Origin of the sequence: Achromobacter sp. (assembly GCF_050285565.1) — a bacterium.
Classification (GTDB): domain Bacteria; phylum Pseudomonadota; class Gammaproteobacteria; order Burkholderiales; family Burkholderiaceae_B; genus Achromobacter.
Map to the genome: position 1 here is coordinate 112,756 of NZ_JBLZXG010000010.1, position 112,067 is coordinate 224,822.

Below are 112,067 nucleotides of genomic sequence, written 5' to 3' on the forward strand. Positions count from 1 at the left end.
TCCAACTGCGAGGCGCGCAGGAAGTGGTCGGGCGCGTAAAAGCCGTCGCGCTCCTTGAGCAGCACCAGCATCGGCATGTCGGTGTAGCGCCGCACGTAGTCGCGGAAGTAGGCCGAGGCGCCCGCCAGGTGGAATTCCTTGAGGATGACGTGGCCCATGGCCATCGCCAGCGCGGCGTCGGTGCCCTGCTTGGGCGCCAGCCAGATATCGCCGAACTTGACCATTTCGCCGAAGTCGCTGGACACGGCCACCGTCTTGGTGCCCTTGTAGCGCACTTCGGTGTAGAAGTGGGCGTCGGGGGTACGGGTCTGCGGCACGTTCGAGCCCCACACCATCAGGTAGGTCGAGTTGTACCAGTCGGCCGATTCCGGCACGTCGGTCTGCTCGCCCCAGATCTGCGGGCTGGCCGGCGGCAGATCGCAGTACCAGTCATAGAAGCTCAGGCAGGCGCCGCCCAAGAGGCTCAGGTAGCGGGCGCCGGCGGCGTAGCTGACCATCGACATGGCGGGAATCGGCGAAAAGCCGATCAGGCGGTCGGGGCCGAACTTCTTGATGGTGTAGGCGTTGGCGGCGGCGATCATCTCGGTGGCCGTGTCCCAGTCCGTGCGCACGAAGCCGCCCAGGCCGCGCACCGACTTGTAGCGCTTGGCGCGCGCCGGGTCCTGGCTGATCCATTCCCAGGCCGCGATCGGGTCCATGGTCTTGCGCGCCTCGCGCCACATTTGCATCAGGCGGCCGCGCATCATCGGGTACTTCACGCGCTGCGCCGAATAGACATACCAGCTGTAGGACGCGCCCCGCGGACAGCCGCGCGGCTCGTGGTTGGGCAGGTCCGGACGGGTGCGCGGGTAGTCGGTCTGCTGGGTTTCCCAGGTGATCAGGCCGTTCTTGACGTACACCTTCCACGAGCACGAGCCGGTGCAGTTGACCCCATGGGTCGAGCGCACCACCTTGTCGTGCTGCCAGCGGGCGCGATAGGCGTTTTCCCACTTGCGGTCTTCATTGACCACTTCGCCGTGACCGTCCGCGTAGGTGGATTTCACCCGCGACATGAACTTCAACCGGTCAAGAAAATGACTCATTGCGTTTCTCCAAGAGCGCCGGCCCGGCCGGCGCGTACTGCAATCTGTGCTGTCAAAATCACTTTAGTGTTCGCCCGCCCGGCCGACCATTCGCCGGTGGCACAGGGCGGGCGCGGCAGAGTGACTAGTCACCCCGGCGGACCCGGCCTCAGCAGGGCACCGGCGCGTTGCGGCGCGCGTAGTACCACCAGGTGATCACCACGCAGGTGGCGTAGAAGCCGATGAAGCAATACAGGGCCGCCTGGGCGCTGCCGGTCAGTTCCAGCGAGGTGCCGAAACTGCGCGGGATGAAAAAGCCGCCATAGGCGCCGATGGCGCCGGAAAAGCCCAGCACCGCGGCCGATTCGCGCGCCGCGTCGGTCAGCGCCTGCTTCTGGGCGGCCTCGCCCTTGCCTTGCGCGGCCTGGGTGCGTTCGCGCAGGAAGATCACCGGGATCATGCGGAAGGTCGAGCCGTTGCCGACCCCGGTCAGCGCGAACAGCACGATGAACATGGCCAGAAAGCCATTGAAATCGCCGCCCTGCCCGTTCAGCGGCAGGAACAGCACCACGCCCAGCACCGCGGCGATCATGCCCAGGAAGGTGAACAGCGTGACGCGGGCGCCGCCCAGCTTGTCCGAGACCCAGCCACCCACCGGCCGGGTCAGCGATCCGACCAGCGGGCCCAGGAAGGCGTAGGTGGTGGGATCGACCTGCGGAAACAGCGTCTTGGTCAGCATGGCGAAGCCGGCCGAGAAACCGATGAAGGAACCGAACGTACCAACGTACAGCCAGCACATCAGCCAGTTGTGCTTGCGCTTGAAGATCACCGCCTGGTCGGCGAACGAGGCGCGCGCGTCGGCGATGTCGTTCATGCCGAACCACGCCGCCAGCGAGGCCAGCGCGATGGGAATGACCCAGATGAAGCCGGCGTTCTGCAGCCACAGGCTGCGCTGCGCGCCGCCGGCCGTGATGGTCTGCGGCTCGCCGCCCAGGGCGCCGAACACGCCCATCGAGATCACCACCGGCACCACGAACTGCACCAGCGACACGCCCAGGTTGCCGATGCCGGCGTTCAGGCCGGTGGCCAGGCCCTTCTTTTCCTTGGGAAAGAAGAAGCTGATGTTGGCCATGCTGGAACTGAAGTTGCCGCCCCCCAGGCCGCACAGCAGCGCCAGCACCAGCAGCGTCGGGAACGAGGTGCCCGGGTCGCGCAGCGCGAAGCCCATGCCCAGCGCCGGGATCAGCAGCGAGGCGGTCGAGATCGCGGTCCATTTGCGGCCGCCGAACACCGGCACCAGGAACGAATAGAAAATGCGCAACGTGGCGCCGGACAGCGCCGGCAGCGCCGTCAGCCAGAACATCTGGTTCTTGGACAGCATGAAGCCGGCGCGGTCGAGGTTGACCACCACCACGCTCCACAGCATCCAGATGCTGAACGCCAGCATCAGCGCGGGAATGGAAATCCACAGGTTGCGGTTGGCGATGCGGGCGCCGGTCTGTTGCCAGAAGCCGGGATTCTCCGGCTCCCAGCGCGCCAGGACATGGGAAGACATAGGATTCTCCGGTTGGGTCGGGGGTCAGGCGGCTTGGCGCCGCGCGGTGGCGGCGCTTTCGGGCCGGAAACTGAAGTGCATGAAGATGAGCGAAACGCAGACCGTGCCGTACAGCAGCATGAAGGCGCTGGAACGCACGCCGGTCAGGTCCAGCAGCACACCGAACAGGATCGGCAGGACAAAGCCGCCCAGCCCGCCGGCCAGGCCGACGATGCCGGAGACGGCGCCGATGTTCTCGCCGAACTCATCCGAGATGAACTTGAAGACCGAGGCCTTGCCGATCGCCATGGCGATGCCGACGATGAACAGCAGGATCGTGAAGCTGGTGGGGCCCAGGGCGATGTCGAACTGACGCGGGCCGCCGGTGGTCATGACGGTGAAGTGGGTCTGCGGATAGCTCAGGATGAAGAACGCCACCCAGCACACCCACATCACCCACCAGGTGGTCTTGTAGGCGCCGTAGCGGTCGGAAATCCAGCCGCCCATGGCGCGCAGCACGCCGCCCGGCAGCGAGAAGCACGCGGCCAGCAGCGCCGCCAGCTTCATGTCGAAGCCGTATTCGCCGATGTAGTACTTGGTCATCCAGAGCGCCAGCGCCACGTAGCCGCCGAACACCACCGAGTAATACTGGCAGTAACGCCACACGCGCGGATCCTTGAGCATCGCGAACTGGGCGCGCAGCGACGCGCCGCCGGCCACCCGGTGCGACGGGTCGGAGGCCGAGAACAGCCAGAACAGAATCGCCGTCACCAGCAAGGCCACCGCGTACACCTGCGGCACGATCACCCAGGCGCCGCCGGCGGCGGCGATCAGCGCCGGCGCCACGAACTTGGTGATGGCCGAGCCCGAATTGCCGGCGCCGAACACGCCCATGGCCAGGCCCTGCTTGTTGCGCGGGAACCAGCGCGCCACGTAGGGCGTGCCGACCGAGAACGAGCCGCCGGTCAGGCCCACGAACAGCGCCAGCACCAGGAACTGCCAGTACTCGGTGGCGTACGACAGCAGCCAGATCGGCACCACCGCCAGCAGCATCAGCACGAAGAACACCGGGCGGCCGCCGTAGCGGTCGGTCCAGATGCCCAGCGGCACCCGCACCAGGGAGCCGGTCAGCACCGGCATGGCGGCCAGCAGGCCGAATTCGGTCTCGGACAGGCCGAGCTGCGTCTTGATGGGAATGCCCAGCACCGCGAAGATCATCCATACCGCGAAGCAGATGGTGAAGGCGAAGGTGCTGGATACCAGGACCCGCATGGGCGCGCTGGCCGAGGGGGAGGTTGATGCCATGGTGGTTCTCGCTTGTTGCACACGGAATACGACAGCCCCAAGCCTAGGCACCCAGACCCGCCGCCACCATTCGCCGGCTGACCATATCGACGCCGCCGATGTGACTAGTCACCCCGGAAAAGCCGCTGCGTTTGCGCGCGATCAAGTCCGCGCGATGGGCCACCGCCGTGCGGCGGCGTTAATATGTATTTCAAATACACATTCAAGGCCGCTCCCCCGGCCACTCGCGCAAAGGTCATCATGTCCACCCTGCTCACCCTGGAAGAACCCAGCGCCGGCGATACCGCGCGGCCGGATTGGCGCGCCTTCACCGAAATGGGCTTTCGCCCGCTGTATCTGGCCGGCTGCTTCTGGGCGCTGGTGTCCGTGCTGTTGTGGGTGTTCGCGCCGGCCCGCCTGACGGGCGTGCTGAGCGCCATGCCCTGGCATGCGCACGAAATGCTGTGGGGGTTCGTCGCCACCATCGCGGTCGGCTTCCTGCTGACCGCGGGCGCCAACTGGACCGGCCGCAATCCGCTGCGCGGCGGGCCGCTGGCGGCGCTGTGCGCGGTCTGGCTGGTGGCGCGCGGCGCCTATCTGCTGCCGGGCATGACGGCCTTGGCCTTGGCCGCGGCCGCCGACCTGCTGTTCTTCCTGTGGGCCGCCGCCGCGCTGGCGCGCGCCGTCTGGCTCACCCGCAACCGCCGCAACTACGGCGTGCCGCTGCTGCTGCTGGCGCTGGCCGTGGCCCATGCGCTGTACCTGCGCGCCGCCCTGGCCGGCGACTACCTGGCGCTGATGCGCTACTTCAACACCGGCCTGCTCGTCATGGCGGTGCTGACGCTGCTGATCGCGCGCCGGGTGCTGCCGTTCTTCGCCAAGCGCGCCGTCGCCGGCCTGGAGATCCCGCCGCACACCCGCAGCGGCCATTGGCAACTGGCCGCCGGGGTGCTGGCCATCGCGTGCCTCCTGGCCGGCGCGCCGCGCGCCGCCGCGCTGCTGCTGGCCGTCACCGGCGTCCTGGCGCTGGCGCAATGGCTGGCCTGGAAGCCGTGGGCCGCGCGCCGCGTGCCGCTGCTGTGGATCCTGTATGGGGGTTACCTGGGCCTGGGACTCGGCCTGCTGGCGGGCGCGGCGCAACTGGCCGGCTACGTGGCGCGGCCGGCCTGGCCCGCGCACGTCATCGGCGTGGCCGGTTTTTCCGTGCTGATCATCGGCATGGCCACCCGCACCGCCATGGGCCACCTGGGCCGGCCGCTGCGCGCCGACCGCAGCATGGTGCTGAGCTACGCGCTGGTGATCCTGGCCGCGCTGCTGCGCCTGGCCGCCCTGCTGCCAACCAGCGCCACACTGGGCCTGCTGCACGCCTCGGCCGGCGCCTGGGCGCTGGGGTTCGGACTGTACCTGTGGCGCTTCTTCCCGTGGATGATCCGGCCGCGCGCGGACGCGGCGGCCAAGCCGGCCGCGCCGATGATGAAGCTGGTGCCGGCCGCGCCGCGCCGCGCGCCTTGAAGCGGCGCCGCCGCGAGCCCGCGCCGCGCCCCGGTCATGGCGTCAGCCCTTCGCGCCGCGCCGGCGGTCGGCGTCCAACTGCTTTTTCATGGCCTTCAGCCAGGCTTTGACCTGCTGCATGTCGACGAATTGGGACAGCTCGAACTCCAGCTCGCCGATGTATTCCTTCACGTCGGCGATTTCCGCTTCGAGGTCGGCCATGAGCTCGGCCGGATCGACCGTCTGGGCGGGATCGAACCCATAGCGGGCCACGAAGGCGCGCTCGGTGGCGGCCAGCGCCTGATCCAGCGCCTCGCGGTAGGCCGCCAGGGCATCGACATGCGGCGCCCCGTCGCCGCCGCCCTCGCGCCCCAGCGCCTCGATCGCCGCCCATGCCGGCGGCGGCGCCGGATCGGCCGGCGCCTCGGCCGGCCGCGCCTCGGCCGGCCGCGCCTGAGCCGGCCGCGCCAATTCGGCGGCGACCTCGGCGTCGAAGTCGCCGCCGCCATGCTTGCGATAGATAGCCTTGACGCGCTCCAGGTCGAATTCGCCGGGCGTGCCGTCCAGCACCGCCGCATACAAGGTTTCCTGGGCCAGTTCGACCCCGATCTCGGCGGCCAACTGGCGTTCGGCCTTGGTCAGTTCCTTTTGCTTGCAGGCGTGGTCGAAGCAGAACACCAGCCGGGCCTTGAGCTCGAGCGCTTCTGTTTCGAGCGGCGCCAGCGCCTGGGCATGCCTGGCCTCGTACGTCGCCCAGGTATCGCGCCACAAGCGCAGGCGCGCGCGGCGGTCATGCGCCTGTTGCAGGAGATCGTCGAAAACGGCGCGGGAAGAATCGGTCATGAGGACAAGCCAGGCAAAGGCGCGGCGGCATCGCGTTGCGCGCCGCGCGGGGAATCGGGGCGCCATTTTATCGCCCCGGCCACGCGCGGGCGCGGCAGTCCCCAGCGGCCGCGCGCGCCGGGCGTCCCGCCGCGCGCCATCATCCCGCCGCGCGCTCGCTGTCCGGCGCGCGCGGCGCCACGCTCAGGCGTTCGGCCAGCAGCGTCAGGAAATCACGCGCCAGCGGCGGCAAGGTGCATCCCCGCAAGGTCACCACCTGAATGCTGCGCTGGCGCATCTCCGGGTTGCTGAACGGCACTGCCACCAGCCGCGCGCCGCCGGGCTGTCCCATCAACGTCAGGTAGCCCGTCAAGGCCACGATCTGGCTGCCCGGCAGCATCGGCAGAAAGGCGGCCGAATGGTTCGAGACGTAGGCCGGTTCGATATGCACGCCGGCGTTGGCGCAGGCCGCGTCGAACAGGTCGCGCACGGTGGTGCCCGGATCGCCCAGCGACAACGGCACCTGCGCCAGGTCGCGCACCCCGATGCTGCGGCGGCCGGCCAGGGGATGGTGGCGGCACATGATGGCGTAGATTGGCGCGCGGCATTGCAGTTCGGTGCGCAGGCGTTCGTCCGGCGCCACCGTATAGCGCAGCGCCAATTGCGACAAACCCTCCAGCACCAGGCGGTTGACCTCGTCGGGCCGCTCCACCAGCAGGTGGAAACGGGCCTCGGGATGGCCCTGCTTGAAGTCGGCCATGCATTGCGGCAGGAAACGATGGGCGAACCCCTCGGTGCAGGCCAGCCGGATGGTGACGTCGCCCAGGGCGCTGCGCTGGCGGATGGCGGTGGCCACCCGTTCGGCTTCCAGCGCCGCGGCGTTGGCATAGGCGGCCAGTTGCCGCCCGGCCTCGCTCAGCGCCATGCCGCGCGCCTGGCGCTCGAACAGCGCAATGCCCAGTTCGTCTTCCAGCTTGGCGATCTGGCGGCTGACGGCCGAGGCCGCCACGTGTTGCGCCGCCGCCGCGCCGGCGACCGACCCGCAGCGCGCCACTTCCAGGAAATACCGCAGACCCAGCGAAATCATGGCCCTCTCCCACCATTGCCTTAATGGCAACGATCAAATGCGAATTATCTAATTGTGGCATGCCGATAAGCGTAATAACTTTGTGCCTTTGCCGCTTCCCCGAGACCGCCTTGACCCGCGAACACGCCCTTGCCCTGGCCACCGCCGCCTACGACGATGGCACCTTGCAGGCCGACCTGGCCCGCCGCGTCGCCTACCAGACCGAAAGCGAAGAGCCCGGCCAGGCCGCCAGCCAGCACGCCTACCTGGCCGAGGCGCTGATTCCCCAACTCGAATCGCTGGGCTTTGTCTGTCGCGTCCATCCCAACCCGGCGGGGGTCGACCTGCCGATTCTGGTGGCGCGCCGCATCGAATCGGCGGCACTGCCGACCGTGCTGCTGTACGGCCACGCCGACGTGGTGCGCGGCAACGCCGCCAAGTGGGACGAGGGCCGCGATCCCTGGCGCCTGCGGGTCGAAGGCGACCGCTGGTACGGCCGCGGCACCGCCGACAACAAGGGCCAGCACACCATCAACCTGACGGCACTGCGGCAGGTCCTGCAAGCGCGCGCGGGCAAACTGGGATTCAACGCCACCTGGCTGATCGAGACCGGCGAAGAGGCCGGCTCGCCGGGCCTGGCGCAATTCTGCCAAGCCCAGCGCGCGGCGCTGGCGGCCGATGTCTTCATCGCCAGCGACGGACCGCGCCTGAGCGCCGCCCGCCCCACCCTGTTCATGGGCTCGCGCGGCGCGGTCAACTTCGAGCTGTCGCTGCGCGCCCGCGAACGCGGCTACCATTCCGGCAATTGGGGCGGGCTGCTGGCCAACCCCGCCATCATCCTGTCGCACGCCATCGCCACCCTGGTGGACGCGCGCGGCCGCATCCTGGTGCCGGGCCTGCGTCCGCCGCCCATCCCCGCCGCCGTGGCCGCGGCGCTGGCCGACCTGGAGGTCGGCGGCGGCCCCGATGACCCGGCGATCGACACCGACTGGGGCGAGCCGGGCCTGTCGCCCTCGGAACAGGTGTTCGGCTGGAACAGCCTGGACGTGCTGACCTTCGGCGCCGGCGATCCGGCCAAGCCGGTCAACGCCATTCCGCCCGCCGCGGCGGTGTGGTGCCAGTTGCGCTTCGTGGTCGGCACCGACTGGCGCGCGCTGGCGCAGCACGTGCGCGCGCACCTGGACCGGGCCGGCTTTGCCGCCGTGCAGGTGCGCGTGGGCATGCAGGCCGGCGCCACCCGGCTGTCGCCCGACAACGCCTGGGCGCGCTGGGCCGCCGCCTCGATCGAACGCAGCACCGGCCAGCGCCCCGCCTTGCTGCCCAACCTGGGCGGCTCGCTGCCCAATGACATCTTCGCCGATCTGCTCGGCCTGCCCACGCTCTGGGTACCGCATTCGTACCCCGCCTGCGCCCAGCATGCCCCCAACGAACACTTGCTGGGCAGCGTCGCGCGCGAGGGCCTGGCCATCATGGCCGGCCTGTTCTGGGACCTGGGCGACCAGGGCGCCGCGCTGTGCCAGGCCGACCGCGACACCGTTTCCCTCACTCACCCCTGACCGGATTCCACCATGACCGCCCGATTCCGCGCCGCCGCGCTGGCCTGCTTCTCTGCCCTCGTCCTGCAAGCCACCCTGGGCGCCGCCGCGCAGGCCGCCTATCCCGAACAGGCCATCAAGCTGGTGGTGCCCTTCACGCCGGGCGGCGGCACCGACGCCATCGCCCGCCTGCTGGCCAACCGGCTGTCGGGCAAGCTGGGCCAGGCCGTGATCGTCGAGAACCGGCCCGGCGCCTCGACCGTGATCGGCGCCGAAGCGGTGGCGCGCGCCCAACCGGATGGCTACACACTGCTGCTGTCGGGCAGCACCACCTACACCGTGCTGCCGGCGCTCAAGCCGAGCCTGTCCTACGATCCGCGCCGCGGCTTCGCGCCGATTGCCATCGTGGCGCTGGCGCCGGTGGTGCTGCTGGCGCAGAACAGCCTGCCAGCCACGACCGCGCAACAGGCCGCGGAACTGGCGCGGCGCCAGAGCGCCAGCGGCGGCCTGATGTACGGCACCTTCGGCCCGGGCTCGGCGCCGCACCTGGTGGGCGAGATGTTCGCCGAGGCCGCCGGCGCCAGGATGACGCCGGTGCCGTACAAGGGCAGCGCGCAGTTCATCACCGCGCTGATCGGCGGCGAGATCGCGCTGGGCGTGGATACGGTGTCCTCGGCCGCGCCCCAGGTCAAGGCCGGCAAGGTGCGCGCGCTGGCCGTCACCGGCGAGCACCGCGTGCCGCAACTGCCGGACGTCCCGACCTTCGCCGAAAGCGGCCTGCCGGGGGTATCGATGGTCGGCTGGTACGGCCTGGTGGCGCCGGCCCGCACGCCGCAGCCGGTGCTGGATACGCTGAACCGCGCGGTGGCCGACATCATGGCCGATCCGCAGGTTCGGCGGGCCGTCACCGATCTGGCGCTGGAACCGGTCTACCTGCCCGGCGCGGCGTTCACCACGCGCATGGAACAGGAAATCAGGACCTTCGGCGACGTGGGACGCCGCGCCGACATCAAGTTGGACTGAAGCGCGCCCCGGACCGGCCACGGCCCCCTGTTTACCGGGGCCGGATTGCGCCCGCGGGGGGGCGGCCGGCGCCGTTTGACCGGCGTCAAGCCGAGCCGACAAACACCCGGCGGGCGGCCATTTGAACACCATAGGTGGTGATAGAGTTTTCCCACTCCACAACATATGGTGTCAGCGATGCAACTCCAACACATCCTCAAGCGCGACGGCCGGGTCGTCGCATTCGATCGCGCCAAGATCGCCGCGGCCATCGCCGCCGCCGGCCGCGGCACCGGAGAGCTGGACGCCGACGTGGCCCAGGCCCTGACCGCCGCGGTGATCGAGGCGCTGGCCGCCGACGGCAACGTCTGCCCCGGGGTGGAGACCATCCAGAACCAGGTCGAGGAAACGCTGGTCAAGGCCGGCTACTGGCGCACCGCCCGCGCCTATATCGTCTACCGCGAACAGCACGCCCGCCTGCGCGCGCTGCGCCACACCCTGGTGGATGTGGAAAGCGCCATGGAGGAATACCTGGAACAGCGCGACTGGCGCGTCAACGCCAACGCCAACCAGGGCTACAGCCTGGGCGGGCTGATCCTGAACGTGGCCGGCAAGGTCACCGCCAACTACTGGCTGTCCAACGTCTTCACGCCCGAGGCCGGCCAGGCCCACCGCGACGGCGACATCCACATCCACGACCTGGACATGCTCAGCGGCTATTGCGCCGGCTGGTCGCTGCGCCAACTGCTGACCGAAGGCTTCAACGGCATCCCCGGCAAGATCGAGGCCACGCCGCCGCGCCACATGTCGGCGGCCATCGGCCAGATCGTCAACTTTCTGGGCACGCTGCAAAATGAATGGGCCGGCGCCCAGGCCTTCAGCTCGTTCGACACCTACATGGCGCCCTTCATCCGCCGCGACGCGATGACCTACGCCGAGGTCAAGCAGAGCATGCAGGAACTGATCTACAACCTCAACGTGCCCAGCCGCTGGGGCACGCAGACGCCGTTCACCAACCTGACCTTCGACTGGACCTGCCCGGCCGACCTGCGCGAGCAGATCCCCTACCTCGGCGGCGAGGAAATGCCGTTCGCCTATGGCCACCTGCAAGCCGAGATGGACATGATCAACCGCGCCTACATCGAGGTGATGATGGCCGGCGACGCCAAGGGGCGCGTGTTCACCTTTCCGATCCCGACCTACAACATCACGCCCGATTTCGATTGGGATCACCCCAACACCGAGCGCCTGTTCGAGATGACCGCGCGCTACGGCCTGCCGTACTTCCAGAACTTCCTCAATTCCGACCTGGAGCCGCACATGGTGCGCTCCATGTGCTGCCGCCTGCAACTGGATCTGCGCGAACTGCTCAAGCGCGGCAACGGCCTGTTCGGCTCGGCCGAGCAGACCGGCTCGGTGGGCGTGGTGACGGTCAACTGCGCCCGCCTGGGCCATACCTGCCGGGGCGACGAGGCCGCGCTGATGGCGCGCCTGGACTATTTGCTGGGGCTGGGCCGCGACGTGCTGGAAACCAAGCGCAAGGTGGTGCAGCGCTACATCGACCAGGGCCTGTACCCGTACACCCGGCGCTACCTGGGCACGCTGCGCAACCACTTCAGCACGCTCGGCGTGAACGGCATCAACGAGATGATCCGCAACTTCACTGAGGACACCGAGGACGTCACCACGCCGGCCGGCCACGCGCTGGCGGTGCGCCTGCTGGACCGGGTGCGGGCGCGCATGACCGAGTTCCAGGAAGAGACCGGCCACCTCTACAACCTGGAGGCCACGCCCGCCGAAGGCACCACCTACCGCTTCGCCCGCGAGGATCGCAAGCGCTACCCCGGCATCCTGCAGGCCGGCACCGAGGCCCAGCCCTACTACACCAACTCCAGCCAGTTGCCGGTGGGCCACACCGACGATCCGTTCGAGGCGCTGGCGCTGCAGGAAGCGCTGCAAGGCAAGTACACCGGCGGCACCGTGCTGCACCTGTACATGAACGAAGCCGTGTCGTCGGCCAGCGCCTGCAAGGAACTGGTGCGGCGCGCGCTGTCGAATTTCCGGCTGCCATACATCACCGTCACGCCGACGTTCTCGATCTGCCCGAACCACGGCTATCTGGCCGGGCATCACGAGTTCTGCCCGAAGTGCGACGCCGAATTGCTGGCCAAACAGGCGTCGTGCTGCGCGCCGGCCTGACCATCGACGTTGACCGCTTTTTCCCCGGGCGATCCGCGCCCGGCCTTTCCCCCAGGAGCCATTATGCAAACCTTGATCACCCCCGCAGCCGCCGCCCCGCAGGCGCTGCGCCTGGACGACAGCCAACGCGTGCGCTGCGAAGTCTGGACCCGCGTCATGGGCTACCACCGCCCCGTGTCTTCCTTCAACACCGGCAAACAAGGCGAGTTCAATGAACGCCGCTTCTTCGTCGAACAACGTGCCTGAAGCGGCCGGCGGCCGCAAGGCCGCCGCCGCCCGGCATGCGCCGCGGCTGGCCCACGCCGCGCCGCCGCGGCCGGTGGCCCAGCCGCTACCCCGCCACGCGCCGGCCGTGGGCGGCCTGACGCCCTTCTCCACCGTCGACTGGCCGGGCACGCTGGCCGCCGTCATCTTCATCGCCGGCTGTCCGTGGCGCTGCCACTACTGCCACAACCCCGAACTGCAGACGCGCAACGCGCGCTACGACTGGCGCGACGTGCGCGCCTTCCTGGAAAACCGCCAGGGCCTGCTCGACGCGGTGGTGTTCTCGGGCGGCGAACCGCTGAGCGAACCGCGCCTGCCGTCGATGATCCGCGAGGCGCGGCGCCTGGGATACCGCATCGGCCTGCACACCGCCGGCATCTATCCGCTGCGCCTGGCCGACGTGCTGCGCCACCTGGACTGGGTCGGCCTGGACATCAAGGCCGACGCGCAGGGCTATGACGACATCACCGGCCGGCGCGATTCGCACCGGCCGGCGCAGGCCTGCCTGACGCAACTGCTGACGGCGGGCCTGGATTTCGAATGCCGCATCACCTGGCATCCCGACTGGCTCGACGAGACCCGGCTGCTGGGCCTGGCGCGCGAACTGGCGCGGCGCGGCGTCAAGCGCTTCGCGGTGCAGGGCGCGCGCAGTTGCCCCAGCTCGCCGCCGGCGCGGCTGCTGAGCAAGCAGGCGCAGGCAATGCTGCGCGGCTGGTTCGAGGAATTCGCCTACCGCTGAGCGCTGGCGCGGCCCAGGCGCGCCGCCAGCGCGGCGTGAAAGCGCGGCGAGGCCACCGCGCCCACGTTACAGCGCGACCACGGCGACACGGCGGTCGGGTCGACGCTGAACACGCGGCCCGGCGCCATGATGACCTTCTCCGCCATCAGGTCCTCGGCCAGCGCCAGCGAATTGTCGATGCCGGGAAACGCCGCCCAGAGATACAGCGAACTGGTGGGCCGCGTGTAGACCGCGGCGCCCAGCGAATCCAGCACCCGCAACGCGTCGCCGGTGGCCGCCTCCAGCCGCTGGCGCAGGCGCACCAGGTGGCGCTCGTAGTGGCCGTCGCGCAGCATCACATCGACCATGCGCTCGCAATACTCCGAACTGCTGACGTGCACCAGCGCCTTCAGATCCGCCAGGTCGCTGGCCAGGCCCGCGCCGCAGGCGACGAAGCCGACCCGCAGCGCCGCCGAGAACGACTTGGAGAAACTGCCGATATAGAGCGTGCGTTCCAACTGGTCCAGCGCCGACAGCCGCACGGCCGAGGTCGGCTTGAAGTCGGCCAGCGGGTCGTTCTCCACCACGATCAGGTTGTGGCGCTCGGACAGTTGCAGCAGCTTGTAGGCCTTGGCCGGCGAAATGTCCGAACCGGTGGGATTGTGGGCCAGCGACTGGGTGAAAAAGAGGCGCGGCTTCTCGCGCTGCAACAAGGCCTCCAGCGCCGCCAGGTCGGGGCCGTCCGCCAGGCGCGGCACGCCCAGCATGCGCACCCCGGCCAGCTTGAGCTTGCCGAACAGCGGGTAATAGCCGGGATCGTCCACCAGCGCCGCCGCGCCCGGCGGCAGGAAGTAGCGGATCACCAGGTCCATGGCCTCGTTGGCGCCATGCGTCAGCACCAATTGCGACGGCGCCGCGCTGATGCCGACGTCGCCCAGCTTGCGCACCAGGCTCTCGCGCAGCGGCGCGTAGCCGAAGCGGCTGCCGTAGCGGAACAGCGTGCCCAGGCCGGTGCGCACCACCTTCTGGTGATAGCGGTCCATGCGCATGTCGGCCAGCCATTCCACCGGCGGGAAACCGTCGCCGGCGGCGATGGCGTCCGGCTGCGTCTTGAGTTGCTCGCGCATCAGCCAGACGATGTCCATGGCGCGGCTCAACTGGCCCGGCTCTTCATCGGCGGCGCGCTGCGCCGGGCCGGTATCGAGCACGTAGAAGCCCGAGCCGCGGCGCGGCTCCACCAGGCCGCGCGCCACCAGCATTTCGAACGCCACCACCACGGTGTTCTTGGCATAGCGGTGCAATTGCGCCAGTTCGCGCAGCGACGGCAATTTATCGCCCGGGCGGTAGACGCCCTCGGCGATCTGGCGGCCGATCAGGCGCGCCAGGCTTTCGGCGATGGGCGCGGCGCGCGGAGCGCGGGCCTGCGAAGTGTCGGCGTCCACGGAATGGTTTTCAGCAGGGGAAAAGTCAAAAATTGGTGCAGTGCGATGGTACTGTTCGTCCAAACTGTACCTCTGAATGCCGGTACAGTTTACCTAGAATCTGGCCACCCAATTCCTAGATTTCCAGATGGAGACACATGTCATGGTGGCCGATTCACGCCTGCCCAATTTCCGCGCCCTCACCCCGGCCCAACGCCTGGCCGCCATCGCCGACGCCGCCGGCCTGACGCCCGAGGAACGCCAGCAACTGGCAGAACCCGGCGCGCTCGGCCTGGAGCGCGCCGACGGCATGATCGAGAACGTCATCGGCGCCTTCGAACTGCCGCTGGGCGTGGCCGGCAACTTCCAGGTCAATGGCCGCGACGTGCTGGTGCCGATGGCGGTGGAAGAACCGTCGGTGGTGGCCGCGGCCTCGTTCATGGCCAAGCTGGCGCGCGAGAACGGCGGCTTCGAGACCTCCAGCACCCGGCCGCTGATGCGCGCCCAGGTGCAGGTGCTGGGTCTGACCGATCCGCACGGCGCGCGCGTGGCCCTGCTGCGCGAGCGCGAGCGCATCGTCAAGCTGGCCAACAGCCGCGACCAGGTGCTGATCGGCCTGGGCGGCGGCTGCCAGGACATCGAAGCGCATGTGTTCGCCGACACGCCGCGCGGCCCGATGCTGGTGCTGCACCTGATCGTCGACGTGCGCGACGCCATGGGCGCCAACACCGTCAACACCATGGCCGAGGCCGTGGCGCCGCTGGTCGAGGAAATCACCGGCGGCACGGTGCGGCTGCGCATCCTGTCTAACCTGGCCGACCTGCGCCTGTCGCGGGCCCGCGTGCGTCTGACGCCGCAGACGCTGGCCACCCGGGATCGCAGCGGCGCCGAGATCATCGAGGGCGTGCTGGACGCCTACGTGTTCGCCGCCACCGACCCGTACCGCGCCGCCACCCACAACAAGGGCATCATGAACGGCATCGACCCGGTCATCGTCGCCACCGGCAACGACTGGCGCGCGGTCGAGGCCGGCGCCCACGCCTACGCCTGCCGCGACGGCCGCTACACCTCGCTGACGCATTGGGAAAAGGACGCCAGCGGCGCCCTGGTCGGCACGCTGGAAATGCCGATGCCGGTGGGCCTGGTGGGCGGCGCCACCAAGACCCATCCGCTGGCGCGGCTGGCGCTCAAGATCCTGGGCGTGCGCTCGGCCCAGGAGCTGGGCGAGATCGCCGTGGCCGTGGGCCTGGCGCAGAACCTGGGCGCGCTGCGGGCGCTGGCCACCGAGGGCATCCAGCGCGGCCACATGGCGCTGCACGCGCGCAACATCGCGCTGACGGTGGGCGCGGTGGGCGCCGAGATCGACCAATTGGCCAAACGCATGGCCGAGGAAAAGGACGTGCGCGCCGACCGCGCGCTGGCGCTGCTGGACGAACTGCGGAAACCGGCCTGAGGGCGCGGCACGGCCGGCGCGCGCACGCCGGCCGCACAAGAACAGAGGCGGCGGCGGGAATCGCCCGCGCCGCCCGTCCATCAAGGAGACAGACATGGAAAGAGACAGCAAGGCGTCCGCCGGACGCCTGGCCGAAGTGTGGAACGACACGGTCGACCTGCGCCACCTGGCGTGGGCCATCGCCATCGGCATACTCATCAGCGTGGCCGGTTTCTACGCCGCCAGCGGCTGGCTGCGCGACAGGGTCGCCGCGCCCGAACTGGCGCATGCCTACGCCATGCTAGCCGGGCTGGCCGGCTGCGTGTTGGCGGGCGTGATCTGCGCCCGCCTGTTCCCGCCCAAGCGCGAAGTGGTCGAGCACAGCGCCTCGCACGATCCGGCCTGGCGCGCCGAGGTGCTGGCCGAACTGGCCGCGCAGCCGGGCGGCCTGGGCACGCTGGCGGACCTGCCGCCCGCGGTGGTCAAGGAATTGAAGGAACTGGACCTGTACGAACTGTTCGCCGCGCCCGCTGCCGCACCGGCGCCGCGGGGCCGTCCGCAAACCGTGCGTGAAGAGGTGCCGGCATGAGCGATCCCGTATTGCTGGAACAAATCATGGTGGCGGCCGGCATGGGCCTGTTGGGCGCGGTGGTGTTCGCCGCCATCGGCCTGGTGTCCGGCACTGACGAGACCACCACGCTGGCGCCGCTGACGCTGCTGGTGGTACTGCTGGGCGTGCCGCCGGCCGGCGTCTTCACCTTCTTCCTGGCCGGCGCGGTGGCCAAGCACATGACCCACGCGGTGCCGACGGCGCTGCTGGGCATCCCCGGCGACACGCTGGCCACGCCGCTGCTGCAGGACGCCAACATGCTGCGCAAGCTGGGCGTGCCGCACATCGCGCTGCGCAAGATGGTGTCGGGCGCCATCGTCGCCGCCTTCGTGGCGGTGCCGCTGGCGGTGCTGTTCGCCGTGCTGCTGGCGCCGTTCGGCGGCGCCATCACCAAGTCGGCGCCGTGGATCTTCCTGGCCGCGGCGGTGCTGATCGCCTACTTCTCGGCCGGCCGCTGGGCCGCGGTGGCGCTGCTGGTGCCGTTCGTGGTGGTGATCGTGGCGCTGCAGAGCCTGACCGCCAAGTATGGCGTCAAGCTCAGCATCAGCTACTTCCTGGGCATCGCCATCGGCCCGCTGATCGCCGACCTGTTCACCGTGATCGCGCCGCAGGGCCGCGCGCAGATGATGCGCGACAAGGTGCGCACGTTCTCGCTGGCGCCGGACGTCAAGGGCTGGTCGGGCTATTTCCCCAATCCGCTCAAGGTGATGGACCGCATCCAGACCCGCTGGACGCTGGCCACCGCCACCATCTCCAGCGCCACCTTCGTGTTCAGCCCGGTGGCGATGACGGTGGTGCTGGGCGAACTGGTGGGCTCGCGCGTCAAGCATGCGTATCACCGCCTGACCACGGTGCTGAGCGCGCGCAACGGCGTCACCGAGGCCACCTACATCGCCGAGGCCCTGATCCCGCTGATCGCCTTCGGCCTGCCGCTCAGCCCGGTGGCCGCCGGCCCGGCCGCGCCGCTGTTCAACGCGCCGCCGCGCTTCACGGTGGATGCCACCAGCGGCCAGACCCACAACCTGCACAACCTGCTGAATCACTGGGAATTCCTGGGCTACGGCATGCTGGCGGTGCTGCTGGCGGCCATCGTGTCGTACCCGTTCGCCATGAACTTCGCGCGCCGCGCCGCGCTGTTCGTGTCGCGCAAAGTCAGCCACGAGGCCATCATCGCCACCTTCGTCGGCCTGATCATCGTGATCAGCGTGTGGGAAGGCCAGTTTCTGGGCCTGCTGGTGATCCTGACCATGGGCCTGTTCGGCGGCCTGCTGTCGCGCCTGTTCGGCTTCAATACCGGCGTGCAGTTCATGGGCTACTACACCGCCGTGCTGACCGTGCCGGCGCTGGTCAAGCTGGTGGCGTAAGGCGCCAGCGAAAAGGCGCGGAGCCGGTGGGCTCCGCCCCTTTTTTGTCTGCCTGGCGGGCCCGCGCGCCCTGCCCGCTTCATTCCCCCCGCTTTCCCCGGCCCGCTTGATCCCGCGCAAGGCGCCGCGCCATGCCTTGCTCTAGCCTCGGAGCCACTGTTCCCAATAAAGGCTCTCATTTCATGACGTGGTTCAAATCCCTCACGCTCGCCGGACGCGAATTGCTGCCCATCGTCCAGGGCGGCATGGGCGTCGGCGTATCCGCCCATCGCCTGGCCGGCGCGGTCGCCAGCCAGAACGCCGTGGGCACCATCGCCAGTGTGGACTTGCGCCATCACCATCCCGACCTGATCGAGCAGACCGAAGACTGCCGTGACCGCGAACAGATCGACAACGCCAACCGCGTGGCGCTCGACCGCGAAGTGCGCGCCGCGCTCGACACCGCGCAGGGCCGCGGCGTGGTCGCGGTCAACGTCATGAAGGCGGTGCGCGACCATCCCGCCCTGGTGCGCCAGGCCTGCGAAAGCGGCGCCCAGGCCATCGTCATGGGCGCCGGCCTGCCGCTGGACCTGCCCGACATGACCGCCGACTATCCCAAGGTGGCGCTGGTGCCGATCCTGTCGGAAGCGCGCGGCGTGGCCGCGGTGCTGAAAAAGTGGATGAAAAAGGGCCGTATGGCCGACGCCGTGGTCATCGAACACCCCGGCTACGCCGGCGGCCACCTGGGCGCCGCGCGCCTGGACGACATCCACGACGAACGCTTCGACTTCAAGCGCGTGCTGGCCGAATGCCGCCAGTTGTTCCAGGATCTGCAACTGGGCCGCGACGCCCCGCGCCTGATCGTGGCCGGCGGCGTCGGCAGCCATGAACAGGTGCGCCACTGGCTCGGCCACGGCGCCGACGGCGTGCAGGTGGGCACGGCCTTCGCCGTGACCCACGAAGGCGACGCGCACGAGAACTTCAAGCGCGTGCTGATGGAGGCCGACCCCGACAAGCTGGCCGAATTCACCAGCGTGGCCGGCCTGCCGGCCCGCGCCGTGCCGACGCCGTGGCTGACGCGCTACCTGCGCCAGGAAAAGACCTTGCAGGACAGCACCCGCTGCGACGCGCGCCGTTGCAGCCAGCGCATGGACTGCCTGACGCAATGCGGCCTGCGCGACGGCATCGCGCGCTTCGGCCAGTTCTGCATCGACCTGAAGCTGGCTGCCGCCATGCGCGGCGAAGTCAGCCGCGGCCTGTTCTTCCGCGGCGCCTCCAAGCTGCCGTTCGGCGACGCCATGCGCAGCGTGCGCGAGCTGATGGACTACCTGCTCAACGGCAGGATGCCCGCCGCGGCCTGATGCCAGCCTAGCCGGGCATCGACGACGCGCCGGCGGCTGCCGCCGGGCGCGCCGCCGGCAGTTCGAATTCGAACACCGCGCCCGGCTCGGGCCGCGCCACCAGCCGGATATCGCTGTGGTGCAGTTTCAGAATGCGGTGCACGATCACCAGCCCCAGCCCGCCGCCGTCACGGGGGCCGTCGGCCAGCACCGAGGCGCGGGTGAACAGATCCGCGCGCAAGGCCTGCGGAATACCGCCGCCGTTGTCGCTGACGCGTACCTGCACGCCGTCGCGCGCCTGTCGCAGGCGCAACTCGATGCGCCCCCCCGGCGCCGTGTGGCGGATGGCATTGTCCAGCAGGTTGGTCAGCACCCGCTCGATCATGCCCAGGTCGGCGCGCACCGGCGGCAGTTCCTGGTCGATGGCGGTGGTCAAGCGTTGCTGCCGCGCCTCGGCGGCCAGCTCGAACTTCTGGATCACGTCCTGCGCCAGCTCGGGCAGCGAGAAGGTCTCGGGTTCCAGCCGCACCAGCCCGGACTCCAGCCGCGCCAGCTCGAACAGTTCCTGCGCCAGCCGGCCAACCTTGCGGCTCTGGGCCAGCGCGATGTCCAGGTAGCGGCGGCGCTCGGCGGCGTCCAGACTCTCGTCCTTCAACCGCAGCGTCTCCAGGTAGCCATGCAGCGAGGTCAGCGGCGTGCGCAGGTCGTGCGAGATGTTCGCCACCAGGTCGCGCCGCTGCTGGTCCTGGCGCGTCAGTTCGCGCCATTGTTCGGAGATGCGGCGGCCCATCTGCACGAAGCTGCGACGCAGCAGCGCGATCTCGTCGCCGTTGGCGCGGGCGTCGGCCGGCTGTTCCAGCGCCGCCAGCGCGCGGCCGTCGTCGTCGCCGAAGGCGCGCACCGCGCGCGTCAGGCCGCGTAGCGGCCGCGTGATCAAGCCGAACGCCGCCAGGCCCGCCACCAGACCCAGCAAGGCCACCAGCGCGATCGACCACAAGGTGGTGCGCAGCACCGCGCTGCGCGAAGCCGCCATGGCCAGCGCGTCGTGCGCCTGGCCTTGCAGCACCACGTAGACGTAGCCCTGGTCGCGGCCCGCCACCCGCACCGGCGCGGCCGAGAACACCTTGGCGGTATCCAGGTGGCGCGGATCGTCGCCCTCGATCGGCAGCGCCGCGCCCGCCAGGAAGCGGCGCACCGGGGCCAGGTCGACGCGCTCGCGCTTGATCTGCCCCGGCGGCGCGGCGTCGCCGACAATGCGGCCGTCGTTGTCCAGCAGGTAGACCTCGACCGCCGGATTCACCATCATCAGCATCGAGAACAGCGCGCGCACCGCGTCCGGCTTCCAGCCGTTGGCGTCCATCAGCTCGTTGGTGCCGGCGATGTGCTGCGCCAGGCCGCTGGACAGGCGCTGCACCACCTCCTGCTCGTAGCGCAGGTTGGCCGAGATCTGCAACCACGCCGACGCGCCGCAGCACGCCAGCAGCAACAGGGCGAACACGGCCGACAGGCGCTGGGTCAGGCTCAGACGTCTCATGAGGCGGACTCCCCCGGCGCGCCGGGCGCGGCCGCGAACTTGTAGCCGCGGCCCCAGACCGTCAGGATGCGCTGCGGATTGGACGGATCGGCCTCGATCTTGGTGCGCAGCCGGTTGATGTGGGTGTTGACGGTGTGCTCGTAGCCTTCGTGCTGATAGCCCCACACCTGATTCAGCAGATCGAGCCGCGAAAACACCTTGTCGGGATGGCGCGCGAAGAAATGCAGCAGGTCGAACTCGCGCGGCGTCAGGTCCAGCCGGCGGTCGTCGACCGCGGCGGTGCGGGCGATCGGGTCGATGGCCACGCCGTGCTGGCGCAGGCTGCCGGCATCGATGCGGGCGTTGCGCTCCAGCGCCTCGGTGCGGCGCAGCAGCGCGCGCACCCGCGCCACCAATTCCAGCATCGAGAACGGCTTGGCCAGGTAGTCGTCGGCGCCCAGCTCCAGGCCGAGGATGCGGTGCACCTCGCTGGAACGGGCGCTGGTGATGATGATGGGGGTGTAACGCGTCATGGCGCGGGCGCGCTTGCAGATTTCCAGGCCGTCGATGCCGGGCAGCATCAGATCCAGCACCAGGGCGTCCCAGCCGCCCTCTTCCAGCCGACGCATGCCCTCGTTGCCGTCGGCCGCGTGCTCGACCGCGTAACCCTCGTCACGCAGGTGCAGGCGCAGCAATTCGGCGATGTGGGCGTCGTCTTCGACGATCAGGACGCGGCGGGGCGTATCCATGGGGCTCGATCCGGGGGTAGAGGAAGACCAGGGTGGAACGGCCGCGAGCGGCCGACCCACGCCGGGCGCGCGCGATCCGCCCCCGGCAGCGCTATTGTCGCCAATCCATGGCCGGCCAGTTATCACATTTATTTTAAGTTTGCGTGAGGACTTCGATATCGGCCCCGGGGAAGAATGGCGCCAACGACAACGACCGCCTCCCCGAGGAGCCCCGCCATGATGGCCACGCCCGCCACCCCAGACGCCCCCGCCGCCCCGGCGCCCGACACCCGCGGCCCGGTGCACCCCGGCTGGCTGCGCATCGTGCACTGGCTGAACGCGCTGGCCGTGGTCATTATGGTGACCAGCGGCTGGCGCGTCTACAACGCCGCGCCGTTCTTCGACTTTACTTTTCCCAACGGGATCACCCTGGGCGGCTGGCTGGGCGGCGCGCTGCAATGGCATTTTGCAGCCATGTGGCTGCTGCTGGCCAACGGCCTGCTCTACCTGGGCCTGAACCTGACCACCGGCCGCCTGTGGCGCAAGTTCTTCCCGGTCGGCCCGCGCGGCGTCGCCCGCGACCTGGCCGCGGCCCTGCGCGGCAAGCTGTCACACGCCGACCCGCGCCACTACAACCAGGTGCAGCGGCTGGCCTACCTGTTCGTCATCGCCGACCTCACGGTGTTGGTGCTGTCGGGCCTGGTGCTGTGGAAATCGGTGCAGTTCGACACGCTGCGCGTATTGCTGGGCGGCTATGAATTCGCGCGCCGCATCCATTTCTTCGCCATGGCATTGCTGGTGGCGTTCGTGGCGGTTCACCTGGTCATGGTGGCGCTGGTGCCGCGCAGCCTGATCGCCATGATCCGCGGCAAATAAGGAGCCTGACGTGAGCGCAAAACGACGCCTGTCGCTGCTGGGCCTGGATGGCCCGGCCATCCTGAAGGAAGCCGTGAAGATCCTGGACAAGCGGGTCGAGGCGCCCTCGCGCCGGGCCTTCCTGCGCCGCAGCCTGACGCTGGGCGGCCTGGCGATGCTGTCTGGCTGCACGCTGTCCGACGACGAAAACGTCGAAAAGGCGTTGACCGCCGTGTCGCGCTTGAACGACCGCTTGCAGGGCTGGATCTTCGACCCCAACAAGCTGGCGCCGACCTATCCGGAATCCATGATCACCCGCCCGTTTCCCTTCAATGCCTACTACGGCATCGATGAGGTGCGGCAGGTCGAGGAAGAGAGCTTCCGGCTGGAAGTCACCGGCCTGGTGGCCGACAAGCGCCGCTGGCGGCTGGACGAGCTGCGCGCCATGGCGCAGATCGACCAGGTCACGCGCCACATCTGCGTCGAGGGCTGGAGCGCCATCGGCAAATGGGGCGGCGTGCCGTTCTCGGCCTTCCTGAAGCGCGTGGGCGCCGACCTGACCGCGAAATACGTGGGCTTCAAGTGCGCCGACGACTACTACACCAGCATCGACATGCCCACCGCGTTGCATCCGCAGACGATCCTGGCGCTGACCTACGACGGCAGGACCCTGCCGCCGGAGTATGGCTTCCCGATGAAGCTGCGGATGCCCACCAAGCTTGGCTACAAGAACCCCAAGCACATCCAGGCGATTTTCGTCACCAACACCTACCCGGGCGGTTACTGGGAGGACCAGGGCTACAACTGGTTCGGCGGCAGCTAGGTGTTTTTGCTTTTCACCACGACCCACCAGAGGAACGCATCATGAAGACACTCACCACTGCGGCTTTTTCCCTGTGCCTGGCCTTTGGCGCGGCCGCCGCGCACGCGGCCGACAACATGTCCAAGGACAGCATGGCCAAGGACGGCATGGCCAAGAGCGGCATGTCGAAAGATGGCATGGCCAAGGAAGGCATGGCGAAAGACGGCATGGCCAAGGATGGCATGTCGAAGAACGCCATGTCCAAGGACGGCATGTCGCACGACGGCATGAAGAAGGATGGGATGGCCAAGGACGGCATGTCCAAGGGCGGCTCCATGAGCAAGGACAGCATGGGCAAGGACAGCATGGGCAAGTAGGCCCCCGCGCCCGCCGTTGCGCTGGCGCCGCCGCGGGGCGCGCCGCGCGCGGCCTCTTCAACCAGGAGCTTTCGATGAGACTGACACGCAGGCATTTTCTCGGCGCGGGCGGCGCCTTCGCGGCCGCCGCCGGCCTGGCGCCGTTGCTGGGCGGACGCGCCGCGCGCGCCGCGCAGCAACGCGCCTATCCCTATACCCTGACCGACGCCGAATGGCGCGCCAGGCTGACCCGGGCGCAATACGAGGTGCTGCGCCGCGAAGGCACCGAACGGCCCTACAGCAGCCCGCTCAACGACGAGCACCGCGCCGGCACCTTCGCCTGCGCCGGCTGCGCCCAGAAGCTGTTTTCGTCGGCCACCAAGTTCGACAGCGGCACCGGCTGGCCAAGCTTCTGGCAGCCGCTGGAACACGCCGTCGACACGCTCGAAGACCGCAGCTTCGGCATGACCCGCACCGCCGTCAACTGCGGCAACTGCGGCGGCCACCTGGGCCACGTCTTCGATGACGGCCCGCGCCCGACCGGACTGCGTTACTGCATGAACGGCGTGGCCCTGAGCTTCACCCCGCGGGCCTGATCCGGCCCGCGTCTTTTTTCCGAGGATTCCGCACCATGTTTTTGCCCTTCCTTTCCCGCGCCCGCCATGCCGCGCTGGCCGCCGCCGGCGCCCTGCTGGCCCTTGGCACGGCCAGCGCCGCCGAGACCGCTTTCCTCATTCCGCCGCCCGCGCTCGATGCGCCGGCCGGCGCGGCCCAGGACAAGGCCGTCATCGCCGGCGGCTGCTTCTGGGGCGTGCAGGCGGTGTTCCAGCACGTCAAGGGCGTCACCTCGGCGGTCTCGGGCTACAGCGGCGGCCAGGCGTCCGCCGCCGATTACGACACCGTCAGCGGTGGACGCAGCGGCCACGCCGAGTCGGTCGAGATCACCTACGACCCGAAGCAGATCAGCTACGGCCAGTTGCTGCAGATCTACTTCTCGGTGGCGCACGATCCCACTCAGCTCAACCGCCAGGGCCCGGACAGCGGCACCCAGTACCGCTCCGCCGTGTTTCCCGCCAACGATGACCAGCGCAAGGTGGCCGAGGCCTACATCGCCCAGCTGAACAAATCCGGCGTCTACCCCAAGGCGCTGGCGACCACGGTGGAGCCGCTCAAGGGGTTCTACCCCGCCGAGGGCTATCACCAGGACTACCTGGTGCGGCATCCGTACAGCCTGTACATCATGGTGAACGACGTGCCCAAGGTGGAGAACCTGGCCAAGACCTTCCCGGCCCTGTATCGGGACAAGCCGGTGCTGGTCAATCCGTAGCCGCACGGCGGGCCGCTCGGGCGGCGGCCCGGCCAGCCGGGGCCGTATTCGCCTCAACCGGCGCCGCCGCGCCCGCCCTGGCCGGTTTTACCCGATTGCCGCGCGGCGATTCCCAAGCCCCCGGAATAATAAAAACCCGGCCGATTCCAAAATCCGGCAGCCGCATTTTTCGTGCCCGAAAAAATAATATCGGATGTATCAATTCCCACCATTTTGATAATCCGGCCGGTATCCAAATCCTCAATGAAATCAATGTGGTTGGTATCCACGGCCACGGAAAGCCGCGATTTGGATGGTATCTTTCCGGTGATTTTTTTATTTGCAAAAAAACGGGTATAAATTGCGTCCTTTTTCCACCGGCCCCTCCCTTTCATACAAAGTATTTCAACGAACGGCGTCGCTGTCCGCGCCCTTCGCGCCGTATGAAATCCGGATGACGGGCCGCGACAAAAAGGACCCCAGTCTTGATATATCGCACCCACAAGTGGCTGACGGCCACGGTCGCACTGAGTACCTCCTGCTGCGGCGCCGCCATGGCCGCCGACCTGACCGTCGGCGCCGGCAATACGCAGGTGATCGACGGCTCGGTTGCCTTTCCCGGCGGCGTTGACATCAACGGCGGCACGCTGGTGGTGGGCGGCAACGGCGGCGGCGCCAGCGTCACCCTCGGCGGCAACGTCACCGCGGCCGCGAACGGCACCGTCTCGGGCTTCGGCAGCATCGATGGCAATCTCGACGTGACGGGCGCGCGCGTCGCCCCCGGCTATCCCGTCGGCACGCCGACCGGCGTATCCAACGGCAATCTCGTGGTCAAGGGCGACCTGTCCATGAACAACGCCGTGTACGACTTCGAGACCGGCTACGCGGGCCTGCCGATCACGCAACCCGGCACCGGCGACAACCTCACCGTGGCCGGCAACGTCGCCCTGAACAACACGACGCTGAACGTGTCGGTCAACACCCTGGGCGTCAACGCCGGCTACTACCGCATCCTGTCGTACGGCGGCACACTGAGCGGCAACGGCCTGACGCTGGGCACGGTCAGCGGCGACTCGGTGCCCGCGGCCACGATCCAGTCGCTGACCGGCGACAAACAGATCAACCTGATCCTGGGCCCGGCCACCACCAACCTGTGGAACGGCAACGGCGCGGCGTCGGCGACGCGCGCCGGCGGCGGTGACGGCACCTGGAGCGCCGCCAGCGGCAACTGGAACAGCCCCGGCAACGCCAGCGGCGCCCTGCCCGATGGCGGCTATGCCATTTTCACGGGCGCGGCCGGCACCGTCACGGTCGATGGCGGCGCCGGTCCGGTGCGGGTCTCGGGCATCCAGTTCGCCACCGACCGCTACACCCTGCAAGGCGCGCCCATCACACTGGTGAGCAGCGGCGGCAACCCGCCGGCCCTGGTGGTCGGTGACGGCACTTACGCCTCGGGCCAGTTCGTCGACACCATCCACAACCCCTTGCAAGGCACCCAGGGCTTCGTCAAGACCGGCCCCGGCTCGTTGATCCTGACCGCCGACAGTAGCGGCCTGAGCGGCCCCATCCTGATCGCCGACGGCGCCCTGGAGATCGACGGCAAGTTGAACGGCCCCCTGGACATCGGCCGCGAAGTCGTGCTGGCGGGCGTGGGCCAGGTCGGCACCACCACCCTCTACCCCACCGCCGTCATCTCGCCGGGCAACGACAGCTCGCCCATCGGCACGCTGACGGTCAACGGCAACCTCACCTTCGGCGCCGACACGGTCTATCGCGTGCACGCCGATCCGGCCAGCAACGCCAGCGACCGCATCCACGTCACCGGCATCGCCACCCTGGACGGCACCGTGGCGCACGTGGGACCGGCCGGCAACTATGCGCCGCGCACCACCTACAACATCCTGACAGCCGACGGCGGCATCCAGGGCCGCTTCGCCGGCGCCTCCAGCGCCTATGCCTTCCTCACGCCCACGCTCAGCTACGACGCCAACAACGCCTTCATGACCCTGACTCGCAACGACGTGCCGATCGGCAGCATCGGCAATGGCGGCAATGCAAGCAGCGTGGGCAATGCGCTGGATCAGCAAGACCCGCCCGCCAGCGGCAGCGGCTCATCGGTGATCGGCAGCGGCAGCGGTTCGGCCCGCGACAGCGGCGCCCGCCAGGTGACCACCGCGGTGCTCGCCATGACGCCCGACCAGGCCCGCTCGGCCCTGAAGTTGCTGGCCGGCGAAGCCCACGCCAGCACCGCCACGGTATTGCAGGGCCAGGCCGACACCGTGCGCGCGCTGCCGCTGGAACACCTGCGCGGCAACCTCGATGCGCCCCTGCGCGCCGGCCAACCCACGGCCCAGTTGGGCGCGCCCGCCGCCGACGCCCTGCCGCAAAGCGGCGCCGCGCCGGTCTGGGCGCAGGTGTTCGGCAACTGGAGCACGTTCGACGGCGACGGCAACGCCTCCGGCATCAAGCAATCGGCCGGCGGCCTGTTCGTCGGCGGCGACGGCGCGGTCGGCGGCGGCTGGCGCCTGGGCGGCGCGCTCGGCTACAGCGGCAGTCACAACACCATCGCCGATGCCGCGTCGCGCAGCGATGTCGACAGCTATACCGCGACCCTGTTCGGCGGCCGCAACATCGCGGCCGGTCCCGGCCATGTGCGCGTCATGGCCGGCGCCGCTTACACCTGGCACAACATCGAGACCCGCCGCGATGTCGCCGCCGGCAGCCTGAACCAGCAGCTCAAGTCGTCCTATCACGCCGCGTCGACGCAAGTGTTCTCCGAACTCGGCTACCACCTGCCGCTGAGCGATGCCTACGCCATCGAACCGTTTGCCGGCGTGGCCTGGAACCAACTGCGCACGCGCGGCTTCGAGGAATCGGGCGGCAGCGCGGCCCTGCGCGGCAAGGGCCGCACCGACGACGTCACCAGCACCACGCTGGGACTGCGCGGTTCGTGGCAATTCGACTCCCACGGCGCGCCGGGCCGCCTGACCGCCTCGCTCGGCTGGCGCCACGCCATGGGCGATGTCAAGCCCAGCCAGGAACTGGCCTTCGACGGCGGCAGCACGTTCTCGGTGCGGGGCGTGCCGATTGCGCGGAACGCCGCCGTGGCCGGGCTGGGCGCCGAGATGACGATCACGCGCAACACCACCGTGGGCGTGGCCTACGACGCCCAGTTCGGCGGCGGCAACCGCCAGCAATCGGGTCAGCTCAAGCTGGCCGTGCGCTTCTAGGGTTGCGCAGCAGGGCCGCGGGCGCCCATGCGGTGCGCGCGGCTCCCCTTCGGCGGCGGGCGCCGGCAAGCCTGACACGCATTGCGCTACAGTGCGGGAAGCTGGTGGCAACCGCCGCCATCGAGGCCCGCGGCGCACGCCGCCGCGGGCGAACGCATCCAGGAAAAGCACCGCAGTGAATGACACCCACACGCCGGACCCCGACATCACCGGACACCGCAAGGAACAGGCCGCCACGCTCTGGCGTGACGACGGCTGGACCGCCCGTATCATCAAGAACGAAGACGACGACGGCTGGGCCGTCGAAATGACGCTGGACGGACAGTCCGAGCCGGCCCTGGTGGGCCCGTGGACCATGGGCCGTGACAAGAAGAACCCCAAGCCGCTGGACGGGCCCGCCTTCTCCACGCTGGTCAAGACCGCCAACGAAGTCCTGCGTCGCCACGAACAGCAATTACACGCGACGCTGCACAAGAGCGTGAAGATCGACGGCGCCGGCGGCCGCCTGACCGTCAAGCTGGATATCGTGCCCGACGACGACGAGCCTTATGCCGTGCTGAGCGCCTACGATGAAGCGGGCGAACCGCTGGCCCGCATCCACGTGGCGCCGACCTACAAGCTGAACGTGCAACGCGCCCAGGAATGGGCCAGCGGCGGGTTCGGACGCGACGGCTGAGGCCGCGCCCGCTCGCGGCGCATGACGCCACCCGGGCGCCGTGACAGGCCCCGGGAGCCGCGCCCACGCCGCTCAATGACCGGTGCTGTCGCCTTGCCGGCTGGCTTCGAACAGAAACCAGGTGCGCCGCTCGGTCTCGTCGATCCAGTTCTCGATGAGGCTGGAGCTGGCGATGTCGCGGTGCTCGTCGGTGACGTTGTGGGCCTCGCGCAGCGTCGCCGCCAGGGTCTTGTTGTCTTCGCGCAGCTCGGCCAGCATATCCAGCGGCTGCACGTAGTCGGCGTCGTTGTCGCTGATGCGCTGGGTGCGCGAGATATGGCCGATGGAGCGCAGCGTGGTGCCGCCGATCTTGCGGATGCGCTCGGCGATGGGGTCGGTCATGGCGAACAACTGGTCGCCCTGCTCGTCCAGCAACAGGTGGTAGTCGCGAAAGTGCGGCCCGCTGACATGCCAATGGAAATTCTTGGTCTTCAGGTACAGCGCGAACACGTCGGCCAGCACCTGGTTCAACACCGCCGCGATATCGCGGGTGGCGGCGGCGGCCAGATCGGTGGGGGTCGCCAACGGGCGCTTGCGCAGCGTCTTTGCCGCCTTGGTGGTCTTCGCATTCAGTTTCTTGGCCATGAATCGCAGCTCCTGGAAATGATTCGGAAAACACGCGCGCGGCGCGATCGGTCGTGCCGCGAGCTCCCAGGGTAATTCCGTCTCCACGCTTTGCCAATGGGCGCGTGCGGCTGGCGCCAGGCTGAACGCCGCCGTCACCCCGGCGCCACGGCGGCACTAGTGCGGCCGTATCCCGAAGACCCCTTCCTGCCCGGAGAACAGCGCCACGCAAGCCTGGATGCGATCGGCGATGGAGCCTTGCGGCAGCGGCGCGGCCAGGCCCAGCGCCATCTGCCGCAGCGGCTCGGCGATGGTCATGGCCAGCAGCAGGCCCGCCGTCTGACGCGGTTGCTTGATGTCAATCAAACCGCGCGCGGCCAGTCTCTCGAACCACGCGGCCAGCATCGCGGTGCCGCGCTCGATGCCGTTTTCCTGGTAGACCGCCAGCAGCGCCGTGCGCGCCGGGAAGTCGGCGGTCAACAACCGGAACATGCCGACGGCGTCGGCCGACAGGGCGCGGTCGGCGATCGCCTGCAACACCCGCGCCAGGGCCGGCAGCACCTCGGCGGCGCTGCCGACCTCCTGCGCCATCACCGGTTCGAAGCTATCGGTCCAGCCGCGCACCACCTGCGCCACCAGGTCTTCGCGGTTGGCGGCGAATCGGTAGACGGTTTTCTTGGCCATGCCGGCGCGCCGGGCCACCGCCTCCAGCGTGGCGGCGGCGTAACCCTCGTTCAACAGCAGCCAGGTGGCGGCCTCCAGGATCGCGGCGCGCAATTCGGCGTCAGGCCGGGCGGGACGGCCGCGTGGACGCGGCGGGGGGGACGATGCCATGGTCGGGCAATGCTCCTGTGGTTGAGGTGCGATCTTACACGCAGCACTTATTTTGGAAACGAATAACGTTTCTTTATTGTAGAATCCGCTCGTCCCCCCTTTTCCGGAGCCCACGCCTTGACTTCCCCTCATCCCGATGCGGCGCACATCGCCGCCGACATGGACAGCCTGCTCGACCCCGCGCCGCTGCCGCTGGAAACCGGCATCACCCGGCTGCCCGGCGGCGGCCTGCTGGTGGCCGCGCGCACCGACCTGCACGGCTGCAAGGGCCGCATGGTCGATTGGTGGTTCAAGTTCTTCCAGACCACCCAGCACATCCGCTGGTGGCACCCGCACGACCATGTCGAGCATCGCGGCTGGGACGGCGCCTGGCGCCGCGGCGAAAGCTATATCGGCGCGTCGATCCACGCGGTGGAATCGCTGGCCGACCTGCCGCCGGTGGCCGCGAAGCTGAAATTCCACGCCCCGGACGAAGCCTTCGACGCCGCCCGCCTGCGCGCGGCGCAGGGCAGCCAGGACGTGTCCGCCGCGGTCTACGCCCGCATCGGCTTTGGCGACCGCATCCGGCTCGATGCCGATGGCGACCCGCTGGACGGCCAGATGATCCACCTGGCGCGCGACACGCCGTTCGGCTGCGTGCTGCGCAGCCGCTTTTACCTGGGCCTGTCGAGCGCGCAACCGCAACAGGACGTCCCCGACGTGTTGGGACTGAACTTGCTGCGCCACTGCTATACCGAGTTCACCTACCTGTCGCGCTTCCTGCCGTCGATCTACTACGGCGAACACGCCAACGGCGAAGCCGCGCCCCTGCCCTGGTGACAGCCGCCGCGCCCGGCGCCGGCGCGGCGCGATCCGGGGCAAGGTGTATGCTACGGCGCTTTCCCACCGCCACCGTCCCGTTAGATCGCTATGCGCGGCAACCCCGACGCCCGGCAAGGCGCCATCGCCCTGCATGGGTTCTACTTCCTGTACTACGGCTTGCAGGGCGTCAGCATTCCCTTTCTGCCCCTGTGGTTCGCGAGCCGCGGCCTCGATCCGGCGCTGATCGGCCTGATCGTGGCGACCTCGTTCCTGCCCAAGATCCTGTCCACGCCGGTGGTGGCGCACGTGGCCGACCAGCGCGGCGGCGCGCACGGCCTGATCTTCGCCGCGCTGGCGGCCTCGCTGCTGCTGTTGCTGTGCTACCCCTTCAGCCAGGCGCCAGTCTGGCTGTTCGGCATTGCGCTGCTGTTGAACGCGGTGTTCCCGGCGGTGCTGCCGCTGCTCGATCGCATGGCGATCGCCAGCGGGCGCGGCCAGGGTCACTCGTACACCCTCATCCGCGCCTGCGGCTCGCTCGGCTTCGCGCTGGTGACCGTGGCCGGCGGCTACCTGATCAAGACCTTCGACAGCGACTGGGTACTGTGGCTGTCGATGCTGCTGATCGTGGCCTGCCTGGCCTGCGTGCGCCTGCTGCCGCAGGCCGCCCGTCCCGCCCCCGGCGAAGCGCCCGCCGCGCGCGCGCGGCTGCCGATGCGCGAAATCCTGCGCGACCGGCCGTTGCTGCTGTGCATCGGCGCGGCCTCGCTGGTGCAGGCCAGCAACGGCTTTCTGTATTCGTATTCCACGCTCTACTGGAGCGATCGCGGTCTGTCCCCGGCCCTGATCTCGATGCTGTGGGCGGTGGGCGTGGCCAGCGAAGTGCTGTTCTTCTTCCTGGCGCCCAAGGTGCTGGCGCGGGTCGGCGCCCAATGGCTGATCCTGATCTCGGCCGTCATGACGGCATTGCGCTGGACCGGCCTGGCGGCCACCACTGACCCGGCCTGGATCGCCGCGCTGCAACTGCTGCAATGCTTCACGCTGGCGGGCAACAACGCCGCCATCATGTGGTACATCGCGCGGCGCGTGCCGGCGGCCTGCAAGACCTCGGCCATCGCGCTGTATGCGCTGCTGTCAGGCGGCGTGTTCATGTTCGGCAGCATCCAGCTCGGCGGCGCCCTGTATCGCAGCCATGCGCCGGGCGGCTTCCTGGCGATGGCGTTGTGCGCGGCCTGCGCCATGCCGCTGGTGCTGGCCGCCGAAAAGCGCGCGCGGTCGGCCTGAGGCCAGCCGCCGCGCCAGGCCGGCGACTGGTCGCGTCGCGGTCAACGGGCCCGCGATCCCGTCAGCAGCAGCCGATGCGCTTCTTGCCGCCGTAGCGGGCGTCCTGGCGCTCGCGGAAGAACGCCTCGTAGCTCATCGGCTCCTGGTCGGGATGGGTGCGCCGCATGTGCTCGACGTAGGTCTCGTAGTCGGGCACGCCGACCATCAACCGCAGCGTCTGGCCGAGGTAGCGGCCGGCGGCGCCGGCCGCCGAGGTCATGTTGGAAAACAGCATGGCGGCGCCTCCTGGCCTCAGTCCGCGCCGGCGGCCGCGGCCGGCAGGGTTTCGTACGGCGTTTCACGCGCGGTCGGCTGGTTCTGGGCGCGGGCGCGCTGCACCGAACGGATACCGAACAGCACCGTGCTGATCACCACGAACATGAAGATCATGCACAGCCCGGCGTTGATGTAGTCGTTCATCACCACCCGCGACATTTCCGCCAGCGACTTGGCCGGGGCCAGCACCTTGCCTTCGGCGATGGCGGCGTTGTACTTGGCCGCGTGCGCCAGGAAGCTGACCTTGGGATCGGCATGGAACACCTTCTGCCAGCCGGCGGTCAGGGTGCACGCCAGCAGCCACAGCGTCGGCAGCACGGTGACCCAGGCGTAGCGGTCGCGCTTCATCTTGAACAGCACCACGGTGCCCAGCGTCAGCGCGATCGCGGCCAGCATCTGGTTGGCGATGCCGAACAGCGGCCACAGCGTGTTGATGCCGCCCAGCGGATCGACCACGCCCTGGTAGAGGAAGTAACCCCAGGCCGCCACGCACAGACCGGTGGCGATCAGGTTGGCGGGCAGCGACTCGGTGCGCTTGAGCGACGGGGCGAAGGTGCCCAGCAGGTCCTGCAGCATGAAGCGGCCGGCGCGGGTGCCGGCGTCCACGGCCGTCAGGATGAACAGCGCTTCGAACAGGATGGCGAAGTGGTACCAGAACGCCATCATGCTGGGGCCGCCGATGGCCTGGTGCAGGATGTGCGCCATGCCCACGGCCAGCGTCGGCGCGCCGCCGGCGCGCGAAATGATGGTGCTTTCGCCGACGTCCTTGGCGGTCTGCACCAGGTCGGCCGGGGTAATCACGAAGCCCCAGCTCGACACCACCTGGGCCACCTGGTCGGGCGTGGTGCCGATGACCGCCGCCGGGCTGTTCATGGCGTAATAGATGCCCGGCTCGATCACGCAAGCGGCCACCAGCGCCATGATGGCGACAAACGACTCCATCAGCATGCCGCCGTAACCGATGTAGCGGGCCTGGGTTTCGTTCTCGATCAACTTGGGCGTGGTGCCCGACGAGATCAGGGCGTGGAAGCCCGACACCGCGCCGCAGGCGATGGTGATGAACAGGAACGGGAACAGGTTGCCCGACCACACCGGGCCGGAGCCGTCCACGAACTGCGTCAGCGCCGGCATTTTCAGCTCGGGCGCGACCACCACGATGCCGATGGCCAGGCCGACGATGGTGCCGATCTTCAGGAAGGTCGACAGGTAGTCGCGCGGCGCCAGCAGCAGCCACACCGGCAGCACCGAAGCGATGAAGCCGTAGACAATCAGGATCCAGGTCAGGCCCTTGCCGTCGAAGTCGAACATCGGGCCGATCACCGGATGCGCGGCCACGTCCTGGCCGAAGGTGATGGCGGCCATCAGGCCGACGAAGCCGATGATGGACACTTCGCCGATCTTGCCCGGACGGATGTAGCGCAGGTACACGCCCATGAAGAGCGCGATGGGAATGGTGGCGGCCACCGTGAAGGTACCCCACGGCGAGTGCGTCAGGGCCTTGACCACGATCAGCGCCAGCACCGCCAGGATGATGACCATGATCATGAAGGCGCCGAACAGCGCGATCACGCCCGGGATCTTGCCCAGCTCGGACTTGACCAGGTCGCCCAGCGAACGGCCGTCGCGGCGCGTCGAGATGAACAGGATGGTGAAGTCCTGCACGGCGCCGGCGAACACCACGCCGGCCAGGATCCACAGCATGCCGGGCAGGTAGCCCATCTGCGCGGCCAGCACGGGGCCGACCAGCGGGCCGGCGCCGGCGATGGCGGCGAAATGGTGGCCGAACAGCACGTGCTTGTTGGTCGGCACGTAATCCAGGCCGTCGTTGTACTTCCAGGCCGGCGTCATGCGCGTCGGATCGAGGCGGAAGACCTTGTTGGCGATGAAGCGGCTGTAATACCGGTATGCGATCAAGTACACGCAGACGGCGGCGATCACCACCCATAGCGCGTTGATGGTCTCCCCTCTGGCCAGCGCCACGGTGCCAAGCGCGAACGCGCCCAGGACCGCAACCGCCAGCCAGACCAGGTGCTGACCCAGTCCCTTACTGCTGGTTTGCATAAGTGCTCCTCTAGCCTCCCGCCATGCTTTTGGCGTGAAACGCTTTTTTCGTCCCGCGGGTAGGCAGACTCATTGTTGTAGGGTGGCGGACGCAGGCGTCCGCACGGCGTCCGGTCGACGCGGGCGTTAGTATTTCGGTTTGCCCGCGACGCAACAAGCGCGGAACTACGCAAGTCACCTACGTGGTACTACGGAATGCGCCGCAGCATATTCGCCGCCGGGATCGTAAAATCGAGCGCGCGCCCGCTTGCACCGCGCGGGCCGTTCTTTCTTGATGCACCGCAACACGCGCGCCCCGCGCTGATACAAATCCCCTCATGAAGCTGCGCCTCAAAATCCTCCTGCTGGCCGCCGTCCCCCTGCTGGTGGCGCTGGCGGCGATTGCCGTGGCGGTGTATGTGCAGGGCCTGCAACTGGCCCAGCGCGAAAAAGAGGTGGTGGAAGGCGCCTGGCTCGGCAGCAAGGAAAGCGAGCTGCGCCATTACGTCAGCCTGGCCTACAGCGCCATCGCCCCGCTGCAGGACGCCAGCGACGGCGACGCCGCGCGCGAACGCGCGCTGGCGCTGCTGGCGCAGATGGAATTCGGCCACGACGGCTACTTCTTCGTCTACGACCTGCACGGCAAGAACCTGATGCACCCGCGCCAGCCCGAACTGGTCGGGCGGGATCTCTGGAACCTGCGCGACACCCGCGGCCAGCCGGTGATCCAGAACCTGCTGACCGCCGCGCGCCGCGGCGGCAGCCAGGGCCAGGCGGTGCACTACCTGTGGGAAAAGCCCTCCACCCACCAGACGGTGGAAAAGCTCGGCTATGTGGTGGTGCTGGAACGCTGGGGCTGGATGCTGGGCACCGGCATCTACCTGGACGACGTCGAACAGGCCCTGGCGCACATCGACGCCGCCGCCCAGGCCAACATCCGCAAGATGTTCGCCTGGGTCGCCGGCATCGCCGCGGTCTCGATCCTGGGCGTGGCGGCCTGCGGCCTGGCGCTCAACATCAGCGACCACCGCCAGTCCGACGCCAAGCTGCGGCTGATGGCACAGCAACTGGTGCGCTCGCAGGAAGACGAACGCGCGCGCCTGTCGCGCGAACTGCATGACGGCATCAGCCAGGTGCTGGTGTCGAGCAAGCTGGCGCTGGAGGCCGCGCGCGACCGCCTGCGCCAGGCCCTGGGCGCCGAGCCGCGCGCGCTGGCGCACATCGACACGCCGCTGGGCGGCGCGCTCGACCGCCTCAATACCGCCGTGGGCGAGGTGCGCCGCATCTCGCACAACCTGCGCCCCACCCTGCTGGACGACCTGGGCCTGGCGGCCGCGCTGGAACACCTGGGCCGCGAATTCGCCGGCGCCAGCCAGCACGGCGCCGCGCCGCTGGCCGTGCGCCTGTCGACCCAGGGGCGGCCGGTGAAGCTGCCCGAGGCCTACGCCACCGCCCTGTTCCGCGTCACCCAGGAAGCCCTGACCAACGTGGTGCGCCACGCCGGCGCCCGCCACGCCGACCTGACGCTGGCCTACGGCGAACGCGACCTGCGCCTGACCATCCACGACGACGGCCGCGGCTTCGACTATGCCGCGGTGCAGCAGGACCCGCGCCGCGGCATCGGCCTGCGCAACATGCGCGAACGCATGACGGCGCTGTCCGGCAGCCTCAGTTTCCACACCTCCGACCAGGGCACCACCCTGCAGGCCTGGCTGCCCTTGCCGCCGCCCCCCTCCTCCGACGCTTCCCGCCCCGCATGACCGACCCTGGCTCCCCCATCCGATTGCTGCTGATTGACGACCACCCGCTGGTGCGCGATGGCCTGCGCCTGCGCCTGGAGACCGTGCCCCACCTGCAGGTGGTGGGCGAGGCCGGCAACGCCGCCGCCGCCCTGGCCTTCCTGCAGGCCTGCGTGGCCGAGGACCCGCGGGGCGGCTCCCTGCCGCAGTTGGTGCTGATGGACTTGAACATGCCGGGCGTGGGCGGCCTGGAGCTGACCGCGCAGTTGCACGAGCGCTATCCGCAGATCGCCGTGCTGGTGCTGTCGATGCACGACAACCCGGAATACATGCTGCAGGCGGTGCGCGCCGGCGCCCGCGGCTACCTGCTCAAGGACGAGCCGGCCCAGGAGATCCTGGCCGCCATCGACACCGTCATGACCGGCCGCAACTACTTCAGCGCCGCCGTGTCGCTGCGCCTGTCGCAGGCCAGCGCCCCGGCCACCCTGCTGACGCAGCGCGAGCGCGACGTGCTGCGCCACATCGCCAGCGGCCACGCCAACAAGCAGATCGCCCAGGCGCTGGGCCTGTCGGTGCGCACCGTCGAAACCCACCGGCTCAACATCAAGCGCAAGCTGGGTATCGACGGCCAGGCCGAGCTAATCAAGTACGCGGTCGAAAACCGGGGGGTATAACCCTTGCGTGCGTCGGGTTTCCCGACTGCGGAACGGGCCCGCGCTGGGGTAGACTTGCGTGTTCATCGCCGTTGCCGGCGCGCAGCCCCAGGAGTTCCCATGTCATTGGAAAATCACTACACCGCCATTCTCGAAGCCCTGGGTGAAGACCCGTCCCGCGAAGGCCTGGTAGACACGCCGGCGCGCGCGGCCAAGGCCATGCGCCACCTGTGCCGCGGCTACCACCAGAACCTGGAAGAAATCGTCAACGGCGCGCTGTTCACGTCGAGCACCCGCGAGATCGTGCTGGTCAAGAACATCGAGCTCTATTCGCTCTGTGAGCACCACATGCTGCCCTTCATCGGCAAGGCGCATGTGGCTTACCTGCCCAACGGCAAAGTGCTGGGCCTGTCCAAGGTGGCCCGCATCGTCGAGATGTACGCCCGCCGCCTGCAGATCCAGGAAAACCTCAGCCGCCAGGTGGCCGAGGCGGTGCAATCGGTCACCGGCGCGGCCGGCGTGGCCGTGGTGATCGAGGCCCAGCACATGTGCATGATGATGCGCGGGGTCGAAAAGCAGAATTCGTCCATGGTCACCTCGGTGATGCTGGGCGAATTCCACGAAAATCCCTCGACCCGCGCCGAGTTCCTCAGCCTGATCCGCTGAAACGCGTGCGCCCATCGCGCGAAACGGCCGGCCCCCGATGGGGCCGGTTTTTTTTCGCCCGCGCCCTGCGCCAAAAGGCGCGGGGCGCGGAGCTTGGCTCCTACCGAATACGGCATCTGGCCCTAGCGCCGCGGCCCGATCCGGGCAAACTGGCACCACAGGCCGCACCGGCACAAGCCGGTCGCGTCGGGGCGCGGCCCATTCTCTACGGGAGATCACCATGAACGCGTTGTACCGCCTCATCCGCCGCGCCGTCCTGGCCGGCCTGGCCGCCGCCCTGCTGGCCGCCCCCGCGTATGCCCAGACCCGGCTGACCGTCGGCTACCAGCTCATCGTCGGCCCCTTCCTCACCGCCATCGCCGACGGCAGCTTCGACGCCGCCCTGAAAGACGCCGGCTACCAGGTCGACTGGCGCCAGTTCACCTCCGGCGGCGACATTTCCACCGCCCTGGCCTCGGGCAACGTGCCGGTCGGCGTGCTCGGCTCCACCGGCATCACCTCGGCCGCCACCCGCGGCGTCGACCTGGAACTGTTCTGGATCCTGGACAACATCGGCAAGTCCGAAGCGCTGGTGGCGCGCAACGGCTCGGGCATCAACGGCACCGCCGACCTGAAAGGCAAGCGCGTGGCCACGCCGTTCGTGTCGACCTCGCACTTTCACCTGCTGGTGGGGCTGGAACAGGTCTGGCAGATCAATCCGCGCGAGGTGCGCATCCTGAACATGCAGCCGCCGCAGATCGTGGCCGCCTGGCAGCGCGGCGACATCGACGCCGCCTACGTCTGGCCGCCCGCGCTGACCGAGATCGAGAAGAGCGGCAAGGTCATCGCCGATTCGCAAGCCGTCGGCCGCGCCAGCGTGCCGACCTTCGATGGCCTGGTGGTGGACCGCGCCTGGGCCGCCAAAAACCCCAAGTTCATGGCCGCCTTCACCGCCGTGCTGGCCAAGTCATACGCCGCCTATCGCGCCGACCCAGCCGCCTGGAGCGCCGATTCGGCCCAGGTAAAGCGTATCGTCAAGCTGATCGGCGGCAAGCCGGACGACGTCGCCACCGCGCTCAAGCTGCTGACCTTCCCGACCGCCCAGGAACAGGCCTCGCCCGAATGGCTGGGCGGCGGCAAGGACTCGGGCGCGGCGCGCGCGTTCGCCGCCAGCGCAAAATTCCTGAAGAACCAGAAGCAGATCGACAAGGCGCTGGACGACTACAGCGCCCACGTCACCGACCAGTACGCCAAAGCGGCCGCCAGATAGCCGCGGCAATGCCCCGGGCGCGCCGCAAGCCGCGCCTGGCCCCGGCGCCCGCCCGGCCGCGGGCGCCGCACCATGCAAGGGGACCTCGCATGACCTCACCCGCCACGCCCGCCGCGCAGGCCCTGCGCGCGGACCACGTCAGCGTCACCTACCCCGGCCTGCACGACAGTGGGCCGGTGATCGCATTGCAGGACGTCAACCTGACCATCGCGCCCGGCGAATTCGTCGTCGCGCTGGGCGCCTCGGGCTGCGGCAAGACCACGCTGCTGAGCCTGCTGGCCGGCTTCCTGTCGCCCACCGAGGGCGAGATCACGCTGGGCGGACGGCCCATCACCGGCCCCGGCGCCGACCGCGGCGTGGTGTTCCAGAAGCACGCGCTGCTGCCCTGGCTGAACGTGCTGGAGAACACCGAGTTCGGCCTCAAGCTGCAAGGCGTGGACAAGGAAACGCGCCGCGCCCGCGCCCGCCGCAACCTGGAGCTGGTGGGCCTGAAGGACTTCCACCGCCACATGATCTACCAGTTGTCCGGCGGCATGCAGCAGCGCGTGGGCATCGCCCGCGCCCTGACCTGCGATCCGGCCATGCTGCTGATGGACGAGCCGATGGCGGCGCTCGATGCGCTCACGCGCGAGACCATCCAGGAGCTGCTGCTGGATATCTGGCGCCAGACCGGCAAGATGTTCTTCTTCATCACCCATAGCGTGGAAGAGGCGCTGTTCCTGGGCTCGCGGCTGATCGTCATGTCGCCGCGGCCCGGACGCATCACCCACACCTTCCAGCCGGACTTCAACCGGCGCTACCTGGAGACGCGCGATGGCCGCGGCATCAAATCAAGTCCCGACTTCATCGCCATGCGCGAACAAGTCCTCGGCATCATCTACGGCGACGAACTCGCCGCCTCCGGCGCGCAGGCCGTCCATGCCTAGCGGCCTGGGCGGCCGCCGGCCCGCCTTGCCCGGCAAGGTGTACGGCGCGCCGGGCGCCGGCTACAGCGGCCACATCAGCCTGCTGACCAGCATCGCGCTGCTGGCGCTGTGGTTCCTGGCCACCAACGCCGGCTGGGTCAAGCCGCTGTTCCTGCCGTCGCCGCAGGCGGTGTACGGCAAGTTCGTGGCCGCCATGACCGACGGCGTGGCCAACTCGACCCTGGCCGAGCACGCCCTGGCCAGCCTGACGCGGGTGTTCTCGGCCTTCTTGCTGGCCTGCGCCAGCGCCATCCCGGTCGGTATCCTGATGGGCGTGAACCGCTACGCCCGCGGCATCTTCGACCCGCCGATCGAGTTCTACCGCCCGCTGCCGCCGCTGGCCTACCTGCCGCTCATCATCATCTGGTTCGGCATCGGCGAGTTTCCCAAGATCCTGCTGATCTACCTGGCCATCTTCGCGCCCATGGCGATCGCGGCGCGCGCCGGCGTGCGCTCGGTGTCGATCGAGCAGATCCACGCCGCCTACGCCATGGGCGGCACGCGCCTGCAGATCGTCTGGCACGTGATCCTGAAGGCCGCCATGCCGGAAATCTTCACCGGCATGCGCATCGGCATCGGCGTGGGCTGGACCACGCTGGTGGCCGCCGAAATGGTGGCGGCCGACCGCGGCCTGGGCTTCATGGTGCTGAACGCGGCGCAGTTCCTGGCCAGCGACACGGTGATCATGGGCATCATCGTGATCGGCGTGTTCGCCTTCGCCTTCGATCTGCTGGTGCGCTACCTGGAGAAATTCGCGATTCCGTGGAAGGGGCGGATCTAGAACGCCCGCCGTTCCATTTTCGGGCCGATGCGTCCGCGCCATGCGCCTCGGCAGGGCAATCCCGCATTCCTTTTCTGCGCCCGGCTCCTCTATCCTGGGATCGCGTCCCCGGTGCCGGCCGCTCCAGCGCGCCGGCCTGGCCGGGACGCGCCGCCACGACAAGGAGCCGCCATGTCCAGCCAGGCCTCGATGCTCAAGCCTGTGTTGTGGGAACGCCTGTTCGAACGGGAAAGCGCCCCCAATCTCAGCCTGCAGGGCCGCGTGCGGCAGATGCTGGTGTCGGCGATCCTCAGTGGCCACCTGCCGCCGGGCGCGCCGGTGCCGTCCAGCCGCTCCCTGGCCGACCAGTTGCGCATCGCCCGCAACACCGTGGTGTTCGCCTACCAGCAGTTGGTCAGCGAAGGCTACCTGGAATCGCGCGAGCGCAGCGGCCATTTCGTCCACGACGGCGTGCTGGAAGGCCGCGCCGCGCCACCGGCCGCCGAAGCGGACGCCGCGCCGTCCGTCGACCACGTACGCTGGGACGAGCGGTTGCGCTTTCGCCCCAGCCGCCAGCGCAACATCGTCAAGCCGCGCGACTGGCAGAAGCAGCCCTATCCCTTCGTCTACGGCCAGTTCGACCAGGACCTGTTCCCCACCGCCGACTGGCGCGAATGCTGCATCAAGGCCCTGTCAGTGCTGGACATCCGCAGTTGGGCGCCCGACCTCATCACGCATGACGATCCCGCGCTGATCGAGCAGATCCGCACGCAGGTGCTGCCGCGCCGCGGCGTGTGGGCCGATGCCGAGGAAATCGTCATCACCGTCGGCGCGCAGCACGCGCTCTACCTGCTGGCCGACCTGCTGGTCAACGAGGACACCGTGGTCGGCATGGAAGACCCCGGCTACCCCGACGCGCGCAACATCTTCGCCAGCCATACCCGCCACCTGCTGCCGCTGCCGGTGGACGACCAGGGCCTGCGCACCGGCACCCACCTGCTGGGCTGCGACTACCTCTTCGTCACGCCGGGCCACCAATGCCCCACCACCGTGACCCTGTCGGCGGCGCGGCGCGAGGAACTGCTGACGCTGGCGCGCCAGGCCGACAGCCTGATCATCGAAGACGACTTCGAAAGCGAAAGCCGCTGGGGCGACGGCGCCATCCCGGCGCTCAAGAGCCTGGACCGCGACGGCCGCGTGATCTACGTCGGCAGCCTGGCCAAATCCTTCGCGCCCGGCCTGCGCATCGGCTACATCGTGGCGCCGCGCGAACTCACCACCGAACTGCGGGCGCTGCGCCGCCTGATGCTGCGTCACCCGTCTGCCTACATCCAGCGCGCGTTTTCGCTGTTCATCTCGCTGGGCCACCACCATTCGCTGCTGCGGCGCCAGTCGCAGGCCTATCAGAAGCGCGGCGCCGAACTGGCGGACGCGCTGGCGCGCTGGCTGCCCGGCTTCACCGCCGTGCCCATCACCGGCTCGTCCTCGTGCTGGCTCAAGGGGCCCGAGTGGCTGGACGCCACGGAACTGGCACAGGCCGCGCAGGCCGAAGGCGTGGTGGTGGAACCGGGCCAGGTGTTCTTCATGGACGCCGCCGGCGCGCCGCGCAACTTCCTGCGGGTCGGCTTCACCTCGATCCGCGCCGAACAGATCGGCCCGGGCATCGAGAAACTGGCGCAGGTGGTGCGCCGCTTCCGCCTGCGGGCGGCCGCCTAGGCCGCGCGAGCCTTGCCCGCCACGCCGCCAGGCTGGCGCCGCTGACGGCAGACCGACCCTTGCGGCCCCGCAGCGGCGCGATGCCGCCGATGGCGAGCAGCACGCCGCGCTGAAGCCGTCTGATTTATCGGCCGTTGCGGCGCCAGACCCGCCAAACTCAAGTCCAATCCCATCCCATCGAGGATGACGGAAGGATCCCGCCCAGGACGTCTTTCCGCCGTCGCTTGCCGCCCCCCGCTCGCCCGACCCGGCGACGCGGCGCGGCGAACACCGTCCCCTCCGTGTGAAACGACGTCGAACACCCACGACGGCGGCCCCTCCTTGCCCCTGGGTGCATGTCCCCCCCACCATGAACAAGATCTACTCGCTCAAGTACAACCATCAAAACCAGCTGGTCGCGGTATCCGAGGTATGCGGCGCGCGCAAGCGGGGCTCGACCACCGGCACGACCCGACGCGCGCGCGGCAAACGCCCGCTCGGCACACTCGTGACCGCCTTGCCGCTGCTGGCCGCGACCCTGTTTGCCGGCACGGCCGGCGCCAGCTACGTCAGCATCGACATTCCCTACCAGACCTACCGCGATTTCGGCGAGAACAAGGGCGTCTTCCAGCCCGGCGCCCTGGGCGTGCCCATCTACGACAAGTCCGGCCAACTGCGCGGCCGCTTGAGCGACACCATTCCGTTCATCGATTTTTCCAGCGTCAGCGACGACCGGGCGATTGAAACCCTGATCGCGCCCCAGTATGCCGTTGGCGTGGCGCACAACGTCTACCACGACGAAACCCGCTTTGGCGGCACGGTCTACTCTCAGATCAGGCGGGACCTGCATCCGAATTATCATACGGTGCACGATTACACCCAGGAATGGGATTTTGATATCACCCGCACAAGCAAACTGGTGACCGATGTGGCGCCGATCGCCCGATCCGTGGTGGCGCGAGCGGCGGTCTCGGCGCTTGACGGAAGCGACAAGGATCGCTGGACAGAGGCAGAGCGTCAGCAATTTCCATTGTTCTACCGCGTCGGCATGGGTATTCAGTTCGTCGGCCCTCATCCAGACGAGGGCATCAACATGGCGGATGTCGATCCCAACCCCGTCAACCTGCCCCTCAAGGACGGCGAGCATTACCTCGGTTATGCGTATAGATGGGCGACCGGCGGCATTGTGACGCCCACATGGTCGAATGAGACCTTTGTCATCGCCCAGGGCGATAAAGGCCTGCTGCCTTCATTCACCGAACAAGGTGACAGCGGTTCCCCCCTGTTTGCCTGGGACGCCCGTAAAAAACAATGGGTGATCGCCGGCACGGCGGCGGATCTTGCCATGTCCGAGCAGGGTAGCTACGTCTACTGGTCGCATCTGCCGGATGACTTCATCGCTGGAATTCTGAATAAAGATAACGACCCGGACGTCATCCACACCGCCGGCGACGGGGCTTTGGCCTGGACATTCGACAGCGCGCAGGGCACGGGCACGCTCAAGCAGACGACCGGCACCCCTTACACCATGCACGGCTACAAAAAGTCGGCCACTTTTGCGCTCAGCAACAGCGCGCTCGACTTCCCCGGCCTGGATGCGGGCAAAAACCTCGCCTTTCGCACCGCGGACGGCACCGGCACCGGCCACATCCGGCTGCAAGACGCCGTCAATCAGGGCGCGGGCGCGCTGACTTTCCATAACGACTACATCGTTTCCCCCGACACCAACCAGACCTGGATGGGCGGCGGCATTGACGTCGAGCAAGACGTCAACGTGCAGTGGAACGTCAATGGCGTAGCCGGCGACAACCTGCACAAGATCGGCGCCGGCACCCTGACCATCGGGGGCTCGGGCATCAACCCCGGCGGCCTGCGCGTGGGCGACGGCAAGGTGATCCTCTCCCAGCAGCCGGATGCCGACGGCCGCGTCCAGGCATTCGATGCCATCACCCTTTCCAGCGGCCGCGCCGAAGTCGTGCTGGGCGACGCCAGGCAGGTCGATCCCGACCGCATCCAGTGGGGCGTGCGCGGCGGCGTGCTGGACATCAACGGCAACGACATCACGTTCAATCAGCTCGCCGACAACGCCCGGGACCATGGCGCCACGATCGCCAACCGCGCCACGCAAAAGGCCAGCGTGACGCTCAACCTGAGCCCGGTCAGCCCCGCGGCCGTCACGGACTACATCATCATGCCGTCGCGCGCGGGGGCCGGATTGCGGGGCGACCTGTACAGGCGCGGCCTCAGCTATTTTGTCTTGAAGCAGAACAGCTTCGCCACGGTTCCCTCCTTCGCTTCCCAAGCCAGCGACGATTACTGGGAATACGCTGGACAACAGTTGCAACCCGCGTTGGAGATGGCGAATGCGCGCAAGCGGGAGTACTTTCCCACCCGCACGGCATTCATTTTCGCGGGAAGCCTGAAAGACAATCTCGACGTCGACATCGTCAACCAAGCGAACACGGTGTTCATCGCCGACGGCGACATTGCCATTGGCGACAACGCCGTCAGCGCGCGCCAGGGCGAAGTGGTTTTCCAGGGGCATCCCGTCATCCATGCCGTCAATACCCCGGATATCGCGCAGATGCTGCGGAATCTCGGCGATGACTCGGTCCTGACCCAATCCGTATCGTTCGACCAGCCGGATTGGGAAACGCGCCATTTCGCCCTCGGCAAACTGGCGCTGACGGACACCACGTTCCGCCTGGCGCGCAATGCCGCCCTGCAGGGCGACATCGACGCGCGCCGCGCGCGGGTCATCCTGGGCAGCCCGTTGCTGTATATCGACAGGAACGACGGCGGCCCATTGGCGCAGGAACCGGAACGGGGCAGTTCCATCGCCGCCACGGACGCCGACCAAAGCCGCTACCAGGGAAAGATCACGCTGAAGGAAAACTCGACGCTGGAAATCCGCGAGAAATTCGCCGGCGCCATCGACGCCAGCGACAGCGCCGTCACCGTGGTTTCCGACCAGGCGGCACTGACGGATCACAGCCGGTTCGCTGGCGCTTCATTGACCCTGGACCACGGCGCCCATCTCAAGGCCAGCGGCGGCTGGTATGGCGATGGCGCCGTCACGGTGGCGGACGACGCCACCCTGACATTAGCCGGCGCGCCCGCGGGCCCGGCCCACTATTTCACCCAGTCCATCACCTTGGCGGGCGACAATGCGAGCCTGCACCTGGCGCCGGGCAGCCATTCGTTCGGCGACCTCTCCAGCCTGGCCGTCAGCCGCGTCACGCTCGGCGCGCCGGCGGCAACCGACGCGCCGGAAACCGAGTACGCCGGAACCGTGGACGCGGCGCGGGCCAGCATGCAGGTGCACGATCATGCCCGCTGGATCATCACGGGAGATTCCACGCTGCGCCAACTCCAGGCAAACCATGCTCAGTTGGGCTTCGGCGACAACAGCCGGACACGACAAGCGTTCATGACGCGGGCGCTTGCGTCGTCAGCCACCTCCCTGGCCATGGATCCCGCGCCAGCCGCGGCAATCCGGCCCGCCTACCACCTGACGGCCGATACCCTTGCCGCCTCGGACAGCACCTTTGTGTTCCGGGTCGACCCCTACAGCGGCGATCATGACCGCTTGACCGTCAACGCCGGGCTGAGCGGCAATGGCAACCGGTTGCGGATCACGCAGCTCGGTGACGGCCCCGCCACCGGCGCCGCGCAGGCCAGGGAGGATCTGCTGCTCAGCGCCCCCGCCACCACGCCGGCGGACCTGTTCGCGCTGGAGCAGGCTTACGCAACGGGCGACGGCCCCGGCGCCTCCCAGGGCGCCGGCGCATGGCTTGGCGGCCTCGCGGTCAGCCAGCAGGCGGATCAGCGGCAATGGTGGGCCATCAGCATGCGCGACGATGCCCCCTGGCAGTTGACGCAGGATCGCCAGTTCGACGCCTTGCAATTGCCGGCGGGCGGCCGCGTGCAATTGTCCCAGCCCCAGGCGGACTGGGCGCCGCACGCCCTGCAAACCGACACCCTGATCGCCAGCGGCGTGCATTTCGCCTTGACCGCGCGGCCGCAAACGGGCGAAAGCGACAGCATCCGCATTGCCACCCTGGCACAGGGTGGCGGCAACAGCCTGGATCTCACGCTCCTGGCACAGGAGCCGGTGCCGGACAATGCCAGCGGCGCGTTGCTGTTGGCGGCCGCGCCTGCGGCAACGGCGGACGGCTATTTCGAGCTCGGCCCGGTCACGCAAGGGCTCACGGTGTACGTGCCCAACCTCGAGATCGTCAACACCGACACGCAGAAAAAATGGCAACTGGCGTACAGGAAGGTGGGCGACGGCGCCATCCCGCCCGCCACCACGCCGCCGTCCGCCGAGACTGGGGAAGCCGACCAACCTGCCCCGCCCGCCAGCAACGGCGCGGCCGGCACGCCGGACACCGGCACCGCCCCTGCTCCGGAGAACCCGCCCCTGCCGCCCGCCGACACCGGCGCGGCCGGCACAGCGGACACCGGCACCGCCCCTGTTCCGGAGAACCCGCCCCTGCCGCCCGCCGACACCGGCACGGCCGGCACAGCGGACACCGGCACCGCCCCTGTTCCGGAGAACCCGCCCCTGCCGCCCGCCGACACCGGCACGGCCGGCACAGCGGACACCGGCACCGCCCCTGCTCCGGTGGACCCGCCCCTGCCGCCCGCCGGCATCGGCACGCCCGGCGCCGGCAGCAGCCAGCCCGCCACGGGCGGCCCTTCGCTGTTCACGCCATTCTCCTTGAAGCTATCCGAACTGGACGCCTTGCAGTCGCGCGGCGAAATCGCCAACCACCTGGCTCAGGCCGGCATCGCGGCGGACGCTGGCACCATCAGGCAAATCGCCGAGTTGCGCCAGCAGATCATCCGCACGGGCGCGCTGGCCAGCCTGCCGCGCGTCTCCTTCGTGCTCGAAACCAACCAGCTCGACAAGCGCCTGGGCGACGTGCGCCAGCTCAATGAAGACGCCGGACTCTGGCTCAAGACCAGCCACGGGCGGGCCGACTACCAGCAGATGCGCCTGAAGCACACGACGCTGCAATTCGGCGTCGACCGCAAGCAGGGCAGGCAGCTGTACGGCATCATGGGCAGCTACACACAGGGTTCCGGCCAGGGCGAAGGGCCGTTGTCGGAGCGGCACACCACGGGCGGTATCGGCCTCTACTACGCCCTGATCCACGAGGACGGCCCGTTCGTCGACGTCATCGCCAAGTACCTGAAAACCAACCAGACTTACCAACTGCCGAGCCCCCTGAACCTGGCCGCGCAGGGCGCGCGGTCGACCTCCCTGCTGGCCAGCGTGCAGGCGGGATGGCGGCAAAACCTGTTCGACGGCGGCGCCTTCATCGAGCCATCGGTCGAAGTCGTCACGGGCACCACCAGCGGCTATACCCTGCACGGCGACAAGGGCGGTGTCGATGTCCGCGTCAATGCCAGCCGGCCGGTCTATGCCAAGATCGGCGCCGCCGTCGGCCTGAACCTGCAGTCCGATGAACAGCATGCGCTGGCCCTTTCAGCCGGCTTGTTCCGGCTGCAGAATCTGCGGCGCGGCGGCAGCATCGATATCGTGAACAACAGCAGTCCGGACGACGTGCTGCGCAACCCGATGGCGGACGACAGCCGCTATCTGATCAACCTGTCGCTCAACGCCAGGCTGTCCGCCAACTGGCGCATCTACAGCCAGGTCGAAAGCAGTTTCGCCGGCAAGCTCAAGCATGACTACAACGGCCAGATCGGGGTGCGCTACCAGTTCTGAGCGCAGCCGACCGCGCCCGCGTCCTCGGCGCCGATGACGCGGGCGCGTTGCGCGACGAGGCCACGCCATCGCCGCTAGAGCATTTCGTCGCGCAGGTAATACCAGCGGTACAGCAGCGCCTGCCCCAGCCGGCGCAACGGTGCGAACAGGTGGCCCGGCAACGGCGAGTCGTAGATCGGCAGATCCCACGCCAGGCCGTCCTGGCCCATCATGCGCTGGGCCAGGCGGCGGCCCGCATGGGCCGAAAACGCCACGCCGTTGCCGCCGTAGCCGAAGGCGTAGTACACCTGCCGCGCCGGGTCCGGCTGGCTGACGCGCGGCATCATGTCGTGGCTGACATCGACCCAGCCCCACCAGGAATAGTCCACCTCGATGCCGCGCAAGGCCGGAAACTTGCGCGCCAGGCCTTCGCGCAGCAGCGCCAGGTGGCGCGGCTGCTGGGCGTCGGCACCGCGCAGCGCGCTACGGCTGCCGATCTGCATGCGGCCGTCCGGCAACAGGCGGTAGTAGAAGCGCAGCGTGCGGGTGTCGGTGATGAACACCGTGCTCTTGAGGCCGGCGCGGGCGCGTTCGTCCGGCGTCAGCACCCGGGTCACCATGGAGTTGGACAGGATCGGCATGATGCGGTTGTCGAGCAGGCGGTTCACGCCCTGCGCCGTGTAGCCGCCGGTGGCGAACGCCACCCGTTTGGCGCGCACGGTGCCGCCGGGCGTGCGCAACCGATAGCCGCCGCCCTCCTCGCTCCAGCCCAGCACCGGGCTGCCCGGATGGATGCGCGCGCCCAGCGCGCGCGCCTGGCGCATATAGCCGTACGCCAGTTTCAGTGGATGCACGCCGATACCGTCCGGCTCGTGCAGCGCGCCCATCGCCTCGTGGTCGTCGACATAGCGCTCGCGCAGCTCGTCCCGGGTCAGCATGCGCGTGTCGTAACCAAACTGCTCGCGCATCACCCGCGCCTCGTTGCGCAGGAAGGCCATCTTCTTCTCGCGGTGCGCGGTGTACAGATGACCGCCGGGCTGCGCGTCGCAGTCGATGCCCGCCACCAGGCTCTTCCAGTAATCGAAACCCTCGTGGATCTCGGCATCCAGGCGGCGCGCGGTCTCCAGCCCCCAGCGCGCGATCCATTGCGAGCGGTACAGCCGGCCCGACGCGTTCTGGCCCTGGCCGCCGTTGCGGCTGGTGCAGCCCCACACGGCGCGGTTGGCTTCCAGCACCACCGCCCGCACGCCATAGTCGCGCGCCAGCGCCAGCGCCGCCGACAGGCCGGTGAAGCCGGAGCCGACGATGACCACGTCGGCCTCGATATCGCCTTGGATCGGCCCGTCGTCGGCCGGCGGCGCGCCGGCCGTGTCGACCCAGTAGGTCGGCGCATACTCCTGCCCGCGCCCCGGCAGCGACACCAGCGGATCGTAGCGCGGGTCATAGGCGCTGGCGGCCGGACTCGCCGCCGCGGCCGGCCTGCCGGCGGCGTCGAGGGCGGCATCGGCGGAATTCGACGGATCGGAAGACATAGCGGCATCCATGGGGCGATATCCGGTGATGGCGGCGGCTCAGGCCCGGGCCGGCAGCGCCGGACGTTGCTTGCGGAAGGCGTTCTTGACGCGAATCTTGCCGTCCTGGAAGGTGAATACATCGACCATGTCGGCCTCGATGCGCGAGCCATCCGCCGCCGTGCCGGTGAAGGTGCATTCGGACACGCCGCGCTCGCCCGCCACCCAATGGCGGCCGTTGTGCCACTGCGCATCGGGAAAGTTCTTCCAGGCCGCCTCGAAGGCCGCGCGCACCGCCTTGCGGCCGCTGTGCCGGGCGCCCCAGCGTTCGGGCCCGCCCACCGTTTCGAAGACGCAGTCCTCGCTCATGAAGGACATCAGGGCATCGATATCGTGGCGATTCCACGCGGCCGCGAATTCGGCCAGCAGATCCACGGTGACGGTCTTGTGCATTGCCTACCCTCCTCGATCGCCGGGCGCGGCACGCGCCCAGCCAGTGGGGCCAAGGTACGCGCGGGCTCAGGCAGGGTCTAGAACCAGACGCGGCAAATCGCTTGCACCAGACCGTCAATGGCCAGCCGCCAGCGCCCGCGCGTACAACGCCGCCACCGCGCAACTGTCCACGCGCGCCTGCACCGCGTCCGAACGGCTGGTCAGCAGCACCGGTACCCGCGTGCCCAACACCAGCCCGGCGGTGGCGGCGCCGGCCAGCCAGGTCAGCTCCTTGTAGAGCATGTTGCCGGCCTCGATGTCCGGCACCAGCAGGATGTCGGCGTCGCCCGCCACCGGCGAGACGATGCCCTTCTGCTCGGCCGCCTGGCGCGAGATGGCGTTGTCGAACGCCAAGGGGCCGTCGATCAGGCCGCCGCGGATCTGCTGGCGGTCGGCCATCTTCGACAGCGCCGCCGCGTCCAGCGTGGCCGGCATCGCCGGATTGACCGATTCGGTGGCGCACAGCACCGCCACCTTGGGCCGCGCCACGCCCAGCGCGCGCGCCAGGTCGATGGCGTTCTGCGCGATGTCGGCCTTCTCCTGCAGGGTCGGGGCGATGTTGACGGCGGCATCGGTCAGGAGGAAAAGCTTGGGATAGGCGGCCGCCGCCATCACGAAGGCGTGGCTGATGCGCCGGCCGGTGCGCAGGCCCGACTCGCGCGCCACCACCGCCGCCATGAAGTGATCGGTGTGCAGGCTGCCCTTCATCAGCATGCCGACCGCGCCGTCGCGCGCCAGGGCGGCGGCGGCGCGCGCGGCGACCGCCTCGTCGTCAGCGGTGTCGACAATTTCCATCGAGCCCGGCCGCAGGCCCAGCTCGGCCATCAAGCCCGCCAGCCGGGCCGCCGGCCCGACCAGCAGCGGCTCGATATAGCCGGCCTCGCGCGCCTGCACGGCGGCGCCCAGGCTGGAGGCGCACAGCGGATAGGCCACCGCCGTGCGCACCCGCCCGGCCGACAGCGCCGCGGCCCGCAGCGGCTCGAACAAGCGGTCGCTGGCCATGGCGTCAGCCGCGCACCGGATCGATCGGCAGCGGCACCTCGCCGGGCTGGAACGGTTGGTTGACGTAGCGCTTGTACTTGTCCAGCAGGCGCCGCGGCTGCTTGAGCGCGTCGCGGCGGAACGGGTCGCCCAGCTCCTGGCTCACCATCATCTCCAGCACCGTGGTCTTGCCCTCGGACTGCGCCTTGCAGGCCGCCTGCAACGCCGCGCCCACCTGGTCGGCATGTTCGACGCGGATGCCCTCGGCGCCCATGGCCCGCGCCAGCGCCGCGAAGTTGGGATTGAGCAGGTTGCTGCCGACGAAGCGGCGGCCGTAGAAGTCCACCTGGTTCTTCTTTTCCGCGCCCCACTGGCCGTTGTGGAACACCACCGCCGTGACCGGGATGCGCTCGCGCACGCAGGTCAGCAGTTCCTGGAAGCTCATGCACCAGGCGCCGTCGCCCACGTAAGCCACCGCCGGCCGGTCGGGCCGGCCCAGCTTGGCGCCGATCAGCGCCGGCAAGGCGTAGCCGCAATTGCCGAAGCTCATGGCCGCCAGCATCGAATCGGGCTCGTCGAAGCGCAGGTAGCTGTTGGACACCGAGCAGATGTTGCCGATGTCGGTGGACACCATCACGTGCCTGGGCATGGCGCGTTCCAGCTCGCGCAGCATGCGGCGCGGATGCATGCGGCCGCCGCCGTGCTCGATGATGTCCAAGCTCCAGTCGTCGCGTTCGTGCGACCAGCCGTCCAGTTCCTTTTCCCAGGCGCTTTTCTGCGCGGCGATCTCCTGGCCGCGCGCCGCCTTGGTGGCCGCGCAGGCCACCTGGCGATCGCGCAGTTTCGCGGTCAATGCCGCCGCCGCCGGCCGGGCGTCGCCGCAGATGCCCACCGACACCGGCCGCACCAGCCCCAGCATGCGGTGGTCGGCATCGACCTGGATGATGCGCGCGTTCTGCGGCCAGTAGTCCAGCCCGTGCTGCGGCAAGGTGCCGAACGGCCCCAGGCGGGTGCCCAGCGCCAACACCACGTCGGCCTGCGACAGCAGCTTCATGCCGGCCTTGGAACCTTGATAACCGAGCGGCCCGCACCACAGCGGATGGCTGGCCGGGAAGGCGTCGTTGTGCAGGTAGCTGGTGACCACCGGCGCGCCCAGCAGTTCGGCCAGCGCCACGCATTCGGCCTGGCCGGCCGAGAACAGCACGCCGCCGCCGGCGACGATCACCGGAAATTTCGCCTCGGCCAGCAGGCGCGCGGCCGCTTCCAGGTCTTCTTCCGAGCCGGGGCCGCGGCGGATGCGGCGCGGCTGCGGAATGGCCACGTCGATCTCGCCATAGAAATAATCGCGCGGGATGTTCAACTGCGTCGGGCCGCGCTCGGCCAGCGCATTGTCGAAGGCCTTGGCGGTGAATTCGGCCATGCGGTCGGGCCGGTTGACGTGGGCCTGGTACTTGGTGATGCGCGAGAAGATCGGCAGTTGCTCGGTTTCCTGGAAGCCGCCCAGGCCCATGCCGGCAGTGCCGGTCTCGGGCGTGATCGCCACCACCGGGCTGTGGGCCCAGTAGGCCGCGGCCACGCCGGTGACGAAGTTGGTGATGCCGGGGCCGTTCTGCGCGATGCAGACGCCGTGGCGGCCGGTGACGCGCGAATAGCCGTCGGCCATGTGGGCGGCGCCCTGCTCGTGCACCGTCGGCACGAAGCGGATGCCGGCGGCGGGGAACAGGTCCAGCGCGTCCATGAAGGCCGAGCCGACAATGCCGAAAACGTCCTTGACGCCCTGCGCCACCAGCGTCTCGACGAACGCTTCGCTGGGGGTCATGTGTTGCTTGCTGCTCATGGTCTCTCTCCTGGCGGACCGGCGCGGCTTGGATTGCATATTGGCCGGGGTGAACCGATACTGCAGCAGAAGCCCGGCGTTTCCCACCCAGCAGCGTTCCATTTTCTGCAGAATCCGCACCAACCTGGCGGCCTTTCGCCAAATCTTCAAATATTGAAAGATGAAAGACGAATCCTCCGCGGCGCTGCGCGCGCTGACCTTGCTGGAACAGGTCGCCGGTTCCGAGGCGCCCGTCTCGCTGGCGGCGCTGACCGACGCCACCGGCCTGCCCAAGCCGTCGGTGCTGCGCATCCTGTCGCGGCTGGTGGACGCCGGCATGCTGCTGCGCGAACCGGCCGGCAAGCGCTACATCACCGGCCCGCGCCTGTCGGCGCTGGCGCGCGCCACCCTGCTCAATTCGCCGCTGCGGGCCGAGCGCCACCGCATCCTGGACAGCCTGGTCGACGAAATCGGCGAAACCTGCAACTGCACCATGCTGGACGGCGACGAGGTCATCTACCTGGACCGGGTCGAGACCGCCTGGCCGCTGCGCGTCAACCTGCAGCCCGGCTCGCGCGTGCCGCTGCACTGCAGCGCCAGCGGCAAGCTGTTCCTGGCGCACATGCGGCGCGAGGCCCGCGCGCGCCTGCTGGCCGCGGCGCCGCTGCCGCGCTACACGCCCAACACGCTGTGCGACGCGGCCGCGCTGGAACGCGAGCTGCTGACGATCCGCAAGGAAGGCGCCAGCTTCGACCGCGAGGAATTCCTGCTGGGCATCGTCTGCATGGCGGTGCCGATCCTGCGCGGACGCCGCGCCATCGCCGCGGTGGCGCTGCACGCGCCGCTGGCGCGGCTGTCGATCGACGGCGCGCGCGCCTGGCTGCCGCGCATGCAGGCCGCGGCGCGGGCGCTGGCCGGCACCTACGAACCGTCGGCCTGAGGTCCGCAGGCGCCCTGGGGCCGAGGCACGCCGGCCATCGGCCCCGGCCGCAACGCCGGCCGATCCCGGTTCAGGCCTTACACTGTCGGCCGAATCCGTATTTATCGCAGTTCCTGCGAGAGCCTGACCGTGACCCAGACGCCCTTTACCACCCTGCCCCTTTTGCCCGCCCTGCTCGACAACCTGCAAAGCCTGGGGTTCGAGCACATGACGCCGATCCAGGCGCAGAGCCTGCCGCTGATCCTGGACGGCCGTGACCTGATCGCGCAGGCCAAGACCGGCAGCGGCAAGACCGCCGCCTTCGGCCTGGGCGTGCTGCACAAGCTCGATACCACGCGCCTGATGCCGCAGGCGCTGCTGCTCTGTCCGACCCGCGAACTGGCCGACCAGGTGGCGCAGGAATTGCGGCGGCTGGCGCGCCAGATCGCCAACGTCAAGATCCTGACGCTGTGCGGCGGCGCCGCGGCGCGGCCGCAGGCCGAGTCGCTGGCGCGCGGCGCCCACATCGTGGTCGGCACGCCGGGCCGCATCCAGGATCACCTGGCACGCGGCAGCCTGGACCTGTCGGGCCTGACCACGCTGGTGCTGGACGAGGCCGACCGCATGGTCGACATGGGCTTTTATGACGATATCGTGGCGATCGCCTCGCATTGCCCGACCAAGCGCCAGACCCTACTGTTCTCGGCCACCTACCCCGACAACATCCGCAAGCTGAGCGCGCGCTTTCTGCGCAACCCGGCCGAGGTCAAGGTCGAGGCCCAGCACGACGCCAGCCGCATCGAGCAGATCTTCTACGAAATCGACCCCGCCGAACGCCTGGACGCGGTGGCGAAACTGCTGGCGCATTTCCGTCCGGTCACGACGCTGGCCTTCTGCAACACCAAGATCCGCAGCCACGACCTGGTCGAACGGCTGCAGGCCGAGGGCATCAGCGCCCTGGCGCTGAACGGCGACCTGGAGCAGCGCGAGCGCGACGAGATCCTGATCCAGTTCGCCAACCAGAGCTGCGCCGTGCTGGTGGCCACCGACGTGGCCGCGCGCGGGCTGGACATCCAGAACCTGGGCGCGGTGATCAACGTCGACGTCACCAAGGACACCGAGGTGCACGTGCACCGCATCGGCCGCAGCGGCCGCGGCGAGCAGAAGGGCCTGGCGCTGAGCCTGTGCTCGCCCGACGAGATGCGCTGGGCCAACCTGATCGAACAATACCAGGGCGCGCCCCTGACCTGGGGCGACCTCAAGTCGCTGCGCCCCAAGGCCGACCGGCCGCTGCGCGCGCCGATGGTGACCCTGTGCATCCAGGGCGGCAAGAAGGACAAGCTGCGTCCCGGCGACCTGCTGGGCGCCCTGACCGGCGACGGCGGCCTGGCCTTCGAGCAGGTCGGCAAGATCAACATCACCGAGTTCAACGCCTACGTGGCGCTGGATCGCAAGATCGCCAAGCAGGCGTTCGCGCGCCTGTCCAACAGCAATATCAAGGGGCGCCGCTTCCGCATGCGCTTCCTGGAGGAACTGTAAGCCATCGTCGGCGCCCCCCCGCCAGCGCGGGGCAAAACGCTTGCTGGTCACATTCCGGATTTGTAATAATGGCCCACCTCGCGCCAGCCGGCGCGGGAGCGGGAACCCAAGGCTCGGCGTGCGCTCCAACCTGCGCATCGCATCCCCCTAACCACCCTAAGAGAAACCCACCATGATCAAGTCCGACGACACCGGCAAGCTGATCCTGCGCCTGACCCTCGGCATTCTGATTCTGCTCCATGGCTTGTTCAAGATCACCGGCGGCGGCGTCGGCGGCATCGCCGGCATGCTGTCCTCGCACGGCCTGCCCGGCTTCCTGGCCTACGGCGTCTACATCGGCGAAATCATCGCGCCGGTGCTGCTGATCATCGGCGTCTACACCCGCCTGGGCGGCCTGATCATCGCCATCAACATGGTGGTCGCGATCCTGCTGGCGCACACCGGCCAGCTCGGCAGCCTGACCAACAACGGCGGCTGGGCGCTGGAACTGCAAGGCATGTTCCTGTTCACGGCCCTGGCCATCGCCTTCATGGGCGCCGGCCGCTTCAGCCTGGCCGGCAACGGCGGCCGCTGGAACTGATCCCGGGCCGGGCGCCCGCAAGCCCTGCCCCCAGGCCGCCGCGAGGCGGCCTTTTTCATTTCACACGGACTCCAGTGCCGCATGTCGTTGGCACGCGCCTGGACTCGATACCGCAAGTTCATCAATAGGTCAGGCGCGATCCACCTATGCCGGCGCGCGCCGAAATGGAACGCGAGATAGAGGGACGCGGCGCCCGGGCGCCTTGATGGCTCTCGGCAGCGGAGCCGGCTCGCTGCGCAGCCTCTGCGCTCTTGGGGCGAAGCGGCGTTCTTCGGCAATGGCCGGGAAAGGGCGAAGCTGGCGCGGTCCCATCAAGCACCTCCCCTACGTCAACGGGTCATTGCGTCGCCGCCGCTTCTGCGGCGGCGCGTGGCTCGGACTGCGCGACCAACCCCGAGTCCGCCCCCCCCGCCCCCAGCGCCTTGTACAAGCCAATGCCTGCTTGCAACTGAGCCAGTTGGCTGAGCGTCAGCGCATCGCGCGCCTGGTTCAGGCCGCGCTGCGCCACCAGCACCGGCAGGTACGCACTCAGCCCCCGCGCATAGAGTTGGGCCGCCTGTTGCAAGGCCTGTTGGCTATCGGCAACGGCCTGCTGCAACGCGGCCTGCCGTTGACGTTCGCGGGTCCATGCCGTCAAGGCGTCTTCGACATCGCGCAGCGCCGAACGCACGTCCCGCTCGTACACGCGCCGCGCGACATCGGCGTTGGCCTGTGCTGCGGTCACGCCTGCCCGCGCGCGGCCGGCGTCATAGAGGGACTGGCTGCCCTGCAGCGCCGCCGACCATGCCAGACTGGCGCCCGAGAACAGGTCGCGGATCACGCTGGCGGTGGTGCCAAGCCCCAAGGGAATGCGGAACGTGGGCAAGCGTTCGGCCTGCGCCACGCCGATCTGCGCGGTGGCGGCGGCCAAGCGTCGTTCGTCGGCGCGCAGGTCGGGGCGTTGGCGAATCACGTCCGAAGGCACAGACAGCGGCAAATCAGCCGGCATGGCCAAAGCCGGGGCGGGGGTGGCGAGGGCGGCATGCCAATCGCCGGGAAACCCGCCGGCCAGCACGCCGATGGCATGGCTGAAACGGGCGATGTCCGCTTCCAGCAAGGGCGGTTGCGCTTGGGCCATTTCGCGCTCGGCGCGGGCCTGGGTGACGTCGGCCAGCGTGCCCAGGCCGCTGCGGCGCGCCTGTTCCGCCAAGCGCTCGGCTTGGCCCAGCGCGCGAATGTTGTCTCGCGCGATGGCCAGGCGCAGTTGCGCGGCGCGCAGCCCGGCGTAATCGGACACCAGTTCGGCCACCAGACTCACTTGCAGCGCATGATGGTTCTCGGCCAACGCCTGGATGCCGGCGTCGGCGGCCTCGACCGCGCGGCGCGTACCGCCGAACAGATCCAGCTCCCAACTGGCATCGAACCCCATATGCCAGGTCCGCGCCTGTCCGCCGGGCTGCGAGCCGAGTGCCTGGCTACTCCGCACGGCCTGGCTGGCGGCGCCGGCCGACACCGCCGGCATGGCGGCCGAAGCGATCTGCGCGCGCTCGGCGCGTGCCTGGCGCAGGCGTGCCAAGGCAATGTCCAGGTCCTGGTTGTGCGCCAGGGTCTGATCGACCAGGCGGTCGAGCAAGGGATCCTGGAAGGCGCGCCACCAGGCGCGCAAGCCATCGCGGTCGCCATCGGCCATGGCGGCGCCGGCCTCGATCCAGTGCGCGGGCACCGCCACCGCCGGCGTGCGATAGTCCGGGCCCACGGTGACGCAGCCAGTCAGGGCGGCCAGCAGCGCGGCCAGCAGTGCCCGCCAAAGGCGCGGCTGCGTGCGAGGGATGGGTGCATGCATGGCCTTGTCCTCACAGCCAGTGGTACAGCAGCGAGATCAGCCGGCCCTGGGGCGCCGGCGTGCCTGCCGAGGACGCGACCTCGATGCTGCCGGTCATGCCGGCGGCCAGCACGACGTCATGCGGGACATGCTCGAACTCGACGCGCACGGGAATGCGCTGCGCCAGCCGGATCCAACTGAAGCTGGGTTCCACGCTCGGCAGGCCCTGCGCGTCGGCCTGTTGGTTGCCGTCGGCGATGCCCCGCCCGATGCTGGCCACCCGCCCCCGCAGCACCTGATCGACTCCCATCAGGCGGATCCGGGCCGCGGAGCCGGGCTGGATGCCGCGCAGCTTGGTTTCCTCGAAGTACCCGGTGATCCAGAAGCTGTGGGCGTCGATCAGCGCGAGGTTCGGCTGGCCCGCCACGGCGTAGTCGCCCTTGTTCAAGCGCAGCCGCGTGACGTAGCCATCGGTCGGCGCGCGCAGTTCGGTACGCGTCAGATCCAGCTTGGCCCTGTCCACGGCGACCCGCGCACCGCGCAGTTCGGCCGCAGCGATGGCCACGGCCTGATTCGCCCGCTGGATGTCCTCGGCGGGCACCAGGCTTTCCATGCCCTGGCGCCGTCGCGCTTGCTCGGTCTTCTGGCGCAAGGACACCTCGGCCGCGGCCAACTGCGCCTCGGCCTGGGCCAATGCCAGCGCGAAGCTGGCATTGTCGATGCGATAGAGCACGGCGCCCCGCTTGACGTATTGATCGTCCGCGACAGAGACCTCGGCGACGGTGCCCGACACCTCGGGGGCGATGCGCACGATCTGCGCGCTGACACGGCCATCGCGGGTCCAGGGCGCGACGACGTAGGCGCGCCACAGCGCGCTGACCAGAAACCCGGCGGCAACGACCACCGCGAGGGTGAGTCCCGCCCGCAGCAGGAGCGTGGCGGGAAATGAGCGTTCAGACATAAAGCACCAACAGGGAAACAAGGCAAAGGGAAATGGCGAACTCAAACAGGCCCGGATGCCACACCCAGCGCAGCAGCCCGCTGCGCGCCAGCACGTAGCGAAGGCCCAGATAAATCGGCAAGGCCGCGCAGGCGTAGACAAAGAACGGCGGCAGGTAGATGCCGGCCAACGAGAACTCACTGAGCATGGGCATGGTCTCCGGAGCGGGACGGAACGTCGTTCGCATGGCGTTGCAGCAGCGCGGCGATGTCGATCAGCACGACCGTCACGCGGCGCACGTCATCCATCGCGGCGCGGGAACGCGCCGGCAAACGCGCCAAGGAGGCCGCCGCGCGGTGGACATGGCGTGCCGCGCGCGCGGGATCGCCGGCCCGCTGGCGCAAATAGCGCAGCGTGCGCGCCACCACGCGCGGCCACTCGGCGTCCTGGGGCGCCTGGCGCAGCCAGCGGCGCAAGCGCAGTGTTTCCCGGCCCAGATGCAGGCTGGTCAGCGCCTGGGCGATGGCGCGCTCCATCGCCTGCGGCTGCGTCCTGAGCAAGGCGCCGAGTTGCGCAATGCGGTGCTGCTGGCGCCATTGCCAGGCCTGCGCATCGGCGGCTTCGCCGCGCAAGGCGCCCAGCGCCGAGTCACGGATGCGCTGACGCAGGCGCGTGACGTCGCGCGCCGGGTTGCGCGGCAGCACGATCCTGAAGCCCAGCAGCGTGAAACATGTCGCCAGGACCCAGGCCACGGCGCCATTGAGGAACAGGGCAAAGTCGTAGCGCATGGGGTTGTCCGCGGCCGCCAGCGTCGTAAACGCCACCAGATAGGCCACACCGGCCAGCGCATGACGCGGCATGGTGGTGGCATACACACCGGGCAGCCAGAACAGGCTCAGGATCACCAGTAGCAGCGGCAGGCCCGAGACGTGCGGCAGCACGATGAAGGTGCATAGAAAAGCCATGGCCACCGCGACCACCGTGCCCTTGATGAATTCGACCGCACCCAGCGCGGGATTGGGCGCAGTGGACAGCAGCGCGCATGCCGCCGCCAACCCCGCCAGCATCATGTTGCCCTCCGTCCAGCCGGTGGCGATCCAGAAGGCGCCGCCCATCAGCACGGTCAACAGGGCGCGCGCGCCGTTCTGGAGGGCTGTCACCGTATCGCGGTGGAACGGCACGGACACGCGCGCCGGCGTCGGCCTGGGTTGGTGGAAACGCTCGATGCCTTCGATGGCTTGCAGGTAATCGTCGAGTTGCTCGATCAGACGATCGCCCGCGATCATCAGCGCGGCCTGATCGGCGGCAGCGTCCAGCGAGGTCGCGGCGAGCCTGGCCACCAGCCGGGCGCGCAGGCCGGTCAGATGCCGGATCGCATACGCCCTTGCGGCCGGGCCGGGTTCCTGCCTCAGGGCCTGTCCGACCGCGTGCCATGCCTGCTCCCAGTCCGGCCGCAACGCACGCAGCGCGGCGCCGCCGGCGCAGTTTTCACGCAGCGGCGGCGCACCGCCCGCCAGGGCGGAGAACAGCGACACCATCGTGTGCCGCACCGTGCCGGCGCGATGGGCCAGATCGGCGGACTCGGCCTTGCCCAGCGCCAGCAGATCGTCCACGCCGTATACCTCGGCGATGAGCGAGCGCCGTCCGGCATCCAGGGGCCTGGCGCCCGGTTCCGCGCTGCCTTGAATAGCCTGGTGATGCGTCGCCAACACGTCCGCCGCGGCGGCCGCGAGGCGGTCGAGCAGCGAGGCCAGGCGGCTATGCACGCTGCGGTTGCTGAACAGGGCCGAGACCAGCGCCAGGCAGACCACGCCGATCAGCACGGACGCGCCGCGCCCCATCACCTGATCGAAGGTGCGTTCCGGGTGCTGCATGGCGCCGTAGGCCGCCAGGCCCACGGTATAGCCCGCCAGCGCGGCGCCATAGGCCCGGAAATGACGCAGCAGTGTCATGCCCGCCACGCACACGCCCAGCCACGCGCCGAAACCGAGCAGGAACAGCCAGGGCATCTGCCCAAAGGCGCTCATCAGCGCGAAGGCCGCCAGCATGCCGGCCAGCGTGCCCAGCACCCGCCACACCCCCTTGCCGATCACGCCGCCCTGGACGGGGTTGATGACGAGCAGCACGCTGGAAGCCGCCGCGTAGGGCGCGTGCAGTTGCAGCAGATAGGCCGCCACCAAGGCCAGGCAGGCGGCCAGGATCGAACGCATCACATAGGTCGCGCGTGGTGTCGTCAGATCGAGGAAAGTCAGGCCACGCGCCAGCCGCCGCCGAAATCGGGAAAGGCGTGGAAAGACGCCCGAATTTGCTTCAGGCACGGTCGCCGAGTGCACGATGCAGCCCTTCTACAGTGATCAATACGCCTCACTGTAGGCAGGCCCAATCATTCCGAAAAGTGAATTTATTGCACTCAGATGATTGCGTCATACGCATGCATGGCGCCTAGCCCCCCGCTATGGCTTGGCGCGCCTGGCCGCCTGCGCCTGGCTTTCGTTGCAGAGCGTGTGGATGGTCTGCCGCAGCCATTGATGGGCCGGGTCGGCGTCCAGGCGCGGGTGCCAGGCCTGCGTCAGCAGCACCGTTTCCAGCGGCGTCGGCAGGTCGAACAGGCGAATGCGCAGGCCCGCGGCCAGCGCGGTGCTGGCCAGATGCCGGGGCAAGGGCAATAGCAGATCCGAATCCTGCAGTGCGAACAGCGCCGTGTACGGATTGGGCACCACCAGCGCGACATGCCGGCGCAGCCCCAGCGCCTGCAGCGCGGCATCGACCGGCCCAGCGGCCTTGCCGCGCCGCGACACGTTGATGTGCTCCCAGCGCGTGAGGCGTTCGGGCGTGATCTCGCCGTCGAAAATCGGGTGATGGGCGCGCGCGACGCCCACGAACGTCGTGGTGAACAGGGACTGCACGCGAATTTCCGGCCCCAGCTTGCGCGAGGCGCTGATGAACAGGTCGATGCGGCCAGTGCGCAGCGCCTCTTCATCCACGTCGTCTTCCTCCGGCGAAAAGCGCAGCATCGCCCGCGGCATTTCCCGCGCCATCGTATCCAGGAGATGGCCCAGGTGGATGCTTACGAACTCATCGGTGGCGCGGACGTTGAAACGCCGGTCCAGCGATTTCAGGTTGATCTCGGCATCGGCGGCGAACACCCGGGTAGCCTGCTCGACCGCCACCCGCACCTGTTCGCGCAATGCCAGCGCCTTGGGCGTGGGCATGAGCTTGCGGCCGACCTGGACGAACACCGGATCGCCCAGCGCCTCCCGAATGCGGCTCAGGGTGCGGCTCATCGCCGGCGCGCTCAGATGCATGCGGCGCGCCGCGCCTATGACGCTGCCTTCGTCGAGCAGGGCATCCAGCGCCAGCAGGAGATTGAGATCAGGACGCGACATGGCGGCCCCTATAATTTACCTTTGTGCAATCATAGGCGCATTTTCAATAGCGGATGATGCACTTGCCCGGCCGCCGTTCAACGCCGACCGCCACGGCACCAGACTGAGCCCCCTGCCGTCGTTGAACCGCGCGTCACGCCCGCTGGCAAGCGTGACGCTGCGCAAGTGGATGCAGGCCACCGCCACGCGGATTGCCAGGCCGGAACAATTGCTACGAACGACATCAACGGTCACGCTGGCGCAAACATCCGTCACCCGAAAGCTGTTTCGGAACCATTACAGGCCTCGAACTCGGCCCCCTGGCCGTGGCCTAATCCCTACGAGCCGCAAAGCGGCGCGTCACGCGCCTCGCGCTCGGCAGGAGATGACCATGAAGAAAACGATTTTGCTGATGCTGGCGATGGCCAGCGCCCTCACCGGCTGTGTGGTGGTGCCGGCGCGCCCGGCTTATTACCGGCCGGCGCCCGCTTATTACTACTACCCCGCGCCGCATTATTACTACCACGGCGGTTACTACCACGGCTATTGATCCGCGCGCCCTGCCGCGCAAAGGAAACGCCATGAACGCCCTCGCCCCGCTTGCCCGCCTGCGCCCGCTGGCCGCCGCCATGCTGATGACGGTCTGCGCCGGCGCGGTGGCGCAGACGTACGCGCCACCGCCCGCCCCCGCCTATGACAGCGGCGATCCGGCTAACGCCAACCTGGCGCCGGTCGACCGCAGCCCGCAACCGCCGCCGCCCCTGCCCGTCTACAGTCAGCCGCCCGCGCCCGGCGACGGCTACCTGTGGGTGCCGGGATACTGGAGCCTGAACCGCTACGGCTTTTTCTGGGTGCCGGGCGCCTGGGTGCTGGCGCCTTACACCGGCGCGTTGTGGACCCCTGGCTACTGGGGCTTCGTCGACGGCGTCTACCTGTGGCACCCCGGCTACTGGGGACCGCACATCGGCTTCTACGGCGGCATCAACTACGGCTTCGGCTACGTCGGCATCGGCTACGTCGGCGGCTACTGGGACCACGACCGCTTCTTCTACAACCGCGCCGTGACCAACGTGAACGTGACCCGCGTCACCAACGTCTACAACCACACGGTGGTGGTCAACAACATCGACAACCGCCGCATCAGCTATCACGGCGGCCCCGCCGGCATCCAGCGGCGGGCCGATCCGCGCGAACTGGCCGCGCGCAACGAACCGCACCATCCGCCCACCGACGTGCAACGCGGTTTCGTGCGCGCAGCCGGCGGCAACCGCGCCCAGTTCTTCGAGCACAACCAGGGCCGTCCGCCACAAGCATTCGTGGAGCATGCGCCGGGCCGGGGCGGCCCGGACGCGGGCGCGCGGCCAGGCGCCGGCCCCGGCAACGGCCCTGGCAACGGCGCGCCGAACCGGGCGGGCAGTGGCGCGGACCGCGGCCCCGGCGCTAGCCGTCCGGAGTTCAATCGCGGTGTCACGGGTGGCCCGTCGGCGCCGCAGAACCAGGCGCGACAGCCACAGGTTCAACCGCAGAGCCAGAATCCGCCACGCCCGCCGCAAGCCCAACCGCAATCGCGGCCGCAACAGGGGCCGCAACAAGGGCTGCAACACGGGCCACATTCCAGCCCGGCGCCGGACAACCTGGCGCAACGCCCGCCACGCGAGCCGCGCGCGGCGCCCGCCAACCGGCCCGAGGCGCGGCCCCAGGGCAACCCGCAACATGGCGGCGGGCGGCCGTCCGGTGGCCAGGAACCGCAGCGCGGCGGCGGTGGCGAACGCGGCGCCTCGCATGAAAAAGGCCGCGACTGACGCCCGCCCCGGCGCGCGCCGTGCGCCAGACTGGCTTGCGGCGCGAGACGCGGCTACAGTGGTAGCGCCTGGCCTCGCGGATGTCCGCGGGGCCCACGCCCCCCCGATTCGCGGAGACCCTCATGAAGCGCCTTGCCCACCTGTTCCTCGCCTGCGGCCTGCTGGCTGGCCCCGCCGCCCAAGCCGCCCTCAACGTCGGCGCGCCCGCGCCCGACTTCAGCGCCCAGGCCTCGCTCGGCGGCAATGTGTTCACCTTCAAGCTGGCCGAGGCGCTCAAGCAGGGGCCGGTGGTCCTATATTTCTACCCGGCTGCGTTCACCGCCGGCTGCACCATCGAGGCCCATGATTTCGCCGAGGCCACCGACGAATACAAGTCGCTCGGCGCCACCGTCATCGGCGTCTCGGCCGACGATATCGCCACCCTGAACAAATTCTCGGTCAGCGAATGCCGCGGCAAGTTCGCGGTGGCCGCCGATGGCGACGGCAAGATCATGAAGGCCTACGACGCCGTGCTGGACGCGCGCCCCGATCGCGCGCAGCGCGTGTCGTACGTCATCACGCCCGACGGCAAGATCCTGTACGAATACACCAACATGAATCCCGAGGCCCACGTCAGCAACACCCTGCGCGCGCTGCGCGACTGGCAGGCCGGCCGGAAGTAGCCGGCGCAAGCAGGCCGGGTTGAACGACTAGTTGAACGGCCACACCGTCGGGTGCGTGCCGGGCGGGCTCGACGGCCGCGTCCAGCGTGCCGGCGTCAGCGAGAACTGCGCGGCGTGGCGCACCGCCTCCAGCTCGCCAAACCCGGACGCCTCAGTTTCGAGCAGGCCGGCAAACCCGGGCATCGGACAGGCCAGGCCGCGGTCGACCCGGCCCAGCGTGCGCAGCCAGTGCGCGGTCTGCGCCAGCGACACGCGCACGTGCCAGCTTCCGCCCTCGGTGGCCTGGCGCGCCAGCGCCGCCTGCGCGCCGAACGCCATCAGGTAACCCGAGGCGTAATCCAGGATCTGCATGGGCAAAGGCTTGGGCGCGTCCTGCCCGGCGGCCTCGGCTTCGGCGTGGTTGAAGCCGGCGGCGGTCTGCACCAGCGAATCGAAGCCGCGGCGGTTGGCCCAGGGGCCGGTGGCGCCATAGGCCGACAACGACACATACACGATGCCGGGGCGCAGCCGGGCCGCGTCCTGCGGCCCGAAGCCCAGCGCGGCCATGCCGCCCGGCCGGTAGCCCTGCACGAACACGTGCGCGCTACGCAGCAGATTGGCCAGCGCGATGCGGCCGTCGGCGGTGTCCAAGTCGGCGTGCACCGACAGCTTGCCACGGCTGGTGTCGATGAGGTTGGCGATGTTCGGCAGGTGCGGGGAATTGACCAGCATCACGTCGGCGCCATAGGCCGCCAGTGTCCGGCCACAGACCGGGCCGGCAATGATGCGCGTCAGGTCGAGCACGCGGATGTCCTTGAGCGGACGTGCCTCGTGCCCGTACTTGGGCAGCGGCCGTGGATCGGCCTCGCCGATGCGCTCGACCGTCAGCAACGGCTGCGCCGCGATCGCCTGGCCCTGCGGGTGGCGGTCCCACTCATCGAAGCTGCGCATGGCCGCCACCACCATCCCGGCATCGGCCGCCACCTGCTCGAAATCCAGCGCGCGCCAGCGCGCCAGCGCCTGTTCCACCGCCTCGCGGGTGGCGCCGTCGCCGGTGGGACAGCCCAGCAACGCCAGCGCGCCATCGCGGTGATGCGGGAAATTGGCATGGATGCGGACCCAGCCGCCATCGCCGCAACGATAGACGCCGGTGATGGGATCGCGCGGGTTCGGGGCGACCCCATTGATGGTGAAATGGCCGCGGCATTCCTGCGCCGCGTGGCGCATGTCCAGGCCGACCTGCTGGCGCTCGCCGCCGCGCAGGTGCCAGATTTCCGCCGCCGCCAGCGCCGCCGCCGCCATGCTGGCCTGCGCCGCGGTGCCGACCGCGAACGACGAGGGCAACACCGGATCCGCGCCGGTCAACACCAGGTGCTCGAGCGCCGCGTCGGGCAGATCGAGCGAGCGCCACAATTGTTGCAGGACGTCGCGCGGCGTCCTGGCGGCGGGTGTGCGTCCTTTGAGGAAGGACGGGCGCAAATCCATCAGATGTCCCATATCGTTCGTCTTTTTTGTCTGTTCAATGAATTACATGGCGGCCACAACGGCGGCGTCAATACAGAGAAAGCGCCAGCGTGTTTCATGGTTTGACGAGCCGGCAGTGGCCGCGCCATGCGACGTTGGCTGTGGCACGCCCGGCCCGGGCGCGGCCCGGCCGCGCCCGGGTTCGTCACATCTGCTCGTAGTTTTTACATGGTGTCGGGGCAGCGCCCGCGCGCCCGGCCGCACGCTAGAATGCCAGCCTTGCCGCGCCCTTTATCCCCTTATTTCCGGATCCTCGCCCGCATGCATACCCTGATCTGGCTGCGCACCGACCTGCGCCTGCACGACAACCCCGCCCTGGCGGCCGCGGCGGCGCAGGGCACCGTCACCGCCCTGTTCGTCGCGACGCCCGGACAATGGCGCGCGCATGGCGACGCCCCGGCCAAGGTCGATTTCTGGCTGCGCAACCTGCATGTGCTATCGCGCGATCTGGCGCGGCTCGGCATCCCGCTGAAACTGCTGAGCGTCGATACCTGGAAGCAGGTTCCCGGCGCGCTGCTGCGCTTTTGCCGCGAACACGATATCGCGGCGGTTCACGCCAACACCGAGTGGGCCATCAACGAGCGGCGCCGCGACGATGCGGTGGCCTGCGCCCTGGCCGAAGCCGGCATCGACTGGACCCTGCATCATGGCGCCTCGCTGCTGCGCCCGGGCACGGTAGTGACCGGCAAGGGCGACTGCTACCGCGTCTACACGCCGTATGCGCGCGCCTGCCGCGAGCGTCTGCGCAGCGCGCCGCCGCGCGCGATCGCCGCGCCCCGACCGCAAACCGCGCCCGCCTGGCAAGCCGATCCGCTGCCGGCCGCCTTCGATGGCTACGCGCCCGCCAGCGATTCCATTCGCGCCCTGTGGCCCGCCGGCGAAGCCGCGGCCGGCGACCGGCTCCACGCCTTCGCCGACGGCGTCATCGACGCCTACCGCGACGAACGCGATTTCCCTAGCCTGCCGGCCACCAGTTGCCTGTCGCCCTATCTGGCGGCCGGCGTGCTGTCGCCCGGCCAGGCGCTGCGCGCGGCGCTGGCGGCCAACCAGGGCGAACTGGAAAGCGGCAAGGCGGGCGTGGCCACCTGGATCAACGAACTGCTGTGGCGCGAGTTCTACCAGCACCTGCTGGCCGCCTGTCCGGCCCTGTCGATGCACCAGCCGATGAAACCCGAGACCGCCGCCGTGCCGTGGCGCGACGCGCCGGGCGACCTGCGCGCGTGGCAGCAAGGCCGCACCGGCATTCCCATCGTCGATGCCGCCATGCGGCAACTGCTGACGCTGGGCTGGATGCACAACCGGCTGCGCATGGTCACGGCCATGTTCCTGTCCAAGAACCTGCTGATCGACTGGCGCCTGGGCGAAGCCTGGTTCATGGCGCACCTGGTCGACGGCGACCTGGCCGCCAACAACGGCGGCTGGCAATGGAGCGCCTCCACCGGCGCCGACTCGGTGCCCTACTTCCGCGTCTTCAATCCGCTGTCGCAATCGCGCAAGTTCGATCCGCGCGGCGTGTTCCTGCGCGAATGGCTGCCCGAGCTGGCGCACCTGGACGACAGCGCCATCCACGACCCCAGCCCGATGGAACGGGCGGCGGCCGGCTATCCCGCGGCCATCGTCGACCTGCCGCAAAGCCGGCTGCGCGCGCTACAGGCCTTCGGCAACCTGCCCAAGGCCTGACGGCCGGCCGCCCGCAGCCGTCACGGCCATCCCTGCAAATCGTCCATCAGATCACGGCAGACGGCCGCCACCGCCGAATACATTTCGTATAGTTTCAGAATGTTTTGATATATATCAACCCGGCAACAGCGCCCGTCCCCGATGATCCGGCAGCAACACGCCCCGCCCATCACAGGACGAATGACGCATGCGCAACAACCAGCCGGTCCACGACAAGGAATACACGCTGCACGACGAGCAGTACCTGATTTCGCGCACCGACGCCCGCGGCCGCATCATCTACGCCAACCCGGCGTTCGTCGAGGTCAGCGGTTTCACGCGCGAGGAACTGGTGGGCGCGGCCCACAACATCGTGCGCCACCCCGACATGCCCGAGGCCGCCTTCGAGGATCTCTGGCGCACCATCCAGCGCGGCGAATCCTGGACCGGCGTGGTCAAGAACCGCCGCAAGGACGGCGGCTACTACTGGGTGCTGGCCAACGTCACGCCCATCATCGAACGCGGCGAGACCGTCTGTTATGCCTCGGTGCGGGTCAAGCCGAGCCGCGCCCAGATCGAGGCCGCCGACGCCGCCTACCGCCGCCTGCGCGAGGGCAACGCGCGCGGCTTGCGGCTCAGCCGGGGCCAGGTCACGCCCACCGGCCTGCGCGGCGTGCTGGCCTGCCTGAAGCTGTGGCGCCTGACCGGCGTGCGCTCGCGCATGCTGGCCTGGGCCATGCTGGCCTCCAGCCTGTTCCTGGGCGCGGCCGGCGTGGCGCTGTACGGCATGCTCGATCGCATGAGCACCGAGGAAATCGCGCTGGCCGCCGCCATGCTGGCAACCGGCGTGATCCTGATTTTCGCTTCCGGCTGGGGCTTCGCGCGTTCGATCACCGGCCTGCTGATCACCGCGACCGATTTCACCCGCCAGATCGCCGCCGGCAACCTCAGCACGCCCCTGCCGCCGGGCAGCATCCGCGACGAGATCGGCGCGCTGAAATTCTCGCTGGAAGTGATGCGCAAGAGCCTGGTCAGCATCACCCGCGACGTCCACCACGGCATCGAAAGCGCGCTGACCTCGGCCGCCGAGATCGCCGACGGCAACGCCGACCTCTCGGCCCACACGCAACGCCAGGCGGCCTCGCTGGAGGAAGCCGCGGCCAGCATGGAACAGTTGGCCTCCACCGTGAAGCAGACCGCCACCAACGCCCACGGCGCCGATCAGATGGCCAACCAGGCCTCGGACGCGGCCCGGCGCGGCGGCCAGGTAGTCGATGACGCGGTGCGGGCGATGCAGGGCATCGTGCAAAGCACCGCGCGCATCAGCGAGATCGTCGGCATCATCGATGGCATCGCTTTCCAGACCAACATCCTGGCGCTGAACGCGGCGGTGGAAGCGGCGCGCGCCGGCGAGGCCGGCAAGGGTTTCGCGGTGGTGGCCGCCGAAGTGCGCGGCCTGGCGCAGAAAAGCGCCACCGCCGCGCGCGAGATCAAGGAATTGATCGAGGCCTCCAACCACAAGGTCGAAGACGGCGTGCGCCATGTCGAGCGCGCCGGCAGCGCCATGCTCGACATCGTCGGCTCGGTGCGGCAGGTCACGCAGATCGTCAACGAGATCGCCGCCACCTCCAACGAACAGCACACCGGCATCGACAACGTCAGCCGCACCATTTCGGAAACCGACAGCGCCGCGCAAAGCAACGCGGCGCGCGTCGAGCAGGCCAGCCGCGCGGTCGACAACCTGCGCACCCGGGGCGCGCAGTTGCGCCACGCCATCGAGGTGTTCCGCATCGCTGGCGCCCAGACCGTGCTGCCCAAGCGCGCGGCGGCGCCAACGCCCGCGGCGTTGATCGCGGCCGCGCGGCCCGCGCCGCCGCGGCTGGAACGGCGCGGCCCGTGAGCCACCGGGCGCGGCCCCCGGCCGCCGCCGGCATCGCCGCCAAGCGCCCTGCGCGCCCCGCCCGCGCGGCGGCCGCGTGAATGGCGGGCCGGCCGCGCCGGCTCATGGCGCGACGGCCGCGTCCTTGTCCAGGCGCTTCATGAACACCCGCAGTTCCTTTTCCACCTGCTTGTCGCCGCGCGCCTGCGCGGCCTCCAGGCCGGCCTCCCAGGCCTGGCGCGCGCCGGCCTTGTCGCCCCGTCCCAGGCAGGCCTTGCCCAGCCACTTCCAGGCCACCGAATAGGCGGGATCGAAGGCGAGCGAGGCGCGCAGGTGCGTCTCGGCCTCGCCGAAGCACGCCTGTTCGGCATAGGCCTTGCCCAGCGAAAATCGCAACAACATGTTGTCCGTGCCCTTGGCCAGCATGGCTTCCAGACGATCGATCATTTCCCGCATGGCAGGCCTCCTTGGCGCCGTTTGCACTGACTGCGATGGCCCATGATAGGCCGTCGCGACCGCAGCGGCCGCAATCGCCCCGCGCCGCGCAGGGGCGGCGGCGCGCCCCCAAACGAGGCGTTTCCGTGCGTTTCAAGCGGCATCGCGGCGGGAATGGCAGTGCGACTATCTTGTCACACCCGCAGGTTCTGGCCGGGCCGTCCGACCCGTTGCCGATCCTGACCGCCTGCTGACGGCAGGCCGCAACCATCAACCAGAAAGGTGTCCGCTCGATGCCGTCCTTGCGCTCCTTGCCGCGCCGCCTGGCGCTCCTGCTGCCGCCGCTGGCGGCCCTGGCGCTGCCCGCGCCGCCGCGGGCCGCCACGGCCCCGCCCGCCCCGGCGCCCAAGGCGGCGGCCAACGCGGTGGCCTGGGATCAGCAGGCCGAGACCCGGGCGCTCGACGCCGCGCTGGTCAACCGCATCACCTGGGGCGCCACCCCGGCCGAACTGGCGCGCATACGTGAACTGGGTCCGCAACGCTACCTGCAGGCACAGTTGCATCCCGACCCGAAGGCGCGCCTGCCCGCCGCCGTGCAACAGCGCATCGACGCGCTGGCGATCTCGCGCCAGCGCGCCGAGGACGCGCACGCCGCGCAGCGCGCGCTGCGCCAGCAGGCCAAGGATGCCGCCCCCGGCCCGAAGCAGCAGGCCCAGCGCGACGCCCGCGCCATCTCGCGCCAGCGCGCCGACGACACCGCTGCCCGCGCCTTCTATCGCGCGCTGTATTCTCCCAACCAGTTGCAGGAACAGATGACCTGGTTCTGGATGAACCACTTCAACGTCTATGCCGCCAAGAACGACATCGGCACCTACATCGACCAGTACGAGGAACGCGCCATCCGCCCGCACGCGCTCGGCAAGTTCCGCGACCTGTTGGCGGCGACGCTGCGTTCGCCGGCGATGCTGGTGTACCTGGACAACACCCAGAACGCCGCCGGCCGCCTCAACGAAAACTACGCGCGCGAGCTGATGGAGCTGCACACACTGGGCGTCAAGGGCGGCTACACGCAGACCGATGTGCAGGAACTGGCGCGCATCCTCACCGGCCTGGGCCTCCACGGCGCGGACGGCCCGCCCAAGGTCAGGCCGGCGCTGCACGACCAGGTGGTATGGGACGGCCTGTTCCTGTTCAACCCGGCGCGCCACGACTACGGCGACAAACGCTTCCTGGGCCACACCATCCACGGCGCCGGCCTGGCCGAGGTCGACGAGGCCGTGAATCTGCTGGCGCGCCATCCCGCCACCGCGCGCTTCATCAGCGCCAAGCTGGCCGCGTACTTCATGGGCGACGCGCCCCCGGCCGCCGTGGTCGACCGCATGGCCAGGACCTTCCTGGCCAGCGATGGCGACATCGCCGCCACCTTGCAGACCCTGTATGGCTCGCCCGAATTCACGCAGTCGCTCAAGACCGGCGTGTTCAAGGACCCGGTGCATTACGTCTACTCGGCCTTGCGGCTGACCTACGCCGATCTGCCCGCCATCGCCACCCCGCGGCCGGGCCTGGCCATGCTGCGGCAACTGGGCCAGCCGCTGAACCAGCGCCTGACACCCGACGGCTACCCCCAGGCGCAATCGGACTGGGCCGGTTCCGGTCAGATGACCGCGCGCTTCGAAGTGGCGCGCGCGATTGCCGCCGCGCCGCAGGCGTTCTACCGCGAGGGCGAGGACAAAGGGCCGGTGGAATTGCCGCGCATCCCCGACCTGTTGCGCGAGCACGCCGGCGACGGCCTGTTCGCGCGCCTGTCACCCGCCACCCGCGACACCATCGCCCACGCGCAGAACCCCAAGGACGCCAACACCTATCTGCTGGCCTCGCCCGAATTCATGCGGCGCTGAGGCGCCGTGGGAGACCCACCATGCATCGCCGCCGCATCCTGCAACTCATGGCCTCGGCCCCGCTCGCCTGCGGCGCCGGCCGCCTGTATGCCGCGCCGGCCGCGGCCAACAACAAGCTGCTGGTCGTCTTCATGCGCGGCGCCTACGACGCCGCCAGCCTGCTAGTGCCGGCCGCCAGCGACTTCTATTACGAATCGCGCCCGACCATCGCCATCCCCAGGCCCGGCAGCGGCGCCGCCGCCGCCCTGCCGCTGGGCGACGGCTGGGCCCTGCACCCGGCGCTGGCCGACAGCCTGATGCCCTTCTACCAGAAGCGGCAACTGGCCTTTGTGCCCTTCGCCGGCACCGACGACACCAGCCGCAGCCACTTCGAGACCCAGAACCGCATCGAACTGGGCCAGGGCGCGGCCCGGGACGGCAGCGGCGACTTCCGCTCGGGTTTCCTGAACCGCCTGGCCGCCGCGCTCGGCGGCCGGGGCGACCAGGCGGCCGCCTTCACCGCCGACCTGCCGCAGATCTTTCGCGGCGGCGCCCGCGTGCCCAACATCGACCTGGACGGCGCCGCGCGCAAGTCGCGGCTTTCGGCGGCCGACCACCGCGCCATCGCCGCCATGTACCAGCACACCGACCTGGGCGCCGCGGTCGCCGAAGGCCAGCGCATCATGGATGCCAGCCGCGCCGAACTCGAAGCGGAAATGGACGCGGCCGGCGGCAACGCGGTATCGGCCGGCAAGCTCGAACAACAAGCGCGCCGCATCGGCCGCTTCATGCGCGAGCACTACAACCTCGGCTTCGTCGACGTCGGCGGCTGGGACACGCACGTCGGCCAGGGCGGCGCCAGCGGCCTGCTGGCCAATCGGCTGGGACAACTGGGCCGGGCGCTGGCCGCCTACGCCGACGCCATGGGCCCGGCCTGGGATCAGGCCACCGTGGTCGTCATCAGCGAGTTCGGCCGCACCTTCCGCGAAAACGGCAACAAGGGCACCGACCACGGCCATGGCACGGTCTATTGGGTGATGGGCGGCCACGTGCGCGGCGGCCGCATCATTGGCCGCCAGGTGCCGGTCAAGCGCGACACCCTGTTCCAGGACCGCGACTACCCGGTGCTGAACGAATACCGCGCGCTGTTCGCCGGCTTGTTCGCGCGCCTCTACGGGCTCGACCAGGCCCGCCTGACGCGGGTCTTTCCGGGCACCTCGCCGCTGGATCTGAAACTGGTCTGAGCGCGCGCGACGGGGATGCCCGCATCAGCGGCAGGGATTTGCGGCGGCGCGCGCGGGCCGCTGCTCTAAAATCCACGCTCCCTTCCCTGTTGCCGCGGCCCCGAGCGCCCGGCCCTCGCCCCGGTTTTACATGCCCCTGCATCTCATCGCGCTGGCCGCCGCCGCTTTCGGCATCGGCACCAGCGAATTCGTCATCATGGGCCTCTTGCCCAACGTCGCGGCCGACCTCGACGTCAGCATCGACATCGCCGGCCTGCTGATCACCGGCTACGCCATGGGCGTGGTGATCGGCGCGCCGATCATGGCCATCATCACCGCGCGCCTGCCGCGCAAAGCCACGCTGATCGGCCTGGCCAGCACCTTCGTGCTGGGCAATCTGCTCTGCGCGCTGGCGCCGAGCTACGGCACGCTGATGGCCGCGCGCGTCTTCACCGCCTTCTGCCACGGCGCCTTCTTCGGCATCGGCGCGGTGGTGGCCGCCGACCTAGTGCCGCGCCACCAGCGCGCCAGCGCCATCGCGCTGATGTTCACCGGCCTGACGCTGGCCAACGTGCTGGGCGTGCCGCTGGGCACCGCGCTGGGCCAGGCGGCGGGCTGGCGCTCGACCTTCTGGGTGGTCAGCGCCATCGGTCTGGCCGCGGTGGCGGCGCTGGCGGCCTGGCTGCCGGCCCGCATTCCCATGCAACCCGGCAACATCCTGCGCGAGTTCCGCGTGCTGCGCGAGGTGCGGGTGCTGTGGCCGCTGCTGGCCAGCGTGCTGGCCTCGGCCGCGCTGTTCTGCGTGCTGACCTACATCGCGCCGATCCTGCGCGACATCACCGGCGTCTCCGAGCGCGGCGTGACCGGCGTGCTGCTGCTGTTCGGCGTCGCGCTCACCGTGGGCAGCACCCTCGGCGGCAAACTGGGCGACCGCAACCTGGAAGTGTCGCTGCGCCGTATCTTCCTGGGCCTGCTGCTGGTGTTCCTGGCGCTCAGCCAGGCCATCCACGCGCTGGCGCCGATGCTGGTGATGACCTTCATCTGGGGAACGCTGGGTTTTGCCGTGGTGCCGCTGCTGCAAACACTGATCGTGGACCAGGCGGCCGACGCGCCCAACCTGGCCTCGACGCTGAACCAGGGCGCGTTCAACCTGGGCAACGCCGGCGGCGCCTGGCTGGGCAGCCTGGCGCTGGGCCACGGCCTGCCGCTGACCGACCTGCCGTGGATGTCGGCGGCCATCACCGCCGCCGTGTTGCTGCTGACCCTGTGGGGCACGCGCTACTATGGACGACACAGCGCGATGATGCCGCCGCCGCAAAGCGGCGCGCTGGCCTCGCCGCGTCCCGATGCCTGACAAGGAGCCCGCATGACCACGATCTACGATTTCTCGGCCCGCGACATCCATGGCGCCGACCAGCCGCTGGCCGCCTACCGCGGCCGGGTGCTGCTGGTGGTGAATGTGGCCTCGAAATGCGGCTTCACGCCACAGTATTCGGGCCTGGAGGAGCTCTATCGCGCCCTGCGCGACGACGGCCTGACGGTGCTGGGCTTCCCGTGCGACCAGTTCGGCCGCCAGGAACCGGGCAACGAGGCCGAGATCCTCGACTTCTGCACCACCCAGTACGACGTCACCTTCCCGCTGTTCGCCAAGATCGACGTCAATGGCGCCAACGCCGACCCGCTGTACCGCTGGCTCAAGGGCGAAAAGCCCGGCGTCTTCGGCACCGAGGGCATCAAGTGGAACTTCACCAAGTTCCTGGTGGGCCGCGACGGCCAGGTGATCAAGCGCTACGCCCCCACCGACACCCCGGCCGCCCTGAAGGACGACATCGTCCGCGCCCTGGCCGTGCCGGCCGCCTGAATCGCCGCGGCCCGGGCCGCGCCGGCCGGCCGCGGTCGCCCCGGCCGCGCGCCGCTCAACGCAATGGCGGCAGCCGGCGCCGCACCGTATGCGCCTTGACGATGGCCGTATTGGTCTCGGCGAACTCGGTCACCCGCTCCAGGATGCCGTCCAGGTGCGTGATCGAGCGCAGCACCACGCGCGCGATGAAGCAGTCGTCGCCGGTGACCTTGTCGCATTCCACGAATTCCGCAATCTCCTGGATCAGCCCCTCGACCCGCCGCAACTGTCCCGGCAGCGGCCGGATGCGCACGATCGCCTCCAGCGTGTAGCCCAGCGCCACCGGATCGACATCCAGCGTGTAGGCGCGGATCACCCCCGACTCTTCCAGCCGCCGCAGGCGGTCGGCCACGCTCGGCGCGGACATGCCGACCTGGCGCGCCAGGTCGGCGGTGGTGGTACGCGCGTTGGCCGTCAGCATCTCGACCAGGCGGCGGTCGATGCCATCCAGTACCGGGTTTTCATTCCTTAGGTCATTTTTCATGAAATCCACCCAAACAAAGGTTCAAGCGCAGAACTACCGCAGCAACATCATATAACCGGCCGAGTCTGCCTGGGATAATTTCCCCATCGAATCGGGCGCCGCGCGCCCTTGTGGAGCCTCCCATGTCCCCCTCATCCGATCGCCTCGGCCTGGCCCAGATGGCCGCCGCCATGACCCTGTCCGGCACCCTGGGCGTATTCGTCCTGGAATCCGGCCAGAGCGCCTGGAACGTGGTGTTTTTCCGCTGCGTCTTCGGCGCCCTGGCGCTGTTGCTGTACTGCTGGGCGCGCGGCCTGCTCAAGCCCGGCCTGTTCACGGCCCGCACGCTGGCGCTGGCCCTGGCCGCCGGCGCCGCGCTGGTGCTGAACTGGGTGCTGCTGTTCTCGGCCTACCGCCTGGCGTCGATCTCGCTGGCCACCGCCGTCTACAACGTGCAGCCCGTCTTCCTGATCGGCCTGGGCGCGCTGTTCCTGGGCGAACGCCCCACGCGCGGCAAGCTGGCGTGGTCGGTGATCGCCTTCGCCGGCCTGCTGCTGGTGCTCAAGCTCAACGACCGCAGCGGCGGCGACGCCTATCTTTCGGGCCTGCTGCTGGGGCTGGGCGCGGCGGCGCTCTATGGCGTCACGGCCGTCATCGTCAAGCGCCTGAAGGGCATCCCGCCGCAGGTGCTGGCGCTGGTGCAGGTGACGCTGGGCGCGGTGATGCTGCTGCCGATGGCCGACTTCCAGGCGCTGCCCGCCGCCCCGCTGCAATGGGGCTGCCTGGTGGCGCTGGGCCTGATCCACACCTGCCTGATGTACATCCTGATGTACTCGGCCATCCAAAAGCTGCCCACCACCTCCACCGCCGCCCTCAGCTTTATCTACCCGGCCGTGGCGATCCTGCTGGACCTGGTGGTGTACGGCCACCGCATGGACGCGACCCAGGTGGTGGGCGTGGCCATGATCTTCCTGGCGGCCGCCGGCGTCAGCCTGAACTGGCAGTGGCGCCTGCGCGGCGGCGCGCGGCCGGGCGCGGCCTGAGCCGGCCCGATGCGGGGCGCGCCTCAAACCCGCACCGCGCCCCGGGGTATTCGGCGGGGCGGGCGAGGCGCCGCTATCATGGGCCTTCCCATCCGCCGGCAGCGGCCGGCGGCGCCAAGACGCCGAGGAATCCCCCATGATCGATCTCTATTACTGGACCACCCCCAACGGCCACAAGATCACGATTTTCCTGGAAGAAACCGGGCTGCCGTACGAGATCCACCCGGTCAACATCAGCAAGGGCGACCAGTTCAAGCCCGAATTCCTGGCCATCGCGCCCAACAACCGCATTCCCGCCATCGTCGACCGACAGCCCGCCGACGGCGGCGCGCCGCTGTCGCTGTTCGAGTCCGGCGCCATCCTGCAATACCTGGCCGAGAAGACCGGCCGCTTCCTGCCCGCCGACCCGCGCGGCCGCGCCGAGGTCTCGCAATGGCTGTTTTGGCAGATGGGCGGCCTGGGCCCCATGGCCGGCCAGAACCACCACTTCTCGGGCTACGCGCCCGAGCGCATTCCTTACGCCATCGAGCGCTACGTCAAGGAAACCAACCGCCTCTACGGCGTGCTGGACAAGCGCCTGGCCGACCGCGAATTCGTCGCCGGCGACTACTCCATCGCCGACATGGCGGCCTACCCCTGGATCGTGCCGCACGCCAAGCAGGGCCAGGACCTGAACGACTTCCCGCACCTGAAGCGCTGGTTCGACGCCATCGCCGCCCGCCCCGCCGTGCAGCGCGCCTATGCGCTGGCCGACAAGATCAACACCGCGCCGTCCGTCAGCGACGAGCAATCGCGCCGCATCCTGTTCGGCCAGACGGCGCAGAACGTGCGCTGAGCGAGGCCGCCATGACCGACTCCCCATTGCGGTTCCGCCGCGCGCGCGCGGCCGATCTGCCCGACATCGTCGCCATGTTGGCCGACGACGAACTGGGCGCCAAGCGCGAAGATCCGTCGATTCCGCTCAACCCCCGCTACACTGCGGCTTTTGCCGCCATCGAGCAGGATCCGAACCAGTTCTTCGCGGTGGTCGAGCGCGACGCGCACCTGATCGGCTGTTTGCAGTTATCGTTCATCCCCGGCCTGTCGCGGCTGGGCCAGTGGCGCGGACAGATCGAGAGCGTGCGCATCGCCTCGTCGGCGCGCGGCCAGGGCCTGGGGCGCACCATGTTCGAGTGGGCCATCGAGCAATGCCGGGCGCACGGATGCGCCCTGGTGCAACTGACCACCGACCGCGCCCGGCCCGACGCCCGCCGCTTCTACGAAAGCCTGGGTTTCGTGGCCAGCCATGACGGCATGAAACTGAGCCTGTAGCGCCCGCGGCGCCAGGCTTGATACACAAAGGAGCGCCCATGCACGGCGAATACAAAGTCCCCGGCGGCAAGCTGGTGGTGGCGGACCTGGACGTCCGCGACGGCCGCCTGGCCAATGTCCGCATCAGCGGCGATTTCTTCCTGGAACCGCCCGAGGCCCTGGAAGCCATCAACCGCGGCCTGAACGGCCTGCCGGCCGACGCCGGCGAACTGGAACTGGCGCTGGCGGTGCAATCGGCCCTGCCGGCCGATACCGAAATGTTCGGCTTCTCGGCCGAGGCCGTGGCGGTGGTACTGCGGAGGGCGCTGGCATGACGCGCACCGACTGGAACGACTACGACTGGCAACTGATCCACGAAGCCCCGCAGCGCCCCGCGCTGCACATGGCGCTGGACGCCGTCATCACCGACGAGGTCGGCGCCGGCACGCGCCCGCCCACCCTGCGCATCTGGGAATGGTCGGCGCCCGCGGTCGTGATCGGCCGCTTCCAATCGCTCAGGAACGAAGTCGACCCCGACGGCGCCCGGCGCCACGGCATCGAAGTGGTGCGGCGCGTCAGCGGCGGCGGCGCCATGTTCATCGAGCCCGGCAACAGCATCACCTATTCGCTGAGCGCGCCGCAGGCGCTGGTGCACGGCATGAGCTTTCAGGAAAGCTATGCCTTCCTGGACGCCTGGGTGCTGCAGGCGCTGCAGGGGCTGGGCATCAAGGCCTGGTACCAGCCGCTCAACGACATCGCCTCGGACAGCGGCAAGATCGGCGGCGCCGCCCAGGCCCGCCGCGCCGGCGCGGTGCTGCACCACGTCACCATGTCCTACGACATCGACGCCGATAAAATGGTGGAAGTCTTGCGCATCGGGCGCGAGAAACTGTCGGACAAGGGCACCACCAGCGCCAAGAAGCGCGTCGACCCGCTACGCACCCAGACCGGGCTGGCGCGCGAGGTCATCATCCAGCGCATGGTGGACACCTTCGCCAGCCTGCACCGGCTGACGCCGGGCCAGTTGGGCGCGGCCACGCTGGCCCAGGCCGAGGCCCAGGCCGTCGACAAGTTCTCCACGCCCGAATGGACCGCGGTCGTTCCCTGAGGCGCCGCGGGTTTGAGTTGGACGGCCGCGCCCCGGGGCGCGGCCGGGTTTTCTGGAGGTAGTTCAATGCGTCGTTCCCGCGCCCCGCGCGGCCTTTGCGCCGTGGGTTTGGCAGCCGTCCTGCTGGCGTTGGCCGGCTGCGGCAGTTCGCCCCCCGCCAATATCACGCTGGATACCCCGGCCGCCGGCACGGCCACGCCCGAGAAGATCGGCGACCTGGCCACCGAACGCATCAAGTGGGCCTCCAGCAAGCCCGGCTGCAAGGGCGACTGCCCGCGCATCGAGATCGACAGCGTGGCCTTTCCCGGCATCCCCAAGCTGAGCGCGCTGGTCGACCACGTGCTGGCCTACATGACCGGCACCGACGCCAACCGCCGCGGCCCCTACGAAACGCTGTCCGAATACACGCAGTATTTCTGGTCCACCGCGCGCCCGCGCGACGCCACCTACTTCAAGGCCAGCGTCAAGGACACCGTCGGCGACATTGTCTCGATCGAGCTGCACACCGAGCAGTTCCTGACCGGCGCGGCGCACGGCATTCCCGCCACGCAATACCTGAACTGGGAACGCAGCCGCGGCCGCGTCATGGCGCTGGACGAGGCCCTGATCCCCGGCCGCCGCGCCGAATACGTGGCCGCGCTGCGGCAGGCGCACGCCAAATGGCTGGCCGGCAACGCCGACGCCCGGCGCGACCCGGCGGCCTACAACAAGATGTGGCCGTTCCAGGAAAGCGACAACTTCGCCCTCACCCGCGACGGCATCGTGGTCAAGTACGACGCCTACTCGATCGCGCCGTACTCGCATGGCGAGCCCGAGCTGAGCATCCCCTACGCCGAGCTGCGCGGCATTCTCAAGCCGGAACTGCTGCCCAAGTCCTAGGGCGGACGGCGCCACGCAGGCCCTGGCGCCCGAGGCGCGCGCCGGCCCGCATGGACGCCGCCCAAACGGAAACCGCCCCGGGTCGGGGCGGCTTTCCTGTCTTCCTCACGCTCCTGCGCGCGCCGGGCCGGGCCCGGGCGCCAGAGGGACTTTACGGGTACAGGCCGCGCACCTGGCGCGCCTGCAGGATGCGGGTGCAAGCCACGATGAACGCGGCGGTGCGCAGCGTCACCTTGTGCTCGCGCGCCACCTGTGCCACCGAGGCGTAGGCTTCGCGCATGATGCGCTCCAGGCGCTGGTTGATTTCGTCCTCGCTCCAGAAGAAGCTGGAGAAGTCCTGCACCCACTCGAAGTACGACACCGTCACGCCGCCGGCGTTGGCCAGCACGTCCGGCACCACGTACACGCCATGCTCGGCCAGGATGTCATCCGCTTCCGGGGTGGTCGGGCCGTTGGCGCCTTCCACCACGATCTTGGCGCGCACCTTGGCGGCGTTGTCGACGGTGATCTGGCTTTCCAGGGCCGCCGGGATCAGGAACTCGGTTTCCAGCGTCCAGAACTCGTTCTTGTCCAGGGCCTGGCCGCCGGAGAAGCCGCCCACGCCGCCGTGCTGCGACACGTGCGACAGCAGCTTGTGGACGTCCAGACCAGCCGGATTGTGCACCGTGCCGGTGTGATCCTGAGCCGCGATGACCTTGGCGCCCGCTTCATGGAACAGGCGGGCGGCGGTGCCGCCCACGTTGCCGAAGCCCTGCACCACCACGCGCGCCTTGGACACATCGATGCCCAGGTCGCGCGCGGCTTCGCAGCCGACCACGAACACGCCACGGCCGGTGGCCTCGACGCGGCCCAGGCTGCCGCCCAGCGCGATCGGCTTGCCGGTCACGACGCCGGTGGCGGTCGAGCCTTCGTTCATGGAGTACGTGTCCATCATCCAGGCCATGGTCTGGGCGTTGGTGTTCACGTCAGGGGCGGGAATGTCCTTGGAGGGGCCGATGATGACGCCGATCTCCGAGGTGTAGCGGCGCGTCATGCGCTCGAGTTCGGATTGCGACAGCTTGCGCGGGTCGACCCGGATGCCGCCCTTGGCGCCGCCGTACGGCAGGTTGACCGCGGCGTTCTTGACCGACATCCACGCGGCCAGCGCCATCACTTCCGACAGCGTCACGTCCTGGTGGAAACGCACGCCGCCCTTGCCCGGGCCGCGCGAGGTGTTGTGCTGCACGCGGTAGCCCTCGAAGTGCGCCACGCTGCCGTTGTCCAGCTCGATCGGCACATCGACGATGAGCGAGCGCTTCGGCCGCTTCAGGGTCTCGACCCAGCGCGCCAGCGAACCGAGGTACGGCGTGACCCGGTCGACTTGTTGCAGGTAATTACCCCAGGGGCCGAGGTCGTCGGCATTCAGATAAGACGGCAAGGCATGGGTGGGAATTTGAGACATGAACATGCTCTCCTGACAAAGTTGCGCCATTTTATCCACAAGCCAGATATGGCCCCATATTTTATGAAAAAATATTATTTGGGGACGCATAATACAAATGGCGATCGCGCGCGTCACCGAGCCTGCCGAAACGCTGGGTCTATCCTAGCCCCGCGATCCGGCAGCGTCCAGCCCGCGCCATGCGGGCATGAAAAAGCCCGCCGTCACGCTCGCGCGGGCGGGCGTGACGGCGGGCCGTGGCGGCGCGGCGGGCGGCTGCCCGCGCGCCGCGTCAGTTGGACAACAGTTGCCAGGCCAGGCGCGCCGCCGCGCGGGCGCCATGACCATCGATGTCGAACCGCGGGCTGTACTCGGCCATGTCGGCCAGGCGCAGCTTGCCGCTGGCCTTGACGCGCAGCACGATCTCCTCGATCACCGTCAGCGGCACGCCATAGGGCGCCGGCGCCGACACGCCCGGCATCACCGCCGCCGGCAGCACGTCCAGGTCGATCGTCAGGTAGACGTGGCGGGCGCGCGCCAGCAAGGCGTCGACATTGGCCAGGCGCGCCGCCAGGTGGCGTTCCTGCATGTCGCGGTCCTCGACCCACACCGCGCCCACCTCGGCCGCGCGCGCATACAGCGCCGGCGTATTGGCCAGCCGCGACACGCCCAGGCAGGCGTATTGCAGCGCCAGCCCGCGCGCCTCGCAGTAATGCGCGATCTGGTCGAACGGCGTGCCGGAACTGCCCGGCCGGCCGGTGCGCAAATCGAAGTGCGCGTCCAGGTTCAGCACCAGCACCGGCCCTTCGTCATCGCGCTCGGCCAGCCAGTGCGCCAGGCCCTGGAAGCTGCCCCAGGCGATCTCGTGGCCGCCGCCCAGCACCAGCGGGCGCGCGCCCTGACGCAACAGATCGGCCACCGCCAGGCCCAGGCGCTCCTGCGCGTCTTCCAGCAGGTCGCCCTCGCAGGCCACGTCGCCCGCGTCCAGCAGGCGCGTCAGGCCGTGCGCCGGCAGGCCGGCCATGTACTTGCGGATGCCGGCCGGACCGGCAGCCGCGCCGGTGCGGCCCTGGTTGCGGGCCACGCCGGCGTCGCAGGCAAAGCCCAGCAGCACCGGTTCGCCCGCCGCCGGAGTCTGCCCGGCGGCCGCTTCGACGATGTGCGCCAGCCGGCGCGTGTCGCCGCGCTCGGCGCTGTCGTCGCGCGCGGTCCACAGGCTTTTGTCCAGTTGCGCCGCTGTCATGCCGCCCCCTGCCCCGTGCTCAGCACCGCCTGCAGGAACTCGCGGGTGCGCGCTTCGCGCGGCTGGCTGAAGATGACTTCGGGCGCGCCCGCTTCCAGGATCACGCCGCCGTCCATCACCGCGACCACGTCGGCCACGTCGCGGGCAAAGCCCATTTCGTGGGTCACGACCATCATGGTCATGCCTTCGCGCGCCAGCAGTTTCATGACCTGCAGCACCTCGCCCACCAGCTCCGGATCCAGCGCCGAGGTCGGCTCGTCGAACAGCATGACCTTGGGCTGCATCGCCAGCGCGCGGGCAATCGCCACGCGCTGCTTCTGGCCACCCGACAGGCTGGCCGGCATCGCCGCCATCTTCTGCGCCAGGCCGACCTTGCGCAGCAGGTCCTCGGCCAGCGCATTGGCCTCATCGCGCCCCATGCCGCGCAGCGTGCGCGGCCCGACGGTGACGTTATCCAACACCGACAGGTGCGGGAACAGATTGAAGCCCTGGAACACCATGCCGACCTGCATGCGCAGGCGGTTCAGTTCGGCCTCGGGCAGCAGCTCGCCCTCGTTCTGCAGCATCTGGCCGCAGATCTCCACGGTGCCGCCCTGGGCCACTTCCAGCCCATTGCAGCAGCGCAGCAGCGTGCTCTTGCCCGAGCCGCTGGGCCCGATCACCACCACCACCTGCGACGGCAGCACATCGAAATCGATGCCGCGCAGCACGGCGTGGTCGCCATAGGACTTCCGCAGGCCGCGGATGCGGATCATTTCTTTCGGATTCACGGCGTTCATTGCACCATCCCCCCGGCGCGCAGGCGTTGCTCGATCCTGCGCAGAATCAACATGGCGGCCGTGGTCAGAACCAGGTAGATCAGCGCCACCACCAGATAGGTTTCCAGCGAGCGGTACGACACGCTGATGATCTTCTGCCCTTCGTGCATCAGGTCATGGATGGTCAACAGCGACACCAGCGCCGAATTCTTGATCAGCGCGATGAACTCGTTGCCCAGCGGCGGGATCATGCGCACCACCGCCTGCGGCAGGATGATGATGCGCATGGCCTGGCCCGACGACATGCCCAGCGAACGGGCCGCCTCGGTCTGGCCGCGGTCGACCGACTGGATCGCGCCGCGCACGATCTCCGACACATAGGCGCCGGAATACATGCCCAGCCCCAGCACGCCACAGGCGAACGCCGGCAGCGTCACGCCGAACTGCGGCAGGCCGAAGAACCAGATGAACAGCTGCACCAGCAGCGGCGTGCCGCGAAAGAACAGCAGATAGACGCTGCACAGGTTGTAGATAATGCTGCGCTGCGGGTTGAGCCGGCCGACGCCGACCAGCAGGCCGATGACACAGCCCAGCAGCAAGGCGCCGGCGGTCACCTCGACGGTGACCACCGCGCCGCGCAGCAGCGCGTCGAAGTCGGCGAAGACGGGAGCAAAATCCAGGTTCATTTCGCGGGCGCCTCGAACCACTTGTTGACGATGGCCTGGTACGTGCCATCGGCCTTGATCTTCTTGAGCGCTTCATTCAGGCCGCGCGTCAGTTCCGGCTTGTTCTTGGGCACGGCGATGCCGTAGTCCTCGGTGGTGATCTGATCGGCCAGCACCGTCAGGTCGGTGGTGCTCTGGGCGAACAGCTTGGCGGCCGGCTTGCCGGTCACGGCGGCATCGGCGCGGCCGATCTGCACCAGGTTGAACATCTCCTGGTTCTTCTCGACCTCGACGCGCTGCACCGACGGGTAGTGTTCCTTCAGATAGTTGACCGATTTGGTGCCGACCTGCACCGACACCTTGCGGCCGTCCAGATCCTTGAGCGTCTTGACCGGGCCGTCCTTCTTGGTCAGCACCACCAGGCCGCCGGCGTAGTACGGGTCGGTGAAGTCCACCACCTTGCTGCGCTCGGGCGTGATGTAGATGGCCGACACGGCGATGTCGGCGCGCCCGGCCTGCAGGGCGGGAATCAGGCCCTTGAAGTCGATGTCGATCCATTCGACCTTCTTGCCCATGGCGCCAGCCAGGGCCTCGACCAGTTCGATGTCAAAACCGGTGCGTTTGCCGTCCTTGACGAATTCCATGGGCGGGAAGGTGGCGTCGGTCACGGCGCGGATGGTTTCCTGGGCGTGGGCGGTGCCCAGGTTCCAGGCCAGGCCCAGCGTCAGGGCGGCGGTCAACAGGGTGCGGCGAGTAGTCATGGCAAGTCCTGAAAGAAAAAGTGGGATACGGATACGGCGATCGATACGGTCTGCGGGGTGATGCGGTGTCTGGCGATGAGGCGGCAATGGCGGGAACAGCGGGAAATCCGGATAAAGGGTGGCGTCAATGCGCCTGGAGCCTGCCCGAGATGCGGCGGGCGGCCGCGACGGTCAGGTCGATGAAGGCCTGCGGCCGCTGGGCCGCGCGGGTCGAAGGCGCCATCAGGGTGATCGAGGCCACCGCCTGATTGGCGCGCTGGAAGATCGGCACGCTCACCCCCCAGACGCCGGCGTCGACCTCGCTGTCGGTCACGGCGTACCCCTGGGCGCGGATGGCCTGCAGCTCGTCGGCCAGGCGCGCCGGGTCCACGCCCGATTCCTTGGCCAGCACGGCCAGCGCCGTCTGCAGCCGCGCCGCCGGCATGAAGGCCAGCAGCGACTTGGCCGAGGCGCCGCGCGCCAGCGGCAGGCCGCGCCCCTTGGTGAAGGAACAACGCAACGGATGCTGGCTTTCGACCATGTCCAGGCACACCGCCTGGTCCTTGACGGCCACCAGCAGGCCGATGGTCTCGCCCGAGGCGGCGGCCAAGGCCGCCATGTCCGGTTGCGCCTCGTGGATCAGGAACGACGATTGATCAAACCCCCAGGCCAGTTGCACACACAACGGGCCGGGGCCGTATTCGCCCTCGTGTTCGGCCACGAAGCCCCAGCGCTTGAGCAGCCCCACCTGGCGGTACAGGGTGCTTTGGGCCAGGCCGGTCTTTTCCGCCAGCGCGGCAATGCTCAGCGGGCCGTCGTGCCGGGCCAGCGTGGCCAACACGTACAGCACGCGATCCGCGCCCGCCCCTACCGACTGATCCATCAACGCACTCCAAGGATTGATGCCACGCAGATTATCAATTTATGGCGGTAAAGATTGAAATTTTTCCCAGCTAATGAGAATTCACAGGGAAAACCCCGAATCGACGTCCGGCACCGCCCAAGAAAAAACCCGCCAGCAGGCGGGTTTGACGGGTGAGCGCAGGACGCGTCTCAGGGCGAGGCCGGCGTGTCGTAGTTGTTCAGCCGCACCCCCGACACCCCGCCGACGCTGGGCGCGGACGACGGGCTGGCCGCTTCCCGCGGCGGGGTCTCGGTCGGTGCCGCCGGTGCCGCCGCCGGCACCGGCGCGCTGACCGTCGGCGCCGTGGCGGCGTCGACGGCATCGGCTTGCGGCTCGGCGGGCCCGCTGGCGCGGCGGGCGCGTTTGGCCGCGTCCTGCTGGGCGATCAGCGCCTTGAGATCGGCGGCCAGCTTGGTGGACTTGCCGGTGGCCGCCCAGTCGGCGGCGTCCTGCCCTTTGGTATCGCGGGTCGTGACGTCCGCCCCCGCCTTCACCAGCAGATCCACCATGGCCTTGTTGCCCGACAGCGCCGCCATCATCAGCGGCGTCTCGCCATTGGGCGCGGGCGCGTTCACCATGGCCTGGTTGTCCAGTAACAGCCGCGCCATGGCCAACTGCCCCTTGGACGCCGCATAGTGCAGCGGCGTCCAGCCCAGGCGGTTGACCTGCGCGCCGCGCGCCATCAGCGCGCGGGCGCGCTCCACCTGGCCGGCGATGGCCAGGTACATCAAGGGCGTCTCGCCGGCCGGATTCTCGATGTTCACGTCCGTGCGCGGATGGGCCGCCAGCACGTCGAAGACCTTCCACGCGCCGTCCGCCACCGCCCGCATGATGGCCGGCTGGCCATTGCGGTAGCGCACGTTCGGGTCGGCCCCCTGTGCCAGCAGGTCCTTGATCTCGTCGGTGTAATCATTGGCGACATAGACCCACCAGTCAGACGGGTTGGCCGCCTGGGCGGCGGCCGGCGCCGACACGGCGACACACAGCGCCAGCAGCGCGCTGCGGCAATGCGAGGCGAGTCGGCGGCGGAAGAACACAGTGCTGGCAACCATGGCAATCCTGATAAATGACTTTAGGTAATCGACTTTAAATTATTTCTTTATCTTTCTGAAAAGATTGAAGAAATTATCGGTAGAAGCGCGCGCCACCTCGGCCACGCTGATGCCCTTCAGTTCCGCGATCTTCTCGGCCACGTGGATCACCTTGGACGGATCGTTGAGCTTGCCCCGATACGGCACTGGCGCCAGATACGGCGAATCGGTCTCGATCAGCAGGCGATCCAGTGGCACTTTGGCCGCGACCTCATGCACCACGTGCGCGTTCTTGAACGTCACGATGCCCGACAAGGAGATATGGAAGTTCTGGTCCAGCGCGGCCTGGGCCACTTCCCAGGTCTCCGTAAAACAGTGCATCACGCCGCCGACCTCGGCGGCGCCCTCCTCGCGCAACATACGCACCGTGTCCTCGGCCGAGGAACGGGTATGCACGATCAGCGGCAGGCCGGTAGCGCGGGCGGCGCGGATATGGCGGCGAAAGCGCTCGCGCTGCCAGTCCAGCGGTTCGGACAGCCGGTAATAGTCGAGCCCGGTCTCGCCGATCGCCACCACCTTGGGATGGGCCGACAGGCGCGCCAGTTCGTCCGGCTCGGGGTCGGGCGTGTCTTCGTAATCGGGATGCACACCGACCGAGGCCCACAGGTTGGGCTGGGGCTCGACCAGCGACATCAGGCCCGGCCATTCGGGCATATTGACGCTGACCACCAGCGCGTGGGTCACCTGGTTGGCGGCCATCCGCTCGAGAATCGCGGGCAGGTCGGCCGCCAGCTCGGGGAAGTTCAAATGGCAGTGTGAATCGACGTACATGAGACTTGGATCAGGGATGGCGCGGCGCCCCCGCGGCCGCCCGGACGCAGCGGGCGGGCGACGGCGTCGCGCCGGGTTATGCCTGGCAGGATAGCACCACGCGCTGCAGCGTCGCGTGGGCGAAGAGCTTGCCGTTCAAGGGGTGCGTGGCCAGCGCGCGCTGGCGCGTCAGCCAGCGCGCGGCTTCGGCCGCGCGCGCGGTGTTCATGCGCCCGGCCACCTCGGCCACCGCCGCCGCCAGCGACGGGAAATAGCGCACCGGGGCGCCCGCCGCGGCCAGCATCAGATCGGTATACAGGCGCTGCAAGGCGTCGATCCACTCAGTGGGCGCGGCCTTTTCCAAGGCCTCGGCCAAGGTGCCCACATCGGGCGTCTGGCCCTTGGCCAAGGGAGCCACCAGTTGCGCCAGCCAGGGCGGGCATGGCGTTTCCGCATGCTGCGCCAGGCGCAGCGCCGCCAGCGGCGCGCCGCCGGCGGCCGCCAGCCATTCGCGCGCCGGCTCCACGTTCTGGTCACGCAGCCATTGCAGCGCGGTATCGGGGTCCGGCGCCGGCAGCGGCAGCCGGCGGCAGCGCGACACCAGCGTCGGCAGCAGGCGGTCGGGCGCGTCGGCCACCAGCAGGAACACGGTATGCGGCGGCGGCTCTTCCAGCACCTTGAGCAAGGCGTTGGCCGACACCACGTTCAAGGCGTGCGCCGGATACAGCAGCGCCACGCGCCAGCCGCCGCGGTGGGTGGCGGTATTGAACCAGGACTCCAGCGAACGGATCTGGTCGATGCGGATTTCCTTGGACGGCGCCTTCTTGGCGCTGCCGCTGGCCGGCTCGGCGTCTTCCGTGGCCTCGGCGGCCTCGGCGCCCTCCTCGACCGCCACGGCCTCGGGCCGGATGCGGCGCAGGTCGGGGTGGTTGCCGCTGATGAACCACGCGCACGCGGCGCAGTGACCGCAGGCCAGCCCATCCTGGGGCGTCTCGCACAACAGGCTGGCGGCGGCGGCCACCGCGAAATCGAGCTTGCCGATGCCGGCCAGGCCGTGCACCAGCCAGGCGTGGGCGAAGCGCTCGCGGTTGCCGAGCCAGGCGCGCGCCGTCGCCATCTGCCAGGGCAGGAACTGGGGCGCGCTCATGGACGGGCCGCCACCAGCGCGCGCAGCCCGGCTTCGAGCTCGGCGCGGATTGCGGGAATCGCGCGGGTCGAATCGATCACGCGGATGCGGTCAGGCTCGGCCGCGGCGCGGGCCTGGTAGGCGGCGCGGGTGCGCTCGAAGAAAGCCGCGCCTTCGCGCTCGAAACGGTCGGGCTCGCGAGCGTCGGCCAGGCGGGCCCGCGCCACCTCCAGCGGCACATCGAACAGCCAGGTGCGGTCGGGCCGGCCCGCCTGCATCCAGCTTTCCAGCGCCGCCACGCGCGCCGCGCCCAGGCCGCGGCCGCCGCCCTGGTAGGCGTAGGTGGCGTCGGTGTAGCGGTCGCACACCACCCAGGCGCCGCGCGCCAGCGCCGGTTCGATCACCTGGTGCAGGTGTTCGCAGCGGGCGGCAAACATCAGCAGGGTTTCGGTGTCCAGTCCCATCGGATCGGTCAGCACCAGCGCGCGCAGCTTTTCGCCCAGCGGCGTGCCGCCGGGTTCGCGCGTGGACACCACCTCCAGCCCCTGGCCGCGCAGAAAATCGGCGATCCAGCCGGTGTGCGTGCTCTTGCCGGCGCCGTCCACTCCCTCCAGCGTGATGAAGCGTCCGCGTGAGGTCATTGTTCTTGTCCTTGTGCTAGCGCCGGCTCGGTCTGCGGCGCGGAAGGGGAAGCCGGCTCCTGCGCCGGCGGGCCGGCGGGCGTCGGTGCGGTCACGGCGCCAGGCTTGCCCACCGGGGCCGGGCGCGCGGCGGGCGTCTGCCCGAGAACGTAGCGCGACACGTTGCGGTTGTGCTCGGACAGGTTGGCCGAGAACTCGCTGGTGCCATTGCCGCGCGAGACGAAATAGAGGAATTTGTGCTGCTCTGGCTGCACCGCCGCCAGCAACGCCGCGCGGCCGGCGGCGGCAATTGGCGTGGGCGGCAGGCCCGGCCGCGTATAGGTGTTCCAGGGCGTGTCGGTCTGCAGGTCGCGCTTGCGGATGCGGCCCTGGTAGGCGTCGCCCATGCCATAGATGACGGTGGGATCGGTCTGCAGCAGCATGCCGATCTTCAGGCGGTTGGTGAACACGCCCGCGACCCGGCGCCGTTCCGGGCCGTGGCCGGTTTCCTTCTCGACGATGGACGCCAGCACCAGCGCCTCGTAGGGCGTGGACAGCGGCAGGTCGGCCTGGCGCTTGGCCCAGGTGTCGTCGAGGATGCGCTGGCCTTCCCGGTAGGCGCGGCGCAGCAGGTCGAAATCGGTGCTGCCCGGGGTGAAGACATAGGTGTCCGGAAAGAACAGGCCTTCCGGATGCTTGATGTCCGAGCCCAGGCGCTCCATCAGCGCCTCGTCGCTGATATCGCCCAGGGTCTGCTTGACGTCGGGATTCTCGCGCAGCGCCTGGCGGATCTGGCGGAAGGTCCAGCCTTCCAGGAAAGTGATCTGGCGCTGCGTCATGTCGCCGCGGGCCATGCGCTCCAGCAGCAGCCAGGGGGTATCGCCGTTGATGGCCTGGTAGCCGCCGGCCTTGATCAGCTTGTCCTGTTCGGACAGGCGCGCCATCCAGACGAACCCCGGCTCCCAGACCGGCACGCCGGCGGCATTGAGCGCGCGCGCGACGGTGCGCGGGCTGCTGCCCGGGTCCACCACGAAATCGATCCTGTCGGTCGACAGGTGGATGGGGCGGTGCATCCAGTGCCAGGCGGCGCCGGCGGCAGCGGCGGCGGCCAGCACGACAAGCAGGAATGACCACAGGACGTAAAAACGGAGTCGCTTCTTCATAAGTGTGGGGAGTTTAATGGATCGCGCGGATCTGCCGGCGCGAAACGAGGGCCGCGCCGCCTCGGACGCCCCTTAGCCCGGCGCGGGCATGGGCCTGCCGGGGCCGGAACGCAGCTATCATCAAGCCTTTGATGACGAGTCACGGGCCCCGCAAAGCCATGCATGCTTTCCATTCTTCGATCCCGGCGCGCGCCGAAGGTTGCGCGCAATGCGCTCCCTTGGAGGATTTTGCCGTTTTCAGCGCCGCCGGCGCCGACGCGCTGACCTTCCTGCACGGCCAATTGACGCAGGACGTCACCGGCCTGCCCGCCGATGCCGCGCGCCTGGCCGGCTACTGCACCGCCAAGGGCCGCCTGCTGGCCACGCTGGTCATGTGGCGCGGCGCCGATCCGGCCGAAGACGCGCCGCGCCTGTACGGCCTGGTGCGCCAGGATCTGGCCGCCGCCCTGATCAAGCGGCTGTCGATGTTCGTGCTGCGCGCCAAGGTCAAGCTGGCCCCCGCCCCGCTGCGCGCCGCCGGCGTGCAGGCCGCGCCGGCACAGGTGGCTGACCTGGAGGCCGCCGCCGGCCCCCTGCCGCGCACGCCCTGGCAGCGCGCCGAGCTGCCCTCGGGCACCTGGATCGCCGCGCCCTCGGCCGGCGCCACGCTGCGCTGGTGGTGGCTCGCCAGCGACGAACAACTGGCCTCGGCCGCGCCCCTGGCCGCCGTGCTCGGCCTGGCGCCGGCCGCGCAATGGCACGCCGCCGACCTGGCCGCCGGCATTCCCTGGATCACCGCCGCCACCCAGGACGTCTTCATTCCGCAAACGGTCAACCTGGATCTGATCCAGGGCGTCAGCTTCACCAAGGGCTGTTATCCCGGCCAGGAAGTGGTGGCGCGCAGCCACTATCGCGGCACGGTCAAACGCCGCATGGCCTTCGGCACCCTCGCCGGCGCCGACCTGCCTGCCGGCGCCGACCTGGCCGGCCAGGACGTGTTCGACGCCACCCAGCCAGGCGAGCCCACCGGCCGCGTCGTCGACGCCGCGCGCGGGCACGATACGGGCGACACGGTCTCGGTGCTGTTCGAAACCACGCTGGCCGCCCTGCCGCAGGGCGATCTGCGGCTGGGCGCGGCCGACGGCCCGCGCATCGCCCCGGCGCCGCTGCCCTATTCCATCACGCCGTAGCGCGCCTCAGACCACGGTGCCGAACAAGGCGCCGACGCCGGCGGTCACGGCCATCGCCAGCGCCCCCAACACGGTCACGCGCAGCGCCGCCGGCAGCTTGGGCGCGCCCCCGGCCCCGGCGGCCAGGGCCCCCAGACAGGCCAGACAGGCCACCGACGCCCCGATCACCCAGCCGATCAGCGGCGCTCCCGGCACCACCGCGGCCACCGCCAACGGCAAGGCGGCGCCGCCGGCAAAAGACGCCGCCGACGCCCCCGCCGCCTGCACCGGCCGCGCGCGGTTGTGCAGCGAAATACCGAGTTCGTCGCGCGCATGCGCATCGAGCGCGTCGTGGCGCGTCAATTGCCGCGCCACCTGCTCGGCCAGATCGCGCGACAGGCCGCGTTCGACGTAGATCTCGATCAGTTCTTCCAACTCTTCGCCCGAGTTGCGCTTGAGCGAACGCTGCTCCATGCGCAGGTCAGCCGCCTCGATGTCGGCTTGCGAGCGCACCGAAACGTATTCACCGGCCGCCATCGACAACGCGCCGGCCACCAGCCCGGCCAGGCCCGAGGTCAGCACCGCCTCGTGCGTCACCTGCGCCGCCGCGACGCCGGTGATGAGACTGGCGGTGGACACGATACCGTCATTGGCGCCGAGCACGGCGGCGCGCAGCCAGTTGCTGCGGAAGATCCGATGGTGTTCTTTGGAAGGCATTGCCATAGACCCGTTCAAGGCGCGACAAGACTTGCGGCGGCCCGCCGCAAGCGGCTCAACGCGGCGTCACGCGCACCGCGGTGAGCAAGCCTATCACGCACAGCGAGGCTTGTTCGCCGGCATAAGCGTGCACCTCGACCTGGCAGATCGACAGGCGCTTGCCGGGCTTGACCACGCGGCCGCTGGCGACGTAGCGCTCGCCCTTGGCCGGCGCCAGGAAATTCATCTTGAACTCCGAGGTCAACACCTCCTCGCCCGGCTCGAACAGGCTGAAGGCGGCATAGCCGCCAGCCGAATCGGCAATGGTGGTGGAGATGCCGGCATGCAGAAAGCCGTTCTGCTGGCACAGATCCGCGCGGTGCGGCAGCACGATCTCCACCCTGCCCGGCTCGACCAGATCCAGGCTGGCGCCGAGCAGCCGCATGATGCTCTGCTGCTCGAAGCTGGCCCGGACCCGCCCGGCCGGATCGACACACGTGGCGGGCGTGGCCATGTCAGTCCTGGTCGCGCTTGACCAGGTTGACGATGCTGGAGAAATCCAGCCGGCCCGAGCCGCCTGCGCTATGCAGCGAATACAGGTTGCGCGCCAGCTCGCCCAGCGGGATCGAGGCGCGCGCCGACAGCGCCGCCTCGGCCGCCAGGCCCAGGTCCTTGAGCATCAGGTCGACGCCGAACCCGCCGGCATAGCCCTTGGAAGCCGGCGCGTGCTCCATCACCCCGGGCCAGGGGTTGTACAGCTCGGTGGCCCAGTTGCGGCCCGAGCTCTTGGCGATGATGTCCGACAACACCTTGGGATCGAGGCCGTTGGCCACGCCCAGCGCCAGCGCCTCGGAGGTGCCCGCCATGAGAATGCCGAGCAGCATGTTGTTGCAGATCTTGGCGACCTGGCCGGCGCCGGCCGGACCGGCGTGGAAGATGTTCTTGCCCATCTTCTCCAGCACCGGACGGGCCCGTTCCAGCGCCGCGGCCTGGCCGCCGACGATGAAGGTCAGCGTGCCGGCGGCCGCGCCGCCGGTGCCGCCGGACACCGGCGCGTCGATCATGGCGATGCCGCGCACCTGAGCGGCCTGCGCCACCTTGCGGGCCGAGTCCGGGGCGATGGTGCTGCACTCGATCACCAGCGCGCTGGACGGGATCTTGCCCAACAGATCCTGATCCAGATACAGGCCTTCGACGTGCTTGCTGGCCGGCAGCATCGAGATCACGACCTCGGCGCCCTTGACCGCCTCGGCGGCCGAGGCCGCCGCCTTGGCGCCCGCGTCGGTCAGCGCCTTGACCGCCGCCGGCACCAGGTCGAACACCGTCAGGCTGTGTCCGGCCTTGACCAGATTCAATGCCATGGGCGCGCCCATGTTGCCCAAACCGATAAACGCGATACTGCTCATGATGTCCTGTCTCCTGTTGCTATTGCTGTAGGTATGAAATCAGTGTTGCGACGCGATGCCGGCCCGCGCGGCGGCGGTCAGCGGCCTTGCCTGCCCAGGTCGTCCAGCGGATGCGGCTGGCCTTCGGGCCAGGGCTCCTCGAAGAACTGCTGCACCCAGGCGTCGCTGGCCACGTCCAGCACCGCCGGATTCCAGCGCGGCTTCTTGTCCTTGTCGATCAGCAGCGCGCGGATGCCTTCGGCAAAGTCGCCGTGCGCGGCGCAATGCAGCGCGGCGATGTACTCGGTGCGGAACACGTCGTCCAGCGACCGCAGCCGCATGCGCTGCTGCAATGCGAACGACAGCCGCAGCGAACCCGGCGAGCCGGCCAGCATGGTGCTGGCGGCGCGCGCCAGCCACGGGTCGTCGTGGTCTTTCAGGGCCGCCAGTTCCTCGTGGATCTCGTCCAGCCGGTTGCCGCTGCACAGGCTGTTGATCATGAACGAGTGCTGGCGCAGATGGCCGCTTTCCAGCGGCGTCTGCGGCTCGAGCGCCGTCAGGGCGCGACGCAGCAGGCCGTCGTTGATCGAGCGCGGCGCAATCGCGTCATCGGCGCTGCCGGCGGCCTGACCGGCCCAGGGCTGCTCTTCGAGCGAGGCCAGCAGCTTGGGCCAGTCTTCGTGGTTCAGGCGGAAGTCCGCCAGGCCGGCAAAGAACGCATCGGCGGTGTTGATCTGCGCGCCGGTCAGCGCCAGGAACACCCCGATGCGGCCAGGCATGCGGTTCAGCAACCAGCTGCCGCCCACGTCCGGGAACAGGCCGATGGAGATTTCCGGCATCGCCAGGCGCGAGCTCTCGCTGACCACGCGATGGCTGGCGCCCATCATCAGGCCGATGCCGCCGCCCATGACGATGCCGTGGCCCCAGCACAGCACCGGCTTGGGGTAGCTGTGGATGCGGTAGTCCAGCCGATACTCGTGTTCGAAGAAGCGGCGCGCGTAGGCATTGCTCCAGGCGCCCTTGCCGGCGTTCTCGGTCATGCTGCGGTACAGGCCGTGCAGGTCGCCCCCGGCGCAGAAGGCCTTGTCGCCCGCCCCCTGCAACACCACCAGGGCGACCGCCGGATCGCGCGCCCAGGCGTCCAGGCGCTCGGCCAGCAGGTCGACCATCTCCAGCGACAAGCCGTTCAGGGTCTGCGGCGAGTTCAGCGTCGCGATCCCGAAGCGCATTCCATTGGCGGCGGCCCTTTCTTCGAACAGCACCGGTGCATTCATCTTATGTCGGCTCCTTTTTCCAACAATTGGCGGGCGATGATCACGCGCATGATCTCGTTGGTCCCCTCCAGAATCTGATGTACGCGAGTATCGCGCACCAGACGCTCCAAGGGATAGTCCCGCAGGTAGCCGTAGCCGCCGTGGATCTGCTGGGCATCAAGGCACACCTGGAAACCCATGTCGGTGGCGAAGCGCTTGGCCATCGCGCAGTAGGTCGCCGCGTCCGGCGCGCCGGCATCCAGCTTGCAGGCCGCCAGCCGCACCATCTGGCGCGCCGCCACCAGGTGGGTGGCCATGTCCGCCAGCTTGAACTGCAGCGCCTGAAACTCCGCCAGGCGGCGGTTGAACTGGCGCCGTTCGTCCATGTAGCGGCGGGCGGCATCCAGCGCGCCCTGGGCCGCGCCGACCGAGCAGGTGCCGATGTTGATGCGGCCGCCGTCCAGGCCCTTCATGGCGATCTTGAAACCCTCGCCTTCCCCGCCCAGCAGATGGCCGGCCGGCACGCGCACGTTCTCGAACACGATCGGGCGGGTGGACTGGCTGTTCCAGCCCATTTTTTCTTCCTTGCGGCCGTAGCTGATGCCTTCGCTGTCGGCCGGCACCGCGAACGCGCTGATGCCGCCCGCGCCCTCGCCGCCGCTGCGCGCCATCACCACCAGCAGGTCGGTGTCGCCGCCCCCGGAAATGAAGGCCTTGGCGCCGTTGAGCACGTAGTGATCGCCCTGGCGCTGCGCGCGGGTCGACAGCGAAGCGGCGTCGGAGCCGGCGCCCGGTTCGGTCAGGCAGTACGAGGCCAGCTTCTGGCCGCTGGCCAGCAGCGGTCCCCAGGCCTCGCGCAGGGCCGGCTGGCCCCATTTGCCGACCATCCAGGTGGCCATGTTGTGGATCGTCAGGAATGCCGTGGTCGACGGATCGACGGCGGCCATTTCCTCGAACACCAGGGTGGCATCCAGGCGCGGCAGGCCCAGGCCGCCGATGTCCTCGCTGGCGTAGATGGCGCAGAAACCCATCTCGCCGGCGCGCGCGAACGCCTCCTTGGGAAAGATGCCCTCGGCATCCCAGCGCGCCGCGTGCGGCGCCAGTTCGCCTTGGGCGTAGTCGCGCGCGGCCTGCGCGAACGCGCGCTGCTCGTCGGTCAGTTCCAAGTCCACAGCCTGTCTCCTGATGTCATTGGTATTGTCTGTTGGCGTTGCTGCCGTCTCGTGAACGTCAGCCAGGCCATTTTGGCATGACGTTGACGTAAACGTAAGTGTGCGGCGCAATCCATGTTACGCCGGAAGCGCCGGCGCGATTTGTCCTGTTGATGACAATGTGGCGGCGACGGCCCCGCCCGGCTACAACAGCCCGGGCGGACGCACCCGCCCATTGCGGGCGGTCTTGGCGCGCCGGTGCTCGGCGCGGCGGCGGCGCGACTCCTTGGGATCGAAACTCAAGCCGCGGTAGATCTCGACGCGGTCACCGTCCGCCAGCGGCGTAGCGGCCTCGACCGCCTTGCCGAACACCCCCACGCCGCGCTCCCACGGTTGCACCACCGGAAAGGCCTGGGCGAAGCCGCTGGCGCGCAAGGCATCGGCCACGGTCGCGCCAGCCGGCAGGCACAGTTCGCGCAGCCAGACCTGGCCCGGCAAGGCATAACAGACCGATACCGCGATCTGCCCGTGCCCCTCACTCGCCATACTTGGCCTGCGCGCGCTTGGTGAAGGAATCGATGAAGCTGGTGGCGATGCGGTTGAACACCGGCCCCACCACCATCTCCAGCGCCCGGTTGGAAAAGGCGTATTCCATGGTGAACAACACCTTGCAGGCGTCCTCGGCCAGCGCCTGGAACTCCCAGTGCCCCACCAGGCTGGAAAACGGCCCGTCGACCAGCTCCAGGTCGATGCGGTCGGGATAGACGTGCCGGTTGCGCGTGGTGAAGCGCTGCTTCATGCCCGCGAAACTGATCAGGATGGAGGCCTGCATGCCGTGCTCGTCGCGCGTCTGCACCTCGGCGCCGCCGCACCAGGGCATGAATTCGGGGTACTTCTCCACGTCGGCCACCAGGTCGAACATCTGGGCGGCGCTGTAGGGCACCAGGACGGATCGCTGTACTTTGTGCATCGACTATCGCAAATGGCTAGAATGATAGGATTTTACCGGCACCGCGCCATCCGGGGGCGCAAGCAAGAGCAAACAAAGAACGAATGGGCATATTGGCCCCGACAAGATGAGCATTATCGATAATCGCAAGGCCACGCACGACTACTTCATCGAAGACCGCTACGAAGCCGGCCTCGTTCTCCAGGGCTGGGAAGTCAAGGCGATCCGCGACGGCCGCGTGCAGCTCAAGGAAAGCTACGTCATCGTGCGCGATGGCGAGCTGTTTCTGCTCGGCATGCACGTCAGTCCCCTGCCCACGGCGTCCACCCACATCCATCCCGACGCCATGCGCACGCGCAAGCTGCTGCTCAAGGCCGAGGAAATCAGCAAACTGATCGGCAAGGTCGAGCAGCGCGGCTATACGTTGGTGCCGCTCAACCTGCACTACAAGAACGGCCGCATCAAGCTCGATTTCGCGCTGGGCCGTGGCAAGAAGCTGTTCGACAAGCGCGACACGGCGCGTGAAAAAGACTGGCAGCGCGAAAAAGAACGCATCATGAAGCACGACACGCGCGCCTCGCGCAAGGACAGCTGAGCGCGCTGCCGGTTCAGGCCGCCGTCGGCAGCGGCGCGCGCTCGGCCGGGTTCGCGCCCGGCCCCAGCACGCGATTGCGGCCGGCCTGCTTGGCGGCGTACAGCGTGCGGTCGGCGCGCTCGAAAAAGGCCTGCAGGTTCTCGCCCGGCAGCCAGTCCGCCACCCCGGCGCTGAACGTATACGCAATCGTGCTGCCGCCGTGGGCACAGGGCGTGCGCCGCACCGAATCGAGCAAGCGCTCGGCCACTTCCATCACGGCGTCGCTGCGCATGTCGGCGAACAGCACGCTGAATTCCTCGCCTCCCACCCGGCCGACGTGGTCGCCGGTACGCAGCGTGGCCGTGGCCAGCAGGCCGAAGTGGCGCAGCACCGCATCGCCGGCGGTGTGGCCGTGCGTATCGTTGATGCGCTTGAAATGGTCGATGTCCAGCAACAGCAGCGACAGCGGCCGCCGCGTGCGCAGCGCCTGCGCGCAATAGCGCTCGGCCTGCAGCCACCACGCCTTGCGCGACATCAGCCCGGTCAGGAAATCGGTGCTGGCCTCGTGCTCGCGATCGGCCAGCATGCGGTCGTGGATGATCATGATGGTGCCCAGCGTCAGGCACGGCATCGCCAGCACACCCAGCGTCATGAACACGATGTTCCAAGTGGTCGGCTGCAACAGGAAATCGGCCTGCGCCACGGCCGACGCGAACAGCACCGAACGCAGCGCGCAGGTCAGCGCCGAAATCATCGCCACCGACCAGACGAAGTAATAGCTGTAGCGCGAGCGGTTGGCCGGCAGGCCGCGCCACACCGCCGCCGCCACCGCGAACATGAACCCCATCTGCAGCGTCGACATGGCGACGATGCGCGGCCCCACCTGACTGTCCAGATAAGTGTATCCGGCCAGCGTCAGCCAGGCCGCGACACAGGCCAGTCCCATCAGATGCCGCGGCACCCGCTGTCCCAGCAGGCGCCGGATGCCGGTGTAATAGGCGCACAGCGCCAGGCCGATCAGCAGGTTGGGCAACACGATCGACAGCCAGCGCGGCGCCTCGGTGGCCTGCAACCCGAACAGAAAAAACGCCGACAGCGTCAGCAGGTTGGCGCGGATGGTCTCGCGGATTCCCGCCATGCCGCTGCGCACCAGGGAACCCAGCACGCACAGCGACAGCACTCCCGTCAGTACTGCGATCAACAGCAAATGCACGGGAGCGATCATGGGCGGTGCGCCTGACGGCGCGCGGTTCAGCTGTTGCGGGTGGATTTGACGATGGTCATGGCCGAGGCGATCATGCCGCCCACATCCGACAGATTGGCCGGCAGGATCAGCGTGTTGCCTGCCTTGGCGACGTTGCCGAAGGCCTCGACGTAGCGCTCGGCCACCTTCAGGTTGACCGCTTCCATGCCACCGGGCTGGCGCACCGCGTCGGCCACCTGGGTGATGGCCTTGGCGGTGGCCTCGGCAATCGCCAGCACCGCCGCGGCCTCGCCCTGCGCCTGGTTGATCTGGGCCTGCTTCTCGCCTTCCGAGCGGGCGATGGCGGCTTCGCGTTCGCCAGTGGCAATGTTGATCTGTTCCTGACGGCGGCCTTCCGAGGCCGCGATCAGGGCGCGCTTTTCGCGTTCGGCGGTGATCTGCGCCTGCATCGAACGCAGAATCTCGTTGGGCGGGGTCAGATCCTTGATTTCATAGCGCAGCACCTTCACGCCCCAGTTCAGCGCGGCCTCGTCCAGCGACGACACGATGGTGCTGTTGATGGCGTCGCGTTCCTCGAAGGTGCGGTCCAGTTCCATCTTGCCGATCACCGAGCGCAGCGTGGTCTGCGCCAGCTGCGTGATGGCCGAGATGTAGTTGGACGAGCCATACGACGCCCGCATCGGGTCGGTCACCTGGAAATACAGCACACCGTCCACCTGCAATTGCGTGTTGTCGCGCGTGATGCAGACCTGGCTCGGCACGTCCAGCGGGATTTCCTTGAGCGAGTGCTTGTACGACACCCGCTCGATGAACGGGATCACGAAGCCGGCGCCCGGCGACAGCACGCGGTCGAACTTGCCCAGCCGCTCCACCACCCAGGCGTGCTGCTGGGGAACGATGGCGATCGACTTGATGACGATCAGGATCGCCAGCGCGACGATGACGAGCAGGACGATAGTGGAAGTGTCCATCATGGTGTAGTGCCTCTTCTGGGGTGAATGCGGTGACGCCCCTGCCCGCGAAAGCCAGGGCGCCTGCTGCGTCCGGCGCCGCGTACGACCGGGCCGGGTCTTGCGGGGAATGCGAAGGTCGCTTCCCCTTTTCTCAGCGCGGGGCGCCGGCCGCGCTGCCCTTGGGCGTCAGGACCAGCCGCGTGCCGCGCAGTTCGACAATGATGTGCTCACCGGCCAGGGCGGGTTGGCCGGCGGCCAGTTCGGCCTGCCAATGCGCGCCGCGATACCAGACCCGCGCCGAGCCGTTGTCGGCCCAGGCCTCGACGTTGACGGTCTGGCCGATATCGAGGTTGACGTCGGCGTTGCGGGCGGCATTGACCTCGCGTTTTTTCAGCACGCGCGTCTTGCGCAGCACCAGCAACCCCAACAGCAACACCACGCCGCACGCCACCAGTTGCCATTCCAGGCCGGCCAGCAGCCATGCGGCGATGCCCCCCGCGGCCAGGCCCAGGGCCACCAGCAGCAGATAGAACGTTCCCGTCGCCAGTTCGCCGATCAGCGCCAGCGCGGCCAGCCCAAGCCAGATCCACATAGTCGAGTATTACCTGAAAGGGTGAGTCGATCTGCGGATTGTACGTATTTCCATGACCCCGCGGTGACACCCGGCGGCCGCCTCGGACAACCGCCCTGGATTATGATGTGCCCTGGCGCCCCGAACGACCCGGATCCGGCGCCCGGCATTTTCCACGCACAGACCCCCCATGATCGCTGCAACGCCCCCCGCCCGCCCCGTCCTCATCCTGCACACGGGCGACCCCGACGACACGCTCAAGCGCCAGTTCGGCGGCTATGCCGAACAACTGGCGCAGGCCTGCGGCCTGGCGCCCGACGCCCTCGAAGTCGTCGCCGTGCATGCCGGCGAACGCCCGCGCGCGCCCGACCAATACCGCGCCGCCCTGATCACCGGCTCGCCCGCCATGGTCACCGACCAGGAACCCTGGAGCGAAGCCACCGCCGCCTGGCTGCGCGAGGCCGCCGCCGCCGGCCTGCCGATGTTCGGCATCTGCTACGGCCACCAGTTGCTGGCGCACGCGCTGGGCGGCAAGGTGGGCTACAACCCCGCCGGGCGCGAAGTCGGCACCCAGACGGTCGAACTGCTGCCCGCCGCCGCCGGCGACAAACTGCTGGCCGGCCTGCCGCCCACCTTCCCGGCGCAGATGCTGCATGCGCAGACCGTGCTGCAGCTACCGCCGGGCGCGGCCGTGCTGGCGCGTTCCGACCTCGACCCGCACCAGATGATCCGCATCGGCCGCAACATCTTCTCGACCCAGTTCCATCCCGAATTCGGGCCCGATTTCGTGCGCGCCCACCTCGAGCGCTACGGCCGCCGCTACGCCGCCGAAAACCTCGACGTGCCCGGCCTGTCGGCCAACGTGCGCGCCACGCCGGTATCCGGCGAGCTGGTGCGCCGCTTCCTGGACGCCTACGCGCCCGCCTGAGGCGGGTGCGCCGGGCAACAACCGGAGTGCGGCGGCGGCCGGTCCCTGGGAACATTGCCGAAAGCGCGCATCTCGGCGCGCCCCCGGAGCCTGACATGACCCACGCCGCCCCCTTGAGCCAACAGCACGCCGCCCTGGTCGAACGCGCCTGCCGGGCGCTGGAGGCCGAGCAGCCGCCCGACCTGAACACGCTGGCCGCGCAGGCCGGCATGAGCCGCTTCCACTTCCACCGCATCTTCAAGGCGGCCACCGGCATCACGCCCAAGGCCTACGCCAACGCGCTGCGCGCCGACCGCGCCCGCCAGCAGTTACGCCAGAGCGCCAGCGTCACCGATGCCATGTATGGCGCCGGCTTCAATTCCAGCGGCCGCTTCTACGAAGCCGCTCCCGCCATCCTGGGCATGACTCCCACCGCCTTCCGCAAGGACGGCGAAGGCGTCGAGATCCGCTTCGCCGTGGGCCAGTGCGCGCTCGGCGCGCTGCTGGTCGCGGCCAGCGACACCGGCATCTGCGAAATCGCGCTGCACGAAGACCCCGAGCAACTGGTGCGCAACCTGCAAGACCGCTTCAAGGCCGCCACACTGATCGGCGCCGACCGCGAATTCGAACAGTGGATGGCGGCGGTGGTCGGCTTCGTCGAAAACCCGTCCGTGGGCCTGCACCTGCCGCTGGACGTGCGCGGTACCGCCTTCCAGCGCCGCGTCTGGGAGGCGCTGCGCGAGATCCCGGTCGGCACCACCGCCACCTACACCGACATCGCCGAGCGCATCGGCGCGCCGCGCTCGGTGCGCGCGGTGGCGCGGGCCTGCGCCACCAACAACATCGCGCTGGCCATCCCCTGCCACCGCGTGGTGCGCACCGACGGCTCGCTGGCCGGCTACCGCTGGGGCATCGAACGCAAGCGCGAACTGATTGAGCGCGAAGCCCGCGCGGCCTGAAGCCCGGTCGCCGCGGGGGGCCGCTCGGGCCCGAGTCGCCGCGGCCGGCGCCACTACAAAAAAACCCGCGCCATGTGGCGCGGGCTTCTTGCAAGCGGGCGGGCGGCTTACGGCTTGGCCAGGCGCTGCCAGGTGTCGACCACCGTGTCCGGGTTCAGCGACATCGACAGGATGCCTTCATCCTTGAGCCACTGCGCGAAATCCGGGTGATCGCTGGGGCCCTGGCCGCAGATGCCAACATACTTGTTGGCCGCCAGGCAAGCCTTGATCGCGCGGCGCAGCATGAACTTGACGGCCTCGTCGCGTTCGTCGAAGTCGGCCGCCAGCAGTTCCATGCCGGAGTCGCGGTCCAGGCCCAGGGTCAGCTGGGTCATGTCGTTCGAACCGATCGAGAAACCGTCGAAGTACTGCAGGAACTCGTCGGCCAGGATGGCATTGGACGGCACTTCGCACATCATGATCAGCTTCAGGCCGTTCTCGCCGCGCGCCAGGCCATGCTTGGCCAGCAGGTTGACGACCTTCTCGGCCTGGCCCAGGGTGCGCACGAACGGCACCATGATCTCGACGTTGGTCAGGCCCATGTCATCGCGCACCTTCTTGAGCGCTTCGCATTCCATGCGGAAGCACTCGGCAAAGTCCTCGGCGATGTAGCGCGAGGCGCCGCGAAAGCCCAGCATCGGGTTCTCTTCCTCGGGCTCGTAGCGCGAACCGCCGACCAGCTTGCGGTACTCGTTGGACTTGAAGTCCGACATGCGCACGATCACGGGCTTGGGGTAGAACGCCGCCGCGATGGTGGCCACGCCTTCGGCCATCTTCTCGACGAAGAAGGCGCGCGGGCTGGCATGGCCGCGGGCGGCCGATTCCACCGCCTTCTTCAGCTCGCCGTCGACGTTCGGGTAGTCCAGCACCGCCTTCGGGTGGATGCCGATGTTGTTGTTGATGATGAATTCCAGGCGCGCCAGGCCGACGCCGCTGTTGGGGATCTGGGCGAAGTCGAACGCCAGTTGGGGGTTGCCCACGTTCATCATGATCTTCAGATCGATGGCCGGCATTTCGCCGCGACGCACTTCCTCGACCTCGGTCTCGATCAGGCCGTCATAGATGCGGCCTTCGTCGCCCTCGGCGCACGACACGGTCACGGCCTGGCCTTCCTTGAGTACGTCGGTGGCGTTGCCGCAACCGACCACGGCGGGAATACCCAGCTCGCGCGCGATGATGGCCGCGTGGCAGGTCCGGCCGCCACGGTTGGTCACGATCGCCGAGGCGCGCTTCATGACGGGCTCCCAGTTGGGATCGGTCATGTCGGTGACCAGCACGTCGCCGGGCTGGACCTTGTCCATGTCGGAGATGTCGCCGACCACGCGCACCGGACCCGAACCGATCTTCTGGCCAATGGCGCGGCCGGTGATCAGCACCTGGCCGGTGGCCTTCAGGCGATAGCGCTGCTGCACGTCGTTGGCGCCCTGCTGCGACTTCACCGTTTCCGGGCGCGCCTGCAGGATGTAGATCTTGCCGTCGACGCCGTCGCGGCCCCACTCGATGTCCATCGGACGGCCGTAGTGCTTCTCGATGATGACGGCGTAGCGCGCCAGCTCGATGACCTCGTCATCGGTCAGCGAGTAGCGGTTGCGCTCGGACACCGGCACGTCCACGGTGCGCACGGCGCGGCCTTCCGGACGCTCGGGGTCGAATTCCATCTTGATCAGCTTGGAACCGATGCGGCGGCCGACGATGGGGAAATGGCCCTGGGCCAGCGTGGGCTTGAAGACGTAGAACTCGTCGGGGTTGACGGCGCCCTGCACCACGGTTTCGCCCAGGCCGTACGACGAGGTGATGAAGACCACGTCCTGAAAGCCCGATTCGGTGTCGATGGTGAACATCACGCCAGCGCTGCCCTTGTCCGAACGCACCATGCGCTGGATGCCGGCCGACAGGGCCACATCGGCGTGGGCATAGCCCTTGTGCACGCGGTAGGAGATGGCGCGGTCGTTGTAGAGCGAGGCGAACACGTGGCGGATCTTGTCCAGCACGTCGTCGATGCCGACCACGTTCAGGAAGGTTTCCTGCTGGCCGGCGAACGAGGCGTCGGGCAGGTCTTCGGCGGTCGCGGACGAACGCACCGCGAACGAGCCCTTGCCGTCGGCGTCGAGCTTGGCGAAGGCCTCGCGGATCTGGGTTTCGAATTCGGTCGAGAACGGCGCCTCGATGATCCATTGGCGGATCTGCGCGCCGGCGTTGGCCAGCTCGCGCACGTCTTCGGGGTTCAGCGTGGTCAGACGCTCGGCGATGCGCTTGTCCAGGCCCGAGGCCTTGAGGAAGTCGCGGAAGGCATCAGCGGTCGTGGCAAAGCCGCCCGGCACGCGGACACCCGCGCCAGACAGCTGGCTGATCATTTCGCCCAGTGATGCGTTCTTGCCTCCTACCGAGTCCACGTCCGTCATGCGGAGCTGCTCGAACAAAACAACATACGACATTGAAGTCACCTTTTACAATGGAATGAAAGCGAGTTTGGTCAATGCAGATTCGACGCCGGCTACCGCCCGGAATTCGTCGATCCGCCTGCGCTGACCAAACTGGCCTTGGACCGCCCTTGGGGTGACTTATAGGGGCCTGATTGTACTCGGAGGAGCACATCCGGCCATCCGCCTGGTTGGAATTTTTACATATGACATCTACCCCGATCGTACGCACGGTATACATCGTTTCCGACAGTACCGGTATCACCGCGGAAACCTTCAGCCAGTCGGTGCTTTCCCAATTCGAGCAAGTCGATTTCAAGCCGGTGCGGCTGCCGTTTGTCGACACCCTGGAAAAAGCCGCCGAAGTGGCCATGCGCATCGACCGCAGCGCCCAGGAGGCCGGCGTGCCGCCGATCGTCTTTAGCACGCTGGTCAATCCGGATATCCTGGCTCGTGTTCGCCAGGCGAACGGCATTTTCCTGGACTTGTTCGGCACCTTCGTCAGCCACATCGAGCAGGCGCTGGGGCTGAAATCCAGCCACTCCATCGGCCGCTCGCACATGCAGGCCAACTCCGAAAAGTACCGCAACCGCATCGACGCCATCAATTTCAGCCTGGCACACGACGACGGCCAGTTCGTCAACCAGCTGGATCAGGCCGACGTCATCCTGGTCGGCGTGTCGCGCTGCGGCAAGACCCCGACCAGCCTGTATCTGGCCATGCAGTACGCCATCAAGGCCGCCAACTTCCCCCTGACCCCGGACGATTTCGAGCGCGGCACCCTGCCCTCGACCATCGCCCCGCACCGTGCCAAGCTGTTCGGCTTGTCGATTCAGCCCGAGCGCCTGTCCGAAGTGCGCAACGAGCGCCGCCCCAACAGCCGCTATGCGCAACTGGAACAGTGCCGCTACGAAGTGGCCGAGGCCGAGCGCATGATGCGCCGCGAAGGCATCTCGTGGCTGTCCACCACCACCAAGTCGATCGAGGAGATCTCGACCACGGTGTTGCAGGAAGTCGGCCTGGACCGCGCCTGAAAACGCCAAGGGCGCGCCATTGGCGCGCCCTTGCCGGGCGGAAGAGAATTCGCTTTCACGCATCGTGTCGACCCGGCAGATGCCTGCCGGCGCGTGAACCCTGCGGTCATTGACGCATGCCGACGGGCAGCGCCACCGGGCGAATCAGCGCGACGTAGCCCCGTTCCTCCGGTAGATAAAACCCCACCAATTGACCCGACGAGGCCACCAGGTAGGCTTCGGTTCTCCTGGGCGCATGCACGTTGAACTGCCCGCCCAGGGGCCGGTAGACATCCCCTTGCACGATGGCACCCACGCGCCGCCATTGCGAGGCAGCCGGCAGCGTCACCACGGCTTCGGCAGGTAGCGCGCCGACCACGGCGCGGGAAAGTTGAATCACGTTGGCGGACTCGGCCGCCGCGACCGGCACCAGACTGGCCGGCTCTGGCCTGCCCGATGCGCAGCCCGCCAACAACAGCGCGGCGGTCGACATGGCAAGCAACTTCCCGAACTTCATGCGCTCTCCTGGGCGGATTTCATGTGGCGCCGACGACGGCGTGCGGATCATGAACAACGCGAGAGTATAAGCGGGGACGGGTCCCCGACTACGGCGTCACGGGCCAAGACGGGACGGAATCAGCGCGATGCGGCCGCCAGCGCCTGGCGGCGCTGTTCGAACAGGCAGATGGCAGCGGCCGCGCCCACATTGAGCGACTCCACCGCCGCCCTATCGTGTGGAATTCGCACCTTGAGGCGGGCGGCCGCCAGCAGATCCGCGGCCACGCCCTGGCCTTCGTGACCGAAGACCCAGGCACAGCGTTCAGGCAGGCGGCCCGCATACAGATCCTGGGCGCCGTCAAGCGCCGTGGCCACCAGCGGCACACGCAGTCGCGGCAACAACGCCGCCAGATCCACGTGCTCGTGAATCGTCAGCGCGAAATGCGCGCCCTGCCCGCTGCGCAGCACCTTGGACGACCAGGCGGCGGCCGTGCCGGTGGCCAGGAACACACGCTTGACGCCGGCCGCGGCACAGGTGCGCAGCAAGGTGCCGACGTTGCCCGGGTCCTGGATGCGATCGAACAGCACGCAATTCTCGTCCACCGCGTCCGGCGGCGACGGCAGCGGCGGCGTCACCACGAAGGCCACGCCCTGCCCGCTTTCGACACTGGCCAGCGCCTGCATCAGGCGGGCGTCCAGCGCCAGGCAGCGCGCATCCGGCACCGCGGCCGCCAGCGCCGCGATATCGGGCTGGCCCAGCCGCTCGACATCGAAAATGGCCTGGTCTGGCGCGCCGTGATGCTGCAACCACGCCTGGCACAGATGCACGCCGTCCAGCAGCACGGGCGCGCCGCGTTTGCCGGCGGTGCCCGCCAGCTTGGCGAGCGCCTTGACCGCGGGGTTGTCGCGGGAACTGATGTGCTTCATGGCGCCAGGCCGAAGGCCTTGATGGGCGCAAAACTGCGGCGATGCTCGGCGCACGGGCCGTGCTCGCGCAGCATCTGCAGGTGCAGCGCGGTGCCGTAGCCCTTGTGCTGGTCGAAGGCGTACTGCGGATAAAGGGTATGCAGACGCAGCAGGTCGGCATCGCGCGCGGTCTTGGCCAGGATCGACGCGGCGGAAATGGCCGGCACCAGGGCGTCACCCTTGATCACCGTCTGCACCGTGCAGTCCAGCTTGGGCGCCTGGTTGCCATCGACCAGCGCCAGTTGCGGCGCCAGCGACAAGCCCTCGACGGCGCGGCGCATCGCCAGCAGGGTCGCCCGCAGGATGTTCAGGCTGTCGATCTCGGCCACGCTGGCGCTGGCGACACACCATGCCAGGGCATGCGCCTGAATCTCCAGCGCGAGCGCTTCGCGGGTAGCGGCCTTGAGCACCTTGGAATCGGCCAGGCCATCGATCGGCCGGGCGGGATCGAGGATCACCGCGGCGGCATAGACGGCGCCGGCCAGCGGACCGCGGCCGGCCTCGTCGACCCCGGCCGTGACCAGCGCCGGCTGTGGCGGCGCGGCGAACAGATCAGGCTGCTCCACCTGCCACCTCCAGAATCGCCTGGGCCGCCAGTGCCGGCGTATCGCGCAGCAGTTCCTGGTGCAAGGCCGTGAAACGCGCCTCGATGCGGGCCGCCAGGGCGTCGTCGGTCAGGGCCGTCCAGGTGGCCTCGGCCAGCTTTTCCGGCGTGGCGTCGTCCTGCAACAGCTCGGGCACGGCGAAATCGCGCAGCAGCACGTTGGGCAGGCCCACCCACGGCAGGTAGGGCCGCTCCTGACCGGACTTCCATGCCATGATGCGCCGCATCAGCGGCGACAGCACGTACGAAATCACCATGGGGCGCTTGTACAGCGCCGTTTCCAGGGTGGCGGTGCCGCTGGCCACCAGCACCGCGGTGCTGGCCTCCATCACCGACCACGCCACCGGCGCCTGACGTTCGCCGCCCTCGCCGTGCAGGTCCTGGGCGGTGACGCAGCGCAGTCCCGGCACCGGATACTTGGCCAGGATCGCCTGGAACTCGGCGCGGCGCTGGTCGTTGACCATCGGCACCACGCATTGCAGCGCCGGATCGCGCTTTTGCAGCATCTGCGCGGTTTGCAGGAAGCGCGGCGCCAGCAGGCGGATCTCGGAGGACCGGCTGCCCGGCAGGATCGCCAGCACCCGCGCGTCCGGATCGATGCCCAGCCGCGCGCGCGCGGCGGCCCGGTCCGGCCGCATCGGCACGGCGCCGGCCAGCGGATGGCCGACATACGTGACCGGAATGCCTTCCTTGCGGTAGATCTCTTCCTCGAACGGAAACAGCACCAGCATGTGCGAAACCGATTCGCGGATCTTGTGGATGCGGTCGTAGCGCCAGGCCCAGATCGACGGGCCGACGAAATGCACCGTGGGCGTGCCGGCCTGGCGCAACTGGTGTTCCAGGCGCAGGTTGAAATCCGGCGCGTCGATGCCGACGAACACCGACGGCGGCTCGGCCAGCCAGCGGCGCGACACGTCGCGATAAGTGCGCAGCAGGCTGGGCAGGCGCTTGAGCGCATCGACATAGCCGAACACGGTCAGCGCATGCATCGGGTGCCAGGTGTCGAAATCGCGCGCCTGCATCTGCGGGCCGCCGATGCCTTCGCACCGCACGCCCGGGGCGCGCTGCTGCAAACCGGCAATGATGCGCCCGGCCAGCAGGTCGCCCGAGGGCTCGCCGGCCACCATGCCGATCCGCATGTTCATGGACGGATGATGCCGCGGGACGAGACGTCGAGGAAATCCAGCAGCGTCTGCAGGTGCTCGGCGACTTCGGGCTCGGCCTGCTGGCGCGCGCGCAGTTCGGCGCGCGCGTCGTCCAGCGACAGGCCGCGACGGTAGATGATCTTGTAGGCGTCGCGCAGCGCCGACACCTGGGCCGGCGTGAAGCCGCGGCGTTTCAGGCCCTCGACGTTGACGCCCACCGGCCGGCACGGATTGCCCGCGGCCAGCACGAACGGCGGCGTATCCTGCATCAGCGAGCTGTTGCCGCCCGTCATGCTGTGCGCGCCGATGCGCGAGAACTGGTGCACGCCGGTCAGGCCGCCAACGATGGCCCAGTCGCCCACGTGGACGTGGCCACCCAACTGCACGGAATTGGCCAGGATGGTGTTGTTGCCCACGTGGCAGTCGTGCGCGACGTGCACGTAGGCCATGATCCAGTTGTCATCGCCCAGCGTGGTGGCGCCGCCATCCTGCACCGTGCCGGTGTTCAGCGTCACGAACTCGCGCACGGTGTTGCGGTCGCCGATGACCAGCCGGGTCGGCTCGCCCTTGTACTTCTTGTCCTGCGGCATGCCGCCGATCGAGCAATACCGGTAGAAACGGTTGTCGCGCCCGATGGTGGTCACGCCATCGACCATGCAATACGGGCCGAGCTCGGTGCCGGCGCCGATCGTCACATCGGGGCCCACGACGCAGAACGCGCCGATGACCACGCTGGGGTCGATTTTCGCCGCCGGATCGACGACGGCGGTAGGATGGATATTTCCTGCCATTTACTCTTCCAGGCTGCGGATCGCGCACATGAGCTTGGCCGACGCCACTTCCTGCCCGTCCACCGTGGCACGCGCCTGGTACTTGCAGATGCTGCGGCTCAGGCGCTCGGCTTCGACTTCGATGCGCAATTGATCGCCCGGCACCACCGGACGGCGGAAACGCGCGCCATCGATACCCACCAGGTAATAGGCCGTCTTGGCGCCTTCGCACTTCAGGCCGCCATTTTCGTCGGTGAACGAGAACAGCGCCGAAGCCTGCGCCATGGCTTCCACGATGAGCACGCCCGGCATCACCGGATGATGGGGAAAGTGACCGTTGAAAAACGGTTCATTGATCGAGACGTTCTTGATGGCGACGATGGACTTGCCGGGCACCATTTCGACGACGCGATCAATCAGCAGCATCGGGTAACGATGCGGCAGCCTCTCCATGATCCCCTTGATGTCGAGTTCCATTTTTCTGTGAATTCCTGCGAAATGAAATAAATCTTGCGGCGCCGGACGCGCCCAGGACGGCGTGGCTGCGCCCTAGTCTTTTTCCAGCGTCCGCACGCGGCGGCGCAATTGCGCCAACTGTTGTATCACGGCGGCGTTGCGCTGCCATTCGCCATGCTCCGCATAGGGGTACACCCCGGTATAGCGGCCAGGCTTGGAAATATTGGACGTCACTGCCGTGCCGCCCGAAATGTGCACGTCGTCGGCCAGCGTCAGGTGCCCCGACAGCATCGCGGCGCCGCCGATGGTGCAACGCTCGCCGATGGTGGTGGAACCCGCCACGCCGACGCACGCCGCGATCGCGGTATGGGCGCCGATGCGGCAGTTGTGGGCCACCATGATCTGGTTGTCGAGCTTGACGCCATTGCCCACCACGGTATCTTCGAGCGCGCCGCGGTCGATGGTGGTATTGGCACCGATTTCGACGTCGTCGCCCACCGACACCCCGCCCAGCTGGGGAATCTTGCCCCAGGCGCCCTTGCCCAGCGACGGGTCCGGCGCGAAGCCGAAGCCGTCGGCGCCAAGCACCGCGCCGCTGTGGATGATGGCCCGCGCGCCGACCTTCACGCCTTCGTACAGCGTGACGTGGGCATGCAGGCGGCTGCCGGGGCCGACCGAGGAGCCGGCGCCAATCACGCAACCGGCGCCCAGCACGCTGCCGCGGCCGATCCGCGCGCCCGATTCGATCACGCAATTCGGACCGATTCGCACATCTTCCTCGATGTGCGCGTCGGGCGCGACCACCGCGGACGGATGCGTGGCGGCCGTCAGCGGCGGACGCCGCGCGGCGTCAAACCACTGGGCCACGCGGGCATACAGCAGATAGGGATGCTTGCAGACCACCAGCGTGAAGCGTGGCCGGTCGGCGCCAGGCGCCTCCAGCGTCTCGGCCACGTCGGCCGAAACGATCACCGCCCCCGCCTGCGTGCCGGCAAGCTGGCTCTGGTATTTCGGATTGGCCAGGAAACTGATTTCCTGGCCACCGGCCGAGGCCAGGGTGCCGATGCCGCGAACCCGCAAAGGCTCCGCGCCAGCGGGCGCGCTGATGCGCCAGTCCATGCCCTGCGTATCGGCGGCGCTCAGCAGCGCTTCCAGCGTCGGGGCACGGGCTAGATCCAGTAGAACCGGCATACGACGACTGCGGCTTACTTGCCCAGGCTCTGGATCACCTTGTCGGTGATGTCGATGCGCGGGTTGACCGTCACGGCGTCCTGGATGATCAGGTCGTAGTTTTCCTGCTCAGCGATGCGCTTGATGGCCTCGTTGGCCTTCGTCACGATGCTGGAAAACTCTTCGTTGCGACGGCGGTTGAAGTCTTCCTGGAACTCGCGGCGCTTGCGCTGCAGGTCGGTGTCCAGGTTGGACAGTTCGCGCTGGCGCTTGACGCGATCGGACTCCGACAGCACGGGGGCGTCCTTGTCGAACTTTTCGGCTTGCGAGCGCAGGGTGGAGTTCAGACGCTGGAGCTCGTCGTCGCGCTTCTTGAATTCGGCTTCGATCTTGCTTTGCGCGGTCTTGGCCGGGCCGGACTCACGCAGGATCCGCTCGGTGTTGACGAAGCCGATCTTGGTGTTTTGAGCCTGAGCGGGCACCGCCGCGACGGAACCGAGAATGAGCGCACCCACCAGGGCAATGGAGCCGCCCAGCTTGCCACGGCGGTTGGCACGCGGCGTGTTCGATGATTTAAGTGCGAAGTCAGACATCATGAAAATCTCACCTTCCAATAAGGCAAAGCCAAAGTGTGTATTGTGCCACTAAACGGCGCACGGGCCGGGCCACGGGGGCCCTCCCTTGTTTTCAAGCGTAACGCCGCTTAGAACCCGGTACCGATCTGGAACTGGAAGCTCTGCTTGTCGTCGCCCGGCTTGGCATTGAGCGGACGGGCATACGACAGTTGCAGCGGCCCCATCGGCGACTGCCACGACAGGCCGATACCGGCCGAGAAGCGCCAGCCGCAAGGATCGTCCACCTCGCTGCCCGGCTTGCCGCGGGTGCAAGACAGACCGCTGCCCGCGCCCACCTGGCCCGCGTCGCTGAAGATGAACCAGCGCAGCGTGCGGTCCTTGGACGCGCCCGGGAACGGCAGGTACAACTGGGCGTTCGCCACGATGCGGCGCGAGCCGCCCAGGTAGTCGCCCGTGACCGGGTCGCGTGGGCCCAGCGACGAACCTTCGTAGCCGCGCACCGTGCCGATACCGCCGGCGTACACGTCCTTGATGATCGGATAGTCCTTGCCACCGTAGCTCTGGCCCCAGTCGACCATGCCGTTCAGCGCCAGGGTGTACGAATTGCCC

At 68.9% G+C, this 112,067-nt stretch carries 106 protein-coding genes (2 of these 106 only partly in view); 50 read left to right on the plus strand and 56 right to left on the minus strand.

The genetic code is table 11. The features are described 5' to 3' along the window. The 3 genes from ACN6O8_RS20965 to ACN6O8_RS20975 form a co-directional block, all read right to left on the minus strand. A protein-coding gene (locus ACN6O8_RS20965; RefSeq protein WP_427992917.1) for a nitrate reductase subunit alpha crosses the window boundary here: on the minus strand, positions 1 to 1,082 show its beginning. 2,674 nt of this gene lie to the left of the window's left edge; only the first 1,082 of its 3,756 coding nucleotides appear in the window; the start codon lies at positions 1,080 to 1,082; the stop codon falls past the left edge of the window. A 148-nt stretch (positions 1,083 to 1,230) separates the two neighbouring features. Further along, complete coding sequence (locus tag ACN6O8_RS20970) at positions 1,231 to 2,616, minus strand: NarK family nitrate/nitrite MFS transporter (RefSeq protein ID WP_427992918.1); 1,386 nt, start codon at positions 2,614 to 2,616, stop codon at positions 1,231 to 1,233. Between the two features lie 24 nt (positions 2,617 to 2,640). Beyond that, positions 2,641 to 3,867 carry an MFS transporter gene (locus tag ACN6O8_RS20975; RefSeq protein ID WP_427993065.1) on the minus strand — a complete coding sequence of 409 codons (1,227 nt, stop codon included), beginning with the start codon at positions 3,865 to 3,867 and terminating at the stop codon, positions 2,641 to 2,643. A gap of 273 nt (positions 3,868 to 4,140) precedes the next feature. On the opposite strand from ACN6O8_RS20975, the gene ACN6O8_RS20980 reads away from it, so the two are divergent. Next, entirely contained in the window at positions 4,141 to 5,391 is a 1,251-nt protein-coding gene (locus ACN6O8_RS20980; RefSeq protein ID WP_427992919.1) for an NnrS family protein, read from the plus strand. Between the two features lie 42 nt (positions 5,392 to 5,433). On the opposite strand, the gene ACN6O8_RS20985 is transcribed toward ACN6O8_RS20980, so the two are convergent. Further along, positions 5,434 to 6,213 (minus strand): hypothetical protein, encoded by a 780-nt coding sequence (locus ACN6O8_RS20985; protein ID WP_427992920.1) that lies wholly within the window; start codon positions 6,211 to 6,213, stop codon positions 5,434 to 5,436. 139 nt (positions 6,214 to 6,352) lie between these two features. After that, complete coding sequence (locus ACN6O8_RS20990; RefSeq protein WP_427992921.1) at positions 6,353 to 7,279, minus strand: LysR family transcriptional regulator; 927 nt, start codon at positions 7,277 to 7,279, stop codon at positions 6,353 to 6,355. A 110-nt stretch (positions 7,280 to 7,389) separates the two neighbouring features. Here ACN6O8_RS20990 and ACN6O8_RS20995 point away from each other — a divergent pair, with 110 nt between their 5' ends. The 5 genes from ACN6O8_RS20995 (at position 7,390) to ACN6O8_RS21015 (ending at position 12,997) form a co-directional block, all read left to right on the plus strand. Further along, entirely contained in the window at positions 7,390 to 8,814 is a 1,425-nt protein-coding gene (locus ACN6O8_RS20995) for a M20 family metallopeptidase (protein ID WP_427992922.1), read from the plus strand. Between the two features lie 12 nt (positions 8,815 to 8,826). Continuing rightward, on the plus strand, positions 8,827 to 9,816 hold the full coding sequence (locus ACN6O8_RS21000) for a Bug family tripartite tricarboxylate transporter substrate binding protein (RefSeq protein WP_427992923.1): 990 nt from the start codon (positions 8,827 to 8,829) through the stop codon (positions 9,814 to 9,816). Positions 9,817 to 9,993: 177 nt separating this feature from the next. Next, positions 9,994 to 11,994, plus strand: a complete 2,001-nt coding sequence (locus ACN6O8_RS21005) for a ribonucleoside triphosphate reductase (protein ID WP_427992924.1) — start codon at positions 9,994 to 9,996, stop codon at positions 11,992 to 11,994. Positions 11,995 to 12,057: 63 nt separating this feature from the next. Continuing rightward, positions 12,058 to 12,240, plus strand: coding sequence for an anaerobic ribonucleoside-triphosphate reductase (gene nrdD / locus ACN6O8_RS21010; RefSeq protein WP_427992925.1), 183 nt, complete (start codon positions 12,058 to 12,060; stop codon positions 12,238 to 12,240). Further along, complete coding sequence (locus tag ACN6O8_RS21015) at positions 12,206 to 12,997, plus strand: anaerobic ribonucleoside-triphosphate reductase activating protein (protein ID WP_427992926.1); 792 nt, start codon at positions 12,206 to 12,208, stop codon at positions 12,995 to 12,997. Before nrdD ends, ACN6O8_RS21015 begins: the two co-directional genes overlap by 35 nt. Here the strand turns inward: ACN6O8_RS21015 and ACN6O8_RS21020 are convergent. Beyond that, a complete protein-coding gene (locus ACN6O8_RS21020) occupies positions 12,988 to 14,418 on the minus strand; it encodes a PLP-dependent aminotransferase family protein (RefSeq protein ID WP_427992927.1) in 1,431 nt (476 codons plus the stop codon). The two genes, ACN6O8_RS21015 and ACN6O8_RS21020, sit on opposite strands and share 10 nt — an antisense overlap. Before the next feature lie 142 nt (positions 14,419 to 14,560). Between ACN6O8_RS21020 and ACN6O8_RS21025 the strand changes: the two genes are divergently transcribed. From ACN6O8_RS21025 to ACN6O8_RS21040, 4 genes are all read left to right on the plus strand, one after another. Beyond that, positions 14,561 to 15,850: a hydroxymethylglutaryl-CoA reductase, degradative gene (locus ACN6O8_RS21025; protein WP_427993066.1), complete on the plus strand. Its 1,290-nt coding sequence runs from the start codon at positions 14,561 to 14,563 to the stop codon at positions 15,848 to 15,850. 94 nt (positions 15,851 to 15,944) lie between these two features. Then, entirely contained in the window at positions 15,945 to 16,418 is a 474-nt protein-coding gene (locus ACN6O8_RS21030) for a hypothetical protein (protein ID WP_427992928.1), read from the plus strand. Next, positions 16,415 to 17,803 (plus strand): tripartite tricarboxylate transporter permease, encoded by a 1,389-nt coding sequence (locus ACN6O8_RS21035; RefSeq protein ID WP_427992929.1) that lies wholly within the window; start codon positions 16,415 to 16,417, stop codon positions 17,801 to 17,803. The genes ACN6O8_RS21030 and ACN6O8_RS21035 overlap by 4 nt, the downstream gene beginning before the upstream one ends. Before the next feature lie 182 nt (positions 17,804 to 17,985). Further along, positions 17,986 to 19,143 carry an NAD(P)H-dependent flavin oxidoreductase gene (locus ACN6O8_RS21040; protein WP_427992930.1) on the plus strand — a complete coding sequence of 386 codons (1,158 nt, stop codon included), beginning with the start codon at positions 17,986 to 17,988 and terminating at the stop codon, positions 19,141 to 19,143. A 7-nt stretch (positions 19,144 to 19,150) separates the two neighbouring features. On the opposite strand, the gene ACN6O8_RS21045 is transcribed toward ACN6O8_RS21040, so the two are convergent. Together ACN6O8_RS21045 and ACN6O8_RS21050 are read right to left on the minus strand one after the other, a co-directional pair. Then, positions 19,151 to 20,656 (minus strand): ATP-binding protein, encoded by a 1,506-nt coding sequence (locus tag ACN6O8_RS21045; protein ID WP_427992931.1) that lies wholly within the window; start codon positions 20,654 to 20,656, stop codon positions 19,151 to 19,153. Next, entirely contained in the window at positions 20,653 to 21,384 is a 732-nt protein-coding gene (locus tag ACN6O8_RS21050) for a response regulator transcription factor (protein WP_427992932.1), read from the minus strand. The genes ACN6O8_RS21045 and ACN6O8_RS21050 overlap by 4 nt, the downstream gene beginning before the upstream one ends. A 216-nt stretch (positions 21,385 to 21,600) precedes the next feature. On the opposite strand from ACN6O8_RS21050, the gene ACN6O8_RS21055 reads away from it, so the two are divergent. From ACN6O8_RS21055 to msrA, 5 genes are all read left to right on the plus strand, one after another. Continuing rightward, the gene (locus ACN6O8_RS21055; protein ID WP_427992933.1) at positions 21,601 to 22,239 is read left to right on the plus strand and encodes a cytochrome b/b6 domain-containing protein; all 639 of its coding nucleotides are present in this window, start codon (positions 21,601 to 21,603) and stop codon (positions 22,237 to 22,239) included. 10 nt (positions 22,240 to 22,249) lie between these two features. Then, positions 22,250 to 23,041 (plus strand): molybdopterin-dependent oxidoreductase, encoded by a 792-nt coding sequence (locus tag ACN6O8_RS21060; RefSeq protein ID WP_427992934.1) that lies wholly within the window; start codon positions 22,250 to 22,252, stop codon positions 23,039 to 23,041. A gap of 41 nt (positions 23,042 to 23,082) precedes the next feature. Continuing rightward, positions 23,083 to 23,397 (plus strand): pentapeptide MXKDX repeat protein, encoded by a 315-nt coding sequence (locus ACN6O8_RS21065; protein ID WP_427992935.1) that lies wholly within the window; start codon positions 23,083 to 23,085, stop codon positions 23,395 to 23,397. 74 nt (positions 23,398 to 23,471) lie between these two features. After that, the gene (gene msrB / locus ACN6O8_RS21070) at positions 23,472 to 23,972 is read left to right on the plus strand and encodes a peptide-methionine (R)-S-oxide reductase MsrB (protein ID WP_427992936.1); all 501 of its coding nucleotides are present in this window, start codon (positions 23,472 to 23,474) and stop codon (positions 23,970 to 23,972) included. Between the two features lie 35 nt (positions 23,973 to 24,007). Further along, on the plus strand, positions 24,008 to 24,703 hold the full coding sequence (gene msrA / locus ACN6O8_RS21075; RefSeq protein WP_427992937.1) for a peptide-methionine (S)-S-oxide reductase MsrA: 696 nt from the start codon (positions 24,008 to 24,010) through the stop codon (positions 24,701 to 24,703). A 53-nt stretch (positions 24,704 to 24,756) separates the two neighbouring features. Here msrA and ACN6O8_RS21080 read toward each other — a convergent pair whose 3' ends face one another. Continuing rightward, positions 24,757 to 24,972 carry a hypothetical protein gene (locus tag ACN6O8_RS21080; RefSeq protein WP_427992938.1) on the minus strand — a complete coding sequence of 72 codons (216 nt, stop codon included), beginning with the start codon at positions 24,970 to 24,972 and terminating at the stop codon, positions 24,757 to 24,759. Positions 24,973 to 25,167: 195 nt separating this feature from the next. On the opposite strand from ACN6O8_RS21080, the gene ACN6O8_RS21085 reads away from it, so the two are divergent. Further along, the gene (locus ACN6O8_RS21085) at positions 25,168 to 27,912 is read left to right on the plus strand and encodes an autotransporter domain-containing protein (RefSeq protein WP_427992939.1); all 2,745 of its coding nucleotides are present in this window, start codon (positions 25,168 to 25,170) and stop codon (positions 27,910 to 27,912) included. Positions 27,913 to 28,087: 175 nt separating this feature from the next. Next, a complete protein-coding gene (locus tag ACN6O8_RS21090; protein ID WP_427992940.1) occupies positions 28,088 to 28,588 on the plus strand; it encodes a hypothetical protein in 501 nt (166 codons plus the stop codon). Between the two features lie 72 nt (positions 28,589 to 28,660). On the opposite strand, the gene ACN6O8_RS21095 is transcribed toward ACN6O8_RS21090, so the two are convergent. Next, a complete protein-coding gene (locus tag ACN6O8_RS21095; RefSeq protein ID WP_427992941.1) occupies positions 28,661 to 29,212 on the minus strand; it encodes a Dps family protein in 552 nt (183 codons plus the stop codon). Positions 29,213 to 29,368: 156 nt separating this feature from the next. Continuing rightward, positions 29,369 to 30,025, minus strand: coding sequence for a TetR/AcrR family transcriptional regulator (locus ACN6O8_RS21100; RefSeq protein WP_427992942.1), 657 nt, complete (start codon positions 30,023 to 30,025; stop codon positions 29,369 to 29,371). Between the two features lie 159 nt (positions 30,026 to 30,184). On the opposite strand from ACN6O8_RS21100, the gene ACN6O8_RS21105 reads away from it, so the two are divergent. Together ACN6O8_RS21105 and ACN6O8_RS21110 are read left to right on the plus strand one after the other, a co-directional pair. Continuing rightward, entirely contained in the window at positions 30,185 to 30,844 is a 660-nt protein-coding gene (locus tag ACN6O8_RS21105) for a DAPG hydrolase family protein (protein WP_427993067.1), read from the plus strand. 90 nt (positions 30,845 to 30,934) lie between these two features. Further along, entirely contained in the window at positions 30,935 to 32,107 is a 1,173-nt protein-coding gene (locus ACN6O8_RS21110; protein WP_427992943.1) for an MFS transporter, read from the plus strand. A 61-nt stretch (positions 32,108 to 32,168) separates the two neighbouring features. Here ACN6O8_RS21110 and ACN6O8_RS21115 read toward each other — a convergent pair whose 3' ends face one another. Continuing rightward, positions 32,169 to 32,381, minus strand: a complete 213-nt coding sequence (locus tag ACN6O8_RS21115; RefSeq protein ID WP_006219198.1) for a YbdD/YjiX family protein — start codon at positions 32,379 to 32,381, stop codon at positions 32,169 to 32,171. A gap of 17 nt (positions 32,382 to 32,398) precedes the next feature. Next, positions 32,399 to 34,483: a carbon starvation CstA family protein gene (locus ACN6O8_RS21120; RefSeq protein WP_427992944.1), complete on the minus strand. Its 2,085-nt coding sequence runs from the start codon at positions 34,481 to 34,483 to the stop codon at positions 32,399 to 32,401. A gap of 317 nt (positions 34,484 to 34,800) precedes the next feature. Here ACN6O8_RS21120 and ACN6O8_RS21125 point away from each other — a divergent pair, with 317 nt between their 5' ends. The 8 genes from ACN6O8_RS21125 (at position 34,801) to ACN6O8_RS21160 (ending at position 47,926) form a co-directional block, all read left to right on the plus strand. Next, a complete protein-coding gene (locus tag ACN6O8_RS21125) occupies positions 34,801 to 36,222 on the plus strand; it encodes a cache domain-containing protein (protein ID WP_427992945.1) in 1,422 nt (473 codons plus the stop codon). Beyond that, a complete protein-coding gene (locus tag ACN6O8_RS21130; RefSeq protein ID WP_427992946.1) occupies positions 36,219 to 36,875 on the plus strand; it encodes a response regulator in 657 nt (218 codons plus the stop codon). Before ACN6O8_RS21125 ends, ACN6O8_RS21130 begins: the two co-directional genes overlap by 4 nt. A 99-nt stretch (positions 36,876 to 36,974) precedes the next feature. Then, positions 36,975 to 37,520: a GTP cyclohydrolase I FolE gene (folE, locus tag ACN6O8_RS21135; RefSeq protein WP_427992947.1), complete on the plus strand. Its 546-nt coding sequence runs from the start codon at positions 36,975 to 36,977 to the stop codon at positions 37,518 to 37,520. A 220-nt stretch (positions 37,521 to 37,740) separates the two neighbouring features. After that, the gene (gene tauA / locus ACN6O8_RS21140; RefSeq protein ID WP_427992948.1) at positions 37,741 to 38,769 is read left to right on the plus strand and encodes a taurine ABC transporter substrate-binding protein; all 1,029 of its coding nucleotides are present in this window, start codon (positions 37,741 to 37,743) and stop codon (positions 38,767 to 38,769) included. An 89-nt stretch (positions 38,770 to 38,858) separates the two neighbouring features. Continuing rightward, positions 38,859 to 39,695, plus strand: coding sequence for a taurine ABC transporter ATP-binding protein (locus ACN6O8_RS21145; protein WP_427992949.1), 837 nt, complete (start codon positions 38,859 to 38,861; stop codon positions 39,693 to 39,695). Further along, positions 39,688 to 40,515: an ABC transporter permease subunit gene (locus ACN6O8_RS21150; RefSeq protein ID WP_427992950.1), complete on the plus strand. Its 828-nt coding sequence runs from the start codon at positions 39,688 to 39,690 to the stop codon at positions 40,513 to 40,515. Before ACN6O8_RS21145 ends, ACN6O8_RS21150 begins: the two co-directional genes overlap by 8 nt. 171 nt (positions 40,516 to 40,686) lie before the next feature. Next, positions 40,687 to 42,210, plus strand: a complete 1,524-nt coding sequence (locus ACN6O8_RS21155; RefSeq protein ID WP_427992951.1) for a PLP-dependent aminotransferase family protein — start codon at positions 40,687 to 40,689, stop codon at positions 42,208 to 42,210. A 349-nt stretch (positions 42,211 to 42,559) separates the two neighbouring features. After that, positions 42,560 to 47,926 carry a S6 family peptidase gene (locus ACN6O8_RS21160; protein ID WP_427992952.1) on the plus strand — a complete coding sequence of 1,789 codons (5,367 nt, stop codon included), beginning with the start codon at positions 42,560 to 42,562 and terminating at the stop codon, positions 47,924 to 47,926. Positions 47,927 to 48,000: 74 nt separating this feature from the next. Here the strand turns inward: ACN6O8_RS21160 and ACN6O8_RS21165 are convergent, their stop codons facing one another. The 4 genes from ACN6O8_RS21165 to xsc form a co-directional block, all read right to left on the minus strand. Then, positions 48,001 to 49,437: an NAD(P)/FAD-dependent oxidoreductase gene (locus tag ACN6O8_RS21165; protein ID WP_427992953.1), complete on the minus strand. Its 1,437-nt coding sequence runs from the start codon at positions 49,435 to 49,437 to the stop codon at positions 48,001 to 48,003. Between the two features lie 39 nt (positions 49,438 to 49,476). Next, complete coding sequence (locus tag ACN6O8_RS21170) at positions 49,477 to 49,869, minus strand: nuclear transport factor 2 family protein (protein WP_427992954.1); 393 nt, start codon at positions 49,867 to 49,869, stop codon at positions 49,477 to 49,479. 114 nt (positions 49,870 to 49,983) lie between these two features. After that, on the minus strand, positions 49,984 to 50,910 hold the full coding sequence (locus ACN6O8_RS21175; RefSeq protein WP_427992955.1) for a bifunctional enoyl-CoA hydratase/phosphate acetyltransferase: 927 nt from the start codon (positions 50,908 to 50,910) through the stop codon (positions 49,984 to 49,986). A gap of 4 nt (positions 50,911 to 50,914) precedes the next feature. Further along, positions 50,915 to 52,726 (minus strand): sulfoacetaldehyde acetyltransferase, encoded by a 1,812-nt coding sequence (xsc, locus tag ACN6O8_RS21180; protein WP_427992956.1) that lies wholly within the window; start codon positions 52,724 to 52,726, stop codon positions 50,915 to 50,917. 160 nt (positions 52,727 to 52,886) lie between these two features. Between xsc and ACN6O8_RS21185 the strand changes: the two genes are divergently transcribed. The 3 genes from ACN6O8_RS21185 (at position 52,887) to ACN6O8_RS21195 (ending at position 55,743) form a co-directional block, all read left to right on the plus strand. Beyond that, positions 52,887 to 53,645 carry an IclR family transcriptional regulator gene (locus ACN6O8_RS21185; protein WP_427992957.1) on the plus strand — a complete coding sequence of 253 codons (759 nt, stop codon included), beginning with the start codon at positions 52,887 to 52,889 and terminating at the stop codon, positions 53,643 to 53,645. 129 nt (positions 53,646 to 53,774) lie between these two features. Continuing rightward, entirely contained in the window at positions 53,775 to 55,163 is a 1,389-nt protein-coding gene (dbpA, locus tag ACN6O8_RS21190; RefSeq protein WP_427992958.1) for an ATP-dependent RNA helicase DbpA, read from the plus strand. A 172-nt stretch (positions 55,164 to 55,335) separates the two neighbouring features. Then, positions 55,336 to 55,743, plus strand: coding sequence for a DoxX family protein (locus tag ACN6O8_RS21195; RefSeq protein ID WP_427992959.1), 408 nt, complete (start codon positions 55,336 to 55,338; stop codon positions 55,741 to 55,743). Between the two features lie 337 nt (positions 55,744 to 56,080). Here ACN6O8_RS21195 and ACN6O8_RS21200 read toward each other — a convergent pair whose 3' ends face one another. The 5 genes from ACN6O8_RS21200 to ACN6O8_RS21220 all read right to left on the minus strand — a co-directional run bounded on the left by ACN6O8_RS21200 (position 56,081) and on the right by ACN6O8_RS21220 (position 61,870). Further along, positions 56,081 to 57,565, minus strand: a complete 1,485-nt coding sequence (locus ACN6O8_RS21200; RefSeq protein ID WP_427992960.1) for an efflux transporter outer membrane subunit — start codon at positions 57,563 to 57,565, stop codon at positions 56,081 to 56,083. A 10-nt stretch (positions 57,566 to 57,575) separates the two neighbouring features. Then, positions 57,576 to 58,505 (minus strand): efflux RND transporter periplasmic adaptor subunit, encoded by a 930-nt coding sequence (locus ACN6O8_RS21205; RefSeq protein ID WP_427992961.1) that lies wholly within the window; start codon positions 58,503 to 58,505, stop codon positions 57,576 to 57,578. Continuing rightward, entirely contained in the window at positions 58,498 to 58,692 is a 195-nt protein-coding gene (locus ACN6O8_RS21210) for a DUF1656 domain-containing protein (RefSeq protein WP_427992962.1), read from the minus strand. The genes ACN6O8_RS21205 and ACN6O8_RS21210 overlap by 8 nt, the downstream gene beginning before the upstream one ends. Beyond that, the gene (locus ACN6O8_RS21215; RefSeq protein WP_427993068.1) at positions 58,682 to 60,694 is read right to left on the minus strand and encodes an FUSC family protein; all 2,013 of its coding nucleotides are present in this window, start codon (positions 60,692 to 60,694) and stop codon (positions 58,682 to 58,684) included. The genes ACN6O8_RS21210 and ACN6O8_RS21215 overlap by 11 nt, the downstream gene beginning before the upstream one ends. Before the next feature lie 243 nt (positions 60,695 to 60,937). Beyond that, entirely contained in the window at positions 60,938 to 61,870 is a 933-nt protein-coding gene (locus ACN6O8_RS21220; RefSeq protein WP_427992963.1) for a LysR family transcriptional regulator, read from the minus strand. A 370-nt stretch (positions 61,871 to 62,240) separates the two neighbouring features. On the opposite strand from ACN6O8_RS21220, the gene ACN6O8_RS21225 reads away from it, so the two are divergent. The 3 genes from ACN6O8_RS21225 to ACN6O8_RS21235 all read left to right on the plus strand — a co-directional run bounded on the left by ACN6O8_RS21225 (position 62,241) and on the right by ACN6O8_RS21235 (position 64,313). Beyond that, positions 62,241 to 62,399: a hypothetical protein gene (locus tag ACN6O8_RS21225; RefSeq protein WP_006385045.1), complete on the plus strand. Its 159-nt coding sequence runs from the start codon at positions 62,241 to 62,243 to the stop codon at positions 62,397 to 62,399. Positions 62,400 to 62,430: 31 nt separating this feature from the next. Continuing rightward, positions 62,431 to 63,651, plus strand: a complete 1,221-nt coding sequence (locus ACN6O8_RS21230; RefSeq protein WP_427992964.1) for an adenylate cyclase — start codon at positions 62,431 to 62,433, stop codon at positions 63,649 to 63,651. A 122-nt stretch (positions 63,652 to 63,773) separates the two neighbouring features. Then, on the plus strand, positions 63,774 to 64,313 hold the full coding sequence (locus tag ACN6O8_RS21235; protein WP_427992965.1) for a peroxiredoxin: 540 nt from the start codon (positions 63,774 to 63,776) through the stop codon (positions 64,311 to 64,313). Between the two features lie 27 nt (positions 64,314 to 64,340). On the opposite strand, the gene ACN6O8_RS21240 is transcribed toward ACN6O8_RS21235, so the two are convergent. After that, the gene (locus ACN6O8_RS21240) at positions 64,341 to 65,789 is read right to left on the minus strand and encodes a CoA transferase (protein WP_427992966.1); all 1,449 of its coding nucleotides are present in this window, start codon (positions 65,787 to 65,789) and stop codon (positions 64,341 to 64,343) included. Positions 65,790 to 66,077: 288 nt separating this feature from the next. Here ACN6O8_RS21240 and phrB point away from each other — a divergent pair, with 288 nt between their 5' ends. Both phrB and ACN6O8_RS21250 read left to right on the plus strand, forming a co-directional pair. Further along, positions 66,078 to 67,496, plus strand: a complete 1,419-nt coding sequence (phrB, locus tag ACN6O8_RS21245; RefSeq protein WP_427992967.1) for a deoxyribodipyrimidine photo-lyase — start codon at positions 66,078 to 66,080, stop codon at positions 67,494 to 67,496. 187 nt (positions 67,497 to 67,683) lie between these two features. Beyond that, a complete protein-coding gene (locus tag ACN6O8_RS21250; RefSeq protein WP_427992968.1) occupies positions 67,684 to 69,375 on the plus strand; it encodes a methyl-accepting chemotaxis protein in 1,692 nt (563 codons plus the stop codon). Positions 69,376 to 69,477: 102 nt separating this feature from the next. Here ACN6O8_RS21250 and ACN6O8_RS21255 read toward each other — a convergent pair whose 3' ends face one another. Next, complete coding sequence (locus ACN6O8_RS21255; protein ID WP_427992969.1) at positions 69,478 to 69,810, minus strand: hypothetical protein; 333 nt, start codon at positions 69,808 to 69,810, stop codon at positions 69,478 to 69,480. A 272-nt stretch (positions 69,811 to 70,082) separates the two neighbouring features. Between ACN6O8_RS21255 and ACN6O8_RS21260 the strand changes: the two genes are divergently transcribed. The 4 genes from ACN6O8_RS21260 (at position 70,083) to ACN6O8_RS21275 (ending at position 74,750) form a co-directional block, all read left to right on the plus strand. Then, positions 70,083 to 71,687, plus strand: coding sequence for a DUF1800 domain-containing protein (locus tag ACN6O8_RS21260; RefSeq protein WP_427992970.1), 1,605 nt, complete (start codon positions 70,083 to 70,085; stop codon positions 71,685 to 71,687). Between the two features lie 20 nt (positions 71,688 to 71,707). Beyond that, positions 71,708 to 72,910 (plus strand): DUF1501 domain-containing protein, encoded by a 1,203-nt coding sequence (locus tag ACN6O8_RS21265; protein WP_427992971.1) that lies wholly within the window; start codon positions 71,708 to 71,710, stop codon positions 72,908 to 72,910. Positions 72,911 to 73,040: 130 nt separating this feature from the next. After that, complete coding sequence (locus ACN6O8_RS21270; protein ID WP_427992972.1) at positions 73,041 to 74,243, plus strand: MFS transporter; 1,203 nt, start codon at positions 73,041 to 73,043, stop codon at positions 74,241 to 74,243. A gap of 12 nt (positions 74,244 to 74,255) precedes the next feature. Then, positions 74,256 to 74,750 carry a glutathione peroxidase gene (locus tag ACN6O8_RS21275; protein WP_427992973.1) on the plus strand — a complete coding sequence of 165 codons (495 nt, stop codon included), beginning with the start codon at positions 74,256 to 74,258 and terminating at the stop codon, positions 74,748 to 74,750. 55 nt (positions 74,751 to 74,805) lie between these two features. On the opposite strand, the gene ACN6O8_RS21280 is transcribed toward ACN6O8_RS21275, so the two are convergent. Then, positions 74,806 to 75,273 (minus strand): Lrp/AsnC family transcriptional regulator, encoded by a 468-nt coding sequence (locus tag ACN6O8_RS21280; protein WP_427992974.1) that lies wholly within the window; start codon positions 75,271 to 75,273, stop codon positions 74,806 to 74,808. A 122-nt stretch (positions 75,274 to 75,395) separates the two neighbouring features. Between ACN6O8_RS21280 and ACN6O8_RS21285 the strand changes: the two genes are divergently transcribed. The 6 genes from ACN6O8_RS21285 to ACN6O8_RS21310 all read left to right on the plus strand — a co-directional run bounded on the left by ACN6O8_RS21285 (position 75,396) and on the right by ACN6O8_RS21310 (position 79,572). After that, positions 75,396 to 76,295, plus strand: coding sequence for a DMT family transporter (locus ACN6O8_RS21285; RefSeq protein WP_427992975.1), 900 nt, complete (start codon positions 75,396 to 75,398; stop codon positions 76,293 to 76,295). A gap of 136 nt (positions 76,296 to 76,431) precedes the next feature. Then, positions 76,432 to 77,130: a glutathione S-transferase N-terminal domain-containing protein gene (locus ACN6O8_RS21290; protein WP_427992976.1), complete on the plus strand. Its 699-nt coding sequence runs from the start codon at positions 76,432 to 76,434 to the stop codon at positions 77,128 to 77,130. A gap of 11 nt (positions 77,131 to 77,141) precedes the next feature. Beyond that, the gene (locus ACN6O8_RS21295; RefSeq protein ID WP_427992977.1) at positions 77,142 to 77,606 is read left to right on the plus strand and encodes an N-acetyltransferase family protein; all 465 of its coding nucleotides are present in this window, start codon (positions 77,142 to 77,144) and stop codon (positions 77,604 to 77,606) included. A 38-nt stretch (positions 77,607 to 77,644) separates the two neighbouring features. Then, positions 77,645 to 77,920, plus strand: a complete 276-nt coding sequence (locus tag ACN6O8_RS21300) for a lipoate protein ligase C-terminal domain-containing protein (protein ID WP_427992978.1) — start codon at positions 77,645 to 77,647, stop codon at positions 77,918 to 77,920. After that, the gene (locus ACN6O8_RS21305; protein ID WP_427992979.1) at positions 77,917 to 78,693 is read left to right on the plus strand and encodes a lipoate--protein ligase family protein; all 777 of its coding nucleotides are present in this window, start codon (positions 77,917 to 77,919) and stop codon (positions 78,691 to 78,693) included. Before ACN6O8_RS21300 ends, ACN6O8_RS21305 begins: the two co-directional genes overlap by 4 nt. A gap of 66 nt (positions 78,694 to 78,759) precedes the next feature. Next, entirely contained in the window at positions 78,760 to 79,572 is an 813-nt protein-coding gene (locus tag ACN6O8_RS21310) for an RsiV family protein (protein ID WP_427992980.1), read from the plus strand. A gap of 151 nt (positions 79,573 to 79,723) precedes the next feature. Here the strand turns inward: ACN6O8_RS21310 and ACN6O8_RS21315 are convergent, their stop codons facing one another. The 11 genes from ACN6O8_RS21315 to mltG form a co-directional block, all read right to left on the minus strand. After that, the gene (locus ACN6O8_RS21315; protein ID WP_427992981.1) at positions 79,724 to 81,013 is read right to left on the minus strand and encodes a Glu/Leu/Phe/Val family dehydrogenase; all 1,290 of its coding nucleotides are present in this window, start codon (positions 81,011 to 81,013) and stop codon (positions 79,724 to 79,726) included. A 271-nt stretch (positions 81,014 to 81,284) separates the two neighbouring features. After that, positions 81,285 to 82,235, minus strand: a complete 951-nt coding sequence (gene hutG / locus ACN6O8_RS21320; protein ID WP_427992982.1) for a formimidoylglutamase — start codon at positions 82,233 to 82,235, stop codon at positions 81,285 to 81,287. Further along, positions 82,232 to 83,014, minus strand: a complete 783-nt coding sequence (locus ACN6O8_RS21325) for an amino acid ABC transporter ATP-binding protein (protein WP_427992983.1) — start codon at positions 83,012 to 83,014, stop codon at positions 82,232 to 82,234. The genes hutG and ACN6O8_RS21325 overlap by 4 nt, the downstream gene beginning before the upstream one ends. Further along, positions 83,011 to 83,679: an amino acid ABC transporter permease gene (locus ACN6O8_RS21330; RefSeq protein WP_427992984.1), complete on the minus strand. Its 669-nt coding sequence runs from the start codon at positions 83,677 to 83,679 to the stop codon at positions 83,011 to 83,013. The genes ACN6O8_RS21325 and ACN6O8_RS21330 overlap by 4 nt, the downstream gene beginning before the upstream one ends. Next, positions 83,676 to 84,419 carry a transporter substrate-binding domain-containing protein gene (locus tag ACN6O8_RS21335; protein ID WP_427992985.1) on the minus strand — a complete coding sequence of 248 codons (744 nt, stop codon included), beginning with the start codon at positions 84,417 to 84,419 and terminating at the stop codon, positions 83,676 to 83,678. The genes ACN6O8_RS21330 and ACN6O8_RS21335 overlap by 4 nt, the downstream gene beginning before the upstream one ends. 124 nt (positions 84,420 to 84,543) lie before the next feature. Next, a complete protein-coding gene (locus ACN6O8_RS21340) occupies positions 84,544 to 85,281 on the minus strand; it encodes an IclR family transcriptional regulator (RefSeq protein WP_427992986.1) in 738 nt (245 codons plus the stop codon). 170 nt (positions 85,282 to 85,451) lie between these two features. Further along, positions 85,452 to 86,354, minus strand: coding sequence for an ankyrin repeat domain-containing protein (locus ACN6O8_RS21345; RefSeq protein ID WP_427992987.1), 903 nt, complete (start codon positions 86,352 to 86,354; stop codon positions 85,452 to 85,454). Positions 86,355 to 86,393: 39 nt separating this feature from the next. Further along, complete coding sequence (locus ACN6O8_RS21350; protein ID WP_427992988.1) at positions 86,394 to 87,164, minus strand: TatD family hydrolase; 771 nt, start codon at positions 87,162 to 87,164, stop codon at positions 86,394 to 86,396. A gap of 76 nt (positions 87,165 to 87,240) precedes the next feature. Further along, complete coding sequence (gene holB / locus ACN6O8_RS21355; protein WP_427992989.1) at positions 87,241 to 88,290, minus strand: DNA polymerase III subunit delta'; 1,050 nt, start codon at positions 88,288 to 88,290, stop codon at positions 87,241 to 87,243. After that, positions 88,287 to 88,910, minus strand: a complete 624-nt coding sequence (gene tmk, locus ACN6O8_RS21360; RefSeq protein ID WP_427992990.1) for a dTMP kinase — start codon at positions 88,908 to 88,910, stop codon at positions 88,287 to 88,289. Before tmk ends, holB begins: the two co-directional genes overlap by 4 nt. Beyond that, positions 88,907 to 90,052 (minus strand): endolytic transglycosylase MltG, encoded by a 1,146-nt coding sequence (gene mltG, locus ACN6O8_RS21365; protein WP_427992991.1) that lies wholly within the window; start codon positions 90,050 to 90,052, stop codon positions 88,907 to 88,909. Before mltG ends, tmk begins: the two co-directional genes overlap by 4 nt. A gap of 158 nt (positions 90,053 to 90,210) precedes the next feature. Here mltG and ACN6O8_RS21370 point away from each other — a divergent pair, with 158 nt between their 5' ends. Then, complete coding sequence (locus ACN6O8_RS21370) at positions 90,211 to 91,221, plus strand: YgfZ/GcvT domain-containing protein (RefSeq protein WP_427992992.1); 1,011 nt, start codon at positions 90,211 to 90,213, stop codon at positions 91,219 to 91,221. 6 nt (positions 91,222 to 91,227) lie between these two features. On the opposite strand, the gene ACN6O8_RS21375 is transcribed toward ACN6O8_RS21370, so the two are convergent. The 7 genes from ACN6O8_RS21375 to ACN6O8_RS21405 form a co-directional block, all read right to left on the minus strand. Beyond that, positions 91,228 to 91,917 (minus strand): VIT1/CCC1 transporter family protein, encoded by a 690-nt coding sequence (locus tag ACN6O8_RS21375; RefSeq protein ID WP_427992993.1) that lies wholly within the window; start codon positions 91,915 to 91,917, stop codon positions 91,228 to 91,230. Positions 91,918 to 91,972: 55 nt separating this feature from the next. After that, positions 91,973 to 92,410 carry a PaaI family thioesterase gene (locus ACN6O8_RS21380; RefSeq protein ID WP_427992994.1) on the minus strand — a complete coding sequence of 146 codons (438 nt, stop codon included), beginning with the start codon at positions 92,408 to 92,410 and terminating at the stop codon, positions 91,973 to 91,975. A 1-nt stretch (position 92,411) separates the two neighbouring features. Continuing rightward, positions 92,412 to 93,302, minus strand: coding sequence for a 3-hydroxyisobutyrate dehydrogenase (gene mmsB, locus ACN6O8_RS21385; protein ID WP_427992995.1), 891 nt, complete (start codon positions 93,300 to 93,302; stop codon positions 92,412 to 92,414). Between the two features lie 77 nt (positions 93,303 to 93,379). After that, positions 93,380 to 94,555 (minus strand): enoyl-CoA hydratase/isomerase family protein, encoded by a 1,176-nt coding sequence (locus ACN6O8_RS21390; protein ID WP_427992996.1) that lies wholly within the window; start codon positions 94,553 to 94,555, stop codon positions 93,380 to 93,382. Further along, entirely contained in the window at positions 94,552 to 95,706 is a 1,155-nt protein-coding gene (locus tag ACN6O8_RS21395; protein ID WP_427992997.1) for an acyl-CoA dehydrogenase family protein, read from the minus strand. Before ACN6O8_RS21395 ends, ACN6O8_RS21390 begins: the two co-directional genes overlap by 4 nt. Positions 95,707 to 95,889: 183 nt before the next feature. Further along, positions 95,890 to 96,231: an RnfH family protein gene (locus tag ACN6O8_RS21400; RefSeq protein WP_427992998.1), complete on the minus strand. Its 342-nt coding sequence runs from the start codon at positions 96,229 to 96,231 to the stop codon at positions 95,890 to 95,892. Continuing rightward, positions 96,221 to 96,655 (minus strand): type II toxin-antitoxin system RatA family toxin, encoded by a 435-nt coding sequence (locus ACN6O8_RS21405; protein ID WP_427992999.1) that lies wholly within the window; start codon positions 96,653 to 96,655, stop codon positions 96,221 to 96,223. The genes ACN6O8_RS21400 and ACN6O8_RS21405 overlap by 11 nt, the downstream gene beginning before the upstream one ends. A gap of 106 nt (positions 96,656 to 96,761) precedes the next feature. Between ACN6O8_RS21405 and smpB the strand changes: the two genes are divergently transcribed. Next, a complete protein-coding gene (gene smpB / locus ACN6O8_RS21410; RefSeq protein WP_006385177.1) occupies positions 96,762 to 97,229 on the plus strand; it encodes an SsrA-binding protein SmpB in 468 nt (155 codons plus the stop codon). Between the two features lie 13 nt (positions 97,230 to 97,242). Here smpB and ACN6O8_RS21415 read toward each other — a convergent pair whose 3' ends face one another. From ACN6O8_RS21415 to ACN6O8_RS21425, 3 genes are all read right to left on the minus strand, one after another. Continuing rightward, complete coding sequence (locus ACN6O8_RS21415; protein ID WP_427993000.1) at positions 97,243 to 98,433, minus strand: GGDEF domain-containing protein; 1,191 nt, start codon at positions 98,431 to 98,433, stop codon at positions 97,243 to 97,245. A 26-nt stretch (positions 98,434 to 98,459) separates the two neighbouring features. Then, the gene (locus tag ACN6O8_RS21420; RefSeq protein WP_427993001.1) at positions 98,460 to 99,386 is read right to left on the minus strand and encodes an SPFH domain-containing protein; all 927 of its coding nucleotides are present in this window, start codon (positions 99,384 to 99,386) and stop codon (positions 98,460 to 98,462) included. A gap of 130 nt (positions 99,387 to 99,516) precedes the next feature. Beyond that, complete coding sequence (locus ACN6O8_RS21425; RefSeq protein ID WP_427993002.1) at positions 99,517 to 99,957, minus strand: NfeD family protein; 441 nt, start codon at positions 99,955 to 99,957, stop codon at positions 99,517 to 99,519. A gap of 169 nt (positions 99,958 to 100,126) precedes the next feature. On the opposite strand from ACN6O8_RS21425, the gene ACN6O8_RS21430 reads away from it, so the two are divergent. Both ACN6O8_RS21430 and ACN6O8_RS21435 read left to right on the plus strand, forming a co-directional pair. Then, positions 100,127 to 100,864 (plus strand): glutamine amidotransferase, encoded by a 738-nt coding sequence (locus ACN6O8_RS21430; protein WP_427993003.1) that lies wholly within the window; start codon positions 100,127 to 100,129, stop codon positions 100,862 to 100,864. Positions 100,865 to 100,959: 95 nt separating this feature from the next. Next, on the plus strand, positions 100,960 to 101,802 hold the full coding sequence (locus tag ACN6O8_RS21435; protein ID WP_427993004.1) for a bifunctional transcriptional activator/DNA repair enzyme AdaA: 843 nt from the start codon (positions 100,960 to 100,962) through the stop codon (positions 101,800 to 101,802). 107 nt (positions 101,803 to 101,909) lie between these two features. On the opposite strand, the gene ppsA is transcribed toward ACN6O8_RS21435, so the two are convergent. Beyond that, positions 101,910 to 104,276: a phosphoenolpyruvate synthase gene (gene ppsA / locus ACN6O8_RS21440; protein ID WP_427993005.1), complete on the minus strand. Its 2,367-nt coding sequence runs from the start codon at positions 104,274 to 104,276 to the stop codon at positions 101,910 to 101,912. A 191-nt stretch (positions 104,277 to 104,467) separates the two neighbouring features. Between ppsA and ppsR the strand changes: the two genes are divergently transcribed. Continuing rightward, the gene (ppsR, locus tag ACN6O8_RS21445) at positions 104,468 to 105,295 is read left to right on the plus strand and encodes a posphoenolpyruvate synthetase regulatory kinase/phosphorylase PpsR (protein ID WP_427993006.1); all 828 of its coding nucleotides are present in this window, start codon (positions 104,468 to 104,470) and stop codon (positions 105,293 to 105,295) included. A gap of 106 nt (positions 105,296 to 105,401) precedes the next feature. On the opposite strand, the gene ACN6O8_RS21450 is transcribed toward ppsR, so the two are convergent. The 9 genes from ACN6O8_RS21450 to bamA all read right to left on the minus strand — a co-directional run. After that, positions 105,402 to 105,791, minus strand: coding sequence for a hypothetical protein (locus ACN6O8_RS21450; protein ID WP_427993007.1), 390 nt, complete (start codon positions 105,789 to 105,791; stop codon positions 105,402 to 105,404). Positions 105,792 to 105,910: 119 nt separating this feature from the next. After that, entirely contained in the window at positions 105,911 to 106,699 is a 789-nt protein-coding gene (locus ACN6O8_RS21455) for a TrmH family RNA methyltransferase (RefSeq protein WP_427993008.1), read from the minus strand. Continuing rightward, the gene (rnhB, locus tag ACN6O8_RS21460) at positions 106,696 to 107,304 is read right to left on the minus strand and encodes a ribonuclease HII (RefSeq protein WP_427993009.1); all 609 of its coding nucleotides are present in this window, start codon (positions 107,302 to 107,304) and stop codon (positions 106,696 to 106,698) included. Before rnhB ends, ACN6O8_RS21455 begins: the two co-directional genes overlap by 4 nt. Further along, positions 107,291 to 108,487: a lipid-A-disaccharide synthase gene (gene lpxB / locus ACN6O8_RS21465; RefSeq protein WP_427993010.1), complete on the minus strand. Its 1,197-nt coding sequence runs from the start codon at positions 108,485 to 108,487 to the stop codon at positions 107,291 to 107,293. Before lpxB ends, rnhB begins: the two co-directional genes overlap by 14 nt. Further along, positions 108,484 to 109,278 carry an acyl-ACP--UDP-N-acetylglucosamine O-acyltransferase gene (gene lpxA / locus ACN6O8_RS21470; protein ID WP_427993011.1) on the minus strand — a complete coding sequence of 265 codons (795 nt, stop codon included), beginning with the start codon at positions 109,276 to 109,278 and terminating at the stop codon, positions 108,484 to 108,486. The genes lpxB and lpxA overlap by 4 nt, the downstream gene beginning before the upstream one ends. Then, a complete protein-coding gene (gene fabZ / locus ACN6O8_RS21475; protein ID WP_006385190.1) occupies positions 109,279 to 109,734 on the minus strand; it encodes a 3-hydroxyacyl-ACP dehydratase FabZ in 456 nt (151 codons plus the stop codon). Between the two features lie 72 nt (positions 109,735 to 109,806). Beyond that, a complete protein-coding gene (lpxD, locus tag ACN6O8_RS21480) occupies positions 109,807 to 110,904 on the minus strand; it encodes a UDP-3-O-(3-hydroxymyristoyl)glucosamine N-acyltransferase (protein WP_427993012.1) in 1,098 nt (365 codons plus the stop codon). Positions 110,905 to 110,918: 14 nt separating this feature from the next. Continuing rightward, positions 110,919 to 111,479: an OmpH family outer membrane protein gene (locus tag ACN6O8_RS21485; protein ID WP_427993013.1), complete on the minus strand. Its 561-nt coding sequence runs from the start codon at positions 111,477 to 111,479 to the stop codon at positions 110,919 to 110,921. Between the two features lie 107 nt (positions 111,480 to 111,586). Then, positions 111,587 to 112,067 carry the final stretch of an outer membrane protein assembly factor BamA gene (gene bamA, locus ACN6O8_RS21490; protein WP_427993014.1) on the minus strand. It continues 1,865 nt past the right edge of the window, so the window shows 481 of its 2,346 coding nt (coding positions 1,866-2,346); its start codon lies off the right edge, out of view; it ends in the stop codon at positions 111,587 to 111,589.

Coding starts and splice junctions, on each gene's coding strand:
- ACN6O8_RS20970 (WP_427992918.1), bottom strand. CDS start 2,616: ATGTCTTCCCATGTCCTGGCGCGCTGGGAGCCGGAGAATCCCGGCTTC.
- ACN6O8_RS20975 (WP_427993065.1), bottom strand. CDS start 3,867: ATGCGGGTCCTGGTATCCAGCACCTTCGCCTTCACCATCTGCTTCGCG.
- ACN6O8_RS20980 (WP_427992919.1), top strand. CDS start 4,141: ATGTCCACCCTGCTCACCCTGGAAGAACCCAGCGCCGGCGATACCGCG.
- ACN6O8_RS20985 (WP_427992920.1), bottom strand. CDS start 6,213: ATGACCGATTCTTCCCGCGCCGTTTTCGACGATCTCCTGCAACAGGCG.
- ACN6O8_RS20990 (WP_427992921.1), bottom strand. CDS start 7,279: ATGATTTCGCTGGGTCTGCGGTATTTCCTGGAAGTGGCGCGCTGCGGG.
- ACN6O8_RS21000 (WP_427992923.1), top strand. CDS start 8,827: ATGACCGCCCGATTCCGCGCCGCCGCGCTGGCCTGCTTCTCTGCCCTC.
- ACN6O8_RS21005 (WP_427992924.1), top strand. CDS start 9,994: ATGCAACTCCAACACATCCTCAAGCGCGACGGCCGGGTCGTCGCATTC.
- nrdD (WP_427992925.1), top strand. CDS start 12,058: ATGCAAACCTTGATCACCCCCGCAGCCGCCGCCCCGCAGGCGCTGCGC.
- ACN6O8_RS21015 (WP_427992926.1), top strand. CDS start 12,206: ATGAACGCCGCTTCTTCGTCGAACAACGTGCCTGAAGCGGCCGGCGGC.
- ACN6O8_RS21025 (WP_427993066.1), top strand. CDS start 14,561: ATGGTGGCCGATTCACGCCTGCCCAATTTCCGCGCCCTCACCCCGGCC.
- ACN6O8_RS21030 (WP_427992928.1), top strand. CDS start 15,945: ATGGAAAGAGACAGCAAGGCGTCCGCCGGACGCCTGGCCGAAGTGTGG.
- ACN6O8_RS21035 (WP_427992929.1), top strand. CDS start 16,415: ATGAGCGATCCCGTATTGCTGGAACAAATCATGGTGGCGGCCGGCATG.
- ACN6O8_RS21040 (WP_427992930.1), top strand. CDS start 17,986: ATGACGTGGTTCAAATCCCTCACGCTCGCCGGACGCGAATTGCTGCCC.
- ACN6O8_RS21045 (WP_427992931.1), bottom strand. CDS start 20,656: ATGAGACGTCTGAGCCTGACCCAGCGCCTGTCGGCCGTGTTCGCCCTG.
- ACN6O8_RS21050 (WP_427992932.1), bottom strand. CDS start 21,384: ATGGATACGCCCCGCCGCGTCCTGATCGTCGAAGACGACGCCCACATC.
- ACN6O8_RS21055 (WP_427992933.1), top strand. CDS start 21,601: ATGATGGCCACGCCCGCCACCCCAGACGCCCCCGCCGCCCCGGCGCCC.
- ACN6O8_RS21065 (WP_427992935.1), top strand. CDS start 23,083: ATGAAGACACTCACCACTGCGGCTTTTTCCCTGTGCCTGGCCTTTGGC.
- msrB (WP_427992936.1), top strand. CDS start 23,472: ATGAGACTGACACGCAGGCATTTTCTCGGCGCGGGCGGCGCCTTCGCG.
- msrA (WP_427992937.1), top strand. CDS start 24,008: ATGTTTTTGCCCTTCCTTTCCCGCGCCCGCCATGCCGCGCTGGCCGCC.
- ACN6O8_RS21095 (WP_427992941.1), bottom strand. CDS start 29,212: ATGGCCAAGAAACTGAATGCGAAGACCACCAAGGCGGCAAAGACGCTG.
- ACN6O8_RS21100 (WP_427992942.1), bottom strand. CDS start 30,025: ATGGCATCGTCCCCCCCGCCGCGTCCACGCGGCCGTCCCGCCCGGCCT.
- ACN6O8_RS21105 (WP_427993067.1), top strand. CDS start 30,185: ATGGACAGCCTGCTCGACCCCGCGCCGCTGCCGCTGGAAACCGGCATC.
- ACN6O8_RS21110 (WP_427992943.1), top strand. CDS start 30,935: ATGCGCGGCAACCCCGACGCCCGGCAAGGCGCCATCGCCCTGCATGGG.
- ACN6O8_RS21115 (WP_006219198.1), bottom strand. CDS start 32,381: ATGCTGTTTTCCAACATGACCTCGGCGGCCGGCGCCGCCGGCCGCTAC.
- ACN6O8_RS21120 (WP_427992944.1), bottom strand. CDS start 34,483: ATGCAAACCAGCAGTAAGGGACTGGGTCAGCACCTGGTCTGGCTGGCG.
- ACN6O8_RS21125 (WP_427992945.1), top strand. CDS start 34,801: ATGAAGCTGCGCCTCAAAATCCTCCTGCTGGCCGCCGTCCCCCTGCTG.
- ACN6O8_RS21130 (WP_427992946.1), top strand. CDS start 36,219: ATGACCGACCCTGGCTCCCCCATCCGATTGCTGCTGATTGACGACCAC.
- folE (WP_427992947.1), top strand. CDS start 36,975: ATGTCATTGGAAAATCACTACACCGCCATTCTCGAAGCCCTGGGTGAA.
- tauA (WP_427992948.1), top strand. CDS start 37,741: ATGAACGCGTTGTACCGCCTCATCCGCCGCGCCGTCCTGGCCGGCCTG.
- ACN6O8_RS21145 (WP_427992949.1), top strand. CDS start 38,859: ATGACCTCACCCGCCACGCCCGCCGCGCAGGCCCTGCGCGCGGACCAC.
- ACN6O8_RS21150 (WP_427992950.1), top strand. CDS start 39,688: ATGCCTAGCGGCCTGGGCGGCCGCCGGCCCGCCTTGCCCGGCAAGGTG.
- ACN6O8_RS21155 (WP_427992951.1), top strand. CDS start 40,687: ATGTCCAGCCAGGCCTCGATGCTCAAGCCTGTGTTGTGGGAACGCCTG.
- ACN6O8_RS21160 (WP_427992952.1), top strand. CDS start 42,560: ATGAACAAGATCTACTCGCTCAAGTACAACCATCAAAACCAGCTGGTC.
- ACN6O8_RS21165 (WP_427992953.1), bottom strand. CDS start 49,437: ATGTCTTCCGATCCGTCGAATTCCGCCGATGCCGCCCTCGACGCCGCC.
- ACN6O8_RS21170 (WP_427992954.1), bottom strand. CDS start 49,869: ATGCACAAGACCGTCACCGTGGATCTGCTGGCCGAATTCGCGGCCGCG.
- ACN6O8_RS21175 (WP_427992955.1), bottom strand. CDS start 50,910: ATGGCCAGCGACCGCTTGTTCGAGCCGCTGCGGGCCGCGGCGCTGTCG.
- xsc (WP_427992956.1), bottom strand. CDS start 52,726: ATGAGCAGCAAGCAACACATGACCCCCAGCGAAGCGTTCGTCGAGACG.
- ACN6O8_RS21185 (WP_427992957.1), top strand. CDS start 52,887: ATGAAAGACGAATCCTCCGCGGCGCTGCGCGCGCTGACCTTGCTGGAA.
- ACN6O8_RS21195 (WP_427992959.1), top strand. CDS start 55,336: ATGATCAAGTCCGACGACACCGGCAAGCTGATCCTGCGCCTGACCCTC.
- ACN6O8_RS21200 (WP_427992960.1), bottom strand. CDS start 57,565: ATGCATGCACCCATCCCTCGCACGCAGCCGCGCCTTTGGCGGGCACTG.
- ACN6O8_RS21205 (WP_427992961.1), bottom strand. CDS start 58,505: ATGTCTGAACGCTCATTTCCCGCCACGCTCCTGCTGCGGGCGGGACTC.
- ACN6O8_RS21210 (WP_427992962.1), bottom strand. CDS start 58,692: ATGCTCAGTGAGTTCTCGTTGGCCGGCATCTACCTGCCGCCGTTCTTT.
- ACN6O8_RS21215 (WP_427993068.1), bottom strand. CDS start 60,694: ATGCGTTCGATCCTGGCCGCCTGCCTGGCCTTGGTGGCGGCCTATCTG.
- ACN6O8_RS21220 (WP_427992963.1), bottom strand. CDS start 61,870: ATGTCGCGTCCTGATCTCAATCTCCTGCTGGCGCTGGATGCCCTGCTC.
- ACN6O8_RS21225 (WP_006385045.1), top strand. CDS start 62,241: ATGAAGAAAACGATTTTGCTGATGCTGGCGATGGCCAGCGCCCTCACC.
- ACN6O8_RS21230 (WP_427992964.1), top strand. CDS start 62,431: ATGAACGCCCTCGCCCCGCTTGCCCGCCTGCGCCCGCTGGCCGCCGCC.
- ACN6O8_RS21235 (WP_427992965.1), top strand. CDS start 63,774: ATGAAGCGCCTTGCCCACCTGTTCCTCGCCTGCGGCCTGCTGGCTGGC.
- ACN6O8_RS21240 (WP_427992966.1), bottom strand. CDS start 65,789: ATGGGACATCTGATGGATTTGCGCCCGTCCTTCCTCAAAGGACGCACA.
- phrB (WP_427992967.1), top strand. CDS start 66,078: ATGCATACCCTGATCTGGCTGCGCACCGACCTGCGCCTGCACGACAAC.
- ACN6O8_RS21250 (WP_427992968.1), top strand. CDS start 67,684: ATGCGCAACAACCAGCCGGTCCACGACAAGGAATACACGCTGCACGAC.
- ACN6O8_RS21255 (WP_427992969.1), bottom strand. CDS start 69,810: ATGCGGGAAATGATCGATCGTCTGGAAGCCATGCTGGCCAAGGGCACG.
- ACN6O8_RS21260 (WP_427992970.1), top strand. CDS start 70,083: ATGCCGTCCTTGCGCTCCTTGCCGCGCCGCCTGGCGCTCCTGCTGCCG.
- ACN6O8_RS21265 (WP_427992971.1), top strand. CDS start 71,708: ATGCATCGCCGCCGCATCCTGCAACTCATGGCCTCGGCCCCGCTCGCC.
- ACN6O8_RS21270 (WP_427992972.1), top strand. CDS start 73,041: ATGCCCCTGCATCTCATCGCGCTGGCCGCCGCCGCTTTCGGCATCGGC.
- ACN6O8_RS21275 (WP_427992973.1), top strand. CDS start 74,256: ATGACCACGATCTACGATTTCTCGGCCCGCGACATCCATGGCGCCGAC.
- ACN6O8_RS21280 (WP_427992974.1), bottom strand. CDS start 75,273: ATGAAAAATGACCTAAGGAATGAAAACCCGGTACTGGATGGCATCGAC.
- ACN6O8_RS21285 (WP_427992975.1), top strand. CDS start 75,396: ATGTCCCCCTCATCCGATCGCCTCGGCCTGGCCCAGATGGCCGCCGCC.
- ACN6O8_RS21290 (WP_427992976.1), top strand. CDS start 76,432: ATGATCGATCTCTATTACTGGACCACCCCCAACGGCCACAAGATCACG.
- ACN6O8_RS21295 (WP_427992977.1), top strand. CDS start 77,142: ATGACCGACTCCCCATTGCGGTTCCGCCGCGCGCGCGCGGCCGATCTG.
- ACN6O8_RS21300 (WP_427992978.1), top strand. CDS start 77,645: ATGCACGGCGAATACAAAGTCCCCGGCGGCAAGCTGGTGGTGGCGGAC.
- ACN6O8_RS21305 (WP_427992979.1), top strand. CDS start 77,917: ATGACGCGCACCGACTGGAACGACTACGACTGGCAACTGATCCACGAA.
- ACN6O8_RS21310 (WP_427992980.1), top strand. CDS start 78,760: ATGCGTCGTTCCCGCGCCCCGCGCGGCCTTTGCGCCGTGGGTTTGGCA.
- ACN6O8_RS21315 (WP_427992981.1), bottom strand. CDS start 81,013: ATGTCTCAAATTCCCACCCATGCCTTGCCGTCTTATCTGAATGCCGAC.
- hutG (WP_427992982.1), bottom strand. CDS start 82,235: ATGACAGCGGCGCAACTGGACAAAAGCCTGTGGACCGCGCGCGACGAC.
- ACN6O8_RS21325 (WP_427992983.1), bottom strand. CDS start 83,014: ATGAACGCCGTGAATCCGAAAGAAATGATCCGCATCCGCGGCCTGCGG.
- ACN6O8_RS21330 (WP_427992984.1), bottom strand. CDS start 83,679: ATGAACCTGGATTTTGCTCCCGTCTTCGCCGACTTCGACGCGCTGCTG.
- ACN6O8_RS21335 (WP_427992985.1), bottom strand. CDS start 84,419: ATGACTACTCGCCGCACCCTGTTGACCGCCGCCCTGACGCTGGGCCTG.
- ACN6O8_RS21340 (WP_427992986.1), bottom strand. CDS start 85,281: ATGGATCAGTCGGTAGGGGCGGGCGCGGATCGCGTGCTGTACGTGTTG.
- ACN6O8_RS21345 (WP_427992987.1), bottom strand. CDS start 86,354: ATGGTTGCCAGCACTGTGTTCTTCCGCCGCCGACTCGCCTCGCATTGC.
- ACN6O8_RS21350 (WP_427992988.1), bottom strand. CDS start 87,164: ATGTACGTCGATTCACACTGCCATTTGAACTTCCCCGAGCTGGCGGCC.
- holB (WP_427992989.1), bottom strand. CDS start 88,290: ATGAGCGCGCCCCAGTTCCTGCCCTGGCAGATGGCGACGGCGCGCGCC.
- tmk (WP_427992990.1), bottom strand. CDS start 88,910: ATGACCTCACGCGGACGCTTCATCACGCTGGAGGGAGTGGACGGCGCC.
- mltG (WP_427992991.1), bottom strand. CDS start 90,052: ATGAAGAAGCGACTCCGTTTTTACGTCCTGTGGTCATTCCTGCTTGTC.
- ACN6O8_RS21370 (WP_427992992.1), top strand. CDS start 90,211: ATGCATGCTTTCCATTCTTCGATCCCGGCGCGCGCCGAAGGTTGCGCG.
- ACN6O8_RS21375 (WP_427992993.1), bottom strand. CDS start 91,917: ATGCCTTCCAAAGAACACCATCGGATCTTCCGCAGCAACTGGCTGCGC.
- ACN6O8_RS21380 (WP_427992994.1), bottom strand. CDS start 92,410: ATGGCCACGCCCGCCACGTGTGTCGATCCGGCCGGGCGGGTCCGGGCC.
- mmsB (WP_427992995.1), bottom strand. CDS start 93,302: ATGAGCAGTATCGCGTTTATCGGTTTGGGCAACATGGGCGCGCCCATG.
- ACN6O8_RS21390 (WP_427992996.1), bottom strand. CDS start 94,555: ATGAATGCACCGGTGCTGTTCGAAGAAAGGGCCGCCGCCAATGGAATG.
- ACN6O8_RS21400 (WP_427992998.1), bottom strand. CDS start 96,231: ATGGCGAGTGAGGGGCACGGGCAGATCGCGGTATCGGTCTGTTATGCC.
- ACN6O8_RS21405 (WP_427992999.1), bottom strand. CDS start 96,655: ATGCACAAAGTACAGCGATCCGTCCTGGTGCCCTACAGCGCCGCCCAG.
- smpB (WP_006385177.1), top strand. CDS start 96,762: ATGAGCATTATCGATAATCGCAAGGCCACGCACGACTACTTCATCGAA.
- ACN6O8_RS21415 (WP_427993000.1), bottom strand. CDS start 98,433: ATGATCGCTCCCGTGCATTTGCTGTTGATCGCAGTACTGACGGGAGTG.
- ACN6O8_RS21420 (WP_427993001.1), bottom strand. CDS start 99,386: ATGATGGACACTTCCACTATCGTCCTGCTCGTCATCGTCGCGCTGGCG.
- ACN6O8_RS21425 (WP_427993002.1), bottom strand. CDS start 99,957: ATGTGGATCTGGCTTGGGCTGGCCGCGCTGGCGCTGATCGGCGAACTG.
- ACN6O8_RS21430 (WP_427993003.1), top strand. CDS start 100,127: ATGATCGCTGCAACGCCCCCCGCCCGCCCCGTCCTCATCCTGCACACG.
- ACN6O8_RS21435 (WP_427993004.1), top strand. CDS start 100,960: ATGACCCACGCCGCCCCCTTGAGCCAACAGCACGCCGCCCTGGTCGAA.
- ppsA (WP_427993005.1), bottom strand. CDS start 104,276: ATGTCGTATGTTGTTTTGTTCGAGCAGCTCCGCATGACGGACGTGGAC.
- ppsR (WP_427993006.1), top strand. CDS start 104,468: ATGACATCTACCCCGATCGTACGCACGGTATACATCGTTTCCGACAGT.
- ACN6O8_RS21450 (WP_427993007.1), bottom strand. CDS start 105,791: ATGAAGTTCGGGAAGTTGCTTGCCATGTCGACCGCCGCGCTGTTGTTG.
- ACN6O8_RS21455 (WP_427993008.1), bottom strand. CDS start 106,699: ATGAAGCACATCAGTTCCCGCGACAACCCCGCGGTCAAGGCGCTCGCC.
- lpxB (WP_427993010.1), bottom strand. CDS start 108,487: ATGAACATGCGGATCGGCATGGTGGCCGGCGAGCCCTCGGGCGACCTG.
- lpxA (WP_427993011.1), bottom strand. CDS start 109,278: ATGGCAGGAAATATCCATCCTACCGCCGTCGTCGATCCGGCGGCGAAA.
- fabZ (WP_006385190.1), bottom strand. CDS start 109,734: ATGGAACTCGACATCAAGGGGATCATGGAGAGGCTGCCGCATCGTTAC.
- lpxD (WP_427993012.1), bottom strand. CDS start 110,904: ATGCCGGTTCTACTGGATCTAGCCCGTGCCCCGACGCTGGAAGCGCTG.
- ACN6O8_RS21485 (WP_427993013.1), bottom strand. CDS start 111,479: ATGATGTCTGACTTCGCACTTAAATCATCGAACACGCCGCGTGCCAAC.